We start from the raw sequence: 115,343 nt of genomic DNA on the forward strand, positions 1-115,343 counted from the left end.
TTTCGATGTCGTAAGTGGTGACTTTCTTCTTGAATTTGTCCGTCTGGCTGGCGATCAGCTTGGCCAACGCCGCGTGCGAATCCGGCACATCGCCCTGCGGGATCAAGCGTTTGTTATAGATGAACACCACCGGCTCATAGGTGGTGCCATACACTTTATCTTGCCATACCGCTCATTTTGGCAGCTGAGCCCGCTCCGGAGAGGCATACTCCTGCGCGTAATCGCCCGCCAGTTTCAAAATGGTGTCCATCGACGAACTCCACACCAGGTCGCCGCTGGTGCCGCCGGCCGCCTGCTCGCTGATGAAGCGGTTATACAGTTCGGTGCTGTTCATGTCGTTGTATTCGACCTTGATGCCCGGATACAACGCCTCAAACCCCTGGATCAGCGGCGCCGCCGCCTTGGTGTCGGTGGTCGAGTAAATCACCACCTTGCCTTCTTTCTTCGCGCCGTCGACCAGTTTCTGATAGTCGGCGGGGTAGCCCGCCGGGAAGGCCGCATAGGCGGAAACGGAGCCCAGTAAGGTGATTGCAGCCACGGTAGCGCTGATTTTTTTCATCATCATCATCCATCCCCAGATCACATTTAATAAACCAAAAATTAACATACAGTTAATAATTGCGACGAGGCAACGGCGTTGCTTGTTATCTTTCGGTTTTGTGAGGTTGGACGTTTTTCAGTCAATACCCACGCCCGGCGGCGCGGGCTTTGCGGTCATCCGTGTCGCAAACTATTCTGCCAGGCGTGAGCGCTGCAGCAGGCGAATTCGCTGTACGATGGCGCCCCGGCAACGTCAGAACAAAGCCGGCATTCGACCCGCGATATGCCGATCTTTTTCCCCCGTAAACCGGTCGAAGACGGCCACGTCTCTTTCAAGCCGCACATCGAAATTCCGCTGTCGATAGACAGGGTGGCGCGCTAGCGCGCTGCCGGGTCGGCCGCCATGATCCCTCTGTGTGGCCGGTTCACGCCAGGATAAACAGCGCTGGATTAATCAGGTTTTTGTCGCCGAATTATTATATCCTGCCGGACGAAAATTTTTGCGGGCGTACGCAGCCCCACGCGCCTCCTTCTGCAGCGCTTCATTTCGCAGCCAGGCCGTTTATTTCATGAATACAGGCAGTGCCATACCGTTATGACCAAGAGTTTATCCCCGAAAGACATTATCGCCCTGGGCTTTATGACCTTCGCCCTGTTTGTCGGCGCCGGCAACATCATTTTCCCCCCGCTGGTGGGGCTGCAGTCCGGTGAACATCTGTGGCCGGCCGCACTCGGGTTTATGGTGACCGCCGTCGCCCTGCCGGTGATCGCCGTGATCGCGCTGGCGCGCGTCGGCGGCAGCATCAGCCTGCTGACCGGCCCCATCGGCCGCACCGCCGGCCTGCTGTTGGCGACCGTCTGCTATCTGGCGCTCGGCCCGCTGTTCGCCACCCCGCGAACCGCCAATGTTTCTTTCGCCCTCGGCATCGCGCCCTTCACCGGCAACGGCGCCCTGCCGCAGTTCATCTACAGCCTGCTGTTCTTTACCCTGGCGATGGTTGTGTCGCTGTATCCCGGCCGCTTGCTCGATAACGTCGGCCATATTCTGGCGCCGCTGAAAATTCTGGCGCTGGCCGCGCTCGGCATCGCCGCCCTGGTGTGGCCCGCCGGTGCGCCGGTCTCCGCCGTCGGCAGCTATCAGGCCGCGGCGTTTTCCACCGGCTTCGTGCAGGGTTATCAAACCATGGACACGCTGTCGGCGCTGATGTTCGGCTCGATTATCGTCACCGCCGCCCGCTCACGCGGCGTCAGCGACAGCGGCCTGCTGCTGCGCTACACCCTGTGGGCCAGCCTGATCGCCGGCGTCGGCCTGACGCTGGTCTATATCTGCATGTTCAAGCTCGGCGCCGGCAGCGGCAGCCTGATCGGCAGCGGTGCTCAGGATGGCGCAGCGATCCTGCACGCCTATGTGCAGCACACCTTCGGCGATCTGGGCAGCGTCTTTATGGCGGTGCTGATGTTCATCGCTTGCCTGGTGACGGCGGTCGGCATGACCTGCGCCTGCGCGGACTTCTTCTCCCGCTACCTGCCGCTCTCTTATCGCGCGCTGGTGGTCATCCTCGCCCTCTTCGCCATGCTGGTTTCCAACATGGGGCTGGCCAATCTGATCCGCGTCTCACTGCCTGTACTGACGGCGATCTACCCGCCTTGCATCGCGCTGGTGTTGCTCAGCTTCAGCCAGAACCGCTGGCGCAGCGCCAGACGCGTCTTCGCGCCGGTGATCGCTACCAGCCTGGTGTTCGGCCTGGCCGATGGCCTGAAGGCTTCAAGCTTCAGCGGCCTGCTGCCCGCCTGGTTCGATAAGCTGCCGCTGGCCGAGCAGGGTCTGGTCTGGCTGCAGCCTACGCTGTTGGTGCTGTTGCTGGCGGCGGCTTACGACCGGTTGCGCAGCGCCGAAAGCGTCAAGGCCGCGTCGTAATCGCGATTTCCGCCCATAAAAAAAGCCGGTCATGATGACCGGCTTTTTTATCGGCTTGCACCCGGCGGCTTACTTCAGCAGCGCCTGCGCCTTGGCCACCACGTTGTCCACGGTGAAGCCGAACTCGGCGAACAGCTGCTCCGCCGGCGCCGACTCACCGAAGGTGGTCATGCCCACGATAGCGCCGTTCAGGCCCACGTACTTGTACCAGTAGTCCGCGATACCCGCTTCCACCGCCACGCGCGCCGTTACCGCCGCCGGCAGCACCGACTCGCGGTACGCCGCATCCTGCTTGTCGAACGCGTCGGTCGACGGCATCGACACCACGCGCACCTTGCGGCCCGCCGCGGTCAGTTTGTCCGCCGCCTCCACCGTGATACCCACTTCGGAGCCGGTGGCAATCAGGATGACGTCCGGCGTGCCCGCGCAGTCTTTCAGCACGTAGCCGCCGCGGTACACGTTCGCCAGCTGCTCTGCGGTGCGCGGCTGCTGGGTCAGGTTCTGGCGCGAGAACACCAGGGTGGTCGGGCCGTCGTTGCGTTCGATGCCGTACTGCCACGCCACCGCCGATTCCACCTGGTCACACGGGCGCCAGGTGCTCATGTTCGGGGTCACGCGCAGGCTCGCCAGCTGCTCCACCGGCTGGTGGGTCGGGCCGTCTTCGCCCAGACCGATGGAGTCGTGGGTGTAGACGAACACGTTGCGCAGCTTCATCAGCGCCGCCATGCGCACCGCGTTGCGGGCGTATTCCACGAACATCAGGAAGGTCGCCGAGTACGGCAGGAAGCCGCCGTGCAGCGCGATGCCGTTGGTGATGGCGGTCATGCCGAACTCGCGCACGCCGTAATGAATGTAGTTGCCCGCCGGGTCAACGTTCAGCGCTTTCGAGCCGGACCACATCGTCAGGTTGCTCGGCGCCAGGTCGGCGGAGCCGCCCAGGAACTCCGGCAGCACCTTGCCGAACGCTTCCAGCGCGTTCTGCGACGCCTTGCGGCTGGCGATGTTGGCCGGGTTGGCCTGCAGTTTTTCCACGAACGCTTTGGCGTCGGCTTTCCAGTCAGCCGGCAGCTCGCCGTTCATGCGGCGCTTGAACTCGGCAGCCTGCTCCGGGAAAGCTTTGGCGTAGGCGGCGAACTTGTCGTTCCAGGCCGCTTCTTTAGCCTGACCGGCTTCTTTGGCGTCCCACTGGGCGTAGATGTCCTGCGGGATTTCAAAGGCGGCGTATTTCCAGCCCAGCGCTTCGCGGGTGGCGGCCACTTCGGCGGCGCCCAGCGCAGCGCCGTGCACGTCGTGGGTGCCGGCCTTGTTCGGCGAACCGAAGCCGATAACGGTCTTGCACATCAGCAGCGACGGCTTGTCGGTCACCTTGCGGGCTGCTTCAATCGCGGCCTTGATGGCGTCCGGGTTGTGGCCGTCGACGTTGCGCACCACGTGCCAGCCGTAGGCTTCGAAACGCAGGGCGGTGTCGTCGGTGAACCAGCCGTCGACGTGGCCGTCGATGGAGATGCCGTTGTCATCGTAGAAGGCGGTCAGCTTGCCGAGCTTGAGGGTGCCGGCCAGGGAGCAGACTTCGTGCGAGATGCCTTCCATCATGCAGCCGTCGCCCATGAAGGCGTAGGTGTGGTGGTCGACGATGTCGTGGCCCGGGCGGTTGAACTGCGCCGCCAGGGTGCGTTCGGCGATGGCGAAGCCGACGGCGTTGGCGATGCCCTGGCCCAGCGGACCGGTGGTGGTTTCAACGCCCGGGGTGTAGCCGTACTCCGGGTGGCCTGGGGTTTTGGAGTGCAGCTGACGGAAGTTTTCCAGCTCGCGCATCGGCAGGTCGTAGCCGGTGAGGTGCAGGAGGCTGTAAATCAACATGGAGCCGTGGCCGTTGGAGAGCACGAAACGGTCGCGGTCAGCCCAGTGCGGGTTAGTCGGGTTGTGGTTGAGGTAGTCACGCCACAGGACTTCGGCGATGTCCGCCATGCCCATAGGGGCCCCCGGGTGGCCGGAATTTGCTTTTTGTACGGCGTCCATGCTGAGTGCGCGGATGGCGTTGGCAAGCTCTTTACGAGAGGACATGTTTTACTCCAGGTCGGATAAAAAAAGCAGTCAAGTTCCCTATTTTCTCAGACTCCACATCACAACGGCAATCCCTAATGCCAAATGAGAGCGAGTTCACCACTTATTAGCACGATTGGACGCTTTTTCGGAATAACACTATTCTCGCCCCGTCTGGCGTACACTAGGCTCTTGCGGCAAGATAGCCTCAAAGCAAAATGACTCTTTTACCTTGTTACCTTCACAGGAAGATGGCGTTATGAAGATCCGTACCTCTTTGATTGCGTTGGGCATTGCCACCTTGGCAACCGGCTGTCAAAACCTGAATACCGAAACCCTGATGCAGTCCGGCGCGCAGGCGTTCCAGGCGGCGACCCTGAGCAACAACGACGTTAAGGCCCTGAGTGATAAATCCTGCGCCGAGATGGACAGCAAGGCACAAATCGCGCCGGCCGACAGCACCTATGCCAAGCGTCTCAACAAAATCGCTGCGGCGCTGGGCGACAACATCAACGGCACCCCGGCCAACTACAAGGTCTACGTGACCAAAGACGTCAACGCCTGGGCGATGGCCAACGGCTGTATCCGCGTTTACAGCGGCCTGATGGACATCATGAACGACAACGAAGTGGAAGGCGTGCTGGGCCACGAAATGGGCCACGTGGCGCTGGGCCACACCCGTAAAGCGATGCAGGTGGCTTACGGCACCGTGGCGCTGCGCACCGCGGCGTCCTCCGCCGGCGGCGTTATCGGCTCGCTGTCGCAGTCGCAGCTGGCGGACATCGGCGAGAAGCTGGTCAGCGCCCAGTTCTCGCAGAAGCAGGAAAGCGAAGCGGATGATTACTCGTTCGATCTGCTGAAAAAGCGCGGCATCGATCCGAACGGCCTGGCCACCAGCTTCGAAAAACTGGCCCAAATGGAAGCCGGCCGTCAGAGCAGCATGTTCGACGATCACCCGTCTTCCCAAGCGCGCGCGCAGCACATTCGCGATCGCATCGCGGCAGAGAAGTAACAACGAGAACGCCCGGCAACCGCCGGGCGTTTTTTATCGTATCAATACAGGGTTTTCTGCGGCGGCCCGGCGAAGGTCAGCGGCCCGACCTGCTTCATGTCCACCTCAACCACCGACGGCCCCGGGTAGTTGATCGCTTCGGCCAGCACGCCGTTGAACTGCGCCGCCGCCTCGACCTTCCAGGCTTTCAGCCCCATCGCTTCGGCTATTTGAGTAAAGGCCGGCGTATGCAGCTCGTTGTAATACTGGCGCCCGGCGAAATACTTGTCCTGAATGCCGCGCATCACGCCATAGCCGCCGTCGTTCATGATCAGCAGGGTGATGTTCACCTGTTCCTGCGCCATGGTCGCCAGTTCCCCCAGGCCCAGCGCCAAACCGCCATCGCCCACCAGCCCCACCACCTTGCGCTGCGGGTTGGCGATCGCGGTGCCGATCGCCATCGGCAGCCCCATGCCGATAGCACCGGCCAGCGAGTGAATGTTGCACAGCGGCGAGATCGCGCGGAACAAACGGCTGCCCCAGACGCTGCCGGATACGGTGATATCGCGCACCAGCAATCCGTCCTGCGGCAGCGCGGCGTCGATGGCGTCGTTGAGTTTGGCGTATTCACCGGACTGCTGACGCAACGCGCTCTCCGCCTGCTGCACCGCCCCCGCGATCTCGACATCCCACTCGGCGTTGACCTTCTCGCCGGGGCTCAGCCGCGCCGCCAGCGCGGCCAGCAGCGCCGCACAGTCGCCATTGATCTGCTCATCGGCCAGGTAGTTGCGGTTGGCCGCCGCCGGATCGATATCAATCTGCACCAGCGGGCGCGGCAGCGGCAGCGTCCAGGTGCGGGTCTCATTACTGCGCAGCCGTGAACCGGCCACCAGCGTCAGGTCGCACTGCGTCAGGATAGCCTCGATGCTCGGCGAGTTGTGGAACGCCCGCAGGCTGCGCGGATGGCTGTCCGGCAGAATGCCACGCCCGTGGGTGCTGGAGATCACCGCCACGCCGGCGTCCGCCAGCTTGCGCACCGCATCGCCGCAGGCCAACGCGCCGCCGCCCAGCCACAGCAACGGGCGCTTGGCCTGTTTCAGCCGCTGATGCAGCCGCTCCACCGCCGCATCGTCCGCCTTCGGCAGCGGCGCCGGCGCCAACGCTTCGGTCAGCACCGAGCGGGAAACCAGGCTGCTTTGGATATCGATCGGGATCTCGACCGCCACCGGGCCGCAGGGCACGGTTTGCGCATCCAGGATCGCTCGCTGGATCACCGCCACCGCCTGTTCCGGCGAATTGACCCGGTAGGCGCGCTTGGAGCAGGCGCGCAGAAAACCGAGCTGATCCCGGGTTTCATGAATAAACCCGGCGTCGGCGTCCAGATAGGCTTTTTCTACCTGGCCGGTGATATGCAACAGCGGCGTGTTGGCGTTAAGCGCTTCAATCATCGCCCCCACCGCGTTGCCCGCGCCGGCGCCGGTGCTGGTCAACGCCACGCCCAGGCCGGAGAAGCGCCCATGCGCATCGGCCATGGTGACCGCGCCCGCTTCGCCGCGCGCCGGCACGAAACGAATTTTATCGCGCTGCCCCACCGCATCGGCGATCGGCAGATTATGAATCGAAATGATGCCGTACATCGCCGACACCGCGTACTGTTCCAGAGTCCGGGCTATCGCCTCGCCAACCGTGATTTTATCGCTCATCATCTGCCTTCTTAGGGTAGTCGTTATTAGGGTTATGCGTAGAGGTGTCGGCCTAGTCGCTCCAGCGGTTCACCTGATGGCTCAGCGCCAGATACACGCTTTTCTGCTGCATGTAGGCCTTGATGCCGTTCAGGCCCTTTTCGCGGCCCAGCCCGCTTTCCTTGAAACCGCCGAACGGCGTGGAAATCGAGAACGTTTTGTAGGTGTTGACCCAGACGGTGCCGGTTTCCAGCCGCTCCGCCAGCGCCATCGCCCGTGGGAAATCGCGGCTCCAGATGCCGGCCGCCAGGCCGTACACCGAGTCGTTGGCCTGTTCGATCAGCTGTCGCTCGTCGTCGAACGGCAGCGCCACCAGCACCGGCCCGAAGATCTCCTCCTGGCAGACGCGGGCGTCGTTGTTTAAACCTTCAATAATGGTCGGCAGGTAATAGCTGCCGCTCGCCAGTTGCGGATCGGCCGGCGCTTCACCGCCGATGACCACCCGGCCGCCCTCCTGCCGCGCCAGCGCCACGTAGTCCGCCACGCTTTGCCGGTGTTTGGCGCTGATCAGCGGGCCGAGATGCACGCCCGGCACCAGCGGGTTGCCGATGCGCAGCCCCGCCGTCAGTTCGGTCAAGCGCGCCAGCAGCGGCTGATACAGCGAACGATGCACGAACAACCGCGAGCCGGCGATGCAGGCCTGCCCGGCGGAGCTGAAAATGCCGTAGCAGATGCCGCGCGCCGCCTGCTCCAGATCGGCGTCCTCCAGCACGATGGTCGGCGATTTGCCCCCCAATTCCAGCGAGGTGGGGATCAGCTTGTCGGCGGCGATGTGCGCCAAATGGCGCCCGGTGCTGGTCCCGCCGGTAAAGGCGATCTTTTTCACCAGCGGATGGCGCGCCAACGCCTCGCCGATCACCGAACCTTTGCCCGGCAGCACGCTGAGCAGCCCGGCAGGAAGCCCCGCCTGTTCGAACAGCTCGGCCAGCTTTAGCGCCATCAGCGGCGTGGCTTCGGCCGGTTTGAGCACCACCGCGTTGCCCGCCGCCAGCGCCGGCGCCACCTTCTGCATTTCGCTGGCGATCGGTGAGTTCCACGGCGTGATGGCGGCGATCACCCCCATCGGTTGATACTGACTGAGCGTCATCACTTCGGCGCTGCGCGGGGTCGGCAGCTCGCCCTCCAGCACCTCGCAAGCGGCGGCGAAGTAACGCGCGGTCGCTGCCGCGCTGGCCACCAGGCCGCGGGTTTCCGCCAGCGGTTTGCCGTTGTCGCGCGTCTGCAGCTCGGCCAGCTGTTCCTGCTGCGCCAGAATCAGGTTGCTGACGCGGTAGAGAATTGAGGCGCGTTGGTGCGGCACCAGCCCACGCCATTCCGGCGCGCGCCAGGCCTTTTCCGCCGCCTCAACCGCCTCGTTGACATCCTCGACGTTAGCGGCGCGCAGCCGCGCGTTGACGCTGCCGTCGGCCGGGAATACCGAAGCCATCTCTTCGCCGCGCCCTTCACGCCAGCGCCCGGCGACAAAAATATTCAATCGTTCCATGCTCCGCTCCTGCCGTTCAGGCAATAAAACCGCCGTCCACCAGACGGCGGCAGGCTTGTACCGCGCTCAGCGCCGCCAGGGTTGATGTTTTGGGATTGCTCGCCAGCGGGGTGCCGCTCAGCTCGATGTGAAACTCGCCAAAGTCGCCGCACACCTGCAGGCGATGGGTATTGCGTCGGGTGGCGGGATCGACCTGCAGGCGCACCCGAGTGGCATCCATCCCCAGGCCGTTGAGAGCAATGGTGGCCGCCACGTTGGCGTTGGCCGGGAATAAACGCGCCGCTTCACGCGCCGACCCTTCAAAAAATACCTGCGCTTCGCTCACCGCATCGAGATCTATCAACTGTTCCGCCGGGCTGCCGCGCCAGCTGGCCGGACTTTTGCTGGCCTGATAGGTCACGCTCTCCAGCCCGCCTTCGCGCGCCGACGCCAGCCCGTCCATGCCCGCCACCGCGCCGGACAGCACGATCAGTTGCCCGTGATGGCTGCGGCAGGCCTGCTGCAACCGCTGTTGCAATGCGGCGTCCGCCAGCGCGCCGGTCGAGATCAGCGCCAGCGGCCAGCCGCGCTGCAGCACCGCTTCGCCAAACTCCGCCACCGCCTGCTGGCTGGCGCACTCCAGCACCAGATCCGGCCGCTGCGAACACTGCTCCGGATGGGTCAGTGCCTGCACGCGCCCAGCAAAAGCCTCATCGATCGCCGCATGATGAGCTGCGCGCGCCAGGATCCAGCCGACCTCCACGCCTTCAGGCAAACGGGCGATCACTTCCTTCGCCATCGCGCCATAGCCAATCATCATGATCTTCTTCATCTTTTTCGGCCCCTGTTACACATGGCGGTTAAAGCCGCCGGAAACGTCCAGCGCCGCGCCGGTGGTAAAGGAAGCCAGCGGCGAAGCGAGGAACAGCAGCGCCTGCGCCGGTTCCTGCGGCTTGCCGAGGCGCTTCATCGGGATGCCGCGGCGTTCGGCGATCGCCGCCGTCCACTGCTCCCAGCTTTGATCTTTATCGCTGCGATCGTCGAAACGGCGGCGCCATTGGCCCGACTCCACCATCCCCAGCAAGATCGAGTTAACCCGAATGCCTTTGCCCACCAGCTCTTTCGACAGCGTCAACGTCATATTGAGCAGCGCGGCGCGCGCCGCCGAGGTGGCGATCATGTGTTCTTCCGGCTGCAGCGCCAGCAGCGAGTTCACGCAGGTGATAGACGCGATATCCGATCGTTCCAGCGCCGGTAAAAACGCCTGCACCGGGTTGATCACGCCGAACAGCTTCAGCTCTGCCTCATGCAGCCAGGCTTCGCGCGGCGTCTGGTCAAAGTGGGCGACGAAGCCCTGACCGGCGTTGTTGATCAGCAGATCCACGCCGCCGAAACGCGCCGTCACCTGAGCGGCGAACTGCGCCACCTGCTGCGCATCCAGCACGTCGCAGCGCAGCGCCAGGATCTCCGCCTGCGGGAAGTCCGCGCGCAGGCTGGCCTCCGCGCCGGCCAGTTTGTCCGGATCGCGGCCGCAGAACGCCACCTTCGCCCCTTCGGCCAGCAGCAGTTTCAGGGTTTCGAAACCGATGCCCGATGAGCCGCCGGTCACCACCGCCACCCGATCCTCAAGCTGAAAATTCATCGTTGGATTGCTCCCGTAAAATCCCGCAGATAGCGGTTGAAACACGCCGGCGCATCGAGGTAGCTGGCGTGACCGGCGGCGGCAATCAGGCGCAGCGTCGCGTCTTGCTCACGCGCCAGCTCGGCCGCCTTCTCCGGCGGCGTAATGCGATCCTGTTCACCGCACCACACTTCCAGCGGGCCGCGATAGCGCGCCAGATAGCGGCCAATATCATCGTTGGCCAGCATCCAGGCGGCACTCAGAAAACCGTCGGGATCGAGCTGCTGCATGCCGTTACGCACCCAGGCGATATCCTGCGGATCCGCACCTTCGCGCAGCAAGGCCGCCGCCCGCTGCTCGCCGTAGCCCACCGGCCCCAGCGTCTCCATCATCTGTTGGCGCTGGCCGTACACCTGTCGGCGTTTTTCCTCCGGCGCCGCGGCATAGCCCTGCGCCGGATCCGCCAACACCAACCCACATAGCCCGTCCGGATAGCCGGCGGCGTAGGCGCTGCCGATCAGCGCTCCCAGCGAATGGCCGACGATCAGCGGCTGCGCCAGCTGCAGTTCATCAATCAGCGCCGCCAACGCCGCCGCATAACCGGCGGCGTCAGCCTGCGGATCCGCCAACGGCAGGCTGCCGCCGTAGCCCGGCGCGTCCCACGCCAACAGACGATGACCGTCCGTCAGGCCGCTGTCGTTAAACTGCTTGATCCACGAGGCGGATCCGGAACTGATGCCATGCAGCAACACCACCGGCCGCCCCTGCCCGGCCTCGCGCCAGCTCAGGGTATACGCCCCGCAGCGCGCCCGTTGGCGTTGCGACAGGCCGCTCATCAGTTACGCTTCACTTTAGACAGCGGGTGGTCCGCCGGATAAGTCGGGATCTCCGGTTTGGCGGTGCCGAGCATCACGCACATCAGCGCCTCTTCCTCGCCGTGGTTGAACAGGCCGCGATACACGCCCGCCGGCACCGAGATCAAATCGCGCTCTTTCAGCCTGGTTTCGTAATACTCTTCGCCATCCTGGATCATCAGCGTGATGCTGCCTTTCAGCATGAAGAACACTTCTTCCACGTCGTCGTGCAGGTGCAACGGGCCCTCGCACTTCGACGGCAACACCATGGTGGAGAAGGTGAAATTGCCCGCCGGAATGGTGTTGGCGTCGCTGGCCACGCCGGTGGCGCCGGTGCCGATGTAGCGCATCTGCGCGCGGCGGTATTTCGGGTCGAAATCGGCCTGGAATTTCAGCGCGTTCCAGTCGTATTTGCGGCCTTCGAAACGGGCGATGCGCGACTCCACCCAGTTTTCCATCGACAGATCCTGCGGCTTGACGCCGGCTTTGTTCTCAACCTGAGACATGTTGTCACTCCTCTGTTGAAAAGATTGATTAATCAGTACTTTCTCAGCAACGGCAGCAGAATGAGGCAGCCGACGAACGCCATCACCACCAGGAACAGCAGGCCGTTATCCATATTGCCGGTGGCGGCGATCAACGCCCCCATCAGCACCGGCGCCAGCGCGCCGGCAAAATTGCCCAGTCCATTGAAAATGCCGCCGGCGGTGGCGCTGACCTTGCTGCTGGTCGCCTTCGCCAACAGCGCGAAAATATTCGGCGCGCCGGCGCCCCACATAAAGGTGCTGAAAGCCATGGCGGCGATCACGCTGTAAGTGCCCTGCAGGTGCAGCACCACCGCCAGGCCAAGGCCGGCGCCGCACAGCGACAGGAAGCAGGCCAGCGCACGCCGATCCAGCTTGTCCGACAGCCAGGCGCCCAGCACTTCACCGAGCAGCATGGCGATGAACGGCAGCGAAGAGAGGTAACCGGCATGTTCCAGATGAATGCCTTTGCCCTTGATCAGATAGCTCGGCAACCAGCCGTTCATGCCCCACAGGTAGGTCAGGAAGGCGATATTGAACAGGCAAATCATCCAGAAATGCGGGCTGCGCAACAGCTCGCGGCGATGCTGTTGGCGTTCGGACACCGCCGGCTTGGCCGACGCCGCCGGACGCGACACGTTCAGGTGGCGCATGCCGAACAGCACCAGCAACATCACCGGCAGTGTCAGAAACGCCATAAAGAAGAAGGTGGCCTGCCAGTCGAAGGTATTGAGGATGTACAGGGTAACCGGGAAGCCGAGCGCGGCCCCGAGCGGCGTGCCGAGCAGCCACAGCATGGTGGCGCGCGCCTGCAGCTGCGGCGGGAAGGCCTGACGAATAATGGCGTAGGCCATCGGCAGCAGCGGCCCTTCGGCGATGCCGAGCAGAATGCGCAGCGTCATCATGGCGTGATAGGAGCGCACCAGCCCCATCAACACCATCAGCACGCCCCACACCACCATCATGCCAATCAATACTTTGACCGGATTAAGCCGATCGCCGATGCCGCTGAGCAGCATCGAGGAGATGCCGTAGGAGAACAGAAACGCGCTCATCAGCAACCCCAGCCGCGCCGGGTCAAAACCGATGCCCAGCGCCTGCTGAAACTCGGCGTCGGAAAACAGCGCCGCGATGCTGATTTTGTCGAAAAACGCCAGCAGCACGCAGGCGAACAGCGCGATCGGTACCGACCAGCGCACCCGCTGCTGCGGATTTTCGGCAACGGTTTCCCCCGCCCGTCCAGCGCGGGCGTCAATGTCTTGCGTAGTCATAAAACGCTCCCGAGGTTCGGGCGTTATTTCAACGCCATCAAAGAAAACTCCGCATCCGCCAGCTGCTGCGGATCCAGCACCCGGCCGCTCGCCAGCCAACGCTTGCCGAGTTTGATGGTGCGCGCGTCGTTGAACGCCACCATCTGCACCAGTTGCCGATCGGCGTTCAGCGTGAAGAACACCTGCGACTGCGGCGTGCGGCGCACCACATGGTGCACGCCGCCGCTCGGCACGCCGAGGATCTGGATATTGACGTCGTATTGATCCGACCAAAGCCAGGCCACGTCGTCATACGGAGCGGCGAAGGCGTCGAGCATCGCGCAGGCGGTGCTGATGGCCTGATTTTGCGCGTAGGCCCAGGACTGCAGGCACAGGCCGAGCGTCGGGTGGCGCGCCACATCGCCGGCGGCGAAGATCGCCGGATGGCTGGTGCGCCCCTGGCCGTCGACCACGATGCCGGACTCGATAGCCAGCCCGGCGCTGCGCGCCAGTTCGAGATTCAGCTCGACGCCGATCCCCACCACCACCAGATCGAAGGCCTGCGGATCGCTGACTTCGCTGCCGATCCAGGCGACGCCGTCGCGATCTTCCAGCGAGATCTCGCCGCAGCCGCACAACACCGTCACGCCCTGCCGGCGATGCAGTTCGAGCAACGCCTGTGAGACATCGGCGCCGACGCTGCGCATGCACAGCGCAGGCTGGCGCTCAAACACCGTCACCTCAACGCCGAGACGGCGCGCAGAAGCGGCGATCTCCAGCCCGATCCAACCGCCGCCGACGATCGCCAGGCGACGGCAACTCTGCAGGCCCTGCCGCAACCGGGCCGCATCATCCCAGGAACGCAGCGTCATCACGCGCGGGTGCTGCGCCCAGGCGGCGCCCGGCAAACGCGGCCGCCCGCCGGTGGCGATCAGCAACTGCTCGAACTGCAGCCGTCGCCCGTCGCTGAGCGTGACGATTTGCTGTTCGGCGTCGATAGACTCGGCGCGCAGCGGGCGACGCCAGTCGATGTTCAGCTCCGCCACCGCCTGTTCGCTGAACAGCCGGCTCAGGGGAGCCGCGGCATCCAGCAGCGCCGCTTTCGACAGCGGCGGCCGCTCGTAAAAATCGTAGGGTTCGTCGCTTATCACCGTCAGCCGGCCGCTGTAACCCCGGTCACGCAGCGTCTTGGCCGCCCAACCGCCGGCCTGGCCGCCGCCGACGATGACAATGCCCGCCTGTTCCGGCCGGTTCATAACGCCTCCGCCTTTTTATGCTGGCGGCGCGTATCGTGATCGATGCCGCCTTCTACCGCCCATTCGGTGAAGGAGACCAGCGAATGTTCCAGCTCGCGCGGCTGCCAGTTTTCCGTCAGATAATCGTCGTTGGTGTAGTACTCGAACGCGCCGCCGGTCGGGCTGTTGACGTACCAGAAATACGCCGAGGAAATCGGGTGGCGGCCAGGGCCGATGAAGGTGCTCCACTGCTCTTTGTTCATGGCGATGCCGCCGCCGATCACTTCATGGATATCGCGCACGGTGAACGCCACATGGTTCAGGCCGCGTGGGCGGTTAGGCAGCTTCAGCAGGAACAGATTATGGTGGCCGCCGCGCGCCTGGGTGCGCAGGAAGACGGCGCGATCGATATAGCGATCGGAAACCTGGAAATCCAACAGCTCGCGGTAGAAACGCTCGGTCGCCGCCAGATCGTCAACGAAGAACACCACGTGGCCGATATTGATCGGCTGCGCCTGCGAGTAGACCGGGCTGGGTTGATCGATGCGGCGCACGTCGCCCCATTGGTTGATCGGCGTGACCGGCACTTCGACCGCCTGCTGGCGGCTGACGACGAAGCGCAGCGTCATGCCGTTGGGATCGCGGCATTCCAGCTCTTCCCCCACCTGACGAAAGCCGGGCATCAACGCCAAACGCGGCTGCAGACGCGCCAGATCCGCGGGCGATGCCACGCCCCAGGTCATGCGGCGCAGGGTGGAACCGCCTTCAAACGCCGCAGGCAGCGCCGCGCTTTGCAACGGGTGCAGAACGACCCGCGCCCCGCTCAGGGTAGTGAATTCGCGCTGCGGTTCGCCCCAATGTTGCGTGGCGGGCTGCAGGCCAAAGTCATGCATGAATTTTTCGCAGGTTGGCAGATCTTCGACGCCAAACTCCAGTTTTTCGATTCCGATTACGCTCATTGCTCAGCCTCACGTTCTCGCTGTATACGGTTTTCAGGCATGACTGAACCCCGGCCCCTGTTTGCTGTGGGCCTTATCCCTGCCTGAGTGAAAGAGTCGGTCCTGTCGGTTAGCCGACGTTGGCCTGCGGCGGCGCGCCGAGGAAGCCGGAAATTTTCTCCGCCGCATCGCGCACTTCCATGCGCAGCCGCTCGCGATCCGCTTTCGGGATCTCATCGGACGGCACCATGATGCTGACCACCGCCTCGACCCGCTGCTCACGGTTGAAGATCGGGTAGACGATCGAGGAGATGCCGTGGCGGAAGAATGATTCGCCGATCACATAGCCGCGCGCCTTGTCTTGCTGCACCATCTGCCACAGCGTTTCGCGATCCGCCGGGGTGCCCGGCGCGTTGCCCGGCAGCTGCTCGTCCGGATAGAGTTGTTCGAACTCGCTGCGGGTGGCGCTGGTCAACAACATGCGGCCAAGCGAGGTTTGGTGCACCGGCAAACGGGTGCCGACGCTGACCTGATTGATCTGAGAACCGGCGGCGCTGACGCGGGCGATATAGATCACGTCGCGCCCGTCGCGGATCGCCAGATGGCTGCTGCACTGGCTGCGATCGCGCAGCTGTTCGATCACCGGCTGGCCGGCCTGCGCGACGTCCAGCGACGCGATGTATTCGAAGCCGAGACGCAGCACCTTGATGCCCAGCGCGAAGGTATTGGTGCGCGGATTGCGCTCCAGAAAGCCCAGGTGCTCGAGCGTCTGCACCACGCGGTAGGCGGTGGCCTTCGGCATATCAACCAGGCGATGCAACTCGGCAAAGGTCATTTCCTTATGCTGCTCGCCAAACGCCAGCAGCAACTGCAATCCGCGATCCAGTCCCGGGATCAGATACTTACATGCTTGCTCGTCCGCCATCTCTCGCTCCTGCGCTGTGCGCCTGCCCTGCGGGCCGTCAGTTGAATACGAAGCCGCCGTTGACCGGCAGCAGTTGGCCGGTGACGAAATCCGCCAACGGCGACAGCAGATAAAGCACCGTGCCGTTCACATCGTCCGGATGCTGCGCCCCGGCCAGCGCGCGCCCCTGCTCATACAGCTGATGGCGCTCGGCGGGCACATACTCGGTGGCTTCCACCCGCGTCAGGCCCGGCGCAATAGCGTTGACGCAGATGCCCTGCGGGCCCAGCTCGCGCGCCATCGATCTCGTCATCGCGATCACCGCGCCTTTGCTGGCGACATAGGCCATCAGGCGCGGCGCGCCCCACAGCGCGGTGTCCGACGCCACGTTGACGATCTTGGCGTGCGGGTTGCGCGCCAGCAGCGGCACTGCCGCCTGGCTCACCAACCAGGTGCCGCGCACGTTGACCTGCATTACCCGATCCCACAGATCGATGTCGTATTCCATCATGGTTTTACCGCCGACGCCGGTCGCCAGCGCCGCGTTGTTCACCAGCCCGTCGATCCCGCCGCCTGTGGCGATCTTCTCGAACGCCGAACGGATCGAATCCGGTGAGGCCAGATCGATGATTTGCGTTTCCACCTGAGCGCCCTGCTCGCGCAGCGCGGCGCCGCTCGCCGCCAGCTCATCCGCCAAAATGTCGCACATCACCACCTGCGCGCCGGCAGCGGCAATGGCGGCGGCGAAGCTGTAGCCCAGACCGCGCGCCGCGCCGGTGACCACGATGCGCTTGCCGTTCAGCAGGCCGTTCACTGCGCCGCCTCCCGCTCGCGCAGCGTCGCCAGCTGTTTCTGCGCCTCTTTCTGCATCAGGCGGCGCAGGCGCGACAGACCGACGTCGTGCTGGTACAGGTATTCGCGGCCACGGGCGTTAGGCGCCATGTTTTCAAGCACGATGCGATCCTGCTCGAGGACGTCCCAATGCAATGATTCCAGGCGATTGCGATACATGAAGCGCCACATGTCGCGCTGCCAGTCTTTGACCTTACGGATGCGCCAGAAGAATACCCGGCAGTGATCCTTGTCTTCCGGCACCACCATGCCGATGATCCAGAAGTGGCCGCCCGGCCCGAAACGTTTTTTGTACGGGATCGACAGACGCATCCAATACGCGCCGCTGTTGCCGAACTCCACCCAGTCGAAGTTGACGCCGATCTGGCCGTTTTTCTTGAAGATAAACCCGCTGTCGGTCGGCTCCAGCCCCATGTCCGCCTTGCGATCCCCTTCCGCCATCGAGTGCGAGGAAGAGTGCAGGTAGGTGCCGTGCATCGGATCCATCACGTTTTCCAGGGCGTATTGGTAGTTGCAGTTCCAACTGGCGGTACACAAGAAGTGGCTGTACGACGCTTCGTCCGCCAGCTCTTGCGGGAAAGTCAGCTCCGCCGGCGCTTCATCCGCCGTCACGCCAAAATAGAGGAACACCGCGCCGTAGGCTTCTTTGGCCGGGTAAGCGCGCAGGCATTTTTGCCCCACCAGCGGGCAGCGATCCACCGCCGGCACGTCTTTCACCGCCCCGTCGCCGCCGACTTCCACCCCGTGATACCAACAGGCGATGCGATCGCCGAGGTTCCACCCCATGGAAAGCCGCGCGCCGCGGTGCGGGCAGCGATCTTCCAACGCGTGTATCTGGCCTTCACCGTCGCGCCACACCACGATTTGTTGCTCAAGGCGGGTGATGCCGACCGGGTTGTTGCCTACTTCCCAACTGGCCAGCACCGGATACCACATGCCGCGCAGCCCCTGGTCAAGATAGTCCTGCAAGCTCTGTTCGGAGGATGTTGTGTTTGCTGTCATTGTCTTCTCCCGGGTGTCGATCAGAAACCGTTAACGTGAAGGAATTCGCGGAACGTCGCCTCATTCCACGGCTGGCCGCTGCGATCGAACAGGCGGCGCTGATTCAACGCGCTGACGATCTGTTCCAGTTCTTCCGCGCCCTGATCGAAAATCGTTTCCAGCGCCGCCACCAGCGCGGTTTCGAAACCGTCCGGCACCCGGGCACGGTTTTGCCACACAACGTTGCGGAACTGGCCCGGCTGATGGATTTGACCGTTGCCGCCTTCGCGGGCCGGCGTCACCTGTTGGGTGTCCGGCAGCCAGGGATTGAAATCGGTGATGTGCTGCATGATTACTCCTCCGCGATAAAGGTGATCTGGATTTGGTTGTCGACCACCCGGGTGGGATAGGTTTGCAGATCGCGGCCGCCCGGCTCACGCAGGCACTGGCCGGTGCGCACGTCAAACAGCGCTTCGTGCAGTGGGCACTCAACCTTGCCGTCGTCTACAAACCCCTGGCTGAGCAAGGCGTAAGCATGCGGACAGACGTCTTCCAGCGCATAGTAGTTACCGTCGAGCAGGTACACCCCGATCTCTTTGCCTTCCACTTTGCCGGAGAAAGGAAAATCTTCTTTCACCTGAGACACTTCGCACACATTCTTCCAGCTCATTGCTTTTATCCTCTATCTGATTGTTTCATATATGAAACTCAGTTTCTTATTTAATACAGTCACTATAAGTCTGGCGAAACTTTCGTCAAGCGAGCGGCGCGGCAAATGTTAATGAAAGGTTGTTTAAAAATGACAAATGCGGGAAGGATCACGAAATAATGCACCGATATGAAAAACCTATGTCAGTTGTGCGCTCTTCAGCTAATTTATGGCAAAAATTGCGTTGATCCTGGCGGCGCATTGCGCGTAAAAGAGTGCTCTCGCTGTCTTTTACACCCAATTTTATAACAATAAATTTACATAAATCGGCCTCATCCCCGCGTTTGCGCGTAATGGCATCCGCAGGTGAGTTTACTGCTGCCTGAATTCGTCAACCGCTCGCACTGAGGAACGCGCCGTGCAACAACGTCAACGCTGGTTTGGGGTGATTGCCCTGTTGTTTCTGATCGTTATCGCCTATGCGGATCGGGTTAATATCGCCGTGATGTTGGTCAATCCCGACTTCCTGCAACACTTTCAACTCGGCGGTGACCGCGCCCATCAGGGCACGCTGATGACGGTGTTTTTACTCGGTTACGGCCTGTCCGCCATGTTGCTGACACCGTTTCTGGAAACGCTGATGGGTTACCGCCGCGCGCTGACGCTGAGCGTCGTGCTGTGGGCGCTGTTCACCGCCGCGTCGCCGCTGGCGGGATCGCTGCTGTTGCTGTGCGCGGTGCGCGCGCTGCTTGGCGTCAGCGAAGGACCGCTGTTCTCGCTCAAGACCATGTACATCAGCGATCATTTCGCCGCCGACGAACGCGGCAAACCCAACGCGGTCAGCGCGCTGGGCGTCTCGTTGGGGCTGGTGATCGGCTTTCCGCTGGTGAGTTTTCTGATGGCGCACTTCGGGTGGGCGATGTCGTTTCACCTGCTGGCGCTGCTCAACCTGCTGTTGGGCCTGGCGCTGGTGCGGCTGTTCGTTCATCCGCTAGCCTTACCCTCATCTTCACGCCCCGCCGATCCTCAGCCGGTGTTGAGCCGCGTCTGGCATACCTTCGCGCTGGCCTGGCGCACGCCGATGCTCGGTTGGATCCTGCTGATCGAGATCGCCACGCTCAGCTATCTGTGGGGGTCCAGCGCCTGGTTGCCGGCCTACCTGACCGATGAAAAAGGATTCTCCATCAAGCAGATGGGATGGATGGCCGCACTGCCTTTCATCGTCAGCATCGCCTCAAAATACCTCGGCGGCGTGCTGCTCGATCGTATCCGCCCCTATCAGGCGCCGCTGATCTTCGTCTTTGGCGGCGCGGCGACCGCGCTGTGCATCTATGGCGTAATGAACAGCCATCAGCTTGGCTGGATCGCGTTCTTCCTGCTGGCGGCCAACGCCTGTTGGGGCGCGCAAGGCGCGGCGATCCCCACGCTGCTGCAGCATTATGCGCGGCCGGAGGCGGTCGGCAGCGCCTATGGGCTGATCAACGGCATCGGCAATCTGTTCTCGGCGTTCGTGCCGATGGCGATGGGCATGGTGATGGCCAGCCAGGGCAAGGTATCCTCGGGCTTTGCGGTACTGATCGCCTCGCAGCTGCTGACGCTGCTGGCGGGCGGCGCACTGTTTGGCCGCATGTTGCTGGCGCGCCAGGTGAAGCGGGCATAGCCTGTTCCCGCACCGTTGCGGCAGAGAAAGCCAATGGCCTTGAGAGGGTGCTCATGGATCTGGACGCCAACAACCAGCAGACGGGGGACATCCCCCGTCGCCGGGTTGCCTTACCGTTCGGATTCGTAAGCCAAAATGGCCGCAACCTCCGTAGTGCCCGTTCGGATCCGCAGCTCGCACAGCGTGCTACGGGTTATCCATGCCAGTGATATTACCATGGCACAAATAACCACCAGTTTTAACAGGCTCCGTTTGTTCGGCATCATGCCTTCTTCTCCTTGCCTCGCGGCGGGTAAGAGGCTAACTTAACGTTGCTGGCGTTAGAGTAGGCCTCGGGTTGATGAATATCGACTCGGGGCTTTTCTCTTTGTACCTTTCACGCAGGCTCCAGATACAAAGATCCAGAGCACCCGCCCGCAGTATATTCATCCTCCCCGTTATCCCGGTTCCTTTTTACTGACTCCGTTTCATTTCTGCGCAAAATTGCGCAAAGGCGTTGCAACAGACTGAAAATCGCCGCACGGATGGCGACAAATGAAATAAAAAAAGCGGCCCCCATACGATGGGAGCCGCTTTTTCAGCGAGGCGTGGCCTGGCGTCAGGCGTGTTTCTTGGCCGCCTGCAGGTACAGCATCTCCAGACCCAACGTCGCCGCGGCCAGCGCGGTGATCTCGGACTGGTCATAGGCCGGCGCCACTTCCACTACGTCCATGCCGACGATGTTCAGCGACTGCATGCCGCGCACCAGTTTCAGCGCGCGATCGGAAGTCAGGCCGCCGATCACCGGCGTGCCGGTGCCCGGTGCGAACGCCGGATCCAGGCAGTCGATGTCGAAGGTCAGGTACACCGGCATATCGCCGACGATGCCTTTGATCTGGGTCAGCAGGTCGTCCACGCTGCGATCGTTCACCTGCGCGGCGTCCAGTACGGTAAAGCCATTGTCGTGATCGAACTCGGTGCGAATGCCGATCTGCACCGAGTGATGCGGGTCGATCAGGCCTTCGTTCGGCGCATGATAGAACATGGTGCCGTGGTCGAACTTGCTGCCGTTGGCGTAGGTATCGGTATGGGCGTCAAAGTGCACCAGCGCCAGCTTGCCGAAATGCTTGGCGTGCGCGCGCAGCAGCGGCAGGGTGACGAAGTGGTCGCCGCCGAACGAGAGCATGCGCTTACCGGCCTTCAGCAGTTTCTCCGCGTGCGCCTGCAGCTTGTCGCTCATGTCCTGCGCATCGCCGAAGTTGAACACGATGTCGCCGCAGTCAACCACGTTCAGGCGATCGCGCAGATCGAAGCTCCACGGCCAACGGTTGCCTTCCCAAGCCAGGTTGGTGGACACCTGGCGGATGGCCGCCGGGCCATGACGGCCGCCGGCGCGACCGGAGGTCGCCATGTCAAACGGAATGCCGGTGATGACCCACTCTGCATCGCTGTCGTAAGGCATGAAGTTCAGCGGAAAGCGCAGGAAACCAAAGGCGTTGGACACTAATGAATTATCGGACTGATGGCCTAAGGTGCTCATAGTAAACCCTCGTAGTTCAACAAGTTGCCGGGCGCAGACGCCGGGCCGTGACAAAAAAAAATCCCTCCCGCGTCGTTAGCCCGACGAGAAAGGGATTTATTCGATGTGTGTTTCGGTGCTACCGATACGGCAGATTATGGCCGCATTTTGTTCATGCTTCAAGGGGGCCGATATCGCCCCCCTGAAGAAGGCGGTTACTCGTCTTCCAGATACGTGTAGCCGTACAGGCCAGCTTCAAACTCTTCCAGGAACTGCGCCTGCAGCTCGCTGTCCAGATCGGTTTCTTTGACTTGATCGCGGAACTTGGACAGCAGCGCGCTCGGATCGAGCTGCACGTACTCCAGCATGTCCGCCACGGTATCGCCCTCGTCGGACAGCTCGGTCTCGACGCTGCCGTCCGGGAACACGTACACGTCAACCGAGGCGGTGTCGCCGAACAGGTTGTGCATGTTGCCGAGGATCTCCTGGTACGCACCGACCATGAAGAAGCCCAACGCCGGCGGGTTCTCCGGATCGTATGGCGGCATCGGCATGGTGGTCGCCACGCCGTCGCCGTCGACGTAATGGTCGATGGTGCCGTCGGAATCGCAGGTGATGTCGAGCAGCACCGCACGGCCTTCCGGCGGCTTATCCAACCCTTCCAGCGGCAGCACCGGGAACAGCTGATCGATGCCCCAGGCATCCGGCATCGACTGGAACAGCGAGAAGTTGACGTAGAACTTGTCCGCCATGCGCTCTTGCAGTTCGTCGATGATAGGACGGTGCGCGCGGTTGCTCGGATCGAGCTGCTGCTGGATCTTGTTGCAGATGTTCAGATACAGCTGCTCGGCCCAGGCGCGCTTGGTCAGGTCCAGCATGCCGTGCGCGTATTGGGTATGCACGTCGTGCAGATCCATCTGGCTGTCGTGCAGCCATTCGCGCAGCGAGCGGCGGTTTTCCGGCTCGTTCATTTCCAGCCAGGTTTCCCACATGCTTTCCAGCGCGCGCGGCGCGTCGGCTTCCGGCGGCTGCGGTTCGCTGAACTCGTTGCGCTCTACGCCGATCACGTTGGAGACCAGCACCGTGTGGTGCGCGGTCACGGCGCGACCGGACTCGGTGATCACCGTCGGGTGCGGCAGGCCGTGTTCGTTACAGGCGTCGCCGATGCCCCAAATCACGTTGTTGGCGTATTCGTTCAGGCCGTAGTTGACCGAGCAATCGGACTGCGAACGGGTGCCTTCGTAGTCGACGCCCAAGCCGCCGCCCACGTCGAAGCACTGAATGTTGACGCCCAGCTTGTGCAGCTCAACGTAGAAGCGCGCCGATTCGCGTACACCGGTGGCGATGTCGCGAATGTTGGCCAGCTGCGAGCCCAAATGGAAGTGCAGCAGCTGCAGGCTGTCGAGGCGGCCCGCTTCACGCAGGGTTTCCACCAGCTTCAGCACCTGCACCGCCGCCAGACCGAACTTGGATTTTTCGCCGCCGCTCGACTGCCATTTGCCGGAGCCTTGCGATGCCAGACGCGCACGCACGCCCAGGCGCGGTATGACGTTCAGCCGTTCGGCTTCTTCCAGCACCAGATTGATCTCGGACATCTTCTCGATCACCAGGTACACCTTGTGCCCCAGCTTTTCCCCGATCAGCGCCAGACGAATATATTCACGATCTTTATAACCATTACAGACGATCACCGAGCGGGTCATGCCGGCATGCGCCAGCACCGCCATCAGTTCGGCCTTTGAGCCGGCTTCCAGCCCCAGCGGTTCGCCGGAGTTCACCAGCGATTCAATCACGCGGCGATGTTGGTTCACCTTGATCGGATACACCAGGAAATAGCCGCCCTGGTAACCGAAGGACTCACGCGCGCGTTTGAACGCGGCGTTGATAGAGCGCAGGCGATGCTGAAGGATCTGCGGGAAGCAGAACAGTGCCGGCAGACGTTGGCCGTCTTTCTGGCGCGTTTTCACCAGTTCTGCCAGATCGACGCGCGCCTGCGGGACATCCGGATCCGGGCACACGCTGATATGGCCCAGCTCGTTGACGTCATAGTAATTGTTGCCCCAGTAGGCGACGTTATAAGTACGCAGCATCTTGCTGGCATTACGATCATTCATGGCAACCTCCTGCATGGAGCGCAAAGATAAAGACTCGCCCGCAACCGGCGGACGGTGAATCAACAGATCATCAGACATGGTTCGCCTCACATTCCGTACTGACGAAACCGTCAGCCACTATCGCAGCTACAACCCGCGAGAACAACCCAACAAGCCGCGCCGGCGGCAGCGAAGAGAACTGCCGTTCGCGGTCAGCGATCGGTTTATCACTCATATAATTGTAAGACACCCTGTTCAAACCTCGTGAATCGGGCCAAGAAACATCCCACAGGAAGGCTGCAGGCTACCCTTGTTCAGTTCTTCAGACGACCGTTAGCCGGCCCGAGAATCCTGAGTAGCGGCCAAGTGTTTATCGCACCTGGTAAGTGACAGAGAGACAAGACGGGAAATAGCAGAAGAATGTGCGCCAGAACGGCACTGCTGTTGAGAACCAACAACCGGTAGACAACGGATCATTAATCCAACCACCTCCACGCGCGCCGTTCGGAGTGAACGACCCAGCCTCTAAAATAGTGTAAGAACGTGACCGTTCGATGAAGCGGCGGCGCCACGGCGAACGCCCGCGACGGATAATAGCGCAATGCCGACGAATGCAAAGCGGAAGTTTACCGTACCTTCCCCCACGCCAGACCGCCGTACTGTGCAGCAAATGAACCGCGCGCGCAGTTTATACCGGTAAGCAGGTTAAAAAGCAAAATGAAAATTCGCCGAAAACTGTTTCAAGCGATGAAAATGGCGCCAACCCGTTTGCGCAAAAGAGCGAAAGCGCAAAAAATTACTGGCAATCTGGCTAAACCCTGACCTAAAATAGACGTCCAGATGTTAATCCATCTATACTGGTTAACTGATAAACTGCTTAACGGCTTTGCCTGAGGGGCGTTGCAGGATGCATCTCGCGCCATCAGCGGAAGACCCTTCGCTTCGATGCCGGATCTCCAGCGCTGTGCAGTAATTTCTAACCCGTCTTATGCAAGGTAAAGAACACAATGGCTAAACACCTCTTCACGTCCGAATCCGTCTCCGAAGGACATCCAGATAAAATCGCCGATCAGATCTCCGATGCCGTCCTCGACGCCATCCTGGAACAAGATCCGAAAGCGCGCGTCGCCTGCGAAACTTACGTGAAAACCGGTATGGTGCTGGTCGGCGGTGAAATCACCACCAGCGCCTGGGTCGATATCGAAGAGATCACCCGCAAGACCGTGCGCGAGATCGGCTACGTTCATTCGGACATGGGCTTTGACGCCAACTCCTGCGCAGTGTTGAGCGCCATCGGCAAGCAATCCCCGGATATCAATCAGGGCGTTGACCGTACCGATCCTCTCGAGCAGGGCGCCGGCGATCAGGGCTTGATGTTTGGCTACGCCACCAATGAAACCGACGTGCTGATGCCTGCGCCTGTCACCTACGCGCACCGTCTGGTGCAGCGCCAATCCGAAGTGCGTAAGAACGGCACCCTGCCGTGGCTGCGCCCGGACGCGAAGAGCCAGGTGACCTTCCAATACGACGACGGCAAAATCGTCGGCATCGACGCCGTCGTTCTATCCACCCAGCACTCAGAAGACATTTCGCTGAAAGATCTGCAAGAAGCGGTGATGGAAGAGATCATCAAGCCGGTACTGCCGGCGGAATGGCTGACGGCGGGCACCAAATACCACATCAACCCGACCGGCCGTTTCGTTATCGGCGGCCCGATGGGCGACTGCGGCCTGACCGGCCGTAAGATCATCGTCGACACCTACGGCGGCATGGCTCGCCACGGCGGCGGTGCCTTCTCCGGTAAGGACCCGTCCAAGGTTGACCGTTCCGCGGCATACGCGGCGCGCTACGTGGCGAAAAACATCGTCGCCGCCGGCCTGGCCGATCGCTGCGAGATCCAGGTGTCTTACGCTATCGGCGTAGCGGAACCGACCTCCATCATGGTGGAAACCTTCGGTACCGAGAAAGTGCCAACCGAACAACTGACGCTGCTGGTGCGCGAATTCTTCGATCTGCGCCCATACGGCCTGATCCAGATGATGGATCTGCTGCAGCCGATCTACCGCGAAACCGCCGCCTACGGCCACTTCGGCCGCGAACACTTCCCATGGGAAGCGACCGACAAAGCTGCGCAGCTGCGCGATGCCGCCGGCCTGAAATAAGCCCCGACATCAACATGAAAAACGGCGAGCCAAGGCTCGCCGTTTTTTTTGAACGGATGGGTGCTCATGGATCAACGCATCGACTGCCGGCCGGCGGAGGCAAAGCCCCCGCCGCCGGGTTGCCTTACCGTTCGGATTCGTAAGCCAAAATGGCCGCAACCTCCGTAGTGCCCGATCGGATACGCAGCTCACACAGCGTGCTGCGGGTTATCCACGCCAGTGATATTACCGTGGCACAAATAACCACCAGTTTTAACAGGCTCCGTTTGTTCGGCATCATGCCTTCTTCTCCTTGCCTCGCGGCGGGTAAGAGGCTAACTTAACGTTGTGATGCGTTAGAGTAGGCCTCGGGTTGATGGATATCGACTCGGGGCTTTTCTCTTTGTATCTTTCACGCAGGCTCCAGAGACAAAGATCCAGAGCACCCGCCCGCAGTATATTCACCTCCCCCTCTCTTCCCGCGTTCCTTTTCACGTTAAATGTCTTTCTTGCGCAGCGACACGCAACGCCTTGCAAGGCGTTGAAAAAAGGCCCAGCAACGCTGGGCCCTTGATGGTGAAGAAGGCAAAGTAGGGGTGAAGCTTACGACGTCTGCTTACGCAACAGATAAACGAAGTACGGCGCGCCGATAAAGGTCGCCAGTAACCCCGCGGGGATCTGATACGGAAACAGCAGCATCCGCCCGCACCAGTCGGCAAATACCATCAGCAAACCGCCCAACAGCGCGGCGATCACCATTTGCGGCAGCGCGCGGCGGAAGCCCAACATGCGCGCCATGTGCGGCGCCATCAGCCCGACAAAGCTCAGCGGCCCCACGGTCAGGGTCGCCATGGCGGTCAGCGTGGCGGCCAACAACAGGATGGTCAATCGCGCAGGCGTCAACGCAATCCCCACCGAACGGGCGGTAGCCCCGCCGAGCGGCAGAATGGTCAGCCAGCGGCGGCACAGCGGCGCCAATATCATCAATCCGGCGGCGATCAGCGCGGTGCGCAGCGCCTGCGCCGGCTCCACCGAATAGGTTGAACCGGAGAGCCAAGTCAGCAAGCCCCCCATACGCGGATCGCCGCTGGCCAGCAGCAGGAAGATGACGGTGGTAAAGGCGGTGCTGAGCGCGATGCCGGCGAGCAACATGCGTTCGGTCGAGAAACCGCCGCGGCCGGCGGCAATCATGATGATCAGCAGCGTAACGGCCGCCCCCAGACTGCCGGCGGGCAACAGCCAAACGAAGGCGTCGCCCGGCACCATAAACAGCATCATCACGACGCCAAAAGCGGCGCCGGAGCTGATGCCCAGCACTTCCGGGCTGGCCATCGGGTTGCCGGTCAGCTTCTGGATCAGCGTGCCGGCGACCGCCAGCATCATGCCCGCAGCCAACGCCGACAGCACCCGCGGCCAGCGCCACGGCAGCAAGGCGTCCAGCTCCTCGCCCAGGCTCCAGTGCCAGCCGCCGGCGTTTTTGCCCAGCATCAGCGCCAACGTCAGGCCGATCAACAGCACGACGCCGGCCAGCGCTGCCCAGCCAGGCAGATTCCCGCGCTCGGCAGGCACCTTGTCGCCAAGGTTCATCGGTGGCGGCGTGGCGGCGCTGCGCAAACGCGGCAGCAACCACAGCAGCAGCGGCGCGCCGAACAGCGCGGTGGCCGCCCCGGTCGGGATCTCACGCCACACCTGCGCCACCCCAATCATCACCTGATCGGTCAGCCACAGCAGCAACGCCCCCAGCAACGGCGCCAACATCATGCGATGCGCCAGGCGGCGAGCGCCCAGCATCTTCGCCATCAGCGGCGCAAACAGGCCGATAAAGCCGATAACGCCCACCGCGCTCACCAACATGGCGCTGAAAATGATGGCCAGCCCCAGGGCGCAGAAGCGCGCCATCGACAGCCCCAACCCCAGGTTGCGCGCCACGCCGTCGTCCAGCCCCAGCAGCGTCAGCGGGCGCAGCAACAGCGCCGCCAGCAGGCCTGCCACCAGCAAACGCGGCAGGATAAACTGCACCGCGCTCCAGTCCTGTTGGTTCAACGCGCCGGTGCCCCACAGGAACATGCCCTGCAGCTGATCGTAATTAAACAGCGCCAACAGGCTGTTGACTGCGCCGCAGTAAAGCCCCAGCACCAGCCCGGCCAGAATCAGCGTCACCGGCGACATCCGCTTGCCCCAGGCGACGCCGAACACCAGCCCGCCCACCGCGATCGCCCCCACCATAGCGGCCAGCTGACGAGTGAACTCGCCCCCCGGCAGCACCCACAGCGTGGCGATGGTCAGGCCGAGCTGCGCGCCGGCGGCCACGCCGAGCGTCGACGGTTCCGCCAACGGATTGCGCAACACCTGCTGGAACAATACGCCGACCAATCCCAGACCGGCCCCGGCCAACAGCGACACCGTCAACCGCGGCAGCAGGCTGTAATGGAACAGCATTTGCCGCACGTCGTCGATGTCCGGCGCGCTCAGCGCCCGCGCCCATTGCGCCGGCGGCAGTTGCTGCGTCAGGTTGTATATCGTCAAACCGCCTGCCGCCGCCAGCAACAGCAGGATCAGCGTCAGCGGCAATTTCCGAATGCCCGCATTCATGCCGCACTCTCCTGAGCCTGCGCCAACAGGCGGCAAAACCGCATCGTCGACAGCGTGGCACCGTAGAACCACACCGCCGGCACCTGCCGCAGCTGGTTTTGCCGCACGAAGGGCAATGACTGCCACAGCGGCGTCGCGCTGACCTTGTCCATCATCGCCTGATTGCCGTGATCGAGATAAATGACTCGGGCGTTACGCACCGTGGCCAACCGTTCAATCCCCACCACCGCCGTGCCCCAAAAGTCGGTTGGCTCCTGCCAGGCATTGCGGATGCCCAGTTGGTCCATCGCTTCCTGGAACAGGCTTTTCTGGCCGATGATCAACGCATGGCGGGTGTCGATCAGGGAAAACAGCAGCAACGGTTGCCGGGTGTAGCTTTGCAGGCGCTGACGCGCATCCTGCATAAAGCTGTCGAACTGCGCCAGGTGGTTTATCGCCCGGCTTTCTATGCCTAATCGTTGCCCCAGCGCCAGCAGCGACTGGCGGGCGACGGTCAGCGGTTTGCCGCTGCCGTCGTTGAAGCCGAAGCTCATGGTTGGCGCGATGGGTTGGATTTTTCGCGGCGTCGGGCCATAGCCTTGCGACAGCAACACCAGCGAAGGCTGGAGCTGCTGCAGCAGTTCGAGATTCGGTTCGGTGCGCTGCCCGACGTCGACGACCGTCGCCGGCAGCTTCGGCTCCGCCACCCACAGGTTGTAGTTATGGACATCGGCCACCGCCAGCGGCGTCACGCCCAATGCCAACAGCAGCTCGATCGGCAGCCATTCCAGCGCCGCAACGCGCGCGATATCCGGCGGCGCATCCGCCGCTCGCCCGGGCAACGATCCCAACAGGGGCGACAGCGCCAGCGCCATCAACAGGCGGCGGCGCAGCGGATCGTGAGAAGAAGTGAATGCAGAGGACATCAGTAGACAAAACTCACCGGCGCGCCGCCGCTCGGGTGCGGCAACGTGCCCATAGGAATACCGTAAATTTGCTCCAGCACCGGCCCCTGCATCAGTTCCAGCGGGCCGCCCTGAGCGATCATTTCACCGCCGCGCAGCGCAACCAAATGGTCGCAGTAGCGCGCCGCCATATTGATGTCGTGCAGTACGGCGATCACCGTGAGATCGCGTTCGCGGCTCAGGCGCTGGATCAGCGCCAGCACCTCGACCTGGTGCGCGATGTCCAGCGCCGACGTCGGCTCGTCGAGCAACAGGCAGCGGCTGTCCTGCGCCACCATCATCGCCAGCCAGGCGCGTTGGCGCTCGCCGCCGGAAAGGCTGTCCACCAGGCGGTGGGCGAACGGCTTCAGCCCCACCAGCGCGATGGCCTCTTCCACCTGTTGGCGATCGTTGGCGCCAAAACGCCCCAGCGCGCCATGCCACGGATAGCGGCCGACGGCCACCAGCTCGCGCACCGTCATGCCTTCCGCCGCCGGCAACTGCTGCGGCAGGTAGGCCACCTGGCGGGCGAAGGATTTGCTGTCCCACTGCGCCAACGGCTGCCGATTGAGCAAGACCTGACCGCCGCTGGGCGCATGGTGCCGCCCGAGCAGTTTCAACAGGGTGGATTTACCGGAACCGTTATGGCCGATCAGGCCGCAGACTTTGCCCTGAGGAAAACGGAGCGACAGCGGTTGCAACAGCACCCGGCCGGGAACGGCGAAGCTGGCGTTATCCAGTGCGAACGTCGCGCCGGGATTAAGAAGTTTGTCCTGCATAGATCCTGCTTTTTCCGGGGCGACGCGCCGCCGCCCCGGCTATCCGGTTAGAAACGGAAGGTTGCGGTGGCGACCACCTGGCGTTCTGCGCCCCAGTAGCAGGCGTAGTCGCGGTAGCAGCTCGATACGTAAGTCTTGTCGAACAGGTTGTTGATGTTGACGCCCACGGACGAGCCCGGCAGGCCAAAGCGCGCCAGATCGTATTTAATGGTGGCGTCCACCAGCGTGTAGTCCGGCACCTTGAAGGTGGTGTTATCGCTGTTGAAGCTCGAGCTGGAGCCAACGTAACGCACGCCGGAACCCAGCGTCAAACCGCTCACCGCTGTTTCGTGGAAGGTATAATCCGCCCACAGCGACGCCATGTGTTTCGGCACTTCGACGGTCGGTTTGCCCTGATAGGTGTTGTCCTTGGTGTACTTCGCATCGGTGTAGGTATAGGAGGCGATCAGGTTGACGTTGGCATTCAACGCCGCCTTGGCTTCCAGCTCCACGCCGCGCGAACGGATCTCGCCACTCTGCACGCTGAACTGCGCGTTATCCGGATCCGGCGTCAGGTTGTTGTTCTTGGTCAGCTGATACAGGGCGCCGGTCAGCACGATTGGGCGATCCTTCGGCACGTATTTCACGCCGGCTTCATACTGCTTGCCGATCGAAGGTTTGAACGTACTGCCCCCTTGCGTCGTGCCCAAATTCGGCTCAAACGACTCGCTGTAGCTGAAATACGGCGTCACGCCGTTGTCGAACAGATAGTTCAGGCCGCCGCGCCAGGTGAACTGCCGGTCGGTCTGCTGGCTCGTCGAACTCGCATCACGGTTGTAAGCGGAGGTCTTCGCCCAGTCATAGCGCCCGCCCAGCGTCAACAGCCACTGATTCCACTCCCCTTGCTCCTGCACATACAGGCCGGTTTGCTCCTGACGGTTCAGATAATGGTAGGGGAAGTTGATGTTGACCGCGTCATTCCCGTATTGCGGATGGGTCATGCTCAGCCCGTCCGCTGTGCCAAATGCGGCATTGATATCGTTACGCATGCGCATGTAGTCCACGCCGAACAACAGCGTGTGGTCGATATCGCCGGTTTTCACCTTCGCCTGCGCCTGGGTATCCACCGAGAAATTGTTCAGGTGCTCTTTCGACTGAACATAGGCGCGGTTAATCGTCGTCGGCGTCGCAGCAGAAACGCCGCTGCCATAAATACTCTTCATGTCGGTGTCCAGCTGCAGATAGCGCAGGTTCTGGCGCACCGCCCAGGTATCGTTGAAGGCGTGTTCGAAGCTGTACCCGATCATCCGCTGTTTGCGGGAGGTATAGTTGCTGGCTTCGCCTTCGTTGAAATCGGTCGGCAGCTTACCGCCGTTCGGCAACGGGATCAGCGTGCCCTGCTTCGGCAACCAGCCGTAATAACCGGTATAAGGATCGTTTTGAATGTTGGCCAGCAGCGTGAAGTTGGTTTTGTCATCCGGGCGCCAGCTAAAGGACGGCGCGATCGCATAGCGCTTCTCTTTGCTCATGTTCTGCTGCGCATCGCTGTCTTTCGCCAGGCCGGTCAGGCGATAGGAATAGATGCCCTGATCGTCCAACGCGTCGCTGAAATCGAAACCGGTTTGGAACAGGTTATCGGTGCCCATCTTGAACTGGATTTCGCGCAGCGGCTCGGTGGTTGGCCGCTTGCTGACCAGGGCGACCAAGCCGCCGGGGTTGCTTTTGCCGTACAGCACCGAGACCGGGCCGCGCAGCAGCTCGGCGCGCTCGAGGAAATAAGGATCGATGGACGCTTCACTGTAGTTATCGCCCAGCAGCCGCAGGCCATCCAGATACTGAGTGGTGTTGGTGGCCGGGAAGCCGCGGATCGCCACCGCGTCATAGGTCGTGGAGCTGCCGCGGCTGGCGAATACGCCCGGCGCATAGGCCAGCGCGCCTTTCACCGTATCCGGCTGGCGCATGTCCATCTCTTCACGCGTTACCACGGAAACGGACTGCGGGTTCTTCTCGATCGGCGTATCGGTTTTGGTGCCGGTGGCGCTGCGCTTGGCGACATAGGTGCCGACCGGCCCCCAGGCGCTTTCCTGCTGGGCGGTGTTGCTGCTGCCCACAACGGTAATCGTGTCTTCCTTGGCGGCCGGCTTGGCGTCGGCGGAAAAAGCCGGCATCGCCAGCGTACCCAACGCCGCAGCGACGGTGATCGCTAACGCGCTGACGGGGAGACGGCCCTGCTTGGCCGCGGATGATGAAAGACGCTTGGTCAGCATGATTTATTTCTCTGATGAATTATTAAATGACGAATGTAAACGATAATAATTATTATAAGCGTCGCATTTTATGCAGAAGCCAAATTAAACTGCAAGCCGAATTCATAGGGCAAATAGGTTAAGGATTTGGCGCTTAGCCTTGCGGTTAACAGGGAAATAAAACGAGCGGAAAAATAAAAAAGCCCGCAACCAAGGTTACGGGCTTAATAACAAAGCAAAAATTTTCGCCGGGGCCGACGCCCCGGCAGCGATTACTGACCGAACATATCCTTGATCCAGCCGGCGACGCCATCGCCATCTTTTTGCTCACCCGCCGCCGGTTGCTGCTGTTGCTGCACCGCCGCCTGGCTGGCCTGACACAGTCCCTGCGGATTGTCGGTCCAGACCGGGATGGTGCGCCAGCTGCCGCCGCCGCAGATAAAGTTGCCGGCGGAGTCGATGCTCATCTGGTTAATGCCTTCCGGCGGCTGCAGCATCAGCGGCAGCGGCGTCTGATTTTCCAGATAGCGGCGATACAGGGTCAACGCGCCGTTGGCACCGGTCAGCTTGGCCGGGCCGTTGTTGTCGCGCCCGACCCAGGCGATCGCCACTTCCTTGCCGTCGATGCCGGCGAACCAGCTGTCGCGCAGATCGTTGGTGGTACCGGTTTTCGCCGCCAGGTTGTAGTTCGGGAACTTCACCGACAGCGAGCGGGAGGTCCCGCGCGCCACGCCCTGCTGCATCGCGTACAGCGTCAGGTAAGCGGCCTGCGCCGGCACCATGCGCTCCGCCTGCGGGAAGCTCTGGTACAGCACCGTGCCGTCTTCGGCGATCACCGAACGCACCGCCGACAGCGGCGCACGGTTACCGCCGCTGGCGATGGTCTGGTACTCCTGCGCGACTTCCATCGGCGTCAGGCCGATCGCCCCCAGCAGCATCGACGGCACCGGGTTGATCTCCGCTTTCGGGATCCCCAGGCGTTGCAGCGTAGCGCTGATCTGATCCAGCCCGACCGACAGGCCGAGGTTCACCGTCGGCACGTTCAGCGAGTTGGCCAACGCATCCACCAGCATCACCTGACCGCGGAATTTGCGATCGTAGTTGTTCGGCTGCCAGACGGCGCCGTTCGGCTGTTTCAGCGACAGCGGCGCATCCGCCAGCCAGGTGTTGAGGCGGTATTTGTCCGGCTCGGACAGCGCGGTCAGGTACGTTGGCGGTTTGGCCAGCGAGCCGACCAGGCGTCGCGCCTGCATGGCGCGGTTGAAACCGGCGAACTGCGGGTTGGCGCCGCCGACCATGGCGCGTACTTCACCGCTGAAGCGATCGACGATCACCATCGCCGCTTCCAGATCCTGCAGGTGACGCGCAGCGCGCAGCGCCGGGATGCCGTCTTCGACCGCTTTTTCCGCCGCGTCTTGCGACACCGGATCCAGCGTGGTGAAGATCTTCACGCCGGACAGGTCATTCACCTTATCGCCCAGCTTGGTCTGCAGTTCCTGACGCACCATCTGCATAAACGCCGGCTGCGGCGTAATGACGCCGCCTTTCGGCTGCACGCCCAGCGGACGCGCGCTCAGCATGTCATACAGCTCGCCGTCGATCACGCCCTGGTTCTGCAGCAGCTTGAGCACCAGGTTGCGGCGCTCCAGCGCCAGTTTCGGGTTGCGCCACGGGTTATACAGCGACGCGCCCTTGACCATGCCGACCAGCAACGCCTGCTGATCGAGGCTCAGCTCGTCCACCGGTCGGCCGAAGTAATACAGGCTGGCCAGCGGGAAGCCGCGGATCTGGTCGCTGCCGCTCTGGCCGAGGTATACCTCGTTCAGATACAGCTCCAGGATGCGGTCTTTGCTGTACCGGTAATCCACCAACAGCGCCATATAGGCTTCGTTGGCCTTACGCCACAGCGAACGTTCGTTGGTCAGGAACAGGTTCTTCACCAGCTGCTGCGTCAGGGTACTGCCGCCCTGCACCGCACGACCGGCGGTCAGGTTGGCCAGCACCGCGCGGCCGATGGAGTACGGGCTGATGCCGTCATGCTCATAGAAATGGCGGTCTTCCGTGGCGATCAGCGTATCCACCAACAGATCCGGGAAACCGGAGCGCGGCACGAACAGGCGCTGTTCGCCGTTCGGCGACTGCAGCATGGTGATAAGACGCGGATCGAGGCGGAAGAAACCGAAGCTGCGGCCGCTGTCCAGGTTTTCGATCTTCGCCAAACGGTTGTTCTGGAAGTCGAGACGGGCGCGGATCTGCCCTTCTTTACCATCCGGGAAGTCGAACGGGCGGCGCAGCATCTCGATGCTGTTGGCCTGCACGGTAAACTCGCCCGGACGCGTCATGCGGCTGACCTGACGGTACTGCATGCCCTCCAGCAGGTTGACCATCTCCTTCTTGCTGTACGGCATGCCCGGTTCCAGGTTGACCATGCGGCCGTACACCGCCGCCGGCAGCTGCCAGACTTTACCGTCGATGCGGCTGCGGATCTGCGAGTCCAGGTAGACGCCATAGATCGCCAACAGGACGGCGAGCACCAGGATCAGTTTGATAAACAGGCCGAGCCAGCGGCGTTTTTTACGCGGCGGAGTCGCTTTCACCTTACGCGGCATGCGTTCCTCCTCCTCTTCATACTCGTCATCGTCATACTCGTCTTCTTCGTAATCGTCATAATCGTCGTCTCGGCGACGGCGCGGCGGCTTGCGCGACGCGGTGCTTTTTGGTTGTTTTCCTTTGCGCCCGATGGGCTCGCGGTCATCCCCAGCCATGGCTGTTGTTCTCCGAGCTTGCCGACACTGCCGGCCATAATGAGTCGCTTAATCTGTGCCGACGCCGTGGCGCTGAACAGAAGAAACATCTGAATTCCAAACCTTAAACGATCGCGGCCTACTGATATTTCTTCGTTCGGCGCGTCGGGGCCGCCGTGGCCGGATCGTCCGGCCACACGTGTTTCGGGTAGCGGCCCTTCATCTCTTTTTGCACCTCGCGGTAGGCGCCTTGCCAGAAGGCCGCCAGATCGCCGGTGATTTGCAACGGCCTGTGCGCCGGTGAGAGTAACTCAAGCACTACCGGGATGCGACCCTCCGCCAACATCGGGCTGCGCTGCTCGCCGAACATTTCCTGCAAACGCACCGCCAGCGCCGGCGGTTTGCCGGCCTCATAACGGATCGGCAGGCGGCTGCCGGTCGGCACAGTGTAATGAGTGGGTAATGCATTATCCAGCCGCTGTTTTTGCTGCCAGTCCAACAGCCGGGACAACGCCTCGGCGAGGTTGACCTGCTTCAATCCGCGCAGATCGCGCACGCCGTTCAGCGACGGCAACAGCCACTGCTCCAGCGCCGCCAGCAGCGGTTCTTCGCCCATCGCCGGCCACTCCGCCTCCGGCAGCCAGGCTTGCGCGCACTGCAGGCGCACCCGCAGTTGTTCAGCTGCGCCCTCCCAGTTGAGCACCGCCAGCCCCTGCGCGCGCACCCAGTCGAGCAGCGCCTGCTGCAGCTCTTCGTCCGCCGGCTTAGCCAGCGGCTGCGCGCGCAACGTCAGACGGCCGATCTGTTGGCGCTTCCAGGCGCGCAGCGTCCCCTTCTCTTCATCCCACTCCACCGCCGTGCGCTGCATAACCATCGCCGGCAGCTGCGCCGCCAACGCCTCGATATCGACCGGCAACGCCAACAAAATACGCGCATCCGGGCTGTTGTGGCCCTGCAACAGGTTGGGGACAATCAACCAGGGCGCGCGCGACAGCGCCTCGTCCTGGTTCATCGCCGCGCCCAGGCCGTTGGCCAGCAGGTAGCGGCCATCCTGACCGCGACGCTGGGCGATGCGATCGGTAAATGCCAGCGCCAACAGCCGCGGCGCCAAATCGGCGTCAACTTGCCCCGCACGTTGCGGCAGACGTTTGGCCAACTGCGCGGCTCGCTGCCGCCAGTTCGGTTGCGGGCGGCTCAGCCAATAACCGATATCCATCTGCCCGCCGCGCGGCGGTTCCTCCAGCAACGCCGCCAACAACGCCGCCGTCGCCAGGCCGTCGGCGCTCAGTCCCGCGCCGACGACCAGCATCGCCGCCAACCGCGGCTCGCACCCCAGCGCGGCCATCTGGCGCCCCGGCGCAGTAAGTTTGCCGCCGTCATCCGTGGCCCCCAGCCGGTGCAACAGCGCCCTGGCCGCTGCCAATGCCGCTGCCGGAGGCGCGTCAAGCCAGGTCAGCTGCGCCGGATCATGGCACCCCCACTGCAGCAGTTCGAGCCAGAAGCCGGTGAGATCGCTCTGTAAAATGTCCGGTTCGGCATGTTCCGCCGCGCGCTCCGCCTGCTCTTTGGCGAACAGATGCCAGCAAAGGCCCGGCTCCAGACGCCCAGCGCGCCCGGCACGCTGCACCATCGAGGCCTGACTGATGCGCTGCGTCGCCAGCCTCGTCAAACCGTTGCGCACGTCGTAACGCGCCACGCGCTCCAGACCGCTGTCCACCACCAGCCGAATGCCCTCGATCGTCAGGCTGGTCTCGGCGATGTTGGTCGCCAACACCACTTTGCGGCGACCCGGCGCCGCCGGCTGAATCGCTTTTTGCTGTTGCGCCAGAGGCAAGGCGCCATACAGCGGGCAAAGATCGGTATCGCTAGCCACTTCGCCGGTCAAACGCTCCAGCACCCGATTGATCTCCGCCACGCCCGGCAGGAACAGCAGCAAAGACCCCGGCTGTTCGGCCAGCATGCGCTTCACCGCCGCCGCTACGCCATCCTCCAGCCGCTGATGACTGGCCAACGGCTGATACAGGCGTTCAACCGGGAAACTGCGCCCCTCGGACACCACCACCGGCGCCTGCGGCAGCAGCTGCGTCATACGGGCGTTATCCAGCGTGGCCGACATGATCAGCAGTTTCAGATCGTCGCGCAGCCCTTGCTGCACATCGAGCAGCAGCGCCAGCGCCAAATCGGCCTGCAGACTGCGTTCGTGAAATTCATCGAGGATCACCAGCGATACGCCCTGCAGCTCGGCATCCTGCTGCAGCATGCGGGTGAGAATGCCTTCCGTCACCACTTCCAGCCGGGTCTGCGGCCCGCTTTTACTTTCGGCGCGCATGCGATAGCCCACGGTCTGGCCGGGCTCCTCCCCCAGTTGCTGCGCCAGGCGATAGGCGACGTTCTTCGCCGCCAGCCGCCGTGGCTCCAGCATGATAATGCGCCCCGGCAACCCGGCCTTCGCCAGGAGCTGCAGCGGCAGCCAGGTGGATTTACCGGCGCCGGTCGGGGCGTGCAACAGCACCTGCGGGGCAGACTGCAGCGCAGCCAGCAACTCATCGAGCACTGCGCTGACGGGCAATGAAGACACTGAATTCTCCGTAGTGGTTAGCGTTAAACGGCGTACAGTGTAGCATTAGCTTTATCCCCGTAACCTTTCAAACTGTTGCGGCGTTAGCTATAGTACGGAGCTCATTCGTGCGCCGCGCCCCTCGCGGGGCCGCTGCCAGTAACGTTTACCGCTGTTCCCGACCGTATTGTCATGCATTTGCCGAGCCTTTATGTCCAATTCGCGCCGCCTGTTTTTCGCCCTGTCCTTGCCTGACGCCCTGCAACAGCAGGTGGTCCGCTGGCGCGCCGAGGCGTTTGCACCGGAGGCCGGTCGGCCAGTGGCGGCGGCCAATTTGCACCTGACGCTGGCGTTTCTCGGTGAAGTCAGCGCACAGAAAGAACTGGCGCTGCGTAAGTTGGCCAGCCGCATCGCTCAACCCGGCTTCAGCATGCGGCTCGACGATCTCGGCCATTGGCCGCGCCCCGGCGTGGTCTGGCTCGGCACCCGCCGCGCGCCGCGCGGGTTGCTGCAGCTGGCCGAGCTGCTGCGTTCGCAGGCCGCACGCAGCGGCTGCCATCAAAGCGCGCTGCCGTTCCATCCGCACATCACGCTGCTGCGCGCCGCCACCCAGCCGGTGGCGATCCCGCCGGCGACGCCGGGCTGGGCGTTCAGCGCCGACGCCTTTTCCTTGTATGAATCGGTGTTCGAAAACGGCCGCACCCGTTACCAACACCTTGAACAGTGGCCGCTGGCCAAGCAGGCATCCCCATGATTTTTTCTCCACCGCTGCGCTCCGCCACGCTGATCAAACGTTACAAACGCTTTCTGGCTGACGTGATCACCCCGGAAGGGGAAACCTTTACGCTGCACTGCGCCAATACCGGCGCCATGACCGGCTGCGCCACGCCCGGCGACACCGTGTGGTACTCCACCTCGGACAACCCCAAACGCAAATACGCCCACAGCTGGGAGCTGACCCATACCCAACAGGGGCACTGGATCTGCGTCAATACCCTGCGCGCCAACGCGCTGGTGCGCGAGGCGATCGAACACAATTTAATCAATGAATTATCCGGTTACAGTAAAATTAGCGGCGAAGTGAAATACGGCGGTGAAAACAGCCGTATCGATTTGTTATTACAGGCAGAAAATCGGGTTAACTGCTATATTGAAGTTAAGTCAGTCACATTACTGCAACAACAACGTGGTTACTTTCCTGATGCGGTAACGCTCAGAGGGCAAAAGCACCTGCGTGAGTTGCTCAGCGTGGTTGAAAGCGGGCAACGGGCGGTATTGTTCTTTGCCGTGTTACACAGCGGTATTGAGCAGGTCGCACCGGCACATCATATAGATGAGCGCTATGCGGCGCTGTTGGCACAGGTCCGGCAGTTGGGAGTGGAAGTGGTTTGCTATGGGGCAAAATTATCACCTGACGGTATTTATCTCTGCGATAAGCTGCCGTTTTTTATCGATTAGCGCAGCCGGGTCCCTATAAATAGACAACCGGCCAGCACGATCGCCAAATACGCCTTCCTTCACACGATTGTCAAGCGGGCGACAGGAATAATTGCCAACCTACCTTCCTTCTGTTATTTATAGCGGCCTGTTTTTCCCCCGCATTGGGGATTCGATAGTGCGTGTGTATGTAGGAGAAGCAACATGCAAGAAGGGCAAAACCGTAAAACCTCGTCCTTGAGCATTCTCGCCATCGCTGGGGTGGAGCCGTACCAAGAGAAGCCGGGCGAAGAGTACATGAACGACGCCCAGTTGTCGCATTTCAAGCGCATTCTTGAAGCGTGGCGCAACCAGCTCAGGGACGAAGTGGACCGTACTGTATCGCATATGCAAGAAGAGGCAGCCAACTTCCCTGATCCAGCCGACCGCGCTACTCAGGAAGAAGAGTTCAGCCTTGAACTGCGTAACCGTGACCGTGAACGCAAACTGATCAAAAAGATCGAGAAAACGCTGAAGAAAGTGGAAGACGATGATTTCGGCTACTGCGAATCTTGTGGCGTGGAGATCGGTATTCGTCGCCTCGAAGCGCGTCCGACCGCCGATCTGTGCATCGACTGCAAGACGCTGGCTGAGATCCGCGAAAAGCAGATGGCCGGCTAATACCGCTACTCTACATGATTGGAGCTGCATCAAGGCGGCAAGAATGCGCATGCCGATGAGCTTACTCAAGTAAGTGATTCGGGTAAGCAGGCGCAGCTAACACAGATGCAGTTTCAAGCATAACGAGTATGTTACCGCTGCGGCGTGCGCATCCGCGTGCGCCGCACAGAGAAAAGGGAACCCCTCCCCTCTGATATGCAAGAAAGTCATTATGTGGGGCGCTTTGCCCCATCGCCTTCCGGGGATCTGCATTTCGGCTCGCTGATTGCCGCTCTGGGAAGCTACCTTCAGGCTCGCGCCCAACGCGGGCAGTGGCTGGTTCGCATCGAAGATATCGACCCGCCGCGCGAAGTCCCCGGCGCCGCCGCTCGCATCCTGTCCGCGCTGGAACATTATGGTCTCCACTGGGACGGCCAGGTCATCTATCAATCCCAACGTCACGACGCCTATCGCGCCGCGCTGGATCTGTTGCAGCGCCAGGGGCTCAGCTATTACTGCACCTGCACCCGCAGCCGCATCCAGCAAATCGGCGGATTGTACGACGGCCACTGCCGCGATTTGCAGCTCGGCCCACAGGGCGCCGCCATCCGCTTGCGTCAGACCGCGCCCGTTTACCGGTTTCACGATCGCCTGCAGGGAGAATTGCACGCCGATCCGGCGCTGGCGGGTGAAGACTTTATCATTCGCCGCCGCGACGGGCTGTTCGCTTACAACCTGGCGGTGGTGATCGACGACCATTTTCAGGGCGTGACCGAGATTGTCCGCGGCGCCGATCTGATCGAACCGACGGTGCGCCAAATTGCCCTTTACCGCCAGCTGCAGGCGCCGGTGCCCGCCTATGTGCATCTGCCGCTGGCGCTGGGTGCCAACGGCATCAAGCTGTCGAAGCAAAACCATGCGCCGGCGTTGCCCGCTGGCGATCCGCGGCCGGTGCTGATCGCCGCGCTGAAATTTCTGCGCCAACCGCTGCCGGAAAGCTGGCAAGATCTTGACCTGCCATTATTATTGAGCTGGGCGATCGAACACTGGCGGTTGGAAAACGTGCCGCGTCAGGAGGCTATCCCTCTGGATGAAAACACGCCGGCATTCTCAAAGGAGCCATGGTGAGCTATGATTAGCCGCTATTTTTTGTTAGCTCCATTTTTATCAGTCACTATCGAGGTGTACCATTTTTACCCGAGTAGCCAACTTCTGTCGTAAGGTACTGACCCGCGATGACAAGCTGCCCCGCGACGACGCGGCGGCCGGCGATAAAAACGTAGTCCGCGAAGAGCGTGCCGCGGCGCCAAGCCGCCCTGCGCCGCAGCCGCGCGCCGCCGATAACGGCAGCAACGCCCCTGCCCGCCGCTCAACGCCGCGCAAGCGTCCGCCTTTTCCTATCGCCGAGAGCAACGACTCGATGACCGTGATCCCGCGCGAACAGCACTCGATCTCCCGCAAAGACATCAGCGAAAATGCGCTGAAAGTGCTTTACCGCCTGAACAAGTCCGGCTACGAAGCCTATCTGGTCGGCGGCGGCGTGCGCGATCTGTTGCTCGGCAAAAAGCCGAAAGACTTCGACATCACCACTAACGCTACGCCGGAGCAAGTGCGCAAGCTGTTCCGCAACTGCCGCCTGGTCGGCCGCCGCTTCCGCTTGGCGCACGTGATGTTCGGGCCGGAGATCATCGAAGTGGCCACTTTCCGCGGCCACCACGAACAGAATCAGGAATCCGACAAGAATTCCTCCCAGCAGGCGCAAAACGGCATGCTGCTGCGCGACAACATCTTCGGTTCGATCGAGGAAGACGCCCAGCGCCGTGATTTCACCATCAACAGCCTGTACTACGGCGTGGCGGATTTCACCCTGCGCGATTACGTCGGCGGCCTGAACGATCTGAAACAAGGCGTGATCCGCCTGATCGGCGATCCGGAAACCCGTTACCGCGAAGATCCGGTGCGCATGCTGCGCGCGGTGCGCTTCGCCGCCAAGCTGGATATGCGCATCAGTGAAGAGACCGCCGAGCCGATCCCGCGTCTGGCTTCGCTGCTGCATGAGATCCCACCGGCGCGTCTGTTCGAAGAATCCCTCAAGCTGCTGCAGGCGGGTTACGGTTTCCAGACCTACCTGAAGCTGTGCGAATATCAGCTGTTCCAACCGCTATTCCCGCTGATCGCCCGCAACTTCACGCCGAACCACGATACGCCGATGGAGCGCATTCTGGTGCAGGTGCTGAAGAACACCGATCATCGCCTGCAGAACGACATGCGCGTCAATCCGGCCTTCCTGTTTGCCGCCATGCTGTGGTACCCGCTGCTGGAGCACGCGCAGAAACTGGCGCAGGAAAGCGGCCTGGCGTACTACGACGCCTTCGCGCTGGCGATGAACGATGTGCTCGACGAGCAGTGCCGCTCGCTGGCGATCCCGAAACGCATTACCACGCTGGTGCGCGATATCTGGCAGCTGCAGCTGCGCCTGTCTCGTCGTCAGGGCAAACGCGCGCACAAACTGATGGAACATCCGAAATTCCGCGCCGCCTATGATTTGCTGGCGCTGCGTGCGGAAGTGGAAGACAATCAGGAGATGCTGCGTCTGGCCGAGTGGTGGGGTGAGTTCCAGGACGCCACGCCGGCGCGGCAGAAAGCCATGTTGAGCACCCTGGGTGACGATCCGGCGCCGCGTCGCGCGCGTCAACGCCGTCCTCGTCGCCGGGCACCGCGTAAAGAAGGGGCATAATGATCCGCGTTTATATCGCGCTGGGCAGCAACCTGGCGCAGCCGCTGCAACAGGTTAACGCCGCGCTGGAGGCGCTGGAGCATCTCCCGCGCACCCGGCTGGTCACCTGTTCTTCGTTTTACCGCACCAAGCCGCTGGGGCCGCAAAACCAGCCGGACTTTCTCAACGCGGTGGTGGCGCTGGATACCCTGTTGCCGCCCGAACAGCTGCTCGACCATACCCAGGCGATAGAACGCAATCAGGGGCGCGTGCGCAAGGATGAACGCTGGGGGCCGCGCACGCTCGATTTAGACATCATGCTGTACGGCGACAAGGTGATCCATACCGATCGCCTGACCGTACCGCATTATGGCCTGAAAGAGCGCGAATTCATGCTCTACCCGCTGGCGGAAATCGCCCCCGATCTGATTTTCCCCGATGGCGAACCGCTCGCCAGCTGCCTCAAGCGCGTGCCGGAAAACGGCATGGCGCTGTGGCACTCGCCAAAACCGAAATCCTGACCCGCCTACAGCGCCAGCCGCGCGACGAACCCGCCTGTCGGGCGATTGGCGAAACTGACCTGTAAACCATGCAAGCCGGCGATACGCTGCACGATCGATAACCCCAGCCCGCTGCCGGTTTGCTCCTGTCCCGGCGGGCGATAGAAGCGTTCCCCCAACCGCGCCAGATGCTCTGTCGTCACCCCCGGCCCCTCATCCTCTACCGTCAGCGAGCGCTCGCTCAACGTCACGGTGACCTCACCGCCCTGCGGGGTGTAACGCACCGCGTTGTCCAGCAAGTTGCGCAATAACAGTGACAGCAGCAGAGTCTGCCCCTGACGCACCGGCGGCGTTCCCTGCTGTTCATAACGCAGCGTCACGCCCGCCGCATGAGCCAGCCGATCCTGTTCCGCCAGGGTCATCATCACCAGTTCGTTCCAGTCAATGGGCGCCAGCTCGGCCAGATCCGACAGCGAATCCAGCCGCGACAACGTCAACAGCTGATCCACCAGCCGGGTGGCGCGATCGATGCCGACCGTCAGATTGTCCAGCGCGTGCTCGCGCATCGGCGCATCCTCCCCCGCCAACTGTACCACTTCGGTCTGCACCCGCAATGCCGCCAGCGGGCTGCGCAATTCGTGCGCGGCATCGGAGGTGAAACGCCGCTCCCGCACCAGCAACGCATTGATGCGGGCGAACAGCGCGTTGAGCGCATCCACCAGCGGGCGCACCTCGGTTGGCACCTGGCGCGCATCCAGCGGCGTGGCGTCATCGGGTGCGCGCCGACGCAAACCGGCGGCCACCGCACGCAGCGGCCGCAGCTCGCGCCCGACCATCAGCGCAATCAGCAACATCAGCACCGGCAGCGTCGCCAGCCAGGGCACCAATTGGCCGGTCACCATGCCCAGCGCCATATCGCGCCGGTAATCCCACTCCTGGCCGACCACGATGCGGTAGCGCCCGTCCGGGCTGGTCAACCATACCAGGCGCCAACTGTCGTCATCGCCTTTGCGTTCGCCGTCGGTAAAACCTTCACGCTCCCCGTCAAACAGGAAGTCGGCACCGTTCTCGCCGTCGTTGAGCAGCATCTTGCCTTGGCGATCGAAGATGGCGAACGCCAGCGCGTCGTCGTCCTGATCGCCACGCTTGCCATGATGCACCAGCTTCTTGGTTTTCGGCAGGCTGCGCGCGCTTTCATCGGCCAGCAGATCGCCGAGGTTGGCGGTCGCCAGCCGCTTGGCGAACAGCATCTGCTGGGTGTCGAACACTTCGTTGATGGTATTGCGCGACATCACCCAGGCCACCACGCTGGCAGTGCACCAGGTCAGCAGCGCCAACAGGCTGAAAATCAGGATCAGACGCAGCCGCAGGCTGAGGCGCTTCACGGGGCATCCCCCAGCGTATAGCCCACGCCATGGATAGTACGGATGAAGCCGTTGCCCAGCTTGCGCCGCAGGTGGTGAATATGCACCTCCACCGCGTTGCTGCTCACCTCGTCGTCCCAGTTGTACAGCTTCTCCTGGATCAACGGCCGCGCCAACACGCGCCCTTTGTTGTGCAGAAACAGCTCCAGCACCGCCAATTCGCGCGGCGTCAGCGTCACCTGCTCACCGTTGCAGCTCACGCTGCGGGTGGCGCTGTCGAACACCACGTTGCCGTGCGTCAGCTGTGGCATCAGTTGGCCGTGACGACGGCGGATCAGCGCCTGCAGGCGCGCCGCCACTTCGGCCAGCGCGAACGGTTTGCACAGATAGTCGTCGGCGCCGCTTTGCAACCCGCTGACCCGTTGCTCCAACGCATCGCGGGCGGTAAGGATCAGCACCGGCACATCCTGCCCGGCCTGGCGCCACTGGCGCAGGAGATCCAGTCCATCGAGGCCCGGCAGGCTGAGATCGAGGATCACCGCGTCATACGGCGCGCTGCCCAGGGCGTTTTTACCAACCGCGCCGTCGGTGAACCAGTCCAGATTGAAGCCGAGTTTGGTCAGCCCGGCCTTGATGCCGTCCCCGATCAGTTTGTCATCTTCGATCAGCAGAATTCGCATGAGTATCCCTTTTGAGTCATGACGCCATTGCACCACAAGGTTCTTAAGAACCGCTTAAGCATGGCGATCCGCGCTACCCACCCCGATCGGGTTACAGTAGAATGGCTGCACTTTTTTGCAGCCTGGGCCTGCGTAAGCCGCACGGCCCGTTTCAGGAGACGTTGTGATGAAACCCACCACCGTGACCCATTTGCGCCAGTGGAAACAGGAGCAACGCAAGTTTGCTACCCTTACCGCCTACGATGCCAGCTTTGCCAAGCTGTTTGAAGAGCAAGGCATTAAAGTCCTGTTGGTGGGCGATTCGCTGGGCATGACGCTGCAGGGCCACGACTCCACGCTGCCGGTCACCGTCGCCGACGTCGCCTATCACACGCGCGCCGTGCGCCGCGGCGCGCCGGCCTGCCTGTTGCTGGCCGATTTGCCGTTCATGAGTTACGCCACCCCGGAACAGACCTTCGCCAACGCCGCCGAGCTGATGCGCGCCGGCGCCAACATGGTGAAACTGGAAGGCGGCAGCTGGCTGTGCGACACGGTGAAAATGCTCGCCGAACGCGCGGTGCCGGTATGCGGCCACCTGGGGCTGACGCCGCAGTCGGTCAACGTGTTCGGCGGTTATAAGGTGCAAGGGCGCGACGAACTGGCCGCCAAACAGCTGCTGCAGGATGCGCAGAATCTGGAGCTGGCCGGCATTCAGCTGCTGGTGCTGGAGTGCGTGCCGACCGAGCTGGCACGCCAGATCACCGAAGCGCTCTCCATTCCGGTCATCGGCATCGGCGCCGGCAACGGCACCGACGGCCAAATCCTGGTGATGCACGACGCCTTCGGCATCACCGGCGGCCACACGCCGAAATTCGCCAAGAACTTCCTGGCGCAAAGCGGCGATATCCGCACGGCGGTGCAACACTACATTCAGGAAGTGGAGCAAGGCCTCTATCCGGCGGCTGAACACTCTTTTAACTAAGCGATGGTTCCAGGAGTCACCCAATGATTATTATCGAAACCCTGCCGCTGCTGCGTCAGCAGATCCGCCGCTGGCGCCAGGAAGGCAAGCGCATCGCACTGGTGCCGACCATGGGCAACCTGCACGACGGCCATATGACGCTGGTCGATGAAGCGCGCGCCCGCGCCGACGTGGTGGTGGTGAGCGTCTTCGTCAACCCGATGCAGTTCGATCGCCCGGACGATCTGGCGCGCTACCCGCGCACGCTGCAGGAAGACAGCGAGAAACTGACCCGCCGCGGCGTCGATCTGGTGTTCGCGCCGGCCCCGGCCGCGGTCTATCCGCAGGGGCTGGAGCAGCAAACCTATGTCGACGTGCCGGGCATCTCCACCATTCTGGAAGGCGCAAGCCGGCCGGGCCACTTCCGCGGCGTTTCCACCATCGTCAGCAAGCTGTTCAACCTGGTGCAGCCTGATTTGGCCTGTTTCGGCGAGAAGGACTACCAGCAATTGGCGCTGATCCGCAAAATGGTGGCGGACATGGGTTACGACATCGACATCGTCGGCGTGCCGACCGTGCGCGCCAAAGACGGCCTGGCCCTCAGTTCACGCAACGGTTACCTGACCGCCGAGGAACGCAAGGTTGCGCCGCAGCTGAGCAAAATCATGAACGCGCTGGCGCAGCAGCTGGCCAATGGCGAGCGCCATGTCGAAACGCTGTTGGAACAGACCGCCGAGCAACTGCGCGCCGCCGGCTTTACGCCGGATGAGCTGTTTATTCGCGATGCCGACAGCCTGCAGCCGCTGACGGTGGACAGCCAACGGGCGGTGGTGCTGATGGCCGCCTGGCTGGGCAAAGCGCGGCTTATCGACAACCAGCAGGTTGACCTGACGCTGTAAGTTATTTTTTATACTGTCGTCATCCTGCCGCCCTGACCATAGGTAGACAATGGCGGAACGATCGGTGACGATAGAGATTGCAGGGATGCAGGAGAGATGTTCAACCCCAACGCCTGTGAAGGCCGATATTCAGTTAGGTAAAGCTATGATACGTACTATGCTGCAAGGCAAGCTGCATCGCGTCAAAGTCACTCAGGCTGACTTGCACTATGAAGGATCCTGCGCCATCGATCAGGATTTCCTGGAAGCGGCCGGCATTCTGGAATATGAAGCGATCGATATCTACAACGTGGATAACGGCCAGCGCTTCTCCACCTACGCCATCGCCGCCGAGCGCGGTTCGCGCATCATTTCGGTCAACGGCGCCGCCGCGCGCTGCGCCTGCGTGGGCGACAAACTGATCATCTGCTCCTATGTGCAAATGACCGACGCCGACGCCCGCCAACATCACCCGAAGGTCGCCTATTTCGAGGGTGACAACAACCTGCAGCGCAAGGCGAAAGCCGTGCCGGTTCAGGTCGCCTGACGGTAAAACGGGCGCCTCGCGCGCCCGTTCTTTTCCTTACTGCACCACCGTGCCCGGCTTGTTGGCTATCCGATCCGCCATGGTCTGGATCGAGTCGGTGCGCAGAATATACAGCCGCTTCAACGTATAGGGATTATCCCCCGGCTTCACCTTGCCCTGCACCGTGGTCACCGCCAGATGGAAACCGGCGTCCTGTGCCGCCTGGATAGCCCGCTGGTTATAGCCGCCGAACGGGTAGGACAGATACAGCACGTGCGGGTTGAACTGCGACAGCGCGCGGCGCGAGCGCTCAAAATCGAACTCGATATTATGCAGCGAACGGCTCAGCAAAATCGGCTGGCGATTGCCGTCGGTGCGATGCAGGAAGTGGGTGTGCGACTGCACGTCGAACACGTCCTGAATCTGCTTAAGCTCCGAGACGCTCATAAACTGCAGCGAGTCCGGGTTCCATTTCTGCGGATGACGCTTGATGCGCGAAGAGATGATGAACGCCGTTGCGCGGAAACCGTAATCCTTCAATACCGGGTAAGCGTAGCGATAAACCGATTTCAGCCCGTCGTCGAAGGTCAGCACGATCGCCTTGCCCGGCAGGTTGATCTGATTCTTCAGGTAGGCTTCCAGCTGATACAGCGAAATGGTGTCGTAGCCCGCCTGCTTGAGGTAGGTCATCTGGTTGCTGAACGCCACGTCTGAGGTGGTGGTCGAAGTATGGCGGAAGCGCTTGTTCTCTTCGTTTTTCAGCAGGTGATGGTAAGTCAGCACCGGTATGCCGTTATCGATCTCGCAGTCCAGCTCATTGACGAACCCCAGCCGATCGCCGATGTTGACCTCGTACCAGGTATTGTTCAGCCGATCCTTCAGCTTGCCGATGATCGGATAACGCAGATTGCCTTCCAGCGTGCCGAAGACCTCGCTGTCCTTGTCCGCCGCGGTGTATACGTCGATCGCCTTTTGGGTGATCAGATTCTGATTGGTCAGCGGCTTGTTCAGCTCGCCCAGATCGTCTTGCACCTTGCGCGACTTCTTCAGCTCGCGCACGTCGTCTTTATCGATAAAGCCGGTGCCGTGCCCGAATTTGAATTCGTAGTATTCCGCATCCGCCGGGAACACCTGGATCAGTTGCCCGCGCTTCACTTCCCCTACCGGGATCACATGCTCGCCCACCAGCGAATAGACTTCGCTGTCGCGCTGCGCTTCCATGTATTCAGATTTAACCGCGCCGTCTTCCGACAGCAGATTCGCCAGGCTCACAGGGGAAACCAACGACATCAGAATGCCGAGTAACCCAGTCGCCAACTTGTATTGAGGCCGCATGATGATGTTCTGCTTACGAGTGCGTAATGACAAAAATGAAGGAAATGTGGAGCGCCAGCATAGCACGATTTGAACAGCGGGGAACTAGCGGTTATTTGAGCGATTCTATTGATTTACGCGCCGCCTGCGCCAAATCGGGAAAAGCGCCCCCGCCGGGAAAACGAGGGCGCATCAGGATCAGCTGCGCAGGCCGCGGCCGCGTTCGATCAGGTACCAGGACAGCAGGTAGAACACCGTGATAAACGCCACCAGCACCGCCATGGTGAACGCCAGCGGCACGTCGTTGATGCCGAGGAAACCGTAGCGGAAACCGCTGATCATATAGACGATCGGGTTCAGCTTTGACACCGCCTGCCAGAACGGCGGCAGCAGCGACAGCGAGTAGAACACCCCACCCAGGTAAGTCAGCGGCGTCAGCACGAAGGTCGGGATCAGGCTGATGTCGTCGAAAGTGGTGGCGAACACCGCGTTGATCAGCCCCGCCAGCGAAAACAGGATCGCCGTCAGCAACAGCGTCAGCGCAATCACCCACCAGGCGTGCACCTGCAGCGGCACGAAGAACAGCGAGATGATGGTCACCAGCACGCCGACGCAGATACCGCGCGCCACGCCGCCGCCGACATAGCCGGCGATCACCACGTGGGTCGGCACCGGCGCCACCAGCAGTTCCTCAATGTTGCGCTGGAATTTGGCGCTGAAGAACGACGACGCGACGTTGGCGTAGGAGTTGGTGATCACCGCCATCATGATAAGGCCGGGCACGATGAACTGCATGTAGCTGAAGCCGTGCATATCGCCGATGCGTGACCCGATCAGGTTGCCGAAGATGATGAAGTACAGCGTCATGGTGATCACCGGCGGCACCAGGGTCTGGATCCAGATGCGCGCGAAGCGGTTCACCTCTTTGGCCCAGATGCTCTGTAAGGCCACCCAATACAAACGCGTCATGCTTTCTCTCCATTGCCGTTAACCAGGGTGACAAACAGCTCTTCCAGGCGGTTCGCCTTGTTGCGCATGCTCAGCACCTGCACGCCCTGCGCGCTCAGCTGGGCGAACAGGCCGTTCAGCCCCTGTTCACGCATCACCTCCACTTCCAGCGTCGAGGTATCCGTCAGGCGGCTGCGGTAACCGTCCAGCTTCGGCAGCGGGCTTTTCGCCGCCAGATCGAGGATAAAGGTTTCCGACTTGAGCTTGGCCAGCAGCCCCTTCATCGAGGTGTTTTCCACCAGCTCCCCGTTCTGGATGATGCCGATGTTGCGGCACAGCATCTCCGCCTCTTCCAAATAGTGGGTGGTGAGGATGATGGTGGTGCCCTGGGCGTTCAGCTCTTTCAGGAAGCCCCACATCGAGCGGCGCAGCTCGATATCCACCCCGGCGGTCGGTTCATCGAGGATCAGCAGCTTTGGTTGGTGCATCAACGCGCGGGCGATCATCAGACGGCGCTTCATGCCGCCGGACAGCATGCGAGCACGCTCGTTGCGCTTGCCCCACAAGTCCAGCTGATTGAGGTACTTTTCGGCGCGCGCCATCGCTTCACGCCGCGTGACGCCATAGTAACCCGCCTGGTTCACCACGATCTGCAATACGGTCTCAAACGGGTTGAAGTTGAACTCCTGCGGCACCAGGCCAAGCTGGCGCTTGGCGTTGACGATGTCTTTATCGATGTCGTAACCGAACACCCGCACGCTGCCGGCGGTTTTATTCACCAGCGAGCTGATGATGCCGATGGTGGTGGACTTTCCGGCGCCGTTTGGCCCCAGCAGGGCATAAAAATCCCCCGCCTCGACGCTCAGGTCGATGCCGCGCAGCGCCTTGACGCCACCGGCGTAAGTCTTGGTCAGCTGCGCTAATTCCAGTGCATAATTCATATGTAAAATAGTACCTTATAACGATGAGTATGCCGCCGCGCCCCCTGTTTGCGAGGCTTGAAACAATAACAATAATCCTAGCATCGACGGCGTTTTCACTGCGTCGAATCCGTGCGGTAAATGAGGTTGCACCACTGTTCCGATTTCCAAATTGTGACGCTTACCCTATATTACCCCAACGCAATCTGTTCGTTACGGGTCAATCACCTCCATGAAAGAAATCGAAGAGCTTATCGCCAACAACCAGGCCTGGTCGGCCAATATCAGTCAGGAAGACCCGGATTTTTTTGAACGTTTAGCCCAGGCGCAAAAGCCCCGCTTCTTATGGATTGGTTGCTCTGACAGCCGCGTTCCCGCAGAACGCCTGACCGGCCTCGAGCCGGGTGAACTGTTCGTCCATCGCAACGTGGCGAACCTCGTTATCCACACCGATCTTAACTGCCTGTCGGTGGTGCAGTATGCGGTAGATGTGCTGGAGGTCGAACACATCATCATCTGCGGCCACCTGGGCTGCGGCGGCGTGCAGGCCGCGGTGGAAAACCCGGAGCTGGGGCTGATCGACAACTGGCTGCTGCACATTCGCGATCTGTGGTACAAGCACAGTTCGCTGCTGGGCGAGCTGCCGCCGGAACAGCGTTTCGACATGCTGTGCGAGATCAACGTCATTGAGCAGGTATACAACCTGGGCCACTCCACCATCATGCAATCGGCCTGGAAACGCGGCCAGAAGGTGATGATCCACGGCTGGGTGTACGGCATTCAGGACGGCCGTCTGCGCGATATGGAAGTGCTGGCGACCAGCCGCGAGAGCCTGGAGATGGGCTACCGCAAAGCGATAGCCAAACTGAAGCAGGATAAAGGCGTATAATCCCGCCGCGGGCGCGGCAGGCCGCGCCCCACATCAATTACTCGTCCAGCAGCACCACTTTGCCGACGTACGGCAGGTGACGGTAGCGCTGGGCGTAGTCGATGCCATACCCCACCACGAACTCATCCGGGATCGAGAAGCCGACATATTCGACCGGCACCTGCACTTCACGGCGCTCAGGCTTGTCCAGCAAGGTGCAAATCGCCAGCGATTTCGGCCCACGCAGCGCCAAAATCTCGCGCACTTTGTTCAGCGTGTTGCCGGAATCGATGATGTCTTCCACGATCAGCACGTCTTTGCCGCGAATGTCTTCGTCCAGATCCTTGAGGATCTTCACGTCGCGAGTGGTGGACATGCCGCTGCCGTAGCTGGAAGCCGTCATGAAGTCGACTTCATGCGGCACGTCAATCGCGCGGCACAGATCGGCCATGAACATGAAGGAGCCGCGCAGCAGCCCAACCAGCACCATGTCACTGCCGCTGTCGCGGTAATGTTCGGTGATCTGGCGGCCAAGTTCGGCGATACGGGTCTTAACTTCCTGCTCGGAAATCATTACGTCTACAGTGTGTTTCATAGTATTCAGGTCAGTTGCCGGAAGAAAGGCGCAGAGTTTAGCATAGCCTTTCGCCGGTGGCGACGCGAGCGCGCCGCCACCTGAGCGACGGGCCGCGATCATTCGCCGACGGTAAAGCCCATCATCATGCCGGTATCTTCGTGTTCCAACAGGTGGCAGTGGGCCATATACGCATGTTCACTGCTTGCCGGATGATCGAAGCGCACCAGCACTTCGCTGCGCCACCCTTCGACGCGCACTGTGTCCTTCCAGCCGCTGCGATGCGCCGCCGGCGGTTTGCCGTTCTCCGACAGGATCCGGAACTGGGTGCCGTGAATGTGGAACGGGTGCAGCATCATGTCGCCCTCGCCGGAAATGGTCCATTTTTCATACTGGCCCCGTTTGGCGGCAAACATCGGTTTGTTCATGTCGAAGGCCTTGCCGTTGATCATGTTGCCGTGGCTGAAGTCGAACGGTTTAGCGTTGCCCTGCGCGCCGCCATGATCCATCCCGGCCATCTTGCCATGATCCATGCCTTTCATGCTGCTCATGTCGCCGTGGTCCATGCCCTGCATGCCGCCCTTCTCCATGCCCTTCATGTTACCGTGATCCATGCCTTTCATGTCTCCAGCGCCCGTCGCGCCATGATTCATGCTCATGCCGGCCATCGCCTGATGACCATAACGATCCATCAGCGCCTGCATGCCGAGCATATCCAGCTGCGGATCCATCATCAGCTGCAGCCAACGCTCCTGGATGCCGGCAGTGGCAGGCAATGTCGGCAGCTTCACCAGGCTGTCCGGCATGGTTTTGATGCCCTGCGCCAACGACGGCTGAATGCGCAACACCGGCAGCGGCCGATCGAACGGCGCCAGCGTCATGCCCATCTGTTTCACCGGCAACGTCACGATGTCGAACGCTTTCCCGTCGGAGGCATCGACCAGCACTTCAAAGCGTTCGCCCATCAGCATCGGCAGCTCGGTCAGCTTCACCGGTTCCGCCAGGAAACCGCCGTCGCTGGCGATGACGTACAGCGGACGGTTGTCACTGGCCGCCAGATTCAGCGAGCGGGCGTTGCAACCGTTGAGAAAACGCAGACGCAGCCAACCGCGCGGCGCCAGATGTTGCGGGTACTGCGCGCCGTTGGTAAACATGCGATCGCCAAACCAACCCACCGCCGCGCTCATCACGTCCAGGCGATATTCGATCTGGGCATCTTTGCCCAAGCGCTTATCCTGCAGGATCACCGGAATGTCATCCTGCCCCCAGGTTTTCGGCAGCGGCAGTTTGGCGCTTTCATCGTCTTCCAGCAGCACCAGCCCCGCCAGCCCCATCATCACCTGGCTGCCGGTTTTACCGTGGGTATGCGGGTGGAACCAGCAGGTGGCCGCCGGTTGATCGACGGTGAAATTCACCGTGCGCGTTGCGCCGGGATGGATCAACGCCTGCGGGCCGCCATCGACGTCGCCGGGGATTTCCAGGCCGTGCCAGTGGACGGTACTGGCTTCCGCCAGGCGGTTTTTGATATCGACCGTCACCGGCTGACCCCGCTGCAGCTTCACCGCCGGCCCGAGCAGCGCGCCGTTGAATCCCCAGGTTTTGGTGGCGGCGCCGGGCAACCAGCGGGTTTCCCCCGCTTGCAGCGCCAGCGCAATCTTTCCCTGCGCGTCGGGCGTTAACAACGGGGGCACCGGCAGGGCCGGCCGCTCGGCCGCTAAGGCGGCCCGGCTCCATAACGGCAATGCGCTCGCGGCGCCCAATGCAGCGGTCAATTTAATAAAATCACGGCGTAACATCGCTGACTCCCTTTTCTCAGTGACATAACTCAACGCGGCCAGCCTAAACCTTCCCCCAGGCGGAAGGTCAAGCCTTTTCTGGCGGTATTTTAAGCTATGCCTCACAATCAAGAGCGCGCCGTGGGTGAGCGCTATGGCAGCGCCCGTCAGCAATAAAATTTGGTGCCTTTACAGGCAAGTGTGGTAACGTCTGCAGACGACAAACAGGCCTATTTCATGATGAAAAAAACAACGTTAACGATGCTGTTGCTGGCGATGCTGGGCTTCTCCAACGCCAGTCTGGCGCTGAATGAATCCGAGGCGGAAGATCTGGCCGATCTGACGGCGGTATTTATTTATTTGAAAAATGATTGCGGCTACAACGATTTGCCAAATGCGCAAATCAAGCGCGCCATCGTCTATTTCGCGCAACAAAACCGCTGGGATTTGAGCAACTACAACAGCTTTAACATGAAGGCGCTGGGCGAAGACAGCTATCGCGATCTGAGCGGCATCGCCATTCCAACGCCCAAGAAGTGCAAATCGCTGGCGCGCGACTCCCTGAGCCTGCTGGCCTACGCCAATTAATCTTCCCCCTCGCCCGTCCGCCCTCCGCTCTCTCTGTCTGAAATTCAACCGTGCATCGCCAGGCAGAGTTAGCTATGATGTTGCGCCGATTTTTCATGGCTGTTATTACGGAGTTTCCCGCACATGACCCAGAAAGAAATTTGGTACGAAACGCTGCATACGGGCTTCGGCCAGTACTTTTCGGTAGAGAAGGTGCTGTACCGCGAGAAGACCGATCATCAGGATCTGGTGATCTTCGAGAACCCGGTGCTGGGGCGCGTGATGGCGCTCGACGGCGTGGTGCAAACCACCGAGCGTGACGAGTTCATCTATCACGAAATGCTGACCCACGTGCCGCTGTTGGCGCACGGCCAGGCGAAGAAAGTGCTGATCATCGGCGGCGGCGACGGCGGTATGCTGCGCGAAGTCAGCCGGCATCCTGGCGTTGAGCAGATCACCATGGTCGAAATCGACGCCGGCGTCGTCGAGTTCTGCCGCCAGTACCTACCCAACCACAGCGCCGGCGCCTATGACGATCCGCGCTTCAAGCTGGTGATTGACGACGGCGTCAACTTCGTGAATCAAACCGACGAAACGTTCGATGTGATCATCTCCGACTGCACCGATCCGATCGGCCCCGGCGAAAGCCTGTTCACCTCGGCGTTTTATGAAGGCTGCGCCCGCTGCCTGAATGAGGGCGGCATTTTCGTCGCGCAAAACGGCGTCTGTTTCCTGCAGCAGGACGAGGCGGTCAACAGCCACGCCAAACTGAGCCGCTACTTTACCGACGTCAGCTTCTATCAGGCGGCGATCCCGACCTATTACGGCGGCATCATGACCTTCGCCTGGGCGAGCCAGAACCCGGCGCTGCGCCAGCGCGATCTGCCTACCCTGCTACAGCGCTTTAACCAAAGCGGCCTACACTGCCGTTATTACAACCCGGCAATTCACGTCGGCAGCTTTGCCCTGCCGCAATATTTGCTCAATGCCCTGAACGTAACACGTTAAGCGAGAAGATAAAGGAGGTGGCCCAAATTGCATAAGCTAAAACTGCACGGCTTCAACAACCTGACCAAGAGCCTGAGTTTTTGTATTTACGATATTTGTTACGCCAAAACCGCGGACGATCGCGATGGCTATATCGCCTACATAGACGAACAATATAACGCCAACCGGCTGACCGAGATCCTGAGCGAAACCTGCTCGATCATCGGCGCCAATATTCTGAACATCGCGCGTCAGGACTACGAGCCGCAGGGCGCCAGCGTCACCATCCTGGTCAGCGAAGAGCCCATCGATCCGAAAGACGTCGATACGTCGGAACACCCAGGCCCGTTGCCGAATACGGTCGTCGCGCACCTGGACAAAAGCCATATCTGCGTGCACACCTACCCGGAAAGCCATCCGGAAGGCGGGCTGTGCACCTTCCGCGCCGATATCGAGGTCTCGACCTGCGGCGTCATTTCGCCCCTCAAGGCGCTGAACTACTTAATTCACCAGCTGGAATCCGACATCGTCACCATGGACTATCGCGTGCGCGGTTTTACCCGCGACGTGAACGGCGTGAAACATTACATCGATCATGAGATCAATTCGATCCAGAACTTTATGTCGGAAGACATCAAGGCGCTGTACCACATGATGGACGTGAACGTTTACCAGGAAAATATCTTCCATACCAAGATGTTGCTGAAGGATTTCGATCTGAAGCACTACCTGTTCAACGCGGAACCGGAGGCGTTGAGCGCAGCCGAACGCAAGCAGATCACCGATCTGTTATGGAAAGAGATGCAGGAAATCTATTACGGCCGCAATATTCCGCATCTGTGATGGAAAGGGCGCGGCGCGCCGCGCCCTGATGCTTAGTACTTCAGCATGAAAGAACGATAGGCCTTCAACACCAGCAGGAAATCCTCAACGCCGCAGAATGAGAGGCTTTCTTCGTCGTAGTAGTTCATCCCCTCTTCCATTTCGTCGCCCTCGAACTCCAGCTGATTGGCGCGGATCATCACTTCTTCACCATCCATCAGCAGCGTATATTCATGGCCTTCCAGCTGCCATTGGCGCTCGCTGCCTTTGACCTCGGCCGCGCCGGCTTCAATGCGGTCCAGCAGGTTGAAATCGCCTTTGACTTCTTCATTGATCCAATGGCCAATCGCTTCATGCCCCATCGAAAATCTGACGATCACCTGACCGGTGACGTCACGCAGAAATTCGTAATCCATAGCATGCCCTCCTGAGCCCTTTTTCTTAGTGTAAACATAAATGGCGGACTAACTCAGTGAGCGCTCGCAAAGTTGGCAACTGAGCAAAATAAAACGGGAGGCCAAGGCCTCCCGTTAAACAGTTGCGCAATATAGCGGCTTACACGGCGGTTTGGAAGATCACGCCGTCGGCTTTTTCGGTGTACTGACCCAGTTGGTCAAAGTTCAGGTAGCGGTAGGTATCCGCCGCCGTCTTATCGACCTGCGCCATATAGGTCTGGTACTCGTCCGGCGTCGGCAGGCGGCCCAGCAGGGACGCTACCGCGGCCAGTTCGGCAGACGCCAGATAGACGTTGGCGCCGGTGCCCAGACGGTTCGGGAAGTTACGGGTTGAGGTGGAAACCACCGTCGCGCCGTCCGCCACGCGCGCCTGGTTGCCCATGCACAGCGAGCAGCCCGGGATCTCGATACGCGCGCCGCTCTTGCCGAAGACGCTGTAGTAGCCTTCTTCAGTCAGCTGAGCCGCATCCATCTTGGTTGGCGGCGCCACCCACAGACGGGTCGGCAGCTGGCCCTTGTGCTGATCCAGCAGCTTGCCCGCCGCGCGGAAGTGGCCGATGTTGGTCATGCAAGAACCGATGAACACTTCATCGATTTTGCTGTTGGCCACGTCAGACAGCAGGCGCGCATCGTCAGGATCGTTCGGCGCACACAGGATCGGCTCTTTGATCTCGTTCAGATCGATGTCGATCACCGCTGCGTATTCCGCATCCGCATCGCCTTCCAGCAGCTGCGGATCCGCCAGCCATTTTTCCATGCCCTGAATACGGCGCTCCAGCGTACGGCGATCGCCGTAGCCTTCGGAGATCATCCACTTCAGCAGCACGATGTTGGAGTTCAGGTACTCTTCAATCGGCGCCTTGTCCAGCTTGATGGTACAACCGGCGGCGGAACGTTCGGCGGACGCATCGGTCAGCTCAAACGCCTGCTCGACCTTCAGATCCGGCAGGCCTTCGATCTCCAGAATGCGGCCGGAGAAGATGTTTTTCTTGCCCTTCTTCTCGACGGTCAGCAGCCCCTGCTGGATCGCGTAGTAAGGGATGGCGTGCACCAGATCGCGCAGGGTGATGCCCGGCTGCATTTTGCCTTTGAAGCGCACCAGCACCGACTCAGGCATATCCAGCGGCATCACGCCGGTCGCGGCGGCAAACGCCACCAGGCCGGAACCGGCCGGGAAGGAGATGCCGATCGGGAAGCGGGTGTGGGAATCGCCGCCGGTGCCGACGGTGTCAGGCAGCAGCATGCGGTTCAGCCAGGAGTGGATCACGCCGTCGCCCGGGCGCAGCGAGACGCCGCCGCGGTTCATGATGAAGTCAGGCAGCGTGTGGTGCGTGGTCACGTCGACCGGTTTCGGGTACGCGGCGGTGTGGCAGAACGACTGCATGACCAGATCGGCGGAGAAGCCGAGGCAGGCCAGGTCTTTCAGCTCATCGCGGGTCATCGGGCCGGTGGTGTCCTGAGAGCCGACGGAGGTCATCTTCGGCTCGCAGTATTCGCCAGGGCGAATGCCGGCGACGCCGCAGGCGCGGCCGACCATTTTCTGCGCCAGCGAGAAGCCTTTGTTGCTGGCGGCTACCGGTTTGGCGATGCGGAACACGTCGCTGTGCGGCAGACCCAGCGCTTCGCGCGCCTTGGTGGTCAGGCCACGGCCGATGATCAGCGGGATACGGCCGCCGGCGCGCACTTCATCCAGCAGCACGTCGGTTTTCAGCTCGAAGTTGGCGATCAGCGCGCCGGTTTCGTGGTTGCGCACTTCACCTTTGTACGGGTAAACGTCGATCACGTCGCCCATGTTCAGCTCGGACACGTCCACTTCGATCGGCAAGGCGCCGGCATCTTCCATGGTGTTGAAGAAGATAGGCGCAATCTTGCCGCCCAGCACCACGCCACCGCCGCGCTTGTTCGGCACGTGCGGGATGTCGTCGCCCATGAACCACAGCACCGAGTTGGTGGCGGATTTACGGGAGGAACCGGTGCCGACCACGTCGCCGACGTAGGCCAGCGGGAAGCCTTTCTTGTTCAGCAGCTCGATCTGTTTGATCGGGCCGACGCTGCCCGGCTGATCCGGCACGATGCCTTCACGTTCGTTTTTCAGCATCGCCAGCGCGTGCAGCGGGATATCCGGGCGCGACCAGGCGTCCGGCGCCGGAGACAGGTCATCGGTGTTGGTTTCGCCGGTCACTTTGAACACGGTGACGGTGATCTTTTCCGCCAGCTCCGGGCGCGACAGGTACCATTCGGCATCGGCCCAGGACTGCATGATCTGCTTGGCGTGCGCGTTGCCGGCTTTCGCCTTCTCTTCCACATCGTAGAAGTTGTCGAACATCAGCAGCGTGTGGGACAGCGCTTTGGCGGCGATCGGCGCCAGCTTTTCGTTGTCCAGGGCTTCGATCAGCGGATGAATGTTATAGCCGCCCTGCATGGTGCCTAACAGTTCAATGGCTTTCTCGGGGGTAACCAGGGGGGATGTCGCTTCACCTTTGGCGATGGCCGCCAGGAAACCTGCTTTGACGTAGGCGGCTTCGTCGACGCCCGGTGGAACACGGTTAATCAGCAGGTCTAACAGGAATTCTTCTTCGCCTTTTGGCGGATTCTTCAGTAGTTCGACCAGCGCGGCCATTTGGGTGGCGTCTAGCGGCTTAGGGGCGATGCCCTCAGCAGCACGCTCGGCTACGTGCTTACGGTATTCTTCTAGCACGACGTTCTCCTCGCTCTCATTGTCATTTATTGTGCCTGGCGTATATGCAAACCGGGTTTATACCCTTTGGGTTTCACTCTGTGGCTAGGCGATCGGCCCGTAAAGGCCCCGAAACGGTGATTGGGGCAAACAAGCACGGTCAAACAGCGTTACAGCATGAAAGACTGATGGGTAGAGCGCACGGCGATATTGATGCCATCTATCCTGACGGGGCACTGCTGTCGATGTCCTGGACTGTAAGGTACAGTGCCCGGTTCCGCTCAGCCAGCATATCAGGATTTGAAACGGTTGTTAATTCGTTCACATAAAAGCAACATTAAATCTTTGCTGAATCGTTGAGCGCAGCGTAATCGGCTGCCGGACAAACAGGGCATTATATCCACATAATTAAAACGGATATAAGCATGAGGATCGGAATTTGGCGCAGCGGCCACAAAAAACCGCGTTCTGCATCTGAGCAAAAAAAAACGGCCCCTTCTCAGGAGCCGCTTGTTAACCGGTCAAACCAGCAGAATTACTTCTTCTTGGCTTTCGGGTTAGGCAGGTCGGTGATGCTGCCTTCGTAGATTTCCGCCGCCAGGCCCACGGATTCGTGCAGGGTCGGGTGAGCGTGGATGGTCAGCGCGATGTCTTCCGCGTCGCAGCCCATCTCGATAGCCAGACCGATTTCACCCAGCAGCTCGCCGCCGTTGGTGCCGACAATCGCGCCACCGATGATGCGGTGAGTTTCTTTGTCGAAGATCAGTTTGGTCATGCCGTCTGCACAGTCGGAAGCGATCGCACGGCCGGAAGCCGCCCACGGGAAGGTGGAGGTTTCGTAGCTGATGCCTTTCTCTTTCGCTTCTTTCTCGGTCAGACCCACCCACGCCACTTCCGGCTCGGTGTAAGCGATGGATGGGATCACTTTCGGATCGAAGTAGTGCTTCATGCCGGCGATAACTTCTGCGGCGACGTGACCTTCGTGCACGCCTTTGTGCGCCAGCATCGGCTGACCGACGATGTCGCCGATGGCGAAGATGTGCGGCACGTTGGTGCGCAGCTGTTTGTCGACGTTGATGAAGCCACGCTCGTCAACTTCAACACCGGCTTTGCCGGCATCCAGCAGTTTGCCGTTCGGCACGCGGCCGATCGCCACCAGCACCGCGTCGTAACGCTGTGGTTCTGCCGGCGCTTTTTTACCTTCCATCGTGACGTAGATGCCGTCTTCTTTGGCTTCTACCGCGGTCACTTTGGTTTCCAGCATCAGGTTGAACTGCTTGCTGATACGTTTGGTGAAGACTTTCACCACGTCTTTATCTGCCGCCGGGATAACCTGATCGAACATTTCAACGACGTCGATCTGTGAACCCAGCGCATGGTATACGGTGCCCATTTCCAGGCCGATGATGCCGCCGCCCATAACCAGCAGACGCTCTGGGACGGTTTTCAGCGCCAGCGCATCGGTAGAATCCCACACGCGTGGATCTTCATGAGGAATGAATGGCAGTTGGATCGGACGAGAACCTGCAGCGATGATGGCGTTGTCGAAGTTGATGGTGGTTGGGCCGTTTTCGCCTTCCACAACCAGGGTGTTAGCGCCGGTGAACTTGCCCAGGCCGTTGACCACTTTCACTTTACGGCCTTTCGCCATGCCAGCCAGACCGCCGGTCAGCTGAGTGATGACTTTTTCTTTCCAGACGCGCACTTTGTCGATGTCGGTTTTCGGCTCGCCGAAAACGATGCCGTGTTCGGCCAACGCTTTGGCTTCTTCGATCACTTTGGCAACGTGCAGCAGTGCTTTGGAAGGGATACATCCCACGTTCAGGCAAACCCCGCCCAGAGTGGAATAACGTTCAACCAGAACGGTTTCAAGACCTAAGTCAGCGCAACGAAAGGCTGCAGAGTAACCTGCCGGGCCCGCCCCAAGTACCACGACCTGAGTTTTAATTTCAGTACTCATCATGACCTCTTAATTGATTGTCCGGCGGGTCAGACGTCATTTTTATTGCTAATCGATCTCATAACGCCCTTCATCCACCGGGACGCTTACACCGCGAGCAGTTTACAGAATTGTTAATAATCTGCAAAGCGTGTTCGAGTGACCCGTGTCTCAACAATTTTGTCGAGTTATGCAAAATCCGACAAAACTGCTACAGAATCGTCAGGGGCGCAGCATGCTGCGCCCCTTTTGCATTACATCACCAGACGGCGAATGTCGGACAACATGTTGTTGATGATGGTGATGAAGCGCGCACCATCGGCACCGTCGATAACGCGGTGGTCGAAGGACAGCGACATCGGCATCATCAGGCGCGGCATGAACTCTTTACCGTTCCAGACCGGCTCCATCGCAGACTTGGAGACGCCCAGGATAGCCACTTCCGGCGCGTTGACGATCGGCGCGAAGTGAGTCGTCCCGATGCCGCCCAGGCTGGAGATGGTGAAGCAGCCGCCCTGCATCTCGCCCGCGGTCAGCTTGCCGTCGCGCGCTTTCTTGGAGATGGTCATCAGCTCGCGAGACAGCTCGGTGATGCTCTTCTTGTTCACGTCCTTGAACACCGGAACCACCAGGCCGTTCGGGGTATCTACCGCCACGCCGATGTTGATGTATTTCTTCAGCGTCAGCTTCTGACCGTCTTCGGACAGCGAGCTGTTGAAGCGCGGCATTTGCTCCAGAGCGGCAGCGACGGCTTTCATGATGAACACGACAGGCGTGAACTTCACGTCCAGCTTGCGCTTGGCCGCTTCTTCGTTCTGCTGCTTGCGGAACGCTTCCAGATCGGTGATGTCGGTTTTGTCGAAGTGAGTCACGTGCGGGATCATCACCCAGTTGCGGCTCAGGTTCGCGCCAGAGATCTTCTGGATGCGGCCCATTTCGACTTCTTCGATCTCACCGAACTTGCTGAAGTCCACTTTCGGCCATGGCAGCATGCCTGGCAGACCGCCGCCGGCAGCAGCCGGGGCCGCTTCAGCGCGTTTCACCGCGTCTTTCACGTAAGCCTGAACGTCTTCGCGCAGGATGCGGCCTTTACGACCGGTGCCTTTCACTTTCGCCAGGTTAACGCCGAATTCACGCGCCAGACGACGAATGACCGGAGTCGCGTGCACGTAGGCCGCGTTCTCGGCGAACTCGCCTTTGTCTTCAGCTTTCGCAGCCGGAGCGGCGGCTTTAGCGGCGGCCGGCGCCGGCGCAGCGTCCGCTTTAGCGGCTGGAGCGGCGGCAGCGGCAGGCGCAGCGCCTTCCACTTCGAACACCATGATCAGGGAGCCGGTTTTCACTTTGTCGCCGGTCGCGATCTTGATCTCTTTCACGGTGCCCGCGAACGGCGCTGGCACTTCCATGGAGGCCTTGTCGCCTTCCACGGTGATCAGAGACTGCTCGGCGGCAACCTTGTCGCCCACCTTGACCATCACCTCGGTCACTTCGACTTCGTCACCGCCGATATCCGGCACGGCGACGTCTTTAGCCGCAGAGGCCGCAGGCGCTGCGGCGGCAGCCGGTGCTTGCGCCGCAGCCGGGGCCGCAGCGGAAGCGGCGCCGGCCACTTCGAACACCATGATCAGGGAACCGGTTTTCACTTTGTCGCCGGTCGCGATCTTGATCTCTTTCACGGTGCCCGCGAACGGCGCAGGGACTTCCATGGAAGCCTTGTCGCCTTCCACAGTGATCAGGGACTGCTCGGCTTCCACCTTGTCGCCCACTTTCACCAGGATCTCGGTCACTTCGACTTCGTCAGCGCCGATATCCGGCACGGCAACGTCTTTGGCCGCAGCGGCAGCCGGAGCAGCTGCTGCTGCCGGTTTTTCTTCCGCTTTCGCCGCCGGTGCAGCTTCCGCTGCGCCTGCCGCTTCGAAGATCATGATCAGTTTGCCGGTTTCGGTTTTATCGCCGACCGCCACTTTGATCTCTTTCACCACGCCCGCCTGCGGGGAGGGCACTTCCATGGAAGCCTTGTCGCCTTCCACGGTGATCAGCGATTGTTCCGCTTCAACTTTATCGCCGACCTTCACCAGAATCTCGGTGATTTCGACTTCATCTGCACCGATGTCCGGTACGTTGATTTCGATAGACATTATTCAGTACCTCTTAGGCCAGACGCGGGTTAACTTTTTCCGGGTTGATGTCGAATTTCTTGATTGCATCAGCAACCACGGAAGCTTCGATCTCACCGCGTTTAGCCAGTTCACCCAGAGCAGCAACCACCACGTAGGACGCATCGACTTCGAAGTGGTGACGCAGGTTTTCGCGGCTGTCCGAACGACCGAAGCCGTCGGTGCCCAGTACGCGATAATCGCTGGCCGGCACATAAGTACGAACCTGTTCGGCGAACAGTTTCATGTAGTCGGTAGAGGCTACCGCCGGCGCGTCGTTCATCACCTGAGCGATGTAAGGCACGCGTGGCGCTTCAGTTGGGTGCAGCATGTTCCAACGCTCGCAATCCTGGCCGTCGCGCGCCAGTTCGGTGAACGAGGTCACGCTGTAGGTGTCGGAACCCACGCCGTAGTCCTTCGCCAGGATCTGCGCAGCTTCGCGCACGTGGCGCAGGATGGCGCCGGAGCCCAGCAGCTGCACCTTGCCTTTGCTGCCTTCCAGCGTTTCCAGCTTGTAGATACCCTTGCGGATACCTTCTTCCGCACCCTGCGGCATCGCAGGCATGTGGTAGTTTTCGTTCAGCGTGGTCAGGTAGTAGTACACGTTTTCCGGGTTGTCGCCATACATGCGCACCAGACCGTCGTGCATGATCACCGCCACTTCGTACGCGTAAGCCGGATCGTAAGAGATGCAGTTAGGGATGGTCAGAGACTGAATGTGGCTGTGGCCATCTTCGTGCTGCAGACCTTCGCCGTTCAGGGTAGTACGGCCCGAGGTCCCGCCGATCAGGAAGCCGCGCGCCTGTTGGTCGCCCGCTGCCCAGCACAGGTCGCCGATACGCTGGAAACCGAACATCGAGTAGTAGATGTAGAACGGAATCATCGGCAGATCGTTGGTGCTGTAGGACGTCGCTGCGGCCAGCCAGGAAGAGGCTGCGCCCAGTTCGTTGATGCCTTCCTGCAGGATTTGGCCTTTCTCGTCTTCTTTGTAGTAAGCAACCTGCTCACGGTCCTGCGGAGTGTACTGCTGGCCGTTCGGGCTGTAGATACCGATCTGACGGAACAGACCTTCCATACCGAAGGTACGCGCTTCGTCGGCGATGATTGGCACCAGGCGATCTTTGATCGACTTGTTCTTCAGCATCACGTTCAGGGCACGCACGAAGGCGATAGTGGTGGAGATCTCTTTGTTCTGCTCTTCCAGCAGCGAGCTGAAATCTTCCAGCGCCGGCATTTCCAGCTTCTGGGTGAACTCAGGCAGACGCGTCGGCACGTAGCCTTTCAGCGCCTGGCGACGTTCGTGCAGGTATTTGTACTCTTCGGACTCTTTCTCGAAGGTGATGTACGGCAGTTTTTCGATGTCAGCATCGGCAACCGGCACGTTGAAACGATCGCGGAAGTGGTGAACCCCTTCCATGTTCATTTTCTTCACCTGGTGAGCGATGTTTTTACCTTCCGCGGTTTCACCCATGCCGTAACCTTTGATGGTGTGGGCCAGGATAACGGTCGGTTTGCCTTTGGTGTCCTGCGCTTTTTTCAGTGCAGCGAAGATTTTCTTCGGATCGTGACCACCACGGTTCAGCGCCCAGATTTCGTCGTCGGTCATGTCTTTGACCAGCGCCGCGGTCTCCGGGTAACGGCCGAAGAAGTGCTCGCGCACGTAAGCGCCGTCTTTGGATTTGAAGGTCTGGTAGTCGCCGTCCAGGGTCTCGTTCATCAGCTGAACCAGTTTACCGCTGGTGTCTTTGCGCAGCAGCTCATCCCAACGGCCGCCCCAGATCACTTTCAGCACTTGCCAGCCTGCGCCGGAGAAGATGCCTTCCAGTTCGTTGATGATCTTGCCGTTACCGGTGACCGGGCCGTCCAGGCGCTGCAGGTTGCAGTTGATGACGAACACCAGGTTGTCCAGCTTCTCGCGGGTGGCGATGGTGATGGCGCCTTTGGATTCCGGCTCATCCATCTCGCCGTCGCCCAGGAAGGCGTAAACGGTCTGCTCAGAGGTGTCTTTCAGGCCGCGGTGTTCCAGGTATTTCAGGAACTTCGCCTGATAAATGGCGCTGATTGGGCCCAGGCCCATGGATACGGTCGGGAACTGCCAGAATTCCGGCATCAGCTTAGGATGCGGGTAAGAGGACAGACCGTTGCCGTGCACTTCCTGACGGAAGTTGTTCATCTGTTCTTCAGTCAGGCGGCCTTCAAGGAAGGCACGCGCGTAAACGCCCGGAGAGATGTGGCCCTGGAAGTACACCAGGTCGCCGCCGTCTTTCTCGTTGCGTGCGCGGAAGAAGTGGTTAAAGCAGACTTCATAGAAGGTCGCGGAAGACTGGAAGGAAGCCATGTGGCCGCCCAGCTCCAGGTCTTTCTTGGATGCGCGCAGAACGGTCATGATCGCGTTCCAACGGATCGCAGAGCGAATGCGGCGTTCCAGATCCAGGTTGCCTGGGTAAGCCGGTTCGTCTTCTACCGCGATGGTGTTGACGTAGTTGTGCGCTGCAGCACCGGCCGCAACGTTAACGCCGCCTTTGCGGGCTTCTCCCAATACCTGATCAATCAGAAACTGAGCTCGCTCAACACCCTCTTCACGGATGACCGATTCGATCGCCTGCAGCCAGTCGCGGGTTTCGATCGGATCCACGTCATTGTTTAAACGTTCTGACATGGTGGTATTCCTTATCTGTCTAATGGTTTGTTTGGAGCCTGTCTTCCTGTGTTCTGTGCCAAAACACACGAAGACAGGCCCATCAGTTTAGTTGCCGCTTAAGTACTTAACTAAGTACCTCGAACTTAACCCCCGCAGGCTGGTGTACCCTGAAGAGGACAGCTCTTAATCCTTGCGTTGCTGGAGACGCCGCAGCGATCTCTCGCGCCGAGTATGCTCCCGGCTGAGATCCAGCAAGATTTCCTCGATAAACGCCAAGTGGCGATGCGAGGCTTCACGGGCCTTTTCCGGCTCGCGTGCCACAATCGCCTCAAAAATTCCGGCGCGGTGGCTGCTCACTTTTGCCAACATCTCACGGCGCGAGTAGAGCAATTCAAAGTTCTGACGCACGTTCTGTTCCAGCATCGGCCCCATGCAGCGTAGCAGGTGAAGTAACACAACGTTGTGAGCGGCTTCAGTCACGGCGATTTGATACTGCATGACCGCATCGGCTTCGGCGTCGAGATCGCCGCTGTCTTGAGCCTGTTGAATCACGATGTGGCAGTCGCGGATGCGCGCCAGATCTTCATCGGTGCCGCGCAGCGCCGCGTAATAGGCGGCAATGCCTTCCAGCGCGTGACGGGTTTCCAGCAGATCGAACTGTGATTCGGGATGGTCGGCCAGCAGCTCGGCCAGCGGATCGCTGAAGCTCTGCCACAGATTAGTTTGCACGAAGGTGCCGCCGCCCTGACGGCGCAGGAGCAGCCCTTTCGCTTCAAGGCGCTGAATGGCCTCTCTCAGAGAAGGACGGGAGACATCAAATTGTTTCGCCAGCTCGCGCTCCGGAGGCAGTTTTTCGCCTGGGCGCAGTGTCCCCTCGAGGATCAGGTATTCGAGCTGTTGCTCGATAACATCTGACAACTTGGGTTGGCGGATTTTGCTGTAGGCCATGAGTGAATTCTTCTCTGCGAATGGCGCGGAGTCAATTGGTAATACCAATTTCAAAAACGTGACGGTAAAGTAACAAAGTATTCACCTCCTGTCCATACGGGCCTTGATCGAAATCAGGTTACCCGCACATTTTAACACCCCGCTGAAAACCCCGCTGCAAACCGGTAACGCCGTGATGGTATTACCATTTACGCGGCGGGTTGGGGATTTAACTTTTACCAAACCTTACGCAAGGCAGAGTGCAAACTTTTTGCCCGAGTTTTATTGCATGGTTATTACGCTTTAATGAATGGCTATTTGGCGAACAGCGCAACGGCGGTTCGTTCATTATTTGAACGCGGCCCACCGTTCAGATCTACGTTATTTTTGCGCATTATGTGATTTGTTGCTTATTTCATGCACTGAATCCCCCCTGCCGTCACACAACCCGCATTTTGTTTCCTAAACTGCTGCAATCTTAATCACTCACACGACAAAGCAGGTGCAAACCGACGCGCATAACATTATTCTCTGCCAAACGGTAGCGGCGCCGTGGAATTAATAGCTATAACGCCGTAAATAAAACAAAACACACATCGTAACCACTGCTTTACAGGCAGGTGGGCATTCACAACGACAGAGGGTTAGATTGATGGATGGTCAACAGCATGGTGACCAGCTGAAGCGCGGCCTGAAAAACCGCCATATTCAGCTCATCGCCTTAGGTGGCGCAATCGGCACCGGGTTATTTCTCGGTATCGCTCAAACAATAAAAATGGCCGGCCCGTCAGTGCTCCTCGGCTACGCCATCGGCGGCTTCATCGCGTTTCTGATCATGCGCCAGCTGGGGGAAATGGTGGTGGAAGAACCGGTCGCCGGTTCCTTCAGCCACTTCGCCTACAAATACTGGGGCAACTTCGCCGGCTTCGCCTCCGGCTGGAACTATTGGGTGCTGTATGTCCTGGTGGCGATGGCGGAGCTGACGGCGGTCGGCATCTACGTACAGTACTGGTGGCCGGAGATCCCCACCTGGGTTTCCGCCGCGGTATTCTTCCTGGCGATCAATGCCATCAACCTGGCCAACGTGAAAGTTTACGGCGAGATGGAGTTCTGGTTCGCCATCATCAAAGTGGTGGCGATTATCGGCATGATCGTGTTCGGCGCCTACCTGCTGTTCAGCGGCATGGGCGGCCCGGAAGCCACCGTCACCAACCTGTGGGCGCAGGGCGGGTTCTTCCCGAACGGCGTCATGGGCCTGGTGATGGCGATGGCGGTGATCATGTTCTCCTTCGGCGGCCTCGAGCTGGTCGGCATCACCGCCGCCGAAGCCGACAACCCGCAAAAAAGCATTCCGAAAGCCACCAATCAGGTGATCTACCGCATCCTGATCTTCTATATCGGTTCGCTGGCCATTCTGCTGTCGCTGTACCCGTGGGGCAAAGTGGTTGAAGGCGGCAGCCCGTTCGTGCTGATCTTCCACGCGCTGAACAGCAACCTGGTGGCGACCGTGCTGAACATCGTGGTGCTCACCGCCGCGCTGTCGGTCTACAACAGCTGCGTCTACTGCAACAGCCGCATGCTGTACGGCTTGGCGCAGCAGGGCAACGGCCCGAAAAGCCTGCTGAAGGTCGACGGCCGCGGCGTGCCGGTGGTAGCCATCGGCATTTCCGCCCTCGCCACCGCGCTGTGCGTGCTGATTAACTACCTGATCCCGGGCCGCGCCTTCGAACTGCTGATGGCGTTAGTGGTATCGGCGCTGGTGATCAACTGGGCGATGATCAGCCTGGCGCACCTGAAATTCCGCGCCGCCAAAAACCGCGAAGGCGTGGTGCCGAAGTTCAAAGCGTTCTGGTACCCGTTCAGCAACTACCTGTGCCTGCTGTTCATGGCCGGCATCCTGGTGATCATGTACCTGACGCCGGGCATTCAAATCTCGGTGCTGCTGATCCCGGTATGGGTGGCGATCCTGGCCGTCGGTTACGCCATCAAACAGCGCAGCCAACGTGTCGACGGCGTCACCAGCCGTTGAATCCCGTGACCGCGCAATAAAATGGCCCGCAGATGCGGGCCATTTTTTTCGTCTGAACGCCGCTTACTTGCGCAGCGCTTTCACCTGCTCGGCGGTGACGTCCGCCGGCAAACCGCCCCAGGTCACCCGCAGGTAATTCACCAGTTCCGCCACTTCAGCATCGCTCAGACGCTCGCCGAAGCCCGGCATACTCTGCATGCTTTCACCGTTCGGGAACTGCTGGGCCGGCAGGCCGTCCAGCACCGACACGATCAGGTTCTTGCCGTCCGCCTGGCGCAGCGTGGCGTTATCGCGCATCGCCGGTGCCACATGCGGTTTGCCCTCACCTTCGCGCGCATGGCAACCGGCGCACTGATCCAGATAGGTCATGCGCCCGGCATCGCTGCCCTGGCCCATTTTCACCGGCACCGCCGCCGGCGGCTGCTCGCCCATCAGATACAGCGCCAGCGCCTGATGATCTTCCGGCGTCAAATGACGGGTGCTGAGATCCACCACCATATGCATCTCACTGAAGGCCGAACCCTGCGGCGCGAGGCCAGTGCCGAGGAAGCGGCTGACGTCCTGCGGCGTCCAGCCGCGCTGCGCCAAGCCGTGCGGCGTAATGTCCGGCGCCATGAAGCGGCCGAGATCGCCGCCCTGCATCGGCTTGCCGAGATCCATCTGTCCCAGCGCGCCGCGCGGCGTGTGGCATTCGCCACAGTGGCCCAGCACGTCGGCCAGATAGCGGCCGCGCTGCCATTGCGGCGAGCTGCCCTGCGAACTGGCCGGCAGCGGATCCTGGCTGCGGAACAGCAGATTCCAGCCGATCAGCGCCATGCGCTGGTTGAACGGGAACGGCATGTCGTTGGCCGGAATGGCCACGTCCACCGCCGGGCGCGTCATCAGGTAAGCGTAGATGTCATCGGCGTCCTGACGCGAAATGCCCTTGTACGAGGTGTAAGGCATCGCCGGGTACAGGTGCCGTCCGCCCGGCGCCACGCCCTGCGTCAGCGCCAGGAAGAAGTCGTCCTTGCTCCAGCGCCCGATGCCGTGGTCGGCCGACGGCGTCAGGTTGCTGCCGTAAATCGTGCCGAACGGCGTGTCCAGCGGATAGCCGCCGGCCAACGGCGCCCCGCCGCTGGCGGTATGGCAGGCGGCGCAGTCGGCGGCCTGCGCCAGATAGCGGCCGCGCGCGATCTGTTCGGCGCTGGCGGTCACCTGCTGCACCGGGCCGTCGTAACGGCGGTTTTCCCGCCACCACAACAGCGCAATCACCACGATCGCCACCAGCACAATCAACATTGCGAGACGTTTTTTCATTGCGCCGTCTCCTTCAGCAGGCCCGGCGTTTTCAGCACCACGTCGCGCACCGCTTCGTAGTAGCGCACGTAGCCGGTGCAGCGGCAGATGTGGCTGTCCAGCGCCTGCTCGATGGCGTTCTCCAGCTGATCGCGGGCGATCGGCTCACGCTTGAGCTTTTCCACGAAGATGGTGGCGGCGTTGACGAAGCCTGGCGTGCAGTAGCCGCACTGGAAGCTGTAGTGCTCCAGAAACGCCTGCTGGATCGGCGACAGCTCAACCACCTCCCCCTGTTCGTCCACCCTGGCGTGGCCTTCGACGGTGCGCACTTTCTTGCCGTTGAAGAAATGCGCGCCGGTGATGCAGGTGCGCACCTCTTCGCTGGTGCCGCTCGGGTGATCGACAATAGCCACGCAGGCGTGGCAAATGCCCTGCCCGCAGCCGAGGCGCGAACCGGTCAAATCGAGATACTCGTGCAGGAAATCGATCATCATCAAGCCTTCCGGCACCTCGATCGGGCCGTACTGTTTCTCGTTGATGGTCAGGGAAATCGGCTGGGTTTTAATGCTCATTGTAATACCTCACGAATATTTTCTGCACGAACGGGCAAATCACGGAAACGGTGGCCGGTGGCGTCGGCAATGGCGTTGACCAGTGCGGCCACGATCGGGATCATCACCACTTCCGCCATGCCTTTCGGCGGATCGGTTTCCGACAGCGCCGGCAGGATGTCGCCGCTCTGTTTCCATACCGCCACGTCGCTGGCGCGCGGCAGGTGGTAACGGTTGAAGTTCCAGGTGCCGTTGCCCGGGCCGTCTTCGTACAGCGGTAAATATTCGTGCAGCGCATGGCCGATGCCCATCGCCAGCCCGCCCTGCAGTTGGCCGGAAACCAGTTCCGGCACGATCAGGTTGCCACACTCCATGATTGAGTGGTGATTCAGCAACTCCACCTGGCCGGTGGCGATATCCACCGCCACTTCCGCCAGCGTGCCGACGGCGCTGTAGTAGGTCACCGCCGCATTGTTGCGCTGGGTCGGCGGGTAGTAGACCTGCCCGCGCGCCAGCGGTTTGAATTCGCCGCCGGCGTTGCGCAGCGCCATGCCGTCGATCGGCAGGCGTTCGCTTTTGCCGTTCAACGTGAAATCGGCCTCCGCCCACTGCCAGCGGTTGAACACATGCACCGCCGCGCCGGTGACGCCGCCCATCTGATAAGCCGTCTTGGCCAGCAGCTCGAGGCTCAGCACCGACATGCCCGCCGCCGTCAGGCCGCCTTCGACCCAACGCGCATCTTCGCGCCGCACCACCAGCGGCGCCGCCTGGCCGCCGCCGATACCAGCCTGCCACAGCGCCATCGCCGCCGGCCACAGGCCGTGATCGAAGATCAGGCGCGCCGCTTCGCGGGTGCTGTGCGAGAAGTAATAGGCCGAGTTGCTGGCGCTCGACGGCGAACAGTAGCTCGGCGTCCAGTTGGGGTTGGTTTGCAGCTTGTCCTGCTCTTCCTGCGACATCAGGTAAGGATCGCCGCTGGTGACCATCGGCAATACCGACCAGTCGGTGACCGAGAAGTGCGCTTCGTCGGCCGGTTTGCCCAGCCACTGCGCGCACAATACCGACTGCGAGGTCGACATGCCGGTGCCCATCTCCGCGCCACTGTGATGCAGGATGATGCGGCCGTCTTCGCTCAGCTCCACCCGGGCGAACGAGGTTTCCGCCCCGGTGCCGAAGTCTTTCTGCACGCAGCCGAAGCCGACGCCATAGCGCTTGCCGGTATGACGGCTCTCAAACTCGGCCTTGCGTTCGGCGCGCTTAAGCCATATCTCATGCTTCGCCGCCTTTTCCAGTACTTCATCGGCGCGGATCGCACCGGCCGGGATCGCCCCCTGGGTGTTTTTCATGCCGGATTTCAGCACGTTGCGCAGGCGGAACTCGATCGGGTCAATCTTCAGCTCGGCGGCCAACTCATCCACCATCATCTCGGTGGCGGCCATGCTCTGCAGCGTGCCGTAACCGCGCGCCGAACCGGCGTCGATGGCGCGTGAAGCCAGCCCGACCGACGACAGATCGCTTTTCGGGAAGTAGTAAATCGACTGGGCGGCGGTTGCGCCGACCATCACCACTGAAGGGGTAAAGTTGCTGCGGCCGCCGCCGTCCGCGGTCATGTCACCGAGGAACGACTGCATGACGCCGGTCTGCTTATTCACCGCGATGCGGTAGTTCATGTCGAACGCGTGGCGCTTCAACGCCGTCTGGAACTGTTCGAAGCGATCGTTGGCCAGACGCACCGGGTGGCCGTCGCCATACATCGCCGCCACCGCGCCGTAATACGGGAAGTTGTAGTGGTCTTTCGAGCCGTAGCCCACGGTGTAGCACGGGTGCAGGATCAGCTGTTTCACCGGCGGATTGCGCTTGGCCAGCATGCGCGGCATCTCGTCGGCCACTTCCTGCGGCGACTGCGTCGGCACCACCAGATGCAGGGTTTGCGTCTGCGCGTCGAACCAGCCGTTGGCGTTGTCCGGCTCCAGCGCCGAGGTGTCGATCGACTGCGTGGTGTAGCGGCGCGACATTACCAACCAGTCGGCCGGCGGATTCGCCAACTCGTCGGCGATCATCCCTGCATAGCGCATGCCTTCCTGATCCAGCTTGCCGCCCTCGCGCCCTTCCGGCCACACCGGCAGGTGTTTTTTCATCGACACCGGGAAGATCGGCGTGTCCTTCAGGCTGGAGAAACGATCGTCGTCGAACGGCTGTTCTCCCCCCACCCGCACATAGCGGAAGCTGCCCCAGGGATCGCGCTCGAGCGGGCCGGTCACCGCGCCGTATTTGATGGTTTCTTCGCGGAATTTCAGCTTGTCCTTGGCGAAGCGGAAACGGGCGAAGTCGTGATAGATCAGGATCGCCACCGCCTGGCCGAGGTAGGCCGGGGTTTTGCCGCTCGGCAGCAGCATGTCGTCACCGTAGAACGCCGGAAAGGCCAGGCCGTCGCGCGCCAGATCTTCCGCCGTCACCAGGCGATCCGGCTGCAGATCGTCCCCCAACAGCGACAGATCGACCCCTTCGAACAACCGGTCGGCCTTGGTCACGCGCAGAATGAAGGCGTGCGCCTGTTTCTGCGGCCAGTGCGGCATGTCCACCGCGCGGATGTCGCGCGCGAACACCTTCTGCCCCATGACCTTGGCGCGGCCGTCGATACGGAAACGCACGCGCTTGGCCTGCGGATCCCAATTGGGCGACTGGAGGATTTTTTGCTCGAACAGCGCGGCGTAGGCGCGGCTGTACAGGGGCGCGAGGTACACGGATACCCCCGCAATCACGGCGCTTTTGATAAAGCGACGCCGCGACGGGTTGAAATTGCTCATAAATAAGTCCTTCACGTCTTTCTTGTAATTGGTTTTTGTTCGCGGTGTTGTTGCGCAAACGCTGACGACCTTGCCGTAGACGTCATAAGCATATGCTTATAACTAAAATTATGTGATGATTAACAGGCTGTTTTCAACAAAAAAACATTTGCAAAACACATAAGGTTTGTACGCTAATAAATAATTTGCGCAAACGCGGGCTTGAACCATGATCACGGGCATCATTATTACCGCCGCCGGACGCGGGGAGCGCTTTATTCGGGCCGGCGGCCAGGGCAACAAACTGAACGCCGGGTTTGCCGATGCGGCGGGCGAGCGGCGTTCGCTGTTCGAATACACCCTGCGCCAGGCGCTGGCTTCCGAGCTGCCGGTACAGGTGGTGACCCGTCCGGATAATCTGCCGGTGCTGGCAGCCTGCGCCGCCAATCAGGTGCCGGTTACCCTGCTCGCCAGCGCGGGCCTCGGCGACTCGATCGCCGCAGGCGTTGCGGCCACGCCGCACTGGCAAGGCTGGCTGATCCATCTGGCCGATATGCCGTTCGTCGGCGCCGATGTCTTCCGGCAGGTGGCGAGCGCCTTACGGCAACACGCGATCGTACGCCCCAGCTATGCGCAACAGCCCGGTCACCCGGTCGGCTTTTCCGCCCTATTGCGCAAACAACTTTGCCAACTGCGCGGCGATAATGGCGCCCGTGGGCTGCTGCAAGGCGCAGCGGTGCACCTGTTGCCACTTGAGCACCCCGGCGTCGTGCAGGATATTGATCTTCCATCGCAACTTCCGGCCAGCGAGTAAATTCACTATGCAACATCTTGATGTCACCGTGGTCAGCCAGGCGATAAGCTGGCTGCAACACCAGCCGGTCTGGTTATGCACCGTCCTCAGCACCTATGGTTCTTCGCCGCGCTCGCCGGGCGCGCTGATGGCGGCGACCCGCGACGGCCGCTACAGCGGTTCGTTGTCGGGCGGGTGCGTGGAGGAGGACTTTCTGCGCCGCGTAGCCGCCGGGGAGTATCAGGCGGCCAGCCAGGTGATCCGTTACGGCGAAGGCGGTATGACGCCCAACGTGGCGCTGCCGTGCGGCGGCGTGCTGGACGTGCTGATCGAGTATCTGCCGGCGGGAGAAGCCAGCGTCGCTTACCTGCAACGCATCGCCGGCGCGCTGGAAGGGCATCACGCGTTGCTCAAACGCCTGACGCTGCCCAACGCCTGCCACAGCCTCGAGCAGAGTCATTTCACCAGCGCCACCCAGGTGGAACGCCGGCTCGAACAGATTACCCTGCATATCGCGGCCGCGCCGCGCCTGCTGATCGCCGGGCTGTCCAGCGTGGCGCTGTACTGCGCCGATTTCGCCGTGGCGCTGGGGTTTGAGGTGCTGGTTTGCGAGAATCGTCCGGAGGCGCTGGATAACTTCGCCGCCGAGTTAAAACCGGGCGTGACGCTGCTGCGCCAGTTTCCGGCCAAGTTCATTGAGGACGGCGGTTGCCACGCCAATACCGCCGTCGTGGCGCTGACCCACGATCCGCGTATGGACGATCTGACGCTGATGGAAGCGATCCACACTCCGGCGTTTTACATCGGCGCCATGGGATCGCTGAGAAACAGCGCGCGGCGGCGCCAGCGGTTGCAGCAGATTGCCGAATTCACGCCGCAGGAGTTGGAACGCATCCATGCGCCGATCGGCCTGCCGCTGGGCAGCAAAACGCCCGCGGAGATCGCCCTGGCGGTGATGGCGGCGATCGTGCAGCAGAAAAACCGGCGGCCGGCCGCCGACGGGATCAGTGCAGCGGCACCACCGGCACCAGATGCTGCAGCTCCAGATGCAGCTCCTCTTTCCCGCTCAGCGAATAGCTGAACACCGTCATGTCCGGCCCGTCACCGCGGGCCAGCCCCATTTCGGGCAGCACCTGCGTGTAAATTTTAATGATGTGATCATTGAGCGCCACCGGCTTGCCGGAATAGCGAAAACGGCAAAACTCGCCGTGGATCTCCGGCAGCGGCTCCAGCGCCACGCCTTCACGCAGCGGATAGTCCGTCGTCACGCCCAGGGTATAGTCGACTCTGACCCGCTCGCCGTCCGGCACCAGTTGGGTAAACGAATAGGTTTGCGTCGGGCGCTCGCCCAACAAGGTGTAAAACTGCGCCCGCAGCGCGCTGCGCTGCGGCAGATGCGACTTATCCAACCTCTCTATGTCCAGGTGGTAAGCGTACTGCTTGCCGTGAAAAGCGTATTGCCCTCTGGCGATGCTGACGCGTTCAACCTCAATATCGCCGGGCTGGCTGGCCGCGAGTGAACGCACCAGATTGCTGAAGTCCTGTTTGCGGGCATGACGATAAACGCTGGGCGACTCGGCGAAGTGTTTCTTGAAACAGCGCGAGAACGTCTGCTGATTATCGAATTGATATTCAACCGAAATGTCCAGAATGCTCTTCTGCGTGAAGCGCAAGGCGAAGGCGGCGAGGTAGAGGCGACGAGCGCGGATGTAGGAGGCTAACGACAATCCGGTCTGCTTCTTGAACATGCGCTGCAGGTACCATTTCGTATAGCCTGACTTGGCGGAAACGATATCCAACGACAGCGGATTGGTCAGGTTGTCTTCAATCCAGACCAGCAATTCCCTGATGTGACTTTCCTGCGTACCCATGTGCTTGCCGAACCTTATGTTACCGATATTCCATTAGTCGAATTTTAGTGCTATCCGCGTAGGGTATACAGGTTAAAACTCGCCGTCCAGCAAGCTACAGGACTTTACACAGTCCCCCTTCACCGCCCGCGAGCGGCGAAGGGGGCAACGCTTATTTCAGGCAGCTGGCGCATTGGCCAGCCTGGATCTTCTGGAAGAAGTCATTGCCTTTGTCATCCACCAGGATAAACGCCGGGAAATCTTCCACTTCGATTTTCCAGATCGCTTCCATGCCCAATTCAGGGTACTCCACGCACTCCAGGCTCTTGATGCTCTGCTGCGCCAGCACCGCCGCCGGGCCGCCGATGCTGCCGAGGTAGAAGCCGCCGTGCTTGTGGCAGGCATCCGTCACCTGCTGGCTGCGGTTGCCTTTCGCCAGCATGATCATGCTGCCGCCGTGAGATTGCAGCAGATCGACGTAGGAATCCATACGCCCGGCGGTGGTCGGCCCCAAGGAACCGGACGCATAGCCTTCCGGCGTTTTAGCCGGGCCGGCGTAGTAGATCGGGTGATCCTTGACGTACTGCGGCAGGCCCTCACCGCGATCCAGGCGCTCTTTCAGCTTGGCGTGCGCGATATCGCGGCCAACGATGATGGTGCCGCTCAGCGACAGGCGGGTGGAAACCGGGTACTGCGACAGCTGTTTGAGGATCTCGGCCATCGGACGGTTGAGATCGACCTTGATCGCCTCGCCTTCCCCGGCCTGGCGCAGCTCCTGAGGAATGAATTTACCCGGATTGTGCTCCAGTTTTTCCAGCCAGATGCCGTCGCGGTTAATCTTGCCTTTGATGTTGCGGTCCGCCGAGCAGGAAACGCCCATGCCGACCGGGCAGGAGGCGCCGTGGCGCGGCAGACGCACCACGCGGATATCGTGCGCGAAGTATTTGCCGCCGAACTGCGCGCCCAGCCCCAGGTTCTGCGCTTCTTGCAGCAGTTCAGCTTCGAGTTCCAGATCGCGGAACGCCTGACCATGCTCGTTGCCTTCGGTCGGCAGGCCATCGTAATACTTGGTCGAGGCCAGTTTGACGGTTTTCAGCGTCGCTTCCGCCGAGGTGCCGCCGATGACGAACGCCACGTGGTACGGCGGGCAGGCCGCAGTGCCCAGCGTGCGCATCTTGTCGACCAGGTAGTTTTTCAGCTTGCCCGGCGACAGCAGCGCCTTGGTTTCCTGATACAGATAGGTTTTGTTGGCTGAACCGCCGCCCTTGGCGATGCACAGGAACTTGTACTCTTCGCCGTCCACGCTGTAGAGATCGATCTGCGCCGGCAGGTTGCTGCCGGTATTGACCTCTTTGTACATATCCAGCGCGGCGTTCTGCGAATAGCGCAGGTTCTCTTCGATGTAGGTGTTGTACACCCCACGCGACAACGCTTCTTCATCGCCGCCGCCGGTCCAGACGCGCTGGCCCTTTTTGCCGACGATGATCGCCGTGCCGGTGTCCTGGCAGGTCGGTAAAATACCCTTGGCGGCGATTTCTGAGTTACGCAGAAATTGCAGCGCAACGTACTTGTCGTTTTCGCTGGCGTCCGGATCTTTGAGGATATCGGCCACCTGCTGTTGGTGCGCCGGGCGCAGCATGAACGACGCGTCGTGGAACGCATGCTGGGCAAGCAGGGTTAACGCTTCAGGGGCAACTTTCAGTATTTCCTGGCCTTCAAACTCGCTCACGGAAACGTGGTCGCGGCTCAGCAGGTAATATTCGGTATCGTCTTTCTTCAGCGGGAACGGATCTTGATAGTGGAACGGTTTATTCGACATTGATCTCTCACTTGCAACATCAGCTGCGTTAAATTCACACTTGCGGCGCGCGAGGCGGCGCCTTGTCAAAAAACTGCCTTCACCTTACGTATTTTTAATCAGTCAGTTATTGCGCCAAATCGCAAAATAACCGCTCTTTGCGTAAGGGATTGCCACAGGCGGCGTTTCAACCTTGCTCGGTGAGAACTGCGGGTACAGGCTCATCATGCACGCTTTATTATCCCGCAGTTAACACATTGATTACAATCCATCGGTGGCGATCGCTTTATCAATGTGGCGAAAAAGCGCCGGATGCGATTTGCGCCGGTGCGTATTGTCAGCCGCCGCGCCATTGCTTAAGCTAGCCGCAATGAACAAACCGAGAATCCCCATCGCGCTGCAACAAGCGGTGATGCGCTGCCTGCGAGAAAAGCTGCAGTTGGCCCGCCGGCATTTTGCCGTCGAGTTCCCCGAACCCAGCATCGTCTATCAGCAACGCGGCACCAGCGCGGGCACCGCCTGGCTGCAAAGCTGGGAAATCCGCCTGAACCCGGTGCTGCTGCTGGAAAACCAACAGCCGTTTATCGATGAAGTGGTGCCGCACGAACTGGCGCACCTGCTGGTGTTTCGCCAATTCGGCCGGGTGGCGCCGCACGGCCGCGAATGGCGCTGGATGATGGAAAGCGTGCTGCTGACGCCCGCCAGCCGCACTCACCGTTTCGAAACCGCCTCGGTGCAAAGCAAGACCTTCCCCTACCGCTGCGCCTGTGGGCAGCACCAGCTCACCATTCGCCGCCATAACCGCGTGCTGCGCGGCGAAAGCGAATACCGCTGCCGCCGGTGCGGCGAAAAACTGAAATTTCTTGCTAGCGAGAACCTTTAGTTAAACGATTTATACGTTAAAACAAGCAAATATCGCCATTTGCCACTACCGGCAAGTTCCGTTACCCTGCCTGCTTTTTCAATTTTGAGCTGTTTTGGAATATGCTTCGCAGAATTTTGTTTATGGCGGTTTTCGCCGCAGGCGCCGTACAGGCGCACGGCATCAATAACTTCTCTCAGGCCAAAGCGGCGGCGGCCAAGATTAACCGGGATGCGCCGGGCAGCTTTTACTGCGGCTGCCGCATCGACTGGCAAGGCAAGAAGGGCATCCCGGATCTCGCCGGCTGCGGCTATCAGGTGCGTAAAAACGCCCAGCGCGCGCAGCGCATCGAGTGGGAACACGTGGTGCCGGCCTGGCAGTTCGGCCACCAACTGCAGTGCTGGCAAGACGGCGGACGCAAAAACTGCAATAAGGACGCCACCTATCGCCAGATAGAAACCGATCTGCACAACCTGCAGCCGGCGATCGGCGAAGTGAACGGCGACCGCAACAACTTCATGTACAGCCAATGGAACGGCGGCGCAGGCCAATACGGGCAGTGCCCAATGAAGGTGGACTTCAAGAATAAACAGGCGGAGCCGCCCGCCCGCGCCCGCGGCGCCATTGCCCGCACCTACTTCTACATGCGCGATCGCTACCAGCTGCGGCTGTCACGCCAGCAAACCCAACTGTTCGAGGTGTGGAACCGGCAATATCCGGTGAGCCAATGGGAATGTCAGCGTGAAGCACGTATCGCCAAGGTGCAGGGCAACCACAACCCCTATATTCAACAGGCTTGTCAGCAGCGGAAAAGCTAACCTACTATAGCCTTTATCTTTCATGGCGCCGCCAACCCGCGGCGCCGTTTCGTCAGGATCAGACTACCCATGCGCATACCCCGCATTTACCATCCGCAGCCGTTGACCGACCGGGCGGAGATCGCCCTCAGCGAGGACGCCGCCAACCACGTCGGGCGCGTGCTGCGCATGAGCGCCGGCCAGGCGCTGCAGCTGTTCGACGGCAGCAACCAGGTGTTCGACGCCGAGATAGTCCGGGTGGACAAAAAGAGCGTGCTGGTGCGCCTTGGCGACGCCCGCGTGGAGGACATCGAATCGCCGCTCAACCTGCATCTGGGCCAGGTGATCTCGCGCGGCGAGAAGATGGAGTTCACCATCCAGAAATCCATCGAGCTGGGCGTCAACGTCATCACCCCGCTGTTTTCCGAGCGCTGCGGCGTCAAGTTGGACGGCGAGCGTCTGGCGAAGAAAATCCAACAATGGCAGAAGATCGCCATCGCCGCCTGCGAACAGTGCGGACGCAACCGCATTCCCGAAATCCGCGAGGCGATGTCGCTGGAGGCCTGGTGCGCCGAGCAGGACGGCAGCCTGAAACTCAACCTGCACCCGCGCGCCAGCCACAGCATCAACACGCTGCCGCAGCCGGTAGACCGCGTTCGCCTGCTGATCGGCCCGGAAGGCGGTTTGTCCGCCGACGAAATCGCCATGACCACCGACCACGGATTTACTGATATTCTGCTGGGACCACGCGTTCTGCGTACCGAAACCACAGCGCTCACCGCCATTACCGCTCTGCAGGTCCGCTTCGGCGACCTGGGTTAAAGGAGAAAAGATGATTAAGCTCGGCATCGTGATGGATCCTATCGATTCCATCAACATCAAGAAAGACACCAGCTTCGCTATGCTGCTCGAAGCGCAGCGCCGCGGTTACGAATTGCACTACATGGAGATGAACGATCTCTATCTGCACGCCGGTGACGGGCGCGCCCGCACCCGCCTGCTGAGCGTGAAGGAAGACAAGGAGAGCTGGTTCAGCTTCGGCGCCGAGCAGGATCTGGCGCTGCACGATCTGGACGTGATCCTGATGCGCAAGGATCCGCCGTTCGATACCGAATACATCTACGCGACCTACATTCTGGAACGCGCCGAAGTCAAAGGCACGCTGGTGGTCAACAAGCCGCAAAGCCTGCGTGACTGCAACGAGAAGCTGTTCACCGCCTGGTTCTCGGAACTGACGCCGGATACGCTGGTCAGCCGCAGCGCCGCGCACATCCGCAAATTCCACCAGCAGCACGGCGACGTCATCCTGAAGCCGCTGGATGGCATGGGCGGCGCGTCTATCTTCCGCGTGAAGCAGGACGATCCTAACCTGTCGGTGATCATCGAAACCCTGACCGAACACGGCAGCCGTTTCTGCATGGCGCAGAACTTCCTGCCGGCGATCAAGGACGGCGACAAACGCATTCTGGTCGTCGACGGCGAGCCGGTGCCTTACTGCCTGGCGCGCATTCCGGCGCAGGGCGAGACCCGTGGCAACCTGGCGGCCGGCGGCCGCGGCGAAGCGCGTCCGCTGAGCGAGAGCGACTGGAAAATCGCCCGCGCTGTCGCGCCGACGCTGAAAGAGAAAGGGCTGATCTTCGTCGGCCTGGACGTGATCGGCGATCGCCTGACCGAAATCAACGTGACCAGCCCAACCTGCGCGCGCGAAATTGAGGCGGCATTCCCGATCTCGATTACCGGCATGCTGATGGACGCGATTGAAAAGCGCCTGGCGGCGAAGTAATGCGTCATGCGGGCGGCCTGCCGCCCGCTATCCTGCATCGCGCCCGCCAAAGCACGCCTTTGAACGCGGCTTGAAAGGCGGCGGGTATAGCCGCATACTGGCGGCTGTTTATTTTCTCACCCATTGATTACCTTATACTAACGCCATGAATTTACAGCACCATTTTCTGATCGCCATGCCAACGCTGCAGGATCCTCGCTTCAAGCGCTCGGTGATTTACATTTGCGAGCACAATGAAGAAGGCGCCATGGGTTTGGTGATCAATAAACCGGTGGAGCAGTTCACGGTAGCCACGGTGCTGAGCAAGCTGAAGATCATGCCGCCTGCGCGCGATCCGGCCATCAGCCTGGACAAGCCGGTGTTCGCCGGCGGCCCCCTGGCGGACGATCGCGGATTTATCCTGCATACGCCGCGCCACGGCTTTGGCGCCAGCATTCAAATTTCCCCCAACACCATGATCACCACCTCGAAAGACGTGCTGGAAACGCTCGGCACGCCGGAGCAACCGGACGACGTGCTGGTGGCGCTGGGTTATGCGGGTTGGGAAAAGGGCCAGTTGGAGCAGGAAGTATTGGAAAACGCCTGGCTGACCATCGAAGCCAACACCGACATTTTGTTCCGCACGCCGATCGCCAGCCGCTGGCGCGAGGCGGGGAACCTTTTGGGTATCGACATTCGCAGCATCGCCAACCACGCAGGACACGCCTGATGAGTAACCGCACCATTATCGCCTTCGACTTTGGCACCAAAAGCATCGGCGCGGCCGTCGGCCAGGAGTTGACCGGCAGCGCCCGCGCCCTGCCGGCTTTCAAAGCGCAGGACGGTTCGCCGGACTGGCTGAAAATCGAAAAACTGCTGAAGGAGTGGCAGCCGGATTTGGTGGTGGTCGGCCTGCCGCTGAACATGGACGGCACCGAACAGCCCGTTACCGCCCAGGCGCGCAAGTTCGCCAACCGCCTGCACGGCCGCTTCGGCATCCAGATCGATCTGCATGACGAGCGTCTGAGCACCGTGGAGGCGCGCGCCAACCTGTTCGATCGCGGCGGCTTCCGCGCGCTTGATAAAGGCAGCGTGGATTCCGCCTCCGCGGTGGTTATCCTCGAAAGCTGGTTCGAACGGCAGCTGGGCTAAACGCCCATTCCCTCCCCCGCGCAGTCCCCCAACACACCGGCGTCGATCCGCTGCTGCAAACCTTGCTCAAAGGTTTGCATGCCGGACTGCGCGCCGGTTTGCAACACGCTCGCCAACTGATGCGTTTTCCCTTCACGGATCAGGTTGCTGACCGCCGCCGTCGCCGTCAGCACTTCAAAGATCGCCACTCGTCCGCCGCCGGGGCGCCTCATCAGCTTTTGCGCGATCACCGCTTGCAGGCTGCCCGCCAGCTGGGCGCGCACATAGGGTTTCTCTTCCGCCGGAAACACGTCCACCAGCCGTTCTACCGCCTGCGGCGCGCTGCGGGTGTGCAGCGTCGCCAGCACCAGGTGGCCGGTCTCCGCCGCAGTGAGCGCCAGCCGGATGGTGGCGGTATCGCGCAGCTCGCCCAGCAGGATCACATCCGGATCTTCGCGCAGCGCGGCGCGCAACGCCGTATCGACGCTGTGACTGTCGCGGCCGATCTCCCGCTGCTGGATCAGCGATCGCCGGCTGCGGTGCAGGAACTCGATCGGATCTTCCAGCGTCAAAATATGCCGCTGCTGGTGCCGGTTGATCTCGTCGATCATCGCCGCCAGCGTGGTGGACTTACCGCTGCCGGTGGCGCCGGTGACCAGGATCAATCCGTCGGCGCGCCGCAGCAGCGCCGGGACGATGGCCGGCGCCGCCAGCTCGGCAAGCGAAGGCGATTGCCCGGCGATACGCCGCAACGCGAGAGAAATCCCCGCGCTTTGTTGAAAAACGTTGGCGCGCAACCGCTCCCCGCCCGGCCTGTGCAACGCCAGATCGACCTGCCCCAGCCGCCGCAGGCTCTCGCGCTGCTGCGCATTCAGCAATCCGTCGCAGAGGGCCTGCACGCCTTGCGCCGTCAGCGTTGGCGCCGCCGCCAGCGGCTGCAGTTCACCGTCGATGCGCAACATCGGCGGATGACCGGCACAAAGGTGCAGATCGGAAGCATTATGCTTTACACTAAGGGCCACGAATTCATCGATATCCATATCACTCTCCCGGGTCAATAATGAGCACTATCCAACAGAACCTGCAGGATGTCAGAAACCGCATCGCGGCCGCCGCGCAAAACTGCGCACGGGCGCCGGAAGACGTTGCTCTGCTTGCAGTCAGCAAAACCAAACCTGTGGCGGCGATCGAAGAAGCCATCGCCGCCGGCCAGCGCGCCTTCGGCGAGAACTACGTGCAGGAAGGGGTTGACAAGATCCGGCATTTCGCCGAGTCGTCGCAGGGCGGTGAGTTGGTGTGGCACTTTATCGGCCCGCTGCAATCCAATAAGAGTCGGCTGGTGGCGGAACATTTCGCCTGGTGTCATACCGTGGATCGGCTGCGCATCGCCCAGCGCCTGAGCGATCAGCGCCCGGCCGACATGCCGCCGCTCAACGTGCTGATTCAAATCAACATCAGCGATGAGCAGAGCAAATCCGGCATCGCGTTGAACGAACTGCCGGCGTTGGCCGACGCGATCGCGGCGCTGCCGAATCTGGCGCTGCGCGGCCTGATGGCCATCCCGGCGCCGGAAACGGATTATCAGCGGCAGTTGGCGGTATTCAGCCGGATGAACGACGCATTTCTCGCCCTGCGTCAGCGTTATCCGCAGGCCGATACGCTGTCGATGGGCATGACGGACGATATGGCGGCGGCGATCGCCGCAGGCAGCACCCTGGTGCGCATCGGCACCGCAATTTTTGGCGCCCGCGACTACTCGCAGGCCTGACAAACAGACGAGGGATTTGATGCAACATCGCAAGATTACCTTTATCGGCGCCGGCAACATGGCGCGTGCAATCATCGCCGGCCTGGTCGCGGGCGGCTATCCGGCCAAATCCATCAGCGTCTGCGCCCCGTCGCCGAAAAACCGTGACGCGTTGGCGGCGGACTACGGCATCGTCAGCAGCGGCGACAACGTCGCCTGCGCGCGTGAAGCCGACGTCGTGGTGCTGGCGGTCAAACCGCAAATGATGGCCGACGTGTGTCAGCCGCTGCGCGAACAGGTCGATTTCGGCGGCAAACTGGTGCTGTCGATCGCCGCCGGCATTCAGGTCAGCCGTTTCTATCAGTTGCTCGGCGACCAACTGGACATCGTGCGCATCATGCCCAACACCCCGTCGCTGGTCGGCAAGGGCATGAGCGGGCTGTACGCGCCGGCGCAGGTCAGCCAACAGGATCGCGACTACACCGGCGATTTAATGGCCTCGGTCGGTAAAGTTTGCTGGGTAGATGACGAAAATGGCATCAACGGCGTGATCGCCGCCGCGGGCAGCGCCCCGGCTTATTTCTTCCTGTTTATGGAAGCGATGCAAAAAGAAGCCGAACGCATGGGCTTCGACAGCCAGACCGCGCGCGATCTGGTGCAGCAGGCAGCTTCCGGTGCCGCCGCGCTGGTTGAAGCCAACCCGGATACGCCGCTGGGCACGCTGCGCGAGCAGGTGACCTCCAAAGGCGGCACCACCGCCGAAGCGCTGCGGGTGTTCAACGAACGCCAACTGCCGGAAACCGTGGCGCAAGCGATGCAGGCCGCCGTTTCCCGTGCGCAAGAAATGGAAAAATTATTTTAAATAACCCCGAGTTAAGGAGAAGGACCACTTCATGCTAACGCTGACTTTCCTGGTCAAGACCGTTATTGATCTATACGTGATGGTGCTGTTGCTGCGCATTTGGATGCAATGGACGCGCACCGATTTTTACAACCCGTTCTCGCAGTTTGTGGTGAAGATCACCCAACCGGTGGTCGGCCCGCTGCGCCGCATCATCCCAGCGCTTGGGCCTATCGACAGCGCTTCGCTGCTGCTGGCGTTCCTGCTGATGACCATCAAATACCCGCTGCTGCTGCTGATACAAAGCCACGCGCTGTCGCTCAGCCCGTATAACCTGCTGTTCGGCCTGATCTCGCTGGTCAAGTCCGCCGGCTACCTGATCTTCTGGGTGATGATCATTCGTGCGCTGATGAGCTGGGTAAGCCAGGGCCGCAGCCCGATCGACTACGTGATGTACCAACTGACCGAACCGTTGATGGCACCGATCCGTCGCATCATCCCGGCGATGGGCGGCATCGATTTTTCCGCCATGGTAGTGATCCTGATCCTCTATCTGATCAACTACCTGGGCATGGATGTGTTCGGCGAGATCTGGTTCCTGCTGTGAGTGCAGTCACTCCGGTGCTGGACGGGCTGGCGATCAGGCTATATATTCAGCCGAAAGCCAGCCGCGACCAAATTATCGGCTTGCATGGCGACGAACTAAAAGTCGCCATCACCGCCCCGCCGGTCGACGGCCAAGCCAACGCCCATTTGATCAAGTTTATCGCCAAGCAGTTCAAAGTGGCGAAAAGCAACGTCACCATCGAGAAAGGCGAACTGGGGCGGCATAAACAGTTACGCATCGTGAATCCGCAACAGATCCCCGCCGTGGTCGCGGCGCTCATCGAATAATTTTCAAGGTAGTCATTATGCAAAAAGTCGTTCTTGCCACCGGTAACCCGGGCAAAGTGCGCGAACTTGCCGACCTGTTGGCCGATTTCGGCCTGGACGTGGTCGCGCAAACCGATCTGGGCGTGGAGTCCGCCGAAGAAACCGGGCTGACGTTTATCGAAAACGCCATTCTGAAAGCGCGCCATGCGGCACAGGTCACCGGCCTGCCGGCGATCGCCGACGACTCCGGTCTGGCGGTAGATGCGCTGGGCGGCGCGCCGGGCATCTACTCCGCGCGCTACGCCGGTGAAGACGCCGACGATCGGCAGAACCTCGACAAGCTGCTGGCGGCGATGAAAGACGTGGCGCCGGGCCGGCGCGGCGCGCAATTTCACTGCGTGCTGGTCTATCTGCGCCATGCGCAAGATCCGACGCCGCTGGTGTTCCACGGCAGCTGGGCCGGTGAAATCACCGAACAGGCCGCCGGTGAATGCGGTTTCGGTTACGATCCTATCTTTTACGTGCCGGAGCTGGGCCGCACCGCCGCCGAGCTGAGCCGCGACGAGAAGCGGGCGATTTCGCACCGCGGCAAGGCGCTGAAGCTGATGTTGGAAGCCATGCGCAATGCTTAAGCTGCCCCCGCTGAGTCTCTACATCCACATCCCGTGGTGCGTGCAGAAATGCCCGTACTGCGACTTCAACTCCCATGCGCTAAAGGGTGACGTGCCGCATCAGGAGTATGTCGATCATCTGTTGGCGGATCTGGATGCCGACCTGCCGCTGGCCGGCGGCCGGGAAATCAGCACTATCTTTATCGGCGGCGGCACCCCCAGCCTGCTGAGCGCCGAGGCGATGCAAGCCTTGCTGGACGGCGTGCGGGCGCGCATTCGCGTCGCCGACGACGCCGAAATCACCATGGAAGCCAATCCCGGCACCGTGGAGGCCGATCGCTTCAGCGGCTACCAGCGCGCCGGCGTCAACCGCATCTCCATCGGGGTGCAAAGCTTCAGCGCCGAGAAGCTGAACCGTCTGGGGCGCATCCACGGCCCGGAAGAAGCCAAACGCGCGGCGACGCTGGCGACCGGCCTCGGCCTGCGCAGCTTCAACCTCGATCTGATGCACGGCCTCCCGGATCAGTCGCTGGAAGAGGCGCTGGACGATCTGCGCCAGGCTATCGCCCTCAATCCGCCGCACCTGTCGTGGTATCAGCTGACCATCGAGCCGAACACCCTGTTCAGCTCGCGCCCGCCGGTTTTGCCGGACGACGATGCGCTGTGGGACATCTTCGAGCGCGGCCACCAGTTGCTGAGCGCCGCCGGCTATCAGCAGTATGAAACCTCGGCCTACGCCAAGCCGGGCTACCAATGCCAGCACAATCTCAACTACTGGCGCTTCGGCGACTATCTGGGGATCGGCTGCGGCGCGCACGGCAAGGTGACCTTCAGCGACGGACGCATCCTGCGCACCGCCAAGACCAAGCACCCGCGCGGCTTTATGCGCGGCGACTACATGGACAAGCAGCATGAGGTGGCGGCGGCGGATCGGCCGTTCGAATTCTTCATGAACCGCTTCCGCTTGCTGGAAGCCGCGCCGCGCGCCGACTTCGCCAACTACACCGGGCTGACGGAAAGCGTCATTCGCCCGCAGCTGGACGAAGCGCTGGCCAAAGGCTATCTGGAAGAAACCGCGGAGCACTGGCAGATCACCGAGAAGGGCAAACTGTTCCTCAACTCGCTGCTGGAACTGTTCCTGGCGGACGACGAGTAAAAAAAAAAGCGCTGAATGATCAGCGCTTTTTTATTGGTGTTAATCCGGGTAAAACGTCTGAGACAGAATCTGCTGAGTTTCCCAGATGCCGTTTTCCGGATACACATCCAGCCCGGTTTCGGCCGTGGCGAGCGCAACGGCCTTCGACCAGACGACATCCAGCCAATCGGCATCGCTCAGTTTACCTTTTAGGCTGGGCGACTCTTTCAAGCTGTAAAGCACCTCTTTGCGCTGCGCTTTAATCGTTCTTTCCCAGCTGGTTCCGCGCCTGGCCGGCTGATATTTCCATTTAAGCAAATGTGCAATCAGCACCGTCATCCGGCTAGCAAGTTCCCTTTGCTCGCTCTTCCCCACGTCCTCAATCTCCTCGGCGATCTTTTCAATATCGATCTCAGACAATTTTCCGGAGCGCAAAAGAGCGGCCTGTTCATTTGCCCAGGCAACAACATCGGTTTCGTAACGTGTATGGCTCATAGCGTCCTCCGTAAACATCCATAAATCTGTACGTAGTTTGATCAGTCTGTCAGATAAGCTTCAGAAGGTCAAAAAACGGTCTACCAAGAAGATTCTTAAATCACTTCAACGCGTTAAGCAGATCCTTGCGCTGGGTTTCCAGTGCGGTGACGCGGTTGCACACGTCATGACCGAAGTTCTGGAAGTCCTGCTCCTGGTTGTTCCATTCGTTCTGGATCGCCTTCTGCAAGCCGCCCAAATTGCCCATGATCGCCTGCAGCGGGTTGCCGCCGCTGTTGGCGGCCTGTTTGACGCCCATCTCGTTCAGGCTGTCCTGCAGCACGCCGCCCATGCTCTGCTGCACGATGTTGCGGCCGTCCTGCTCCACCTGGTCGATCGCCTTGTGGTGGAAGGTCAGGCCGTCGCTGCGGTGCTCGATGATGCGGTTCATCTGCTGTTTCAGTTGGCCATTCAGGGTGGTCAGCCGGTTGCGCACGTTACTGTTGCTGCCCAGCTCTTTAACGATCACTTTATCCAGCGCTGCGCGGGCTTTCTCCAGGTGTTTCTGCGCGCCGTCGTCGATCCACGGTAGCTGTTTGCGCAAGGCGCTCTGGTAACTGAAGGCTTTCTGCCGCTGGCTGTCGTTCAAGCTCAGCGCCTGGCCGTTGCGGATCACGTCGCCATCCGGCGATATTTGCAGATCGCCGCTGGCGCCTTTCACCTGCACGCTCTGCGGGCTGATGATCACATCGTCCTGGGGTTTAACGCTGCATTGGTACTCGGCGTGGGCCTGTGCGGCAGTCGCCGCCAGCAGCAGTAAGGCTAACCCGGTTTTCTTCAACATAGCTTCTCCTGACTCCCATCCAGACTGGGATTAAAAAATCGAACGACCGATACGTTGAGACAACAGTTCCAGCGCCGCAGTTCCCGCCAGCGAGTTGCCGGAAGCATCCAGTTCCGGCGACCAAACGACGATCGACAGTTCGTCCGGCACGATGGCCACGATGCCGCCGCCCACGCCGGACTTGCCCGGCATCCCCACCCGATAGGCGAATTCGCCGGCGCCGTCGTACATGCCGCTGGTCATCATCAGGGCGTTGATCTGCCGCGCCTGCAGCGGGCTGATCACCGCCTCGCCGCTGAGATCGCGGCCGTGATTGGCCAGATAGACGAAGCTGCGCGCCAGTTCCACGCAGCTCATGCGCAGCGCGCAATAGTGGAAATAGGTTTGCAGCACGGTGATGACGTCGTTTTCGAAGTTGCCGAACGATTTCATCAGATAGGCGATGGCCGCATTGCGATCGGAGTGTTCGAACTCGGAGCGCGCCACCCGCAGATCATAGGCCAGGTCGTCTTCACCGGCCAACTGACGCACTACCTCCAGCATGCGCTGTTTGGGGGCGCTGAGCCGGGTTTGCAGCATGTCGCACACCACCAGCGCGCCGGGGTTGATAAACGGATTGCGCGGTTTGCCCTGCTCCATCTCCAGCTGCAGCAGCGAATTGAACGGCAGGCCGGAAGGCTCTTTGCCGACGCGCCGCCAGATCTCATGCTCCTGATAGCGCGTCAGCGCCAGCGTCAGGCTCAGCACTTTGGAGATCGACTGGATGGAGAAGCGCTCCGCGGCGTCGCCGGCCTGGAACAGTTCGCCATCCACCGTACACACGGCGATCGCCAGCCGATCGGCGGGCACTTCCGCCAACGCCGGGATGTAGTCGGCCACTTTTCCCTGGCCAATCAGCGGGCACACCTGTTGCAGGATCTCTTCCAGCAACGCGTTATCCAATGTTGTTACCACCTCGGTCACACTCCGGGCAAAACAAAGGCGCCGTTAAGGCACCTTAGATCAATAAAACGGCGCGGCGCGAAGCCGCGCTCATCGGGCAAGCGCGATCAATCCCACCAGATATCGAACAGATCGCTGACCTTAACGTCGGTCAGTTTGCGCGCTTCCAGCCAGTTTTTCACCAGTTCGCGATGCTCGTCGGTGCAGTGGCCGATCTTCTGCTGGCAGATCAGACCTTCCCACTGCAGGTAGCCGCTGCCGTCAAACGCCAGACCGTTCGGCTCGATCACTTCATCGATGAAGGTATCCAGCGTGCTGTCGATATCTTCCACCGACGTGCCTTCGGCGAAGCGCCAGGCTACGGAGAAACCCAACTCCTGAAATTCTTCAATGTGCAACTTTTTACGTAAACGACGACTGCGGTTCTTAGCCATTATTCTTTCCTCTCAAACATCAAGTCCCAAACGCCATGTCCCAGGCGCTGGCCGCGTAATTCAAATTTCGTCAGTGGGCGCGAATCCGGACGCGGCACATAATCATTATCGCTGGAAAGATTACGGTAGCCTGCGACCCCGTTCATAACCTCTAACATATGTTCCGCATAAGGTTGCCAATCGGTGGCCATGTGGAAGACGCCGCCGGTCTTCAGCTTGCGCAGCACCAGTTCGACAAACGGCGTTTGCACGATGCGGCGCTTGTTGTGGCGCGCCTTGTGCCAAGGATCGGGGAAGAACAGCTGCACCATGTCCAGCGAGCCGTCCGGGATCATGTTTTCCAGCACTTCAACCGCATCGTGGCACATTACGCGCAGGTTGCTCAGCTTCGCCTCATGGGCGTCGGCCAGGCAGGCGCCCACGCCCGGCGAGTGTACTTCGATCCCTAAAAAGTTCTGCTGCGGGTTGTTGCCCGCCATGGTCACCAGCGAGGCGCCCATGCCAAAACCGATCTCCAGCACCGTCGGCGCTTCGCGGCCGAACAGCGCGGCGAGATCGACAGCGTCAGCCTGATACTCCACGCCCATCACCGGCCAATAGTTCTCCAGCGCATGCTGCTGGCCTTTGGTCAGCCGCCCCTGGCGGCGGACAAAACTGCGGATACGGCGCATCGCGCGGCCGTTCTCATCAAATTCCGGGGAGATGACGTCATTAATCATAGTGCTTTCTGTCTGTTTGGCTGCCAATTAGGGAAACGCGCATTATGCAAAGATACATTGGTTTAGCAAGCGTTCATCTTCTGTACCCGCCGTGCGGCGTCGGAAAGTTCCGGTTTACAGCATCATGACTCTATGCTGCAATCTCGCTTCATTTTCTGCCGGATAACGACTCTTCATGATGCAAGCACAACAATTCGCACAGGTGGTGCTTGACTGGTACCAGCGCTACGGCCGCAAAACCCTGCCATGGCAGCTGGAGAAAACCGCCTATCAAGTATGGCTCTCCGAAGTGATGTTGCAACAGACCCAGGTTGCCACCGTCATTCCTTATTTTCAGCGCTTTATGGCCCGTTTTCCCAACGTGCGCGCGCTGGCGGAGGCCCCGCTGGACGAAGTGCTGCATCTGTGGACCGGCCTCGGCTATTACGCCCGCGCTCGCAACCTGCACAAAGCGGCGCAGACCATTGTCGCACAGCACGGCGGCGAGTTCCCGACAACCTTCGCAGAAATCGCCGATTTACCGGGCGTCGGCCGCTCCACCGCCGGCGCGGTGCTATCGTTGGCGCTGGGCCAACACTATCCGATCCTCGACGGCAACGTGAAGCGCGTGCTGGCCCGCTGCTACGCGGTGGAAGGCTGGCCGGGCAAAAAAGAGGTCGAAAACCGGCTGTGGAAAATCAGCGAAGAAGTCACCCCGGCCAAGGGCGTCGGCCAGTTCAACCAGGCGATGATGGATCTGGGCGCCATGGTCTGCACCCGCTCCAAGCCCAAGTGTGAGCTCTGCCCGCTCAACGTCGGCTGCCTGTCTTACGCCAACCACAGCTGGGCCAACTACCCCGGCAAGAAGCCCAAGCAGACCCTGCCGGAAAAAACCGCCTACTTCTTATTGCTACAGCACGACGACCGCGTGTGGCTGGAGCAGCGCCCGGCGGTAGGCCTGTGGGGCGGCCTGTTCTGCTTCCCGCAGTTCAGCGCGCGCGTGGATTTGGAACTCTGGCTGCAGCAGCGCGGTCTGAAAGGCAAGCGCCTGGAACAGCTGACCGCGTTTCGCCACACGTTCAGCCATTTCCATCTCGATATCGTGCCGATGTGGCTGTCGCTCGACGCGGCGGGCAGCGGCATGGATGAGGGCGCGGGTCTCTGGTATAACTTAGCGCAGCCGCCGTCGGTCGGGCTGGCAGCGCCGGTGGACCGCCTGTTGCAACAGCTGGCGAAGCAGCCCCCGATCCAACAAAACTTATATGGCGATAGCGCCATCGATGAGGAATTAGCATGAGCCGCACCATTTTTTGTACTTTCCTTCAACGCGACGCCGAAGGCCAGGACTTCCAGCTTTATCCCGGCGACGTCGGCAAACGCATCTACAACGAGATCTCCAAGGAAGCCTGGGGCGAGTGGATGAAGAAGCAGACCATGCTGATCAACGAGAAGAAGCTGAACATGATGAACGTGGATGACCGCAAACTGCTGGAAGAGGAAATGATCAAATTCCTGTTCGAAGGGCACGACGTGCACATCGAAGGCTATACGCCGCCGAGCGAATAACGCTGTTGGGGCCAGGCGCTGGCCCGCTTCAATCCTCTTATACTTCTTCCAAACGGCTTTAAGATGAAGAAAATTTTAGCTTTGCTCGTAATAGCGCCTTTGCTGATCTCCTGTTCCGGCAAAAAAAGTGAAGAAATCAACGAAGCCTGGATCAAAGACACCAACGGCTTCGACATTCTGATGGGCCAATTCGCCCACAACATCGAGAACATCTGGGGTCTGAACGAAGTTCTGATCGCCGGGCCGAAAGACTACGTCAAGTACACCGACCAATACCAAACCCGCAGCCACATCAACTTCGACACCGGCGCCATCACCGTCGAGACCATCGCCACCACCGATCCGGCCGCGCACCTGCGCCAGGCGATCATCAGCACGCTGCTGATGGGTGACGATCCGGGTTCGATCGACCTCTATTCCGACGCCAACGATATCCAGATCAGCAAAGAGCCGTTCCTGTACGGCCAGGTGCTGGATAACAAAGGGGCGCCGATCCGCTGGGAATGGCGCGCGGCGCACTTCGCCGATTACCTGCTGCAGACCAAGCTGCAAAAACGCACCTCCGGCCTGCACGTCATCTACTCGGTCACCATCCAACTGGTGCCGAACCACCTGGACAAACGTGCGCATAAATATCTGCCGATGGTGCGCAAGGCGTCGGAAAAATATGGCGTGGACGAGTCGCTGATCCTGGCTATCATGCAGACCGAATCGAGCTTCAACCCGTATGCGGTGAGCGGTTCGGACGCGCTGGGCCTGATGCAGGTGGTGCAGCACACCGCCGGTAAGGATGTGTTCCAGATGCGCGGTAAATGGGGCACCCCGAGCCGCAGCTACCTGTTCGATCCGGAGAACAACATCGATACCGGCACCGCCTACCTGGCGATCCTGCAGAACAACTACCTGGGCGGCATTCAGAACCCGACCTCGCGCCGCTATGCGGTGATCACCGCTTACAACGGCGGCGCCGGCAGCGTGCTGCGGGTGTTCTCCAGCGACAGAACGCGCGCGGTGGGCATCATCAACGGCATGCAGCCGGGCGACGTGTACCAAACGCTGACCACCAAGCACCCGGCAGCCGAGTCGCGCCGCTATCTGGTGAAAGTGAATACCGCGCAGAAGAGCTACCGCAGAAAGTAGCGCTTCCCGCGTGGATAGAAGAAGGGCCGGTGCGAACCGGCCCTTTTTTCATGGCTTGATCATATAGCCGAAGATGCGCTTCCAGCCGTGATCTTTTTTCTCGATGTAGACCCCCTGCAGCTCCGGCGAGAAGCCCGGCAGGCGGTTGATGCCCTCCTCGAGCGCCAGGAAGTAGCGCTGCACCGCGCCGCCCCACACTTCGCCCGGCACCACGCACAGCACGCCCGGCGGATACGGCAGGGCCCCTTCCGCCGCGATGCGCCCTTCCGCCTGGCCGATCGGCACCAGCTCGACGTTGTCGCGGATAAACTCCACGTTGGCGTCCTGCGGGTTCATCACCACCGGCGGGAAATGATCCTGACGGAACATCTCCTTTTGCAGCTGCTTAACGTCAAAGCTGACGTACAGATCGTGCATCTCCTGGCACAGCCGGCGAATGCTGTAGCCGCGGTAACGCTGCTCGTTCTTGCGGTACACCGTCGGCAGCACCACGCTCAGCGGCGCATCCTCTTCGACATAGCGTTCGAACTGCGCCAGCATCTCCACCAGCTGTTCCATCTTGGCCGGGTTCTCCGCCGGGGTCAGCAGGAACAGGATCGAGTTGAGATCGCACTTCTCCGGCACGATGCCGTTCTCGCGCAGGAAGTTGGCCAGAATGGTGGCCGGCACGCCGAACTCGGTGTATTGGCCGGTCGCGGCGTCAATGCCCGGCGTGGTCAGCAGCAGCTTGCACGGATCGACCAAATACTGATCCTGGGCGTAACCTTCGAAGCCGTGCCACGTCTCCCCCGGTACGAAGGTGAAGAAGCGCGCGTCGTTGGCGATCAGATCGGTATCGTAATCCTGCCAGTCCTTGCCCGCCACCTGCAGCGGAATAAACGGCTTCAGCTGCGAGCAGCGCGTGAGCAGCTGTTTGCGCGTCTCGATGCCCAGCTTGACGCAGTCCATCCACATGCGGCGCCCGGCGGGGCCGGCGTGCATCTTGGCGTTGACGTCCAGCGCGGCGAACAGCGGATAGAACGGGCTGGTCGACGCATGCAGCATGAATGCGTTGTTCAAGTGCTTGTGGTTGCAGTGGCGCTTTTGCCCTTTGATGTGGTCGTCTTTCTTATGGATCTGCGAGGTCTGCGAGAACCCCGCCTGCTGTTTATGCACCGACTGGGTGACGAAAATGCCCGGATCGTGTTCGTCCAGCTCCAGCAGCAACGGCGAACACTCTTTCAGCATCGGGATAAAACCTTCGTAGCCCACCCAGGCGGAGTCGAACAGGATGTAATCGCACAGGTGGCCGATGGTGTCGATCACCTGGCGAGCGTTGTAAATCGTGCCGTCGTAGGTGCCAAGCTGAATGATCGCCAGCCGGAACGGCCGCGCCGCTGTGGCCTTCTCCGGCGCCACCTCGCGGATCTGCTCGCGCAGGTAGCGCTCGTCGAAGCAACGCGCATCGATGCCGCCGATAAAGCCGAACGGGTTGCGGGCGGTTTCCAGATACACCGGCGTGGCGCCGGCCTGGATCAGCGCCCCGTGGTGATTGGATTTGTGGTTGTTGCGATCGAACAGCACCAGATCGCCACGGGTCAGCAGCGCGTTGGTCACCACCTTGTTGGCCGCCGAGGTGCCGTTGAGCACGAAGTAGGTTTTATCAGCGTTGAACACCCGCGCCGCATGCTTTTGCGCATCCTTGGCCGAGCCTTCGTGGATCAGCAGATCGCCCAGCTTGACGTCGGCGTTGCACATATCGGAACGGAAAAGAGTTTCACCGTAGAAATCGAAAAACTGCCGGCCGGCCGGGTGCTTGCGGAAGAACTCGCCGCCCTGATGGCCTGGACACGCAAAGGTCGAATTCTCCATCTCGACGTAGGTCTTCAGCGTTTTGAAGAACGGCGGCAGCAGCGCCTGCTCGTAGGCGTCGGCGGCTGCCTCCAACTGCGCCATGTAGAATGGCTTGCTGGCGCCGGCCAGCAGCGCGAAGACCCCGCTGACAAACGGCAGATAATCCGGGGAAAGATGCTCGTCCCCTTCCACCGCCACGAAGGTCGGAATATCGAACCCCGTCGCCTGCAAGCGCGCCAGAATGCCGGCGTCCACGTCGGCGACCGACACCACCACCGCCGCCACGTCGGTGTAGTCCGTCTGCTCTACGCGCACGATCTGGCGCAGCGTCTCAATGGTGGCGACCAGGCTGGCGCTGGTTGCGATTTTCAATTCTTTCATCATGCTGACTCTCAAACGGTGAAGGATGAGGGTGTGCCACCGGCACGGTAATGAGATAACGCGGTTATCCCGGTAAAAGCGATACCCGGGCACGGCAGCATAAGCGGCGTGCGTGACCGCCTCATGATCGGGGACCATCAGGCAGCTATCGGGGGAACTGGTCTTGGCAGCGTCCGACAGGCATCAGTAAAATCAGGGCCGCAGCGCTGGCTTTACGCATGCCTAACAGCGAGCATCAGGCGGCCTTACCGCATGATCGGCAGGCGTATTCGGACGGATGGCGTTCGGAGCAAGCAAAGACGGAACGGTGGCGGCGTCAGAGGTCTGGTGCGCGACAGCGCTTGAGCGACAAAACCAGTCATGCCAATAACCCTCTGACTTATAAGAAGCGGGAACACCGTCAGGGAACGGAGAGTGCTAAAATTTGCGCAATGATTGCATGATTCGTTACGAGGTTCAAGCGAGAATCACCTGGGTTGAGCCTGCGCTAACGCAAAGGTAATGCGTTGTTATTTAACAATAAAAACAAAAAACAATATTGACAAAGTGGTATAAATACACGTTTTTTATGCATATTTATCGGGTGGCGATATCGCCACAGGCTCTAGCGCTTCGGGTTCGCTGCCTGAAAATAGAGCAACCGATCGGCTTTGTGACAGAAAGCGATTGACGCCATCCGGCCAATACGGTTTAATGCGCCCCGTTGCCCGGATAGCTCAGTCGGTAGAGCAGGGGATTGAAAATCCCCGTGTCCTTGGTTCGATTCCGAGTCCGGGCACCATATTTAGAGAACCCAGCCTATGGCTGGGTTTTTGCTTTTCAGGGACTGGACTCTCCATCGAACTGCGTTCGATTATTCGGCCAAGGGCCTCACCCTGCGGGCCAGCGCTAAAGCGCTGTTCAACGCGGCGCCAGCGCCGGTTGTCCGAGTCCGGGCACCATATTTAGAATAACCCGCCTATGGCGGGTTTTTCGCTTTCTGGAGTACGGACTCTCCATCGAACTACGTTCGATTATTCGGCCAGGGGCCTCACCCTACGGGCCAGCGCTAAAGCGCTGTTCAACGCGGCGCCAGCGCCGGTTGTCCGAGTCCGGTCGCCCTATTTAGAAGAACCCGCCTATGGCGGGTTTTTCGCTTTCTGAGATACGGACTCTCCATCGAACTGCGTTCGATTATTCGGCCAAAGGCCTCACCCTGCGGGCCAGCGCTAAAGCGCTGTTCAACGCGGCGCCAGCGCTGAGACCTTGAATACCGAGCAGAAGTGCTCCTGTTCCTATCTCTTTAACCTAAATCTCGGCCTTTATATTCGCAGTCTTAATTGATGCCCGCCCCCTGCCCTGTGTTTACGGCACTGTATTATTTCCATTTGCGCCATAACCCAACCCTCCTTATTTTCGCCGTCATTTGAATTAATACGCAAACACGGGATACCATTAATGTTTTCATTCTGCGCCTGATAAAAACCCACAGCCACAAACCGATAAAAATATTAAATAACAATCAATTAAACAGAGCCCCATCACATAATCCCCTGCCGTTATTAAAAATAAACCAAAAATGCGGTCGGCACTCACCTTGTGATTTTTTGATAAATACCGTCCGTTGCCGCTGCTAATTTACCGACAGGCGTTCTTAAAACATCACATCGGTGAAGATCGTCATATCACCGTAATAGAACGCTTAATTTAGCCTGCTCACCCACTGATATTTTGGCCTTTTTTGGCTCTGGCATTAAACACCCGTTGAGAAAAAACATATGGAATATGGTTTATCAGACAATGGCGAACAGCCGGATCAACATGGCAAGGGCGTCAGCCGCAGAAATGTCTTGCTCGGCCTGGCGTCAACGCTTGTCGCCACCGCATTGGCCGGCGCCCCATTCCTCACGCTGGCGGAACAGCATACCGCCGCGCAAAACCCCCTGCTTTTTGCCCGTTTCTTCGCGCTCTCCCTGCAATTGACAGAACGTCAGGATATTGACCCTGGCCTTTCGGCTCGTATTTTCACTGCGTTGAGCCTCGCAAACCCGCAATTCTCATCACAGGTTGAGCGATTAAGCGCACGCGTGAAGGCCGGACAAAGCGCCCGGCAACTTCAGCAAATCGCCGGCCAACTGGGGCTCTCGGCATTGGTCTCGGCCATCGTCACCGCCTGGTATACCGGTACCGTGGGCCAGGGGGCAAACGCCAGTCTCATCGCTTATAAAGATGCCCTGATGTATCGCCCGGTTAAAGACGCCTTGATTGTGCCCACCTATTGCGGCAACGGCCCGCTTTGGTGGACCGTCGCCCCACCTGAGGTTAACGCCTTACTGCCCTCTGAGAGCTGAATCATGAAAAAACCGGTATTCACGGCTGATGGCGATGCCTCGGCCGATATTGTCATCGTCGGCTCGGGGATCGTCGGCGGCATGATGGCGGACCAGTTGGCCGGCCAAGGCTATTCCGTGCTGGTATTGGAGGCGGGCCTGCGTATCGATCGCGCGCAGGCCGTCGAAAACTGGCGCAATATGCCGTTTGATAACCGTGCGGGCTCCGATTTTCAAGGCTTGTACCCGCAATCAGCCTACGCCACCGCGCCGCTCTATTTTCCGCCAAACGATTATGTCGCGTTAAGTGGCCCAAGCGCGGACAGCTTTAAGCAGGGCTATTTACGCACCGTGGGCGGCACGACCTGGCACTGGGCGGCCTCCTGCTGGCGCCATCTGCCAAACGATTTCAAAATGAAAACGCTGTACGGGGTTGGCCGCGACTGGCCCATCGCCTATGACGATCTCGAGCCCTACTACTGCCGCGCGGAGGAGGCGATTGGCGTCGCCGGCCCAAACGATCCGGCCAAACAATCGCCTTCAGCGCGCAGCAAGCCTTATCCCATGGATATGGTGCCCTGGGCCCACGGAGATACGCGCTTCGCCGAAGTGGTCAACCCGCACGGTTACCGCTCCGTACCGATCCCCCAAGGGCGCAGCACGCGACCATGGCAGGGGCGGCCCACCTGCTGCGGCAACAATAACTGCCAACCTATCTGCCCGATTGGCGCCATGTATAACGGCATCCATCACATCGAACGCGCCGAAATGAAAGGAGCGCTCGTGCTGGCGGAAGCGGTGGCGTACAAAATCGATACCGATGGGCAAAATCAGGTTACCGCCGTGCATTGGCTGGACAACCAAAAGCGGTCGCACAAAGCCAGCGCCAGCGCGTTCGTCCTGGCATGCAATGGCATCGAAACCCCGCGCCTGCTGTTGATGGCCGCCAATGCGCAAAACCCGAATGGGATCGCCAACAGCTCCGATCAGGTTGGCCGCAATATGATGGATCACTCCGGCTTTCACTGCACCTTCCTGGCGAAAGAGCCGCTGTGGCCTGGACGCGGCCCGGCGCAGAGCAGCTGTTTGGTCGGCCCGCGCGATGGGGATTTCCGCAAGCATTACTCAGCCAACAAGATGATCCTCAATAACATCAACCGCGTTTTGCCGGCTACGCGCCAGGCCCTGGCGCAGGGCCTGGTGGGGAAAGCGCTGGATGACGAGATCCGCCGCCGCGCGGCGCACGGCGTCGATTTGTCCATCAGTCTGGAACCGCTGCCCGATCCCAATAACCGTCTGACGTTGAGCGCAACGCGCAAAGACGCCCACGGTTTGCCTTGCCCCGACATTTACTATGACGTGGGGGACTATGTGCGAAAAGGGGCTGAAGCGGCGCACCGGCAGCTCAAGCATATTGGCCAATTGTTTGATGCCGATGAATTCAACATCACCACCAGCCTGAATGCCAATAATCACATTATGGGCGGCACCATCATGGGCAACGATGAGAAAAATTCCGTGGTGAACGGCGATTGTCGTGCGCACGATCATCCGAACCTGTGGCTACCCGGCGGTGGCGCCATCCCTTCAGCCAGCGTGGTGAACAGCACGCTGACGATGGCGGCCCTGGGCCTTAAAGCGGCGGACGACATTGCCCGCAAACTGGCGGTGAAATCATGAGAAAACCTGCAAGGATAGCCTGGCTGGCGCTGCTCCTCGCGGCGGGCGGCGGCTCGGCGTTCGCCGCCGACGAAGGACCGTATTTCAGCGCCGAGCTGATTGAAAAAGGCGAGCGGCTCGCGGTGGCGGCGGACTGCCAGGCCTGCCACACCCAAACGGGAGGCGGCGAGCGATTTGCCGGCGGTTACAGCATCGCCACGCCGGTAGGCGTGATTTACACCACCAACATCACCCCCGACAAGGAAACCGGCATTGGCCGCTACAGCGAAGCGCAATTCGCCCGCGCCGTGCGTGAAGGCATTCGCGCGGACGGCACCCCGCTGTACCCGGCAATGCCTTATACGTCATACGTCAAATTGAACGACGAGGACATTCACGCGCTGTACGCCTACTTTATGAACGGCGTCGCCCCCGTCGTTCAGCACAACAGGCGAACCGAACTGCCCTTCCCCTTTAACCTGCGCTTTATCATGCCGGCCTGGAACAGTTTGTTTCTGGAAGAGGGGCATTTCAGCGCCGACAGCCGCGAAGATGCGCAATGGAACCGCGGCGCCTACCTGGTCAACGGCCCTGGACACTGCGATACCTGCCATACGCCGCGCAACGTGTTACTGGCTGAATACAGCGGGCAACCGCTTTCCGGCGCCATGGTCGGCAGTTGGTATGCGCCCAATATTACTTCCGACCCGATCAGCGGCATTGGCGGATGGAGCCAGGCTGAGCTAATCCAGTATTTGAAAACCGGGCGCGCGGCGGGAAAAAACCAGGCGGCGGGGGGCATGGCGGAAGCGATAGAAAACAGCCTGCAATATTTGTCGGACGACGATCTGGCCGCGATTGCCGCTTACCTGAAAAACAGTCCGCCGATCAGAGATCGACGCGATACGCGGCCGGCAGACAGCTTTGGCAAGCCGTTCAACGTTGAACCCGAGCTGCGCGGCGCGCATCCGCCGACCGCCAACGAGACGGTGATTGACGGCGCCGCCTTGTTTAGCGGCAACTGCGCCAGCTGCCACCAACCCGACGGCAGCGGCAGTCAAAACCAGGCCTATCCATCGCTGTTCAACAACACGGCGACGGGCTCGCGCAATCCCTCCAATCTGATCTCGGCCATTTTGTTCGGCGTCGAGCGCCGCGTCGGGGATCAACATATCCTGATGCCGAATTTCGGCCCGCAATCCTATGTCAATCCCTTGAACGACCAACAGATTGCGGCGATCGGCAACTATGTCTTGCAACATTACGGCAACCCCGCGGCGCACGTCACCGCCGAAGACGTTGCGATCCTCAGACGAGGGGGCCCGGCGCCCTTGCTGGCCGAGATGCAGCCCTATATGGCACCGGGGTTGGGCGGCGGCGCGCTGGCGCTACTGGCGGCCATCGCGTGGCGGGTGCGCAAACGCCGCGGCGCGTGATTCACGCCAATTAAAGCTCCCTACGCTGGCGGCCGCAGGGAGCTTGTCTGCCGGCGCGCAAGGCTCTGATGCCATACGCCAATGATGTGCTAAAAATAGGCCTCGCCGGCGTTTTGCACTATTTTGGTTATGTCTGCCTGTTCATTCTGGGCGGTGCCTCGCTACGACGATAAACCCTGTACACCGTTCGCCTCGGTCACAAAACACAGTCAATCACGCCAGGAGCCCGACCATGAAAAACGCAACGTTCCCCAGCATCGCCAAGTTTTCCTTTCTGTCTTTATTATTGCCGGCCTGGATCACCCAGGCCGCTCCCCCGCAACCGCAGCCGGGCAGCACCGCGCAAATCGTTTTGATTGGCACCTGGACAGGGGAAAGAGACGGCGATCGGGTTCAGCCGCCCGTTTATCCCAGCCAGGGGATGTATCGGTTGGCGCTCAACGAAGACGGCAGCCTGCTGCCATTGAATCGCATAAAAATGGACAGCCCTTCCTGGATAGTTCTGAGCAAAAATCGCCAATTTGCCTATACCACCAATGAAACTCAGCAAGGCCAAATCAGCACGCTCAGGCTCGGCAAAGGCGGCGACCCGCAACGCATCAGCGGCATCGACTCGCAGGGACAAGAGCCGACGCATGCCGCCATCAGTCCAGACGGGCGCTACTTATTGGCCGCCAATTACTCCAACGCCCCCGGGCATGCCAGCGTCATCGTGGCCCCCATTCTCCAGAACGGTGAACTCGGCGAGGTGCTGCAGCGCTTTCCCTTCACCAAGGGCTCAGAGGCCGTTGCCGAGCGGCAAGCCAGCGCCCATATTCACTCCGTCAACTTCACCCCCGATGGGCGCATGATGTACGCCGCCGATTTAGGTGGCGACATCATTCATGCCTTCTTCTACGACGCGGCAAATAAGGCCGCGCCGTTCAGGCTCGCGCCGGATTACGATTTGTCGTTTCCGCCGGGCACCGGCCCGCGACATATGATCTTTTCCGCAAATGGCAGATTCGCCTACGTGATCAGCGAAATGTCAGCGAATATTTTTGCCTACCAGATTAATAACGATCGGTTGGAGAACATCCAGACATTAGCGCTGACGGAAAGCACCCGCGCGGATGCAAAGGGCGGCGGCGGGCTGGCGTTTTCCCCTGACGGAAAATACCTCTATGCGAGCAATCGCCAAAAAACCAACGAAATCGTGGGTTATAAAATTAACCCGGAGAATGGCAAACTCACGCTGATTGGCCGCACGCTTTCCGGCGGAATCGAACCGCGCGCTTTCGCCTTCGATAAAAGCGGAAAGTTTCTGCTAGTCGCCAATGTGTTTAGTAATAACGTTACCGTATTACAACGCGATCTGGATACCGGCGAATTATATGGCAACGGCGTAAGCGTCCAGATAGGTACGCCAACTGACGTTAAATTTATCCACGAGTAAATTATTGCTGCGGCAATCCGTTTGTCGCAGCGCCAACGTCGATTCTCTTGCCCACGAGCGCCATACTTTACCCCATTCCCATGGCGTTTAACGCTCAGGTAATGAGAATCATCATCAGCGGCAAAGGAATTATAAAAGAGAAACGCCAAAACAATTCAAACCGGGTTGATATAATGGCGGCTACATTCAGGCAAGTTCCGGCGGCACACGGATATCCTTGCACGTCACGCCGTCGCTGAACCTAAACGAACCTAAACGTCAAACTGTCGGCCAATCGGTTTTTAATTGGCGCTTTTCCAACGTCAACAGGTGCCTCTGTATATAACATGAACATTCACTCATTGAAATTAATGCATATAGGGATAATTTCCCGCCATACAGGCCCGCAAACAACAAAACTGGGCGCATTGGCCGATGTGAAAGCGGATACCCCCATGCCGCCCAGACGCAATAGCTCTCGCATCCAAAAGATAATAACACATTGAATATAATGATAAAAATACAATCAAAACGGCCTGATTTCATAATTTCACTTTAATTTCATCTTTTCAAAAAGCGCTCAACACCTAATATCATGTTATTTCACCTTCCCAGAATCCCTTTTAACGCTATTCTAAGCAGCGAATACCTGATTCAAGAAACACAAGCCGAACGCAGAACGGCGTATACACGTTAACAGTCAATAGTCGATGCCAATCCCATGCGGCTTATCCTCTTTGCGGAGTGTCGTTTACATGGAATGATGAACGCGGTTTCTAAGATTATTGCTTAAGAATATTAATTAAACACATACGCAAGCTTTCGCAGGGACTTTCATGGAAAGAAATACACCCGTAGCCTTTACCTGATGTGCTACCGAATTCTAAACGGGCATTTAAAAATGACGCATTTTTAACCCGCATATCTTTTAATTATTTTTAATTCATGTCGTTTACTTATAAGAAAAAGGCAGCCTGGTTGCTATAAGCCAACCCCTTTGCAGCCGTATTTCTGGGTATTATTCTCATTATACTGGAGCTTATTAATGAATCAGCGTTTCGATATCATCGGCATTGGCCTTGGCCCGTCGAATCTTAGCCTGGCGGCCTTAGGGAGCGAAATCGAGGGATTTACGGGGCAATTCCTTGAGCGCAAACCTCATTTCTCCTGGCACCCGGGCATGATTTTGGCTGACTGCAACATGCAAACCAACTTTTTAAAGGATTTGGTGAGCGCGGTTGCCCCAACCAATCCCTACAGCTTTCTCAACTATCTGGTAAAAAACCGAAAATTCTACCGTTTCCTGACGACCGAACAGCGTACCGCATCGCGTGAAGAGTTCGCCGATTACCTCACCTGGGCCGCAAGCGGGATGGGATCGTTGGCGTTCAATCAAGACGTTCAGCGAGTCGAGTTTGACGATCGGCAACGCCAGTTCGTGGTGACCACCTCACGGGAAATCTTCCACGCCAGACACGTAAGTATCGGTATTGGCAAGAAAATAAAGTTACCGGACTGCGTGACGGCGCAAAACGATCGCTGTTTCCACGCCAGCGAAATGATGCTGCGCAACCCTAATCTGGCAGGCAAACGCGTGGCGATCGTCGGCGGCGGCCAGAGCGGCGCCGATCTGTTCCTGAATATTTTTAAAGGGGAATGGGGGCAGCCGGAACAACTCGACTGGATATCGCGACGCAACAATTACAACGCGCTTGATGAGGCGGCCTTTGCCAATGAATATTTCACGCCAGATTACGTCGAGAGTTTCTACTCACTGGACAGCGCGGCCAAGCGGCATATGCTGGCCGAACAAAAGATGACCTCAGACGGCATCACCAGCGAGTCGCTGCTGGCCATCTATCGCGCCATGTACCACAGCTTCGACGTACTGCGCGAGAAATTATGGGTGCGCCTGCTGCCCAGCCGTTCGCTGACGGCCGTAAAACACACGCTGGATAACGCCTACCAACTCGAAACGCGTCATCATCTCGATCACGGCGAGGAAACCTTCAAGGCGGACGTGGTGATCTTTGCTACCGGTTATCAATCGGCGACGCCTGAGTTCCTTGCGCCTCTGGCCCACCGACTGTTGACCACGGCGGACGGCGAGTACCGCATAGCCCCGGACTTTACCTTTGAGTGGGAAGGCCCGGCGGAGAACTGCTTATTTGCGATGAACGCCAGTATGCATAATCACGGCATTGCCGATCCTCAGCTGAGCCTGATGGCGTGGCGTTCGGCCCGCATTCTTAATCGGGCGTTAGACCACCTGCCATTTGATCTGGGAACAACGCCGACAGCCATTCAATGGCGCAGTGAAGGTGCGCCACCCGCGTTTTAAATACAAGAACGTCTTAATCATTGTCACTATGCTTTGATGGAATTACGGATATGAAAAGACAAATAAACAAGTTCATTATGAATCAGTTGGCCGTATTGGCCCCCGAATTCAAGGCCAGATTGATCTACAAAAGAGCATTTGGCAAACCGCTGAACTTGCAGGCGCCATCGACCTGGAATGAAAAAATCAATCACCTTAAGTTGAATGACTACAGTAAAAATGCCTTAGTCACTCAATGCGCAGATAAATATGCGGTTAGAGAGTACATCAAGGCAAAAGGATGTGAAGAGATCCTTAATGAGCTGTACTTTGCCTGTGATTCGGTACAGGAGATCCCATGGGAAACGCTGCCTGAGAAATTTGTCATCAAGGGGAATCACGGCTCAGGATATAATTTAATTTGCCAGAATAAACAATCGTTGAACATTAAAAGTGCCTCCCAGCTGATCGATGGCTGGATGAAAGACGATTACTGGAAAACCTATGTAGAACTCAACTACAAAGGGATACAAAAAAAGATCATTGGAGAAAAGTATATCGAATCGGCCAATGGTCACGGGCCTGAAGACTACAAAATTTATTGTTTTCGCGGCGTGCCTTACTGCACCTTGCTGTGCGTCGGCAGGGATACCGGGACGCCGAAATATTACTTCTTCGACAAAGATTTCAAGTTCCTTTGCTATAGCGAGGACTGCCTGGCGTTGAGCCAGGAGGAGATAAACGCCTTCGTGAAACCGGAGGGATACGATGAGCTGTTTGAGTATGCCGCTCGTTTGTCAGCGCCCTTCGAGTTCGTGCGCGTTGATTTCTACATCTCTCAGGGCCAAATCATTTTCGGTGAGCTGACCTTTACCCCCTCGGCCGGGCTGGATACGGATATTCTGCCACCGACCGATGTTTTGCTTGGCAAGATGCTGACGCTGCAACAGCACTGATTATCATCAACAAAAGGCGGCGCAATTCCCCTGCGCATCCATCAAACAGGAGATACCGGCCGGCGTTTTCGCAGGCCGCCCGCCGGCATCTCACTGTGGGGCGGCGGGCCGGCACCGCCCCGCCACCTGCGCTTTATCCACTGCGGAGTGGCTTGCACCGCCATCGGGAACGTTCCCCCTTGGGCGACATAACCCCTTGAAAAACAATGGCATTAGAACATTAATAAGAATCGTTTACATATTTATAATAAAATGTTCTATATGTATAGGAAGCTATAATATAAGATACCGGAAAGTTTCCCTGGTGTTGTTGTGTGTCTTTGCCCTATTTTATAGGGCTTTTTTTTCGCTAACACCCATTGATGATTGAGTGTTTTTGCACCCATCAGCAGATTATCCCCTCCCAAAAAACATAATCATTTCTAATTAATCTTAACCCTTCTTATTCCTGACTTGCCAATAATAACAATGAGTTGCTATTAACCCTGCGAAGCATCAGGCAGCCACCGCCTGATCCCGGCCGCACTTCGCCACTGAAATACCCGCCCGAAGGAGAGGTTTTTACTGGGCGCGTACCGATGCTAATATCGGCCTTTTTCGAGGACGCTGCCCCGCATGTTATTGTCTCACCGGCATTTTATCTGCACGCTTCTGGCGCTCGCCATCGGCTTTTGGTTGCCGACTGCCGTGCAGGCCAGGCCCGATCTGGAACGCAGGATCGGCGTGACCGTCGCCGATAGCGACTCTGCGGATTACCGCTTCAGCGATCTGCGCTTCACCTCCGCCGATGGTCAACGGCGTTACCGCGTCCGTATCGCCCAGCCGCGTCGGGCGCCTGCGCCTGACGGCTATCCGACGATTTATTTCCTCGACGGCAATGCGGTGCTGATGGAGCTGAACGCCAGCTTACTGGCCAGATTGGCGACGGCGAAGCGGCCACCGGTGCTGGTGATGATCGGCTATGACAACGATCTGCGCATCGATGCCGCCGGCCGCGCCTACGACTATACGCTGCCTCTGCCGACGGGCATGAAGAAACCGCCGCAGGCGGGCGGGGGCGCGGAGGCCTTCCTGCAATTGATTGAAACGCGGATCAAACCGGCGATCGCCGCCAAACTGGCGGTCGATCAGCAGCGGCAAACGCTGTGGGGCCATTCCTACGGCGGGCTCTTCGTTCTGCATACGTTATTCGCCCATCCCGCCGCCTTCCAGCATTATATCGCCGTGGAACCCTCGCTGTGGTGGGGCAACGGCATGATCCTGCAAGAGGCGCAGCAGTGGGCGGAACGGCATCCGACGCCGGCGGCAAGGCTGCAGTTGTGGGTGGGTCTGGCGGAGCGCGAGCGCGCGGCCCCGCCCGGCGTGAAGAGCCCTGCACTGCCGGCGAACGCGGCGCAAATGCTGGCGGAACGCCTGGCAAAGCTCGACGGTCTTACCGTCGGCTATCGGGAATGGCCCGACTTGGGACACGGCGCCATGCTGGGTGCCGCCATCGAGCCGGCACTGAGCAGCGTGGCATATGAAGACTAAAGGAGGGTATCGACCGCATTTTCATCGGCGGCTCATATCTTCTGATAAGAAGAGCGTTTAATATCTGAGACAGCGCGCAGTCATCGCGGAACGGATGCGCAAAAACAAAGTGGCTCCCCCGTCGGCAAGTTAGCTTGCTCTATCCGGTGGAGCCGTACAGTACTGCAGTTTTCCCGGTGGGGCCCTGGTGAGGCGCAAGTAGGAAAAGATGGTGTTGGCAGGGCATTTCAGCGTTTTAATACTGCCTGTTTCGCTATTTTCTTCACCCTGTGATGCTTACTATAAGCGCCCGCCTGCACGGCGGAAAAGGGTGAAAACCACCCTTGAAATACATTAATAAAAGTGATAATAGAAGCGGTTGGGGCGAAAGCGTCTAGTTCAGATTTGAATAATTAAATCAGGGAATTATATTAAAAATGAATATTAATATCACCGACAAACCCAACCCGCAGGATGAAGAGTTCGTTATCGACAGCCTCTGGGCGCACAACCATAAAACCCAGCCCGTAGACATTCACCCGCTGTTCCTGACCGTCACCGACGACAACCAGCAGATCGTCGGCGGTCTGGTCGCACGTACCTGGTGGGGCGGCCTGGAAGTACAGTATCTTTGGGTCGGCGATCAATGCCGCAAAAGCGGTTACGGTCGCCAACTGATGCAGCTAGCCGAAGAAGAAGCCCGCAAGCGCGGTTGCCATATGGCCTACGTCGATACCTTCGATTTCCAGGCCAGAGGCTTCTACGAAAAACTGGGCTACCGAGTCTATGGCGAGCTGGGTGACTATGCGCATCGCCATACCCGCCATTACCTGGCTAAAAGCCTGTAACGCGGCCTGAGCGGCGCAGAGGTGGGTATGGGTTCATCGCATAAAAATAATGAATCTTATTTCAAGGGCCTCATCACCATGATGGAGCACCTGAGCGAGCCCTGGGGCATCAAAGACCAGCTGTCCCGCCACCTCTATATGAACCGCGCCGCTTATCTCTATACCAATACGCCGCTGAATTTCGACGTCGCCGGAAAATATGACCACGAATTCCCCGCCGACTGGGCCGATTCCGCCGCCGACTTTATCGAGCATGACAAGATGACCGAAGCGGCGCGCGATCGGGTCACGGTCATCGAGACGCACTACTGGTATGGCAAAGACAGCCTGACGCCGTTTATCAGCGAAAAGCTGCCGGTCTACAACGATGACAAACAGGTGATCGGCGTGATCTGGAACGCCAAGCCGATGAACAGCCTGTCGCCGCTGAAATACATCAATCAGCAAAAACCCAGCATCTTGACCACCGAAGTTAACAACGAGCTGTTCACCCGCGCCGAGCTCGATGTCATTTTCCTTATGCTGCAGCGATTTACGGTGAAAGAGATCGCCAAAATCTATAACGTCAGCAATAAGACCATCGAAAACCGCATTTATAATATTTACCAGAAGGCCAACGTGCATACTCAGCAACAGTTTGAGGAGTATTGCAAATACGCCAACCTGGATAACTACATTCCCGATCGCCTGATAACCAAGGGCATTCAGTTTATTTGAACCGCAAGGAAGATCTCACCGTGATAAAGATCGAAGATTATCCGCTCACCCGGGTGCCGCAGGATAAAAGAGTCTCGTTTTTAAGCGTGGCCATCGTGCATATGGGCATGCTGACCGCGCTGGACCAGTTCATGCTCGGCGCCGTGCTCGGCAACTCCATGACGTTGATTGACGCCTTCACCGCCATTTTCGTCGGCAGCCTGATCTTCGGCGTGGTGACCTATGGGCTTGGGATGGCGGGCATGCGCGAAGGGATTTCCGGCAGCCTGCTGGCGCGCTGGTGCGGCTTTGGCCGCCTGGGCTCGGTGCTGATCGGCGTGGTCGTGGCCGTCAGCCTGCTGGGTTGGTTCGGCATTCAAAACGCCATTTTCGCCAAGTCGCTCGATTTCGCGCTCGGCAATAAGCTGGGCTTTGGCCTGGCCGCCGGGCTCTCGGGCACGCTGTTGACCATCCTGGTGGCATTCGGCTTCAAGGCGTTGCGCATCGCCGCCCGTATCGCGGTGCCGATGTTCATTATGCTGGTGGCCTATATTTCAGTGACCGCGCTTTCCGGCCATAACCTGCAGGAGATCATCCAGCTGGCGCCGCCGGGTGAACCATTGACCATCAGCGCCGGCATCACCATCGTCGTCGGCGGCGCCATCGTGGCCAGCCTGATGACGCCCGATCTGACCCGTTACTCCAAAAACGGCAAACACGTGCTCGGCGTTACGATCTTCACCATCGTCGCCGGCGAGTTCGTGGTGAATGGCCTGGCTATCCTGATCGCCAAAACCCTGGGCACCGCGGATGTGGTCACCATCATGTCGCAAGCGGCCGGCGGCGCCGGTTTGCTGGTGGTGGTGTTTTCCACCCTGCGCGTCAACGATCTCAACCTGTACTCCTCTTCGCTGGGCATCGTCAACGCGGTGGAAGGCATCACCGGCAAAAAGCTGAAGTACACCTACACCACGTTGGCGATCGGTATTCTGGGCACCACGCTGTCGGTGCTGGGCATTCTCGACCGCTTCGTCGACTTCCTGACGGTGCTTGGCGTGGTCTTCCCACCCATTATCGGCATCATGCTGGTGGACTATTACCTGCTGCGCAGCCACCGCAAAATCCTGGACGAGAGCCGCCGTACGGGCCAGTTGCCGAACGAAACCCCAACCATCGGCTGGGCGGCGATCGTCGCCAGCATCGCCGGCGGCGCCGTTGGCCTGGCGACCGAATGGGGCGTACCGACCATCAACTCACTGGTGGCCGCCAGCCTGCTGTATTGGGTGCTCAAGCTGGCCTTCAGTCGGGCGCAAAAACCCCTGGCCTCGCAGAAGTCGCTCTGATTTTCGCACAGGCGTTAACGCACTCCTCCGATGACGGGGGAGTGTTTTATTGCTCGCAAAGTGCGGAGTTCAGCGCAAAGGAATAGGCCGATCGTGCAGACAAACGGCCGTGGTGATGAGGGTCCCTGGTGTCGGTAGCAAGCTATCCATTATGCTCAGAGTGCGGGAACATCCCCCTCTGAGCTTTTTATTATAAAAGTCGTTAGCTTCAGTGTTTTGATCGTAAAGAAAAACTTCAGCTTGCATGAACAGTAGCCCATGAAATCGCCTTTGGTCAACATAAAAGTGAACATAAAATTGGCTTTTGTGTTCACTTTTCCATAAGCAAAAGCTAATCAATTGATTTGCACAGCTTTATCATTTCCCCAAACCGCCTTCCGCATCCACGTCGCCCGCCCCCCGCCAAGCCGCTGACAGAAAGCAATAATTAACGAAAATAATCAGTCTGTTATCCTATTCCCTGCGCCTTTTTATCTGGACAACGCCAACGCGTAAGATATAGTGAAGCCAGCGTAATGTTTGTAAGGACAGCCTATGAAAACCCCCAACGCACAGCGCAAAATCAACATCATTAAAAATATTGAATATCTAATGCGTACCCGCGGTGAAACCAAGGCTTCCTTTTCCAACCGCAGCGGCCTGACGCGCACTACCCTATACAAAATTCTTGATGGAAGAGTGAACAACGTTCAGCAATCCACCGTTAATCGGATTTCCGATTTTTTCGGTGTCTCCTGTGAAGAGATCGAAGACTACGATCTGGAAAAACTGGAGCTGCTCAACGAAACGTTGTCCACCGAAGGCAACAAGAACCCTTCCGCCATTCCGGTGATCCCGCAGTCGCGCTATCTGGCCGTCTCGCAGCGCAAGATCGGGCAACTGGTCACCGAGTTTCCTTTGACTTATTTCTTCGGCGATGAGTCGAACATGTTGGCAATGAAAATAGAGACCGAAATTAAAGGGTCATTCATTCCGGGCGAAGTCATTATCATTAAACGTCCGCCGGTACTGATTTGCGATTCACCTTTGCTGTATCACTCGGGAAAAAGCGGCTTCTTTGTGGTTGACGACAAAGACAGCGAAAGCATGGACAAACGCCTTCAGGAGACGGTGCAATTCCTGGGTTATATCGTTGGAGAAAGGTTATAAATGGAACCGAATCAGAAGTTCAAGCTGTTGGGCTTCACCCGACATGGCACCATCGCGGCCAATGTCATGGTATTGGCCACCGGCAAAACCATTACCATGGGGCTCAATGAGCTGGCCGACAGCGAAATATCGGAAGATCTGAGCCGGCACGAGCTGCAGGCGCTGTACCGTAAACTCTACGGCGACAATCAACAAAAAACCGCCTATGAGCTCAGCGATCGCCATGAACGTTCCTGGTACGCCTACCTGATTATTACCGTGGCGCTCAGCGTGATTTATATCTTCTCGACGCTGTGCGGCGTCAAGCCGATCCAAATTCCGGTGCTGAATCTCATCACGCCGCCGGCGATCTTCATCTATCCGCTCACGTTCATCCTGGTGGACATTCTCAACGAGTTCTATGGGTTGCGGCTGGCCAGACGCACCATCATCATCTCGTTCATCGCCAACCTGACCTTCGTTCTCGGCGTCTGGGTGACGACGCTGGTGCCGAGCATTCCACAGTGGGAGTACAGCGAGACCTACAACGGCATCGTGCACAGCATCATGGCGGTGCTGGTGGCCTCTTCGGCGGCCTATCTGATCTCCGAGAACGTCAACTCCTATCTGCTTTGCAAGATCAAGGAGTTGACCAACTCCCGCTACCTGTTCGTGCGCGTGATCACCAGCACCGTAATCGCATCGGCCATCGACAGCGTGGTGTTCTGTACGCTGGCGTTCTACAACGTGCTGAGCTGGGACATCATCAAAACCATGATCCTGTCTCAGTTCCTGATCAAGGTGGTTTACGCCCTGCTGGGCGTCGGGCCGATTTACGCCACCCGCAGTCTGTTTAACCGCTACATCAATACCGAACAAGCAAAGGGCAATGAATATGCATATCCAAAAGCAAGATAAGATCACCCATCTTGGCGCGAACTCCGATTATCCGGACCAATATGCTCCCGCATTGCTCGAAGCCTTGCCGCGCGCACGCGGCCGCGATCTGATCGGCGTGGACGAACGGCAGCTGCCGTTCAGCGGCTTTGATCTGTGGACCGCCTTCGAGTTGTCGTGGCTCAACGGCAAGGGCAAACCGGTGGTGGGGATCGGCGAATTTACCTTCCCGCACTCCTCTTCCAACCTGATCGAATCCAAATCGTTCAAGCTGTATCTCAACAGCTTCAACCAAACGCGCTTCGACAGCGTGGAACAGGTGAGCGCCGCCATGCAGAAGGATCTGTCGCAGGCGGCCAATGGCCAGGTCACCGTCAAGCTCTATCCGGGTCTGGAAGGTTATCCGGCGCAGATCGATCGTCTGCCGGGCATCAACATCGACGATCTGGATATCGCGGTCGACGACTTCGCCTTCAAACCGGAATACCTGAGCGGCGCGGCCGATCAAGGGGAGCACGTAGCGGAGACGCTGTCTTCCAATTTGCTGAAATCCAACTGCCTGGTCACCAACCAGCCGGACTGGGGCAGCGTGGTGATCCACTATGAAGGCCGCAAAATCGATCGCGAAAGCCTGCTGCGCTACCTGATCTCCTTCCGCCAGCACAACGAATTCCACGAGCAGTGCGTCGAGCGCATTTTCAACGACATCAAGCAGAGCTGCCGCCCGGAAAAACTCAGCGTGTTCGCGCGTTACACCCGCCGCGGCGGCCTGGACATCAACCCCTTCCGCAGCGATTTCGAAACGGCGCCGACGCTCGGCCGCCTGATCAGACAGTAAGCCTCATCCCCCAATGCTCCCGCCAGGGAGCATTGTTTCTCTCGCTTTCATCTCCCTGTTATTTTTCGCCATTATCGTCGTCAGCGGCTATCTTCAAAGCACACTGACGGAGATTAACGACGCATGCCTGACCTTTCTCGCAGAGACATCCTGCGGGCTGCCGCCATCGGATCGGCGTTCTCGCTGTTGCCCGCCTCGATTCGCAAAGCGCTGGCCATTCCCGCCAATAACCGCACCGGCACCCTTCGCGACGTCGAACACGTGGTGATCCTGATGCAGGAGAACCGCTCTTTCGATCACTACTTCGGCACCTTGCCGGGCGTGCGCGGCTTCAGCGATCGATTTACCATTCCACTGCCCGGCGATCGCCTGGTCTGGCAGCAACAAGGCGCCGAACGGCTGGTGCTGCCCTACCATCTGGACAGCAAACGCGGCAACGCCCAGCGCGTCACCGGCACGCCGCACTCGTGGGTGGATGAGCAAGCCGCCTGGGATCACGGCCGCATGAGCGCCTGGCCCACCTACAAAACGCCTGCCTCGATGGGCTACTACCGCCAGCAGGAGCTGCCGTTCCAGTTCGCGCTGGCCAACGCCTTCACCCTGTGCGATGCCTATCACTGCTCCATCCACGCCGGCACCAACACCAATCGGCTGTTCCACTGGACCGGCACCAACGGCCCGTCCGCCGCCGACGTGGCGGTAGTGGTCAACGAATGGGACAGCCCCGGCCCGGCAGAGATCGGCTACCGGTGGACCACCTATCCGGAACGGCTGGAGGCGAGCGGCGTCAGTTGGAAGGTATACCAATTCCTGCCGGACAACTTTACCGACAACCCGCTGGCGGGTTTTCGCCAATACCGCGCCGCCAGCATTCAAGTGGGCAACCCGGCGCGGCCGTCGAAAGACTTCAACGCTTTCGTGCCTTATAGCGATGCGCTCAACGAGGCCGCACCGCTCTACAAAGGCAACGGCAACACCCTGCCGGCCGCCGACGGCAACGACCTGGACGCCATGCTGGCCGGATTCCGCGCCGACGTGCAGCAGGGCAAACTGCCGCAGGTCAGTTGGATCATCGCGCCGGCGGCCTATTCGGAACATCCCGATCCCTCCAGCCCGGTGCAGGGCGGCTGGTTCACCCAAGAGATCCTCAACGCGCTGACCGACAACCCGGAGGTGTGGAGTAAAACCGTCCTGCTGGTCAACTACGACGAAAACGACGGCTTTTTTGACCATATGCCTTCGCCTTCCGCGCCGTCGCTGCGCGAAGACGGCAGCTTCGCCGGTAAATCGACCGTACCGTTCGATACCGAGATCTTCCAGCACGTGGCGCCGCCCGGTTCGCAGGATCAACCGCCGCCGGACGGCCGCATCTACGGCCCCGGCCCGCGGGTCCCGATGCTGGTGCTGTCGCCCTGGAGCCGCGGCGGCTGGGTCAATTCACAGGTTTTCGATCACACCTCGGTGCTGCAATTTTTGGAAAAGCGCTTTCAGGTGCATGAACCCAACATCAGCGCCTGGCGCCGCGCGGTGTGCGGCGATCTCACTTCGGCGTTCAACTTTGTCGATCCTAACGGCGAAGCATTGCCGAGCCTGCCCGCCACCAGCCGCCACGCCGCCGACGGCCTGCGCCAGCGTCAGGAACAGCTGCCGCAGGTGCCGCTGCCGCCGCCCGCCCGCCAGCGTTTGCCACACCAACGCCGCCTGGCGCGCCCTTCTCGCGCACTGCCCTATCAGCTGCACGTCGAGGCCAGCGTCGCGGCCGAGCAGCGGCGCGTAACGCTGAACCTGTTCAATACCGGCGAGCAAGGGGCGGTGTTTCACGTCTACGACCGGCGAGATCTGACGCAGATCCCGCGCCGCTATACCGTCGA

General features: G+C 60.1%; 99 protein-coding genes, 1 tRNA gene and 1 pseudogene (2 of these 101 only partly in view). 50 read left to right on the forward strand and 51 right to left on the reverse strand.

The window, feature by feature from the left end; all coding sequences use genetic code 11:
• A pseudogene (locus tag ACJ8J1_RS16655) lies at positions 1-562 on the reverse strand (ABC transporter substrate-binding protein); it reaches 527 nt to the left of the window's first position.
• Between the two features lie 573 nt (positions 563-1,135).
• On the opposite strand from ACJ8J1_RS16655, the gene brnQ reads away from it, so the two are divergent.
• Positions 1,136-2,458 carry a branched-chain amino acid transport system II carrier protein gene (gene brnQ / locus ACJ8J1_RS16660; protein WP_033644726.1) on the forward strand — a complete coding sequence of 441 codons (1,323 nt, stop codon included), beginning with the start codon at positions 1,136-1,138 and terminating at the stop codon, positions 2,456-2,458.
• A gap of 69 nt (positions 2,459-2,527) precedes the next feature.
• Here the strand turns inward: brnQ and tkt are convergent, their stop codons facing one another.
• A complete protein-coding gene (gene tkt / locus ACJ8J1_RS16665; protein ID WP_046687602.1) occupies positions 2,528-4,522 on the reverse strand; it encodes a transketolase in 1,995 nt (664 codons plus the stop codon).
• 238 nt (positions 4,523-4,760) lie between these two features.
• On the opposite strand from tkt, the gene ACJ8J1_RS16670 reads away from it, so the two are divergent.
• On the forward strand, positions 4,761-5,513 hold the full coding sequence (locus tag ACJ8J1_RS16670) for a M48 family metallopeptidase (RefSeq protein ID WP_004937650.1): 753 nt from the start codon (positions 4,761-4,763) through the stop codon (positions 5,511-5,513).
• Between the two features lie 41 nt (positions 5,514-5,554).
• Here ACJ8J1_RS16670 and ACJ8J1_RS16675 read toward each other — a convergent pair whose 3' ends face one another.
• From ACJ8J1_RS16675 to ACJ8J1_RS16740, 14 genes are all read right to left on the reverse strand, one after another.
• On the reverse strand, positions 5,555-7,195 hold the full coding sequence (locus ACJ8J1_RS16675; RefSeq protein ID WP_033644932.1) for a thiamine pyrophosphate-binding protein: 1,641 nt from the start codon (positions 7,193-7,195) through the stop codon (positions 5,555-5,557).
• Positions 7,196-7,247: 52 nt separating this feature from the next.
• Positions 7,248-8,717 carry an aldehyde dehydrogenase gene (locus ACJ8J1_RS16680; protein ID WP_033644724.1) on the reverse strand — a complete coding sequence of 490 codons (1,470 nt, stop codon included), beginning with the start codon at positions 8,715-8,717 and terminating at the stop codon, positions 7,248-7,250.
• 16 nt (positions 8,718-8,733) lie between these two features.
• Positions 8,734-9,528, reverse strand: coding sequence for an aspartate dehydrogenase (locus ACJ8J1_RS16685; RefSeq protein ID WP_033644723.1), 795 nt, complete (start codon positions 9,526-9,528; stop codon positions 8,734-8,736).
• Positions 9,529-9,543: 15 nt separating this feature from the next.
• The gene (locus ACJ8J1_RS16690; RefSeq protein WP_033644722.1) at positions 9,544-10,338 is read right to left on the reverse strand and encodes an SDR family oxidoreductase; all 795 of its coding nucleotides are present in this window, start codon (positions 10,336-10,338) and stop codon (positions 9,544-9,546) included.
• Positions 10,335-11,153: an alpha/beta fold hydrolase gene (locus ACJ8J1_RS16695; RefSeq protein ID WP_033644720.1), complete on the reverse strand. Its 819-nt coding sequence runs from the start codon at positions 11,151-11,153 to the stop codon at positions 10,335-10,337. Before ACJ8J1_RS16695 ends, ACJ8J1_RS16690 begins: the two co-directional genes overlap by 4 nt.
• Entirely contained in the window at positions 11,153-11,677 is a 525-nt protein-coding gene (locus ACJ8J1_RS16700) for a cupin domain-containing protein (RefSeq protein ID WP_004937634.1), read from the reverse strand. Before ACJ8J1_RS16700 ends, ACJ8J1_RS16695 begins: the two co-directional genes overlap by 1 nt.
• Positions 11,678-11,709: 32 nt before the next feature.
• Positions 11,710-12,966, reverse strand: coding sequence for an MFS transporter (locus ACJ8J1_RS16705; protein WP_033644719.1), 1,257 nt, complete (start codon positions 12,964-12,966; stop codon positions 11,710-11,712).
• Positions 12,967-12,989: 23 nt separating this feature from the next.
• Positions 12,990-14,201, reverse strand: coding sequence for an NAD(P)/FAD-dependent oxidoreductase (locus ACJ8J1_RS16710; protein ID WP_033644718.1), 1,212 nt, complete (start codon positions 14,199-14,201; stop codon positions 12,990-12,992).
• Positions 14,198-15,139, reverse strand: a complete 942-nt coding sequence (locus tag ACJ8J1_RS16715; RefSeq protein WP_033644717.1) for a VOC family protein — start codon at positions 15,137-15,139, stop codon at positions 14,198-14,200. The genes ACJ8J1_RS16710 and ACJ8J1_RS16715 overlap by 4 nt, the downstream gene beginning before the upstream one ends.
• A gap of 109 nt (positions 15,140-15,248) precedes the next feature.
• Entirely contained in the window at positions 15,249-16,043 is a 795-nt protein-coding gene (locus ACJ8J1_RS16720) for an IclR family transcriptional regulator (protein WP_033639418.1), read from the reverse strand.
• Between the two features lie 37 nt (positions 16,044-16,080).
• A complete protein-coding gene (locus ACJ8J1_RS16725) occupies positions 16,081-16,836 on the reverse strand; it encodes an SDR family oxidoreductase (RefSeq protein ID WP_033644716.1) in 756 nt (251 codons plus the stop codon).
• Complete coding sequence (locus tag ACJ8J1_RS16730) at positions 16,833-17,876, reverse strand: aromatic ring-hydroxylating oxygenase subunit alpha (RefSeq protein ID WP_033644715.1); 1,044 nt, start codon at positions 17,874-17,876, stop codon at positions 16,833-16,835. The genes ACJ8J1_RS16725 and ACJ8J1_RS16730 overlap by 4 nt, the downstream gene beginning before the upstream one ends.
• Before the next feature lie 20 nt (positions 17,877-17,896).
• Positions 17,897-18,205, reverse strand: a complete 309-nt coding sequence (locus tag ACJ8J1_RS16735; RefSeq protein ID WP_019456046.1) for a recombinase-like helix-turn-helix domain-containing protein — start codon at positions 18,203-18,205, stop codon at positions 17,897-17,899.
• 2 nt (positions 18,206-18,207) lie between these two features.
• A complete protein-coding gene (locus ACJ8J1_RS16740) occupies positions 18,208-18,525 on the reverse strand; it encodes a non-heme iron oxygenase ferredoxin subunit (RefSeq protein WP_004937614.1) in 318 nt (105 codons plus the stop codon).
• Positions 18,526-18,922: 397 nt separating this feature from the next.
• Here ACJ8J1_RS16740 and ACJ8J1_RS16745 point away from each other — a divergent pair, with 397 nt between their 5' ends.
• Entirely contained in the window at positions 18,923-20,164 is a 1,242-nt protein-coding gene (locus tag ACJ8J1_RS16745; protein ID WP_033644712.1) for an MFS transporter, read from the forward strand.
• Positions 20,165-20,274: 110 nt separating this feature from the next.
• On the opposite strand, the gene ACJ8J1_RS16750 is transcribed toward ACJ8J1_RS16745, so the two are convergent.
• The 3 genes from ACJ8J1_RS16750 to speA form a co-directional block, all read right to left on the reverse strand.
• Positions 20,275-20,427, reverse strand: a complete 153-nt coding sequence (locus ACJ8J1_RS16750) for a Hok/Gef family protein (RefSeq protein ID WP_033644930.1) — start codon at positions 20,425-20,427, stop codon at positions 20,275-20,277.
• Positions 20,428-20,762: 335 nt separating this feature from the next.
• Positions 20,763-21,683, reverse strand: a complete 921-nt coding sequence (gene speB, locus ACJ8J1_RS16755; RefSeq protein WP_004937606.1) for an agmatinase — start codon at positions 21,681-21,683, stop codon at positions 20,763-20,765.
• Between the two features lie 194 nt (positions 21,684-21,877).
• Positions 21,878-23,854 (reverse strand): biosynthetic arginine decarboxylase, encoded by a 1,977-nt coding sequence (speA, locus tag ACJ8J1_RS16760; RefSeq protein ID WP_028127388.1) that lies wholly within the window; start codon positions 23,852-23,854, stop codon positions 21,878-21,880.
• 908 nt (positions 23,855-24,762) lie between these two features.
• On the opposite strand from speA, the gene metK reads away from it, so the two are divergent.
• Complete coding sequence (gene metK, locus ACJ8J1_RS16765; protein WP_033644710.1) at positions 24,763-25,917, forward strand: methionine adenosyltransferase; 1,155 nt, start codon at positions 24,763-24,765, stop codon at positions 25,915-25,917.
• A gap of 124 nt (positions 25,918-26,041) precedes the next feature.
• Here metK and ACJ8J1_RS16770 read toward each other — a convergent pair whose 3' ends face one another.
• From ACJ8J1_RS16770 to hrpB, 7 genes are all read right to left on the reverse strand, one after another.
• Positions 26,042-26,194, reverse strand: a complete 153-nt coding sequence (locus tag ACJ8J1_RS16770; RefSeq protein ID WP_004937610.1) for a Hok/Gef family protein — start codon at positions 26,192-26,194, stop codon at positions 26,042-26,044.
• A 305-nt stretch (positions 26,195-26,499) separates the two neighbouring features.
• Positions 26,500-28,488, reverse strand: a complete 1,989-nt coding sequence (gene fhuB / locus ACJ8J1_RS16775; protein WP_033644709.1) for a Fe(3+)-hydroxamate ABC transporter permease FhuB — start codon at positions 28,486-28,488, stop codon at positions 26,500-26,502.
• On the reverse strand, positions 28,485-29,393 hold the full coding sequence (fhuD, locus tag ACJ8J1_RS16780) for a Fe(3+)-hydroxamate ABC transporter substrate-binding protein FhuD (protein WP_033644708.1): 909 nt from the start codon (positions 29,391-29,393) through the stop codon (positions 28,485-28,487). Before fhuD ends, fhuB begins: the two co-directional genes overlap by 4 nt.
• The gene (gene fhuC, locus ACJ8J1_RS16785; protein WP_033644707.1) at positions 29,393-30,190 is read right to left on the reverse strand and encodes a Fe3+-hydroxamate ABC transporter ATP-binding protein FhuC; all 798 of its coding nucleotides are present in this window, start codon (positions 30,188-30,190) and stop codon (positions 29,393-29,395) included. Before fhuC ends, fhuD begins: the two co-directional genes overlap by 1 nt.
• Before the next feature lie 47 nt (positions 30,191-30,237).
• Positions 30,238-32,436, reverse strand: coding sequence for a ferrichrome porin FhuA (gene fhuA / locus ACJ8J1_RS16790; protein WP_033644706.1), 2,199 nt, complete (start codon positions 32,434-32,436; stop codon positions 30,238-30,240).
• Between the two features lie 251 nt (positions 32,437-32,687).
• Positions 32,688-35,180, reverse strand: coding sequence for a bifunctional glycosyl transferase/transpeptidase (gene mrcB, locus ACJ8J1_RS16795; protein WP_033644705.1), 2,493 nt, complete (start codon positions 35,178-35,180; stop codon positions 32,688-32,690).
• A gap of 118 nt (positions 35,181-35,298) precedes the next feature.
• Positions 35,299-37,737 (reverse strand): ATP-dependent helicase HrpB, encoded by a 2,439-nt coding sequence (hrpB, locus tag ACJ8J1_RS16800; RefSeq protein ID WP_195755866.1) that lies wholly within the window; start codon positions 37,735-37,737, stop codon positions 35,299-35,301.
• Between the two features lie 190 nt (positions 37,738-37,927).
• Between hrpB and thpR the strand changes: the two genes are divergently transcribed.
• From thpR to folK, 6 genes are all read left to right on the forward strand, one after another.
• Positions 37,928-38,470 carry an RNA 2',3'-cyclic phosphodiesterase gene (gene thpR / locus ACJ8J1_RS16805; RefSeq protein ID WP_033644704.1) on the forward strand — a complete coding sequence of 181 codons (543 nt, stop codon included), beginning with the start codon at positions 37,928-37,930 and terminating at the stop codon, positions 38,468-38,470.
• Entirely contained in the window at positions 38,467-39,174 is a 708-nt protein-coding gene (gene sfsA / locus ACJ8J1_RS16810) for a DNA/RNA nuclease SfsA (protein ID WP_004937572.1), read from the forward strand. The genes thpR and sfsA overlap by 4 nt, the downstream gene beginning before the upstream one ends.
• Positions 39,175-39,357: 183 nt before the next feature.
• A complete protein-coding gene (gene dksA / locus ACJ8J1_RS16815) occupies positions 39,358-39,813 on the forward strand; it encodes an RNA polymerase-binding protein DksA (protein WP_004937569.1) in 456 nt (151 codons plus the stop codon).
• Between the two features lie 195 nt (positions 39,814-40,008).
• Positions 40,009-40,920 (forward strand): tRNA glutamyl-Q(34) synthetase GluQRS, encoded by a 912-nt coding sequence (gluQRS, locus tag ACJ8J1_RS16820; RefSeq protein WP_033644703.1) that lies wholly within the window; start codon positions 40,009-40,011, stop codon positions 40,918-40,920.
• Between the two features lie 61 nt (positions 40,921-40,981).
• Positions 40,982-42,529 (forward strand): polynucleotide adenylyltransferase PcnB, encoded by a 1,548-nt coding sequence (gene pcnB, locus ACJ8J1_RS16825; RefSeq protein WP_071591451.1) that lies wholly within the window; start codon positions 40,982-40,984, stop codon positions 42,527-42,529.
• The gene (folK, locus tag ACJ8J1_RS16830; RefSeq protein ID WP_004937558.1) at positions 42,529-43,029 is read left to right on the forward strand and encodes a 2-amino-4-hydroxy-6-hydroxymethyldihydropteridine diphosphokinase; all 501 of its coding nucleotides are present in this window, start codon (positions 42,529-42,531) and stop codon (positions 43,027-43,029) included. The genes pcnB and folK overlap by 1 nt, the downstream gene beginning before the upstream one ends.
• A gap of 5 nt (positions 43,030-43,034) precedes the next feature.
• On the opposite strand, the gene qseC is transcribed toward folK, so the two are convergent.
• Both qseC and qseB read right to left on the reverse strand, forming a co-directional pair.
• Positions 43,035-44,393 (reverse strand): quorum sensing histidine kinase QseC, encoded by a 1,359-nt coding sequence (gene qseC / locus ACJ8J1_RS16835; protein WP_442520384.1) that lies wholly within the window; start codon positions 44,391-44,393, stop codon positions 43,035-43,037.
• Positions 44,390-45,052 carry a quorum sensing response regulator transcription factor QseB gene (gene qseB, locus ACJ8J1_RS16840; protein ID WP_033644700.1) on the reverse strand — a complete coding sequence of 221 codons (663 nt, stop codon included), beginning with the start codon at positions 45,050-45,052 and terminating at the stop codon, positions 44,390-44,392. The genes qseC and qseB overlap by 4 nt, the downstream gene beginning before the upstream one ends.
• 166 nt (positions 45,053-45,218) lie before the next feature.
• On the opposite strand from qseB, the gene panB reads away from it, so the two are divergent.
• The 3 genes from panB to panD all read left to right on the forward strand — a co-directional run bounded on the left by panB (position 45,219) and on the right by panD (position 47,417).
• A complete protein-coding gene (gene panB, locus ACJ8J1_RS16845; protein WP_004937548.1) occupies positions 45,219-46,013 on the forward strand; it encodes a 3-methyl-2-oxobutanoate hydroxymethyltransferase in 795 nt (264 codons plus the stop codon).
• A 23-nt stretch (positions 46,014-46,036) separates the two neighbouring features.
• Complete coding sequence (panC, locus tag ACJ8J1_RS16850) at positions 46,037-46,891, forward strand: pantoate--beta-alanine ligase (RefSeq protein ID WP_033644699.1); 855 nt, start codon at positions 46,037-46,039, stop codon at positions 46,889-46,891.
• A gap of 145 nt (positions 46,892-47,036) precedes the next feature.
• Positions 47,037-47,417 carry an aspartate 1-decarboxylase gene (gene panD / locus ACJ8J1_RS16855; protein WP_004937544.1) on the forward strand — a complete coding sequence of 127 codons (381 nt, stop codon included), beginning with the start codon at positions 47,037-47,039 and terminating at the stop codon, positions 47,415-47,417.
• Positions 47,418-47,453: 36 nt separating this feature from the next.
• On the opposite strand, the gene ACJ8J1_RS16860 is transcribed toward panD, so the two are convergent.
• The 3 genes from ACJ8J1_RS16860 to ACJ8J1_RS16870 all read right to left on the reverse strand — a co-directional run bounded on the left by ACJ8J1_RS16860 (position 47,454) and on the right by ACJ8J1_RS16870 (position 50,599).
• Positions 47,454-48,731, reverse strand: coding sequence for a polysaccharide deacetylase family protein (locus tag ACJ8J1_RS16860; RefSeq protein ID WP_033644697.1), 1,278 nt, complete (start codon positions 48,729-48,731; stop codon positions 47,454-47,456).
• 177 nt (positions 48,732-48,908) lie between these two features.
• A complete protein-coding gene (locus ACJ8J1_RS16865) occupies positions 48,909-49,679 on the reverse strand; it encodes an ABC transporter permease (protein ID WP_033644696.1) in 771 nt (256 codons plus the stop codon).
• Positions 49,676-50,599: an ABC transporter ATP-binding protein gene (locus ACJ8J1_RS16870; protein WP_033644695.1), complete on the reverse strand. Its 924-nt coding sequence runs from the start codon at positions 50,597-50,599 to the stop codon at positions 49,676-49,678. Before ACJ8J1_RS16870 ends, ACJ8J1_RS16865 begins: the two co-directional genes overlap by 4 nt.
• A gap of 211 nt (positions 50,600-50,810) precedes the next feature.
• Between ACJ8J1_RS16870 and can the strand changes: the two genes are divergently transcribed.
• Positions 50,811-51,467 carry a carbonate dehydratase gene (gene can / locus ACJ8J1_RS16875; protein ID WP_015379031.1) on the forward strand — a complete coding sequence of 219 codons (657 nt, stop codon included), beginning with the start codon at positions 50,811-50,813 and terminating at the stop codon, positions 51,465-51,467.
• 37 nt (positions 51,468-51,504) lie between these two features.
• Here can and hpt read toward each other — a convergent pair whose 3' ends face one another.
• On the reverse strand, positions 51,505-52,041 hold the full coding sequence (gene hpt, locus ACJ8J1_RS16880) for a hypoxanthine phosphoribosyltransferase (RefSeq protein ID WP_048234659.1): 537 nt from the start codon (positions 52,039-52,041) through the stop codon (positions 51,505-51,507).
• Between the two features lie 98 nt (positions 52,042-52,139).
• Positions 52,140-53,816 (reverse strand): multicopper oxidase CueO, encoded by a 1,677-nt coding sequence (gene cueO / locus ACJ8J1_RS16885; RefSeq protein WP_033644694.1) that lies wholly within the window; start codon positions 53,814-53,816, stop codon positions 52,140-52,142.
• Positions 53,817-54,035: 219 nt separating this feature from the next.
• Between cueO and ACJ8J1_RS16890 the strand changes: the two genes are divergently transcribed.
• The 3 genes from ACJ8J1_RS16890 (at position 54,036) to speD (ending at position 56,192) form a co-directional block, all read left to right on the forward strand.
• The gene (locus ACJ8J1_RS16890) at positions 54,036-54,383 is read left to right on the forward strand and encodes a YacC family pilotin-like protein (protein ID WP_033644927.1); all 348 of its coding nucleotides are present in this window, start codon (positions 54,036-54,038) and stop codon (positions 54,381-54,383) included.
• A gap of 123 nt (positions 54,384-54,506) precedes the next feature.
• On the forward strand, positions 54,507-55,370 hold the full coding sequence (gene speE / locus ACJ8J1_RS16895) for a polyamine aminopropyltransferase (protein WP_033644693.1): 864 nt from the start codon (positions 54,507-54,509) through the stop codon (positions 55,368-55,370).
• A 27-nt stretch (positions 55,371-55,397) separates the two neighbouring features.
• Positions 55,398-56,192, forward strand: a complete 795-nt coding sequence (gene speD, locus ACJ8J1_RS16900; protein ID WP_004937510.1) for an adenosylmethionine decarboxylase — start codon at positions 55,398-55,400, stop codon at positions 56,190-56,192.
• A gap of 32 nt (positions 56,193-56,224) precedes the next feature.
• Here the strand turns inward: speD and yacL are convergent, their stop codons facing one another.
• From yacL to pdhR, 6 genes are all read right to left on the reverse strand, one after another.
• Positions 56,225-56,587 carry a protein YacL gene (gene yacL, locus ACJ8J1_RS16905; RefSeq protein ID WP_004937507.1) on the reverse strand — a complete coding sequence of 121 codons (363 nt, stop codon included), beginning with the start codon at positions 56,585-56,587 and terminating at the stop codon, positions 56,225-56,227.
• A 139-nt stretch (positions 56,588-56,726) separates the two neighbouring features.
• The gene (gene acnB, locus ACJ8J1_RS16910; RefSeq protein WP_033644692.1) at positions 56,727-59,324 is read right to left on the reverse strand and encodes a bifunctional aconitate hydratase 2/2-methylisocitrate dehydratase; all 2,598 of its coding nucleotides are present in this window, start codon (positions 59,322-59,324) and stop codon (positions 56,727-56,729) included.
• 514 nt (positions 59,325-59,838) lie between these two features.
• Positions 59,839-61,263, reverse strand: coding sequence for a dihydrolipoyl dehydrogenase (lpdA, locus tag ACJ8J1_RS16915; protein WP_033644926.1), 1,425 nt, complete (start codon positions 61,261-61,263; stop codon positions 59,839-59,841).
• A gap of 233 nt (positions 61,264-61,496) precedes the next feature.
• Positions 61,497-63,377, reverse strand: a complete 1,881-nt coding sequence (aceF, locus tag ACJ8J1_RS16920) for a pyruvate dehydrogenase complex dihydrolipoyllysine-residue acetyltransferase (protein ID WP_033644691.1) — start codon at positions 63,375-63,377, stop codon at positions 61,497-61,499.
• A gap of 13 nt (positions 63,378-63,390) precedes the next feature.
• Positions 63,391-66,054 carry a pyruvate dehydrogenase (acetyl-transferring), homodimeric type gene (aceE, locus tag ACJ8J1_RS16925; RefSeq protein ID WP_033644690.1) on the reverse strand — a complete coding sequence of 888 codons (2,664 nt, stop codon included), beginning with the start codon at positions 66,052-66,054 and terminating at the stop codon, positions 63,391-63,393.
• Between the two features lie 165 nt (positions 66,055-66,219).
• Positions 66,220-66,984, reverse strand: a complete 765-nt coding sequence (gene pdhR / locus ACJ8J1_RS16930; RefSeq protein WP_004937490.1) for a pyruvate dehydrogenase complex transcriptional repressor PdhR — start codon at positions 66,982-66,984, stop codon at positions 66,220-66,222.
• A gap of 631 nt (positions 66,985-67,615) precedes the next feature.
• Here pdhR and ACJ8J1_RS16935 point away from each other — a divergent pair.
• The gene (locus tag ACJ8J1_RS16935) at positions 67,616-68,992 is read left to right on the forward strand and encodes an amino acid permease (RefSeq protein ID WP_004937488.1); all 1,377 of its coding nucleotides are present in this window, start codon (positions 67,616-67,618) and stop codon (positions 68,990-68,992) included.
• Positions 68,993-69,055: 63 nt separating this feature from the next.
• On the opposite strand, the gene ACJ8J1_RS16940 is transcribed toward ACJ8J1_RS16935, so the two are convergent.
• From ACJ8J1_RS16940 to ACJ8J1_RS16950, 3 genes are read right to left on the reverse strand one after another with little or no spacing between them, the layout of a single operon-like run.
• The gene (locus tag ACJ8J1_RS16940; protein ID WP_033644689.1) at positions 69,056-70,291 is read right to left on the reverse strand and encodes a cytochrome c; all 1,236 of its coding nucleotides are present in this window, start codon (positions 70,289-70,291) and stop codon (positions 69,056-69,058) included.
• Complete coding sequence (locus tag ACJ8J1_RS16945; protein ID WP_015379038.1) at positions 70,288-70,842, reverse strand: (2Fe-2S)-binding protein; 555 nt, start codon at positions 70,840-70,842, stop codon at positions 70,288-70,290. The genes ACJ8J1_RS16940 and ACJ8J1_RS16945 overlap by 4 nt, the downstream gene beginning before the upstream one ends.
• Positions 70,839-73,628, reverse strand: a complete 2,790-nt coding sequence (locus tag ACJ8J1_RS16950; RefSeq protein ID WP_033644688.1) for a xanthine dehydrogenase family protein molybdopterin-binding subunit — start codon at positions 73,626-73,628, stop codon at positions 70,839-70,841. Before ACJ8J1_RS16950 ends, ACJ8J1_RS16945 begins: the two co-directional genes overlap by 4 nt.
• Positions 73,629-73,836: 208 nt before the next feature.
• Between ACJ8J1_RS16950 and ACJ8J1_RS16955 the strand changes: the two genes are divergently transcribed.
• Together ACJ8J1_RS16955 and ACJ8J1_RS16960 are read left to right on the forward strand one after the other, a co-directional pair.
• Positions 73,837-74,421 (forward strand): nucleotidyltransferase family protein, encoded by a 585-nt coding sequence (locus ACJ8J1_RS16955; protein ID WP_033644686.1) that lies wholly within the window; start codon positions 73,837-73,839, stop codon positions 74,419-74,421.
• A gap of 7 nt (positions 74,422-74,428) precedes the next feature.
• Entirely contained in the window at positions 74,429-75,481 is a 1,053-nt protein-coding gene (locus tag ACJ8J1_RS16960; RefSeq protein ID WP_033644685.1) for an XdhC family protein, read from the forward strand.
• Here ACJ8J1_RS16960 and ACJ8J1_RS16965 read toward each other — a convergent pair.
• Positions 75,405-76,271, reverse strand: coding sequence for a helix-turn-helix domain-containing protein (locus ACJ8J1_RS16965; RefSeq protein ID WP_033644684.1), 867 nt, complete (start codon positions 76,269-76,271; stop codon positions 75,405-75,407). The two genes, ACJ8J1_RS16960 and ACJ8J1_RS16965, sit on opposite strands and share 77 nt — an antisense overlap.
• Before the next feature lie 151 nt (positions 76,272-76,422).
• Positions 76,423-78,069 (reverse strand): class I fumarate hydratase FumA, encoded by a 1,647-nt coding sequence (fumA, locus tag ACJ8J1_RS16970; protein ID WP_033644683.1) that lies wholly within the window; start codon positions 78,067-78,069, stop codon positions 76,423-76,425.
• 349 nt (positions 78,070-78,418) lie between these two features.
• On the opposite strand from fumA, the gene ACJ8J1_RS16975 reads away from it, so the two are divergent.
• From ACJ8J1_RS16975 to ruvX, 6 genes are all read left to right on the forward strand, one after another.
• Positions 78,419-78,931, forward strand: a complete 513-nt coding sequence (locus ACJ8J1_RS16975; protein ID WP_033644682.1) for a SprT family zinc-dependent metalloprotease — start codon at positions 78,419-78,421, stop codon at positions 78,929-78,931.
• A 101-nt stretch (positions 78,932-79,032) separates the two neighbouring features.
• On the forward strand, positions 79,033-79,728 hold the full coding sequence (gene endA, locus ACJ8J1_RS16980; protein ID WP_033644681.1) for a deoxyribonuclease I: 696 nt from the start codon (positions 79,033-79,035) through the stop codon (positions 79,726-79,728).
• 69 nt (positions 79,729-79,797) lie between these two features.
• Entirely contained in the window at positions 79,798-80,529 is a 732-nt protein-coding gene (gene rsmE, locus ACJ8J1_RS16985; RefSeq protein ID WP_033644679.1) for a 16S rRNA (uracil(1498)-N(3))-methyltransferase, read from the forward strand.
• Positions 80,530-80,539: 10 nt separating this feature from the next.
• On the forward strand, positions 80,540-81,490 hold the full coding sequence (gene gshB / locus ACJ8J1_RS16990; protein WP_033644677.1) for a glutathione synthase: 951 nt from the start codon (positions 80,540-80,542) through the stop codon (positions 81,488-81,490).
• Positions 81,491-81,635: 145 nt separating this feature from the next.
• Complete coding sequence (locus tag ACJ8J1_RS16995) at positions 81,636-82,199, forward strand: YqgE/AlgH family protein (RefSeq protein WP_004937452.1); 564 nt, start codon at positions 81,636-81,638, stop codon at positions 82,197-82,199.
• Entirely contained in the window at positions 82,199-82,621 is a 423-nt protein-coding gene (ruvX, locus tag ACJ8J1_RS17000) for a Holliday junction resolvase RuvX (RefSeq protein ID WP_015379046.1), read from the forward strand. The genes ACJ8J1_RS16995 and ruvX overlap by 1 nt, the downstream gene beginning before the upstream one ends.
• Here the strand turns inward: ruvX and ACJ8J1_RS17005 are convergent.
• Positions 82,618-83,640 (reverse strand): type IV pilus twitching motility protein PilT, encoded by a 1,023-nt coding sequence (locus tag ACJ8J1_RS17005; RefSeq protein WP_033644675.1) that lies wholly within the window; start codon positions 83,638-83,640, stop codon positions 82,618-82,620. The two genes, ruvX and ACJ8J1_RS17005, sit on opposite strands and share 4 nt — an antisense overlap.
• 20 nt (positions 83,641-83,660) lie before the next feature.
• Between ACJ8J1_RS17005 and ACJ8J1_RS17010 the strand changes: the two genes are divergently transcribed.
• From ACJ8J1_RS17010 to hemW, 6 genes are read left to right on the forward strand one after another with little or no spacing between them, the layout of a single operon-like run.
• Positions 83,661-84,368 carry a YggS family pyridoxal phosphate-dependent enzyme gene (locus ACJ8J1_RS17010; protein WP_033644673.1) on the forward strand — a complete coding sequence of 236 codons (708 nt, stop codon included), beginning with the start codon at positions 83,661-83,663 and terminating at the stop codon, positions 84,366-84,368.
• A gap of 19 nt (positions 84,369-84,387) precedes the next feature.
• Positions 84,388-85,209, forward strand: coding sequence for a pyrroline-5-carboxylate reductase (gene proC / locus ACJ8J1_RS17015; protein ID WP_033644672.1), 822 nt, complete (start codon positions 84,388-84,390; stop codon positions 85,207-85,209).
• Positions 85,210-85,240: 31 nt separating this feature from the next.
• Positions 85,241-85,795, forward strand: coding sequence for a YggT family protein (locus tag ACJ8J1_RS17020; RefSeq protein ID WP_033644671.1), 555 nt, complete (start codon positions 85,241-85,243; stop codon positions 85,793-85,795).
• Positions 85,792-86,082 carry a DUF167 family protein YggU gene (gene yggU / locus ACJ8J1_RS17025; protein WP_004948014.1) on the forward strand — a complete coding sequence of 97 codons (291 nt, stop codon included), beginning with the start codon at positions 85,792-85,794 and terminating at the stop codon, positions 86,080-86,082. Before ACJ8J1_RS17020 ends, yggU begins: the two co-directional genes overlap by 4 nt.
• A gap of 17 nt (positions 86,083-86,099) precedes the next feature.
• Positions 86,100-86,693: an XTP/dITP diphosphatase gene (locus ACJ8J1_RS17030; protein WP_033644670.1), complete on the forward strand. Its 594-nt coding sequence runs from the start codon at positions 86,100-86,102 to the stop codon at positions 86,691-86,693.
• A complete protein-coding gene (hemW, locus tag ACJ8J1_RS17035) occupies positions 86,686-87,828 on the forward strand; it encodes a radical SAM family heme chaperone HemW (protein WP_033644669.1) in 1,143 nt (380 codons plus the stop codon). The genes ACJ8J1_RS17030 and hemW overlap by 8 nt, the downstream gene beginning before the upstream one ends.
• 39 nt (positions 87,829-87,867) lie before the next feature.
• On the opposite strand, the gene ACJ8J1_RS17040 is transcribed toward hemW, so the two are convergent.
• From ACJ8J1_RS17040 to trmB, 5 genes are all read right to left on the reverse strand, one after another.
• Entirely contained in the window at positions 87,868-88,302 is a 435-nt protein-coding gene (locus tag ACJ8J1_RS17040) for a DUF29 domain-containing protein (RefSeq protein WP_016930094.1), read from the reverse strand.
• A gap of 100 nt (positions 88,303-88,402) precedes the next feature.
• Positions 88,403-89,125, reverse strand: coding sequence for a DUF2884 domain-containing protein (locus ACJ8J1_RS17045; protein ID WP_033644667.1), 723 nt, complete (start codon positions 89,123-89,125; stop codon positions 88,403-88,405).
• 30 nt (positions 89,126-89,155) lie between these two features.
• Complete coding sequence (gene glsB / locus ACJ8J1_RS17050) at positions 89,156-90,079, reverse strand: glutaminase B (RefSeq protein WP_033644925.1); 924 nt, start codon at positions 90,077-90,079, stop codon at positions 89,156-89,158.
• A 95-nt stretch (positions 90,080-90,174) separates the two neighbouring features.
• Complete coding sequence (locus ACJ8J1_RS17055; protein ID WP_033644665.1) at positions 90,175-90,501, reverse strand: YggL family protein; 327 nt, start codon at positions 90,499-90,501, stop codon at positions 90,175-90,177.
• Entirely contained in the window at positions 90,501-91,220 is a 720-nt protein-coding gene (trmB, locus tag ACJ8J1_RS17060) for a tRNA (guanosine(46)-N7)-methyltransferase TrmB (protein WP_004937410.1), read from the reverse strand. Before trmB ends, ACJ8J1_RS17055 begins: the two co-directional genes overlap by 1 nt.
• 175 nt (positions 91,221-91,395) lie before the next feature.
• Between trmB and mutY the strand changes: the two genes are divergently transcribed.
• The 3 genes from mutY to mltC all read left to right on the forward strand — a co-directional run bounded on the left by mutY (position 91,396) and on the right by mltC (position 93,905).
• Complete coding sequence (mutY, locus tag ACJ8J1_RS17065; RefSeq protein ID WP_033644663.1) at positions 91,396-92,496, forward strand: A/G-specific adenine glycosylase; 1,101 nt, start codon at positions 91,396-91,398, stop codon at positions 92,494-92,496.
• A complete protein-coding gene (locus ACJ8J1_RS17070; protein ID WP_004937404.1) occupies positions 92,493-92,765 on the forward strand; it encodes an oxidative damage protection protein in 273 nt (90 codons plus the stop codon). Before mutY ends, ACJ8J1_RS17070 begins: the two co-directional genes overlap by 4 nt.
• A 63-nt stretch (positions 92,766-92,828) precedes the next feature.
• Entirely contained in the window at positions 92,829-93,905 is a 1,077-nt protein-coding gene (gene mltC / locus ACJ8J1_RS17075) for a membrane-bound lytic murein transglycosylase MltC (RefSeq protein ID WP_033644661.1), read from the forward strand.
• A 48-nt stretch (positions 93,906-93,953) separates the two neighbouring features.
• Here the strand turns inward: mltC and speF are convergent, their stop codons facing one another.
• Positions 93,954-96,119: an ornithine decarboxylase SpeF gene (gene speF, locus ACJ8J1_RS17080; protein ID WP_033644924.1), complete on the reverse strand. Its 2,166-nt coding sequence runs from the start codon at positions 96,117-96,119 to the stop codon at positions 93,954-93,956.
• 705 nt (positions 96,120-96,824) lie between these two features.
• On the opposite strand from speF, the gene ACJ8J1_RS17085 reads away from it, so the two are divergent.
• The 15 genes from ACJ8J1_RS17085 to ACJ8J1_RS17155 form a co-directional block, all read left to right on the forward strand.
• Positions 96,825-96,900: transfer RNA gene (locus tag ACJ8J1_RS17085), tRNA-Phe, on the forward strand.
• Positions 96,901-97,876: 976 nt separating this feature from the next.
• Entirely contained in the window at positions 97,877-98,449 is a 573-nt protein-coding gene (locus tag ACJ8J1_RS17090; RefSeq protein WP_033644660.1) for a sorbitol dehydrogenase family protein, read from the forward strand.
• A gap of 3 nt (positions 98,450-98,452) precedes the next feature.
• Positions 98,453-100,108, forward strand: a complete 1,656-nt coding sequence (locus ACJ8J1_RS17095; protein ID WP_033644658.1) for a GMC family oxidoreductase — start codon at positions 98,453-98,455, stop codon at positions 100,106-100,108.
• A complete protein-coding gene (locus ACJ8J1_RS17100; RefSeq protein WP_033644656.1) occupies positions 100,105-101,523 on the forward strand; it encodes a cytochrome c in 1,419 nt (472 codons plus the stop codon). The genes ACJ8J1_RS17095 and ACJ8J1_RS17100 overlap by 4 nt, the downstream gene beginning before the upstream one ends.
• Before the next feature lie 232 nt (positions 101,524-101,755).
• Positions 101,756-102,958 (forward strand): lactonase family protein, encoded by a 1,203-nt coding sequence (locus ACJ8J1_RS17105; protein WP_080273418.1) that lies wholly within the window; start codon positions 101,756-101,758, stop codon positions 102,956-102,958.
• A gap of 1,024 nt (positions 102,959-103,982) precedes the next feature.
• Positions 103,983-105,278, forward strand: coding sequence for a lysine N(6)-hydroxylase/L-ornithine N(5)-oxygenase family protein (locus ACJ8J1_RS17110; protein ID WP_033644653.1), 1,296 nt, complete (start codon positions 103,983-103,985; stop codon positions 105,276-105,278).
• A gap of 50 nt (positions 105,279-105,328) precedes the next feature.
• Positions 105,329-106,213, forward strand: coding sequence for an ATP-grasp fold amidoligase family protein (locus ACJ8J1_RS17115; RefSeq protein ID WP_033644651.1), 885 nt, complete (start codon positions 105,329-105,331; stop codon positions 106,211-106,213).
• Between the two features lie 615 nt (positions 106,214-106,828).
• Entirely contained in the window at positions 106,829-107,743 is a 915-nt protein-coding gene (locus tag ACJ8J1_RS17120) for an alpha/beta hydrolase (RefSeq protein ID WP_033644649.1), read from the forward strand.
• Positions 107,744-108,159: 416 nt separating this feature from the next.
• Positions 108,160-108,570 carry a GNAT family N-acetyltransferase gene (locus ACJ8J1_RS17125; protein WP_019453029.1) on the forward strand — a complete coding sequence of 137 codons (411 nt, stop codon included), beginning with the start codon at positions 108,160-108,162 and terminating at the stop codon, positions 108,568-108,570.
• A 27-nt stretch (positions 108,571-108,597) separates the two neighbouring features.
• The gene (locus ACJ8J1_RS17130) at positions 108,598-109,287 is read left to right on the forward strand and encodes a helix-turn-helix transcriptional regulator (protein WP_033644646.1); all 690 of its coding nucleotides are present in this window, start codon (positions 108,598-108,600) and stop codon (positions 109,285-109,287) included.
• 20 nt (positions 109,288-109,307) lie between these two features.
• The gene (locus tag ACJ8J1_RS17135) at positions 109,308-110,609 is read left to right on the forward strand and encodes a cytosine permease (protein ID WP_033644921.1); all 1,302 of its coding nucleotides are present in this window, start codon (positions 109,308-109,310) and stop codon (positions 110,607-110,609) included.
• A gap of 534 nt (positions 110,610-111,143) precedes the next feature.
• On the forward strand, positions 111,144-111,758 hold the full coding sequence (locus tag ACJ8J1_RS17140) for a helix-turn-helix domain-containing protein (RefSeq protein ID WP_033644644.1): 615 nt from the start codon (positions 111,144-111,146) through the stop codon (positions 111,756-111,758).
• Complete coding sequence (locus ACJ8J1_RS17145; protein ID WP_033644642.1) at positions 111,759-112,655, forward strand: queuosine precursor transporter; 897 nt, start codon at positions 111,759-111,761, stop codon at positions 112,653-112,655.
• Entirely contained in the window at positions 112,633-113,472 is an 840-nt protein-coding gene (gene queF, locus ACJ8J1_RS17150) for an NADPH-dependent 7-cyano-7-deazaguanine reductase QueF (RefSeq protein WP_033644641.1), read from the forward strand. Before ACJ8J1_RS17145 ends, queF begins: the two co-directional genes overlap by 23 nt.
• Before the next feature lie 123 nt (positions 113,473-113,595).
• Positions 113,596-115,343: the 5' portion of a phosphocholine-specific phospholipase C gene (locus ACJ8J1_RS17155; protein ID WP_033644640.1), read on the forward strand. It continues 400 nt past the right edge of the window; 1,748 of the gene's 2,148 nt are visible here — the first part of the coding sequence; it begins with the start codon at positions 113,596-113,598; its stop codon lies beyond the right edge, outside the window.

This window comes from Serratia sp. CY37869, assembly GCF_052168895.1.
GTDB classification, from domain to species: Bacteria; Pseudomonadota; Gammaproteobacteria; order Enterobacterales; family Enterobacteriaceae; genus Serratia; species Serratia ureilytica.

Excerpts from the sequence above, each read along its gene's own strand:
- brnQ (WP_033644726.1), top strand. The coding sequence starts at position 1,136 with ATGACCAAGAGTTTATCCCCGAAAGACATTATCGCCCTGGGCTTTATG.
- tkt (WP_046687602.1), bottom strand. The coding sequence starts at position 4,522 with ATGTCCTCTCGTAAAGAGCTTGCCAACGCCATCCGCGCACTCAGCATG.
- ACJ8J1_RS16670 (WP_004937650.1), top strand. The coding sequence starts at position 4,761 with ATGAAGATCCGTACCTCTTTGATTGCGTTGGGCATTGCCACCTTGGCA.
- ACJ8J1_RS16675 (WP_033644932.1), bottom strand. The coding sequence starts at position 7,195 with ATGAGCGATAAAATCACGGTTGGCGAGGCGATAGCCCGGACTCTGGAA.
- ACJ8J1_RS16680 (WP_033644724.1), bottom strand. The coding sequence starts at position 8,717 with ATGGAACGATTGAATATTTTTGTCGCCGGGCGCTGGCGTGAAGGGCGC.
- ACJ8J1_RS16685 (WP_033644723.1), bottom strand. The coding sequence starts at position 9,528 with ATGAAGAAGATCATGATGATTGGCTATGGCGCGATGGCGAAGGAAGTG.
- ACJ8J1_RS16690 (WP_033644722.1), bottom strand. The coding sequence starts at position 10,338 with ATGAATTTTCAGCTTGAGGATCGGGTGGCGGTGGTGACCGGCGGCTCA.
- ACJ8J1_RS16695 (WP_033644720.1), bottom strand. The coding sequence starts at position 11,153 with ATGAGCGGCCTGTCGCAACGCCAACGGGCGCGCTGCGGGGCGTATACC.
- ACJ8J1_RS16700 (WP_004937634.1), bottom strand. The coding sequence starts at position 11,677 with ATGTCTCAGGTTGAGAACAAAGCCGGCGTCAAGCCGCAGGATCTGTCG.
- ACJ8J1_RS16705 (WP_033644719.1), bottom strand. The coding sequence starts at position 12,966 with ATGACTACGCAAGACATTGACGCCCGCGCTGGACGGGCGGGGGAAACC.
- ACJ8J1_RS16710 (WP_033644718.1), bottom strand. The coding sequence starts at position 14,201 with ATGAACCGGCCGGAACAGGCGGGCATTGTCATCGTCGGCGGCGGCCAG.
- ACJ8J1_RS16715 (WP_033644717.1), bottom strand. The coding sequence starts at position 15,139 with ATGAGCGTAATCGGAATCGAAAAACTGGAGTTTGGCGTCGAAGATCTG.
- ACJ8J1_RS16720 (WP_033639418.1), bottom strand. The coding sequence starts at position 16,043 with ATGGCGGACGAGCAAGCATGTAAGTATCTGATCCCGGGACTGGATCGC.
- ACJ8J1_RS16730 (WP_033644715.1), bottom strand. The coding sequence starts at position 17,876 with ATGACAGCAAACACAACATCCTCCGAACAGAGCTTGCAGGACTATCTT.
- ACJ8J1_RS16735 (WP_019456046.1), bottom strand. The coding sequence starts at position 18,205 with ATGCAGCACATCACCGATTTCAATCCCTGGCTGCCGGACACCCAACAG.
- ACJ8J1_RS16740 (WP_004937614.1), bottom strand. The coding sequence starts at position 18,525 with ATGAGCTGGAAGAATGTGTGCGAAGTGTCTCAGGTGAAAGAAGATTTT.
- ACJ8J1_RS16750 (WP_033644930.1), bottom strand. The coding sequence starts at position 20,427 with ATGCCGAACAAACGGAGCCTGTTAAAACTGGTGGTTATTTGTGCCATG.
- speB (WP_004937606.1), bottom strand. The coding sequence starts at position 21,683 with ATGAGCACCTTAGGCCATCAGTCCGATAATTCATTAGTGTCCAACGCC.
- speA (WP_028127388.1), bottom strand. The coding sequence starts at position 23,854 with ATGTCTGATGATCTGTTGATTCACCGTCCGCCGGTTGCGGGCGAGTCT.
- metK (WP_033644710.1), top strand. The coding sequence starts at position 24,763 with ATGGCTAAACACCTCTTCACGTCCGAATCCGTCTCCGAAGGACATCCA.
- ACJ8J1_RS16770 (WP_004937610.1), bottom strand. The coding sequence starts at position 26,194 with ATGCCGAACAAACGGAGCCTGTTAAAACTGGTGGTTATTTGTGCCACG.
- fhuB (WP_033644709.1), bottom strand. The coding sequence starts at position 28,488 with ATGAATGCGGGCATTCGGAAATTGCCGCTGACGCTGATCCTGCTGTTG.
- fhuD (WP_033644708.1), bottom strand. The coding sequence starts at position 29,393 with ATGTCCTCTGCATTCACTTCTTCTCACGATCCGCTGCGCCGCCGCCTG.
- fhuC (WP_033644707.1), bottom strand. The coding sequence starts at position 30,190 with ATGCAGGACAAACTTCTTAATCCCGGCGCGACGTTCGCACTGGATAAC.
- fhuA (WP_033644706.1), bottom strand. The coding sequence starts at position 32,436 with ATGCTGACCAAGCGTCTTTCATCATCCGCGGCCAAGCAGGGCCGTCTC.
- mrcB (WP_033644705.1), bottom strand. The coding sequence starts at position 35,180 with ATGGCTGGGGATGACCGCGAGCCCATCGGGCGCAAAGGAAAACAACCA.
- thpR (WP_033644704.1), top strand. The coding sequence starts at position 37,928 with ATGTCCAATTCGCGCCGCCTGTTTTTCGCCCTGTCCTTGCCTGACGCC.
- sfsA (WP_004937572.1), top strand. The coding sequence starts at position 38,467 with ATGATTTTTTCTCCACCGCTGCGCTCCGCCACGCTGATCAAACGTTAC.
- dksA (WP_004937569.1), top strand. The coding sequence starts at position 39,358 with ATGCAAGAAGGGCAAAACCGTAAAACCTCGTCCTTGAGCATTCTCGCC.
- gluQRS (WP_033644703.1), top strand. The coding sequence starts at position 40,009 with ATGCAAGAAAGTCATTATGTGGGGCGCTTTGCCCCATCGCCTTCCGGG.
- folK (WP_004937558.1), top strand. The coding sequence starts at position 42,529 with ATGATCCGCGTTTATATCGCGCTGGGCAGCAACCTGGCGCAGCCGCTG.
- qseB (WP_033644700.1), bottom strand. The coding sequence starts at position 45,052 with ATGCGAATTCTGCTGATCGAAGATGACAAACTGATCGGGGACGGCATC.
- panB (WP_004937548.1), top strand. The coding sequence starts at position 45,219 with ATGAAACCCACCACCGTGACCCATTTGCGCCAGTGGAAACAGGAGCAA.
- panC (WP_033644699.1), top strand. The coding sequence starts at position 46,037 with ATGATTATTATCGAAACCCTGCCGCTGCTGCGTCAGCAGATCCGCCGC.
- panD (WP_004937544.1), top strand. The coding sequence starts at position 47,037 with ATGATACGTACTATGCTGCAAGGCAAGCTGCATCGCGTCAAAGTCACT.
- ACJ8J1_RS16860 (WP_033644697.1), bottom strand. The coding sequence starts at position 48,731 with ATGCGGCCTCAATACAAGTTGGCGACTGGGTTACTCGGCATTCTGATG.
- ACJ8J1_RS16865 (WP_033644696.1), bottom strand. The coding sequence starts at position 49,679 with ATGACGCGTTTGTATTGGGTGGCCTTACAGAGCATCTGGGCCAAAGAG.
- ACJ8J1_RS16870 (WP_033644695.1), bottom strand. The coding sequence starts at position 50,599 with ATGAATTATGCACTGGAATTAGCGCAGCTGACCAAGACTTACGCCGGT.
- can (WP_015379031.1), top strand. The coding sequence starts at position 50,811 with ATGAAAGAAATCGAAGAGCTTATCGCCAACAACCAGGCCTGGTCGGCC.
- hpt (WP_048234659.1), bottom strand. The coding sequence starts at position 52,041 with ATGAAACACACTGTAGACGTAATGATTTCCGAGCAGGAAGTTAAGACC.
- cueO (WP_033644694.1), bottom strand. The coding sequence starts at position 53,816 with ATGTTACGCCGTGATTTTATTAAATTGACCGCTGCATTGGGCGCCGCG.
- ACJ8J1_RS16890 (WP_033644927.1), top strand. The coding sequence starts at position 54,036 with ATGAAAAAAACAACGTTAACGATGCTGTTGCTGGCGATGCTGGGCTTC.
- speE (WP_033644693.1), top strand. The coding sequence starts at position 54,507 with ATGACCCAGAAAGAAATTTGGTACGAAACGCTGCATACGGGCTTCGGC.
- yacL (WP_004937507.1), bottom strand. The coding sequence starts at position 56,587 with ATGGATTACGAATTTCTGCGTGACGTCACCGGTCAGGTGATCGTCAGA.
- lpdA (WP_033644926.1), bottom strand. The coding sequence starts at position 61,263 with ATGAGTACTGAAATTAAAACTCAGGTCGTGGTACTTGGGGCGGGCCCG.
- aceF (WP_033644691.1), bottom strand. The coding sequence starts at position 63,377 with ATGTCTATCGAAATCAACGTACCGGACATCGGTGCAGATGAAGTCGAA.
- aceE (WP_033644690.1), bottom strand. The coding sequence starts at position 66,054 with ATGTCAGAACGTTTAAACAATGACGTGGATCCGATCGAAACCCGCGAC.
- pdhR (WP_004937490.1), bottom strand. The coding sequence starts at position 66,984 with ATGGCCTACAGCAAAATCCGCCAACCCAAGTTGTCAGATGTTATCGAG.
- ACJ8J1_RS16935 (WP_004937488.1), top strand. The coding sequence starts at position 67,616 with ATGGATGGTCAACAGCATGGTGACCAGCTGAAGCGCGGCCTGAAAAAC.
- ACJ8J1_RS16940 (WP_033644689.1), bottom strand. The coding sequence starts at position 70,291 with ATGAAAAAACGTCTCGCAATGTTGATTGTGCTGGTGGCGATCGTGGTG.
- ACJ8J1_RS16945 (WP_015379038.1), bottom strand. The coding sequence starts at position 70,842 with ATGAGCATTAAAACCCAGCCGATTTCCCTGACCATCAACGAGAAACAG.
- ACJ8J1_RS16950 (WP_033644688.1), bottom strand. The coding sequence starts at position 73,628 with ATGAGCAATTTCAACCCGTCGCGGCGTCGCTTTATCAAAAGCGCCGTG.
- ACJ8J1_RS16955 (WP_033644686.1), top strand. The coding sequence starts at position 73,837 with ATGATCACGGGCATCATTATTACCGCCGCCGGACGCGGGGAGCGCTTT.
- ACJ8J1_RS16960 (WP_033644685.1), top strand. The coding sequence starts at position 74,429 with ATGCAACATCTTGATGTCACCGTGGTCAGCCAGGCGATAAGCTGGCTG.
- ACJ8J1_RS16965 (WP_033644684.1), bottom strand. The coding sequence starts at position 76,271 with ATGGGTACGCAGGAAAGTCACATCAGGGAATTGCTGGTCTGGATTGAA.
- fumA (WP_033644683.1), bottom strand. The coding sequence starts at position 78,069 with ATGTCGAATAAACCGTTCCACTATCAAGATCCGTTCCCGCTGAAGAAA.
- ACJ8J1_RS16975 (WP_033644682.1), top strand. The coding sequence starts at position 78,419 with ATGAACAAACCGAGAATCCCCATCGCGCTGCAACAAGCGGTGATGCGC.
- endA (WP_033644681.1), top strand. The coding sequence starts at position 79,033 with ATGCTTCGCAGAATTTTGTTTATGGCGGTTTTCGCCGCAGGCGCCGTA.
- rsmE (WP_033644679.1), top strand. The coding sequence starts at position 79,798 with ATGCGCATACCCCGCATTTACCATCCGCAGCCGTTGACCGACCGGGCG.
- gshB (WP_033644677.1), top strand. The coding sequence starts at position 80,540 with ATGATTAAGCTCGGCATCGTGATGGATCCTATCGATTCCATCAACATC.
- ACJ8J1_RS16995 (WP_004937452.1), top strand. The coding sequence starts at position 81,636 with ATGAATTTACAGCACCATTTTCTGATCGCCATGCCAACGCTGCAGGAT.
- ruvX (WP_015379046.1), top strand. The coding sequence starts at position 82,199 with ATGAGTAACCGCACCATTATCGCCTTCGACTTTGGCACCAAAAGCATC.
- ACJ8J1_RS17005 (WP_033644675.1), bottom strand. The coding sequence starts at position 83,640 with ATGGATATCGATGAATTCGTGGCCCTTAGTGTAAAGCATAATGCTTCC.
- ACJ8J1_RS17010 (WP_033644673.1), top strand. The coding sequence starts at position 83,661 with ATGAGCACTATCCAACAGAACCTGCAGGATGTCAGAAACCGCATCGCG.
- proC (WP_033644672.1), top strand. The coding sequence starts at position 84,388 with ATGCAACATCGCAAGATTACCTTTATCGGCGCCGGCAACATGGCGCGT.
- ACJ8J1_RS17020 (WP_033644671.1), top strand. The coding sequence starts at position 85,241 with ATGCTAACGCTGACTTTCCTGGTCAAGACCGTTATTGATCTATACGTG.
- ACJ8J1_RS17030 (WP_033644670.1), top strand. The coding sequence starts at position 86,100 with ATGCAAAAAGTCGTTCTTGCCACCGGTAACCCGGGCAAAGTGCGCGAA.
- hemW (WP_033644669.1), top strand. The coding sequence starts at position 86,686 with ATGCTTAAGCTGCCCCCGCTGAGTCTCTACATCCACATCCCGTGGTGC.
- ACJ8J1_RS17040 (WP_016930094.1), bottom strand. The coding sequence starts at position 88,302 with ATGAGCCATACACGTTACGAAACCGATGTTGTTGCCTGGGCAAATGAA.
- ACJ8J1_RS17045 (WP_033644667.1), bottom strand. The coding sequence starts at position 89,125 with ATGTTGAAGAAAACCGGGTTAGCCTTACTGCTGCTGGCGGCGACTGCC.
- ACJ8J1_RS17055 (WP_033644665.1), bottom strand. The coding sequence starts at position 90,501 with ATGGCTAAGAACCGCAGTCGTCGTTTACGTAAAAAGTTGCACATTGAA.
- trmB (WP_004937410.1), bottom strand. The coding sequence starts at position 91,220 with ATGATTAATGACGTCATCTCCCCGGAATTTGATGAGAACGGCCGCGCG.
- mutY (WP_033644663.1), top strand. The coding sequence starts at position 91,396 with ATGATGCAAGCACAACAATTCGCACAGGTGGTGCTTGACTGGTACCAG.
- ACJ8J1_RS17070 (WP_004937404.1), top strand. The coding sequence starts at position 92,493 with ATGAGCCGCACCATTTTTTGTACTTTCCTTCAACGCGACGCCGAAGGC.
- mltC (WP_033644661.1), top strand. The coding sequence starts at position 92,829 with ATGAAGAAAATTTTAGCTTTGCTCGTAATAGCGCCTTTGCTGATCTCC.
- speF (WP_033644924.1), bottom strand. The coding sequence starts at position 96,119 with ATGAAAGAATTGAAAATCGCAACCAGCGCCAGCCTGGTCGCCACCATT.
- ACJ8J1_RS17090 (WP_033644660.1), top strand. The coding sequence starts at position 97,877 with ATGGAATATGGTTTATCAGACAATGGCGAACAGCCGGATCAACATGGC.
- ACJ8J1_RS17095 (WP_033644658.1), top strand. The coding sequence starts at position 98,453 with ATGAAAAAACCGGTATTCACGGCTGATGGCGATGCCTCGGCCGATATT.
- ACJ8J1_RS17100 (WP_033644656.1), top strand. The coding sequence starts at position 100,105 with ATGAGAAAACCTGCAAGGATAGCCTGGCTGGCGCTGCTCCTCGCGGCG.
- ACJ8J1_RS17105 (WP_080273418.1), top strand. The coding sequence starts at position 101,756 with ATGAAAAACGCAACGTTCCCCAGCATCGCCAAGTTTTCCTTTCTGTCT.
- ACJ8J1_RS17110 (WP_033644653.1), top strand. The coding sequence starts at position 103,983 with ATGAATCAGCGTTTCGATATCATCGGCATTGGCCTTGGCCCGTCGAAT.
- ACJ8J1_RS17115 (WP_033644651.1), top strand. The coding sequence starts at position 105,329 with ATGAAAAGACAAATAAACAAGTTCATTATGAATCAGTTGGCCGTATTG.
- ACJ8J1_RS17120 (WP_033644649.1), top strand. The coding sequence starts at position 106,829 with ATGTTATTGTCTCACCGGCATTTTATCTGCACGCTTCTGGCGCTCGCC.
- ACJ8J1_RS17125 (WP_019453029.1), top strand. The coding sequence starts at position 108,160 with ATGAATATTAATATCACCGACAAACCCAACCCGCAGGATGAAGAGTTC.
- ACJ8J1_RS17130 (WP_033644646.1), top strand. The coding sequence starts at position 108,598 with ATGGGTTCATCGCATAAAAATAATGAATCTTATTTCAAGGGCCTCATC.
- ACJ8J1_RS17140 (WP_033644644.1), top strand. The coding sequence starts at position 111,144 with ATGAAAACCCCCAACGCACAGCGCAAAATCAACATCATTAAAAATATT.
- ACJ8J1_RS17145 (WP_033644642.1), top strand. The coding sequence starts at position 111,759 with ATGGAACCGAATCAGAAGTTCAAGCTGTTGGGCTTCACCCGACATGGC.
- queF (WP_033644641.1), top strand. The coding sequence starts at position 112,633 with ATGCATATCCAAAAGCAAGATAAGATCACCCATCTTGGCGCGAACTCC.